91 protein-coding genes and 1 tRNA gene are annotated in these 94,457 nt (G+C 71.2%); 63 read left to right on the forward strand and 29 right to left on the reverse strand.

Annotated elements, in window-relative coordinates; genetic code table 11:
- The first annotated feature begins 94 nt into the window (after positions 1 to 94).
- Positions 95 to 877 (forward strand): ABC transporter ATP-binding protein, encoded by a 783-nt coding sequence (locus BIU98_RS09405; protein ID WP_071275270.1) that lies wholly within the window; start codon positions 95 to 97, stop codon positions 875 to 877.
- Positions 878 to 1,007: 130 nt separating this feature from the next.
- Positions 1,008 to 1,256, forward strand: coding sequence for a type B 50S ribosomal protein L31 (locus tag BIU98_RS09410; RefSeq protein WP_071275272.1), 249 nt, complete (start codon positions 1,008 to 1,010; stop codon positions 1,254 to 1,256).
- 154 nt (positions 1,257 to 1,410) lie between these two features.
- On the opposite strand, the gene BIU98_RS09415 is transcribed toward BIU98_RS09410, so the two are convergent.
- Positions 1,411 to 2,157 (reverse strand): exonuclease domain-containing protein, encoded by a 747-nt coding sequence (locus tag BIU98_RS09415; RefSeq protein WP_083393136.1) that lies wholly within the window; start codon positions 2,155 to 2,157, stop codon positions 1,411 to 1,413.
- An 88-nt stretch (positions 2,158 to 2,245) separates the two neighbouring features.
- Positions 2,246 to 3,991, reverse strand: a complete 1,746-nt coding sequence (treS, locus tag BIU98_RS09420) for a maltose alpha-D-glucosyltransferase (protein ID WP_071275274.1) — start codon at positions 3,989 to 3,991, stop codon at positions 2,246 to 2,248.
- Positions 3,992 to 4,109: 118 nt separating this feature from the next.
- On the opposite strand from treS, the gene BIU98_RS09425 reads away from it, so the two are divergent.
- A complete protein-coding gene (locus BIU98_RS09425; RefSeq protein WP_071275276.1) occupies positions 4,110 to 5,120 on the forward strand; it encodes an alpha/beta fold hydrolase in 1,011 nt (336 codons plus the stop codon).
- A 5-nt stretch (positions 5,121 to 5,125) separates the two neighbouring features.
- Entirely contained in the window at positions 5,126 to 6,196 is a 1,071-nt protein-coding gene (locus tag BIU98_RS09430) for a glycosyltransferase family 1 protein (protein WP_071276398.1), read from the forward strand.
- A 13-nt stretch (positions 6,197 to 6,209) separates the two neighbouring features.
- On the opposite strand, the gene BIU98_RS09435 is transcribed toward BIU98_RS09430, so the two are convergent.
- From BIU98_RS09435 to BIU98_RS09445, 3 genes are all read right to left on the reverse strand, one after another.
- Positions 6,210 to 6,983, reverse strand: a complete 774-nt coding sequence (locus BIU98_RS09435) for a hypothetical protein (protein WP_071275278.1) — start codon at positions 6,981 to 6,983, stop codon at positions 6,210 to 6,212.
- A 140-nt stretch (positions 6,984 to 7,123) separates the two neighbouring features.
- Positions 7,124 to 7,762, reverse strand: coding sequence for a histidine phosphatase family protein (locus tag BIU98_RS09440; protein ID WP_071275280.1), 639 nt, complete (start codon positions 7,760 to 7,762; stop codon positions 7,124 to 7,126).
- Between the two features lie 100 nt (positions 7,763 to 7,862).
- Entirely contained in the window at positions 7,863 to 8,696 is an 834-nt protein-coding gene (locus tag BIU98_RS09445; RefSeq protein ID WP_071275282.1) for a Sir2 family NAD-dependent protein deacetylase, read from the reverse strand.
- Positions 8,697 to 8,803: 107 nt separating this feature from the next.
- On the opposite strand from BIU98_RS09445, the gene BIU98_RS09450 reads away from it, so the two are divergent.
- Together BIU98_RS09450 and BIU98_RS09455 are read left to right on the forward strand one after the other, a co-directional pair.
- A complete protein-coding gene (locus BIU98_RS09450; RefSeq protein WP_071275284.1) occupies positions 8,804 to 9,622 on the forward strand; it encodes an RNA methyltransferase in 819 nt (272 codons plus the stop codon).
- A 121-nt stretch (positions 9,623 to 9,743) separates the two neighbouring features.
- Positions 9,744 to 10,991 carry a D-alanyl-D-alanine carboxypeptidase family protein gene (locus BIU98_RS09455; RefSeq protein ID WP_083393137.1) on the forward strand — a complete coding sequence of 416 codons (1,248 nt, stop codon included), beginning with the start codon at positions 9,744 to 9,746 and terminating at the stop codon, positions 10,989 to 10,991.
- Here BIU98_RS09455 and BIU98_RS09460 read toward each other — a convergent pair.
- A complete protein-coding gene (locus BIU98_RS09460) occupies positions 10,988 to 11,776 on the reverse strand; it encodes an SGNH/GDSL hydrolase family protein (protein ID WP_071275286.1) in 789 nt (262 codons plus the stop codon). The genes BIU98_RS09455 and BIU98_RS09460 overlap by 4 nt on opposite strands.
- 23 nt (positions 11,777 to 11,799) lie before the next feature.
- On the opposite strand from BIU98_RS09460, the gene BIU98_RS09465 reads away from it, so the two are divergent.
- The 5 genes from BIU98_RS09465 to BIU98_RS09485 all read left to right on the forward strand — a co-directional run bounded on the left by BIU98_RS09465 (position 11,800) and on the right by BIU98_RS09485 (position 17,850).
- Positions 11,800 to 13,005, forward strand: coding sequence for an acyl-CoA dehydrogenase family protein (locus BIU98_RS09465; RefSeq protein ID WP_071275288.1), 1,206 nt, complete (start codon positions 11,800 to 11,802; stop codon positions 13,003 to 13,005).
- Positions 13,002 to 14,252, forward strand: a complete 1,251-nt coding sequence (dinB, locus tag BIU98_RS09470; RefSeq protein WP_071275290.1) for a DNA polymerase IV — start codon at positions 13,002 to 13,004, stop codon at positions 14,250 to 14,252. Before BIU98_RS09465 ends, dinB begins: the two co-directional genes overlap by 4 nt.
- 167 nt (positions 14,253 to 14,419) lie before the next feature.
- A complete protein-coding gene (locus BIU98_RS09475; RefSeq protein WP_071276402.1) occupies positions 14,420 to 16,210 on the forward strand; it encodes a DEAD/DEAH box helicase in 1,791 nt (596 codons plus the stop codon).
- A gap of 37 nt (positions 16,211 to 16,247) precedes the next feature.
- Complete coding sequence (locus BIU98_RS09480; RefSeq protein WP_071275292.1) at positions 16,248 to 16,451, forward strand: hypothetical protein; 204 nt, start codon at positions 16,248 to 16,250, stop codon at positions 16,449 to 16,451.
- A gap of 70 nt (positions 16,452 to 16,521) precedes the next feature.
- Positions 16,522 to 17,850, forward strand: a complete 1,329-nt coding sequence (locus BIU98_RS09485) for an NAD(P)/FAD-dependent oxidoreductase (RefSeq protein ID WP_071275294.1) — start codon at positions 16,522 to 16,524, stop codon at positions 17,848 to 17,850.
- 63 nt (positions 17,851 to 17,913) lie between these two features.
- Here BIU98_RS09485 and BIU98_RS09490 read toward each other — a convergent pair whose 3' ends face one another.
- Positions 17,914 to 18,780, reverse strand: coding sequence for a helix-turn-helix transcriptional regulator (locus BIU98_RS09490; RefSeq protein WP_071275296.1), 867 nt, complete (start codon positions 18,778 to 18,780; stop codon positions 17,914 to 17,916).
- Between the two features lie 181 nt (positions 18,781 to 18,961).
- Between BIU98_RS09490 and BIU98_RS09495 the strand changes: the two genes are divergently transcribed.
- The 3 genes from BIU98_RS09495 to BIU98_RS09505 all read left to right on the forward strand — a co-directional run bounded on the left by BIU98_RS09495 (position 18,962) and on the right by BIU98_RS09505 (position 21,531).
- Positions 18,962 to 19,654, forward strand: a complete 693-nt coding sequence (locus BIU98_RS09495) for an SDR family NAD(P)-dependent oxidoreductase (RefSeq protein ID WP_071275299.1) — start codon at positions 18,962 to 18,964, stop codon at positions 19,652 to 19,654.
- A gap of 135 nt (positions 19,655 to 19,789) precedes the next feature.
- The gene (locus tag BIU98_RS09500) at positions 19,790 to 20,929 is read left to right on the forward strand and encodes a zinc-dependent alcohol dehydrogenase (protein ID WP_071275301.1); all 1,140 of its coding nucleotides are present in this window, start codon (positions 19,790 to 19,792) and stop codon (positions 20,927 to 20,929) included.
- Positions 20,926 to 21,531, forward strand: a complete 606-nt coding sequence (locus BIU98_RS09505) for a hypothetical protein (protein ID WP_254787837.1) — start codon at positions 20,926 to 20,928, stop codon at positions 21,529 to 21,531. Before BIU98_RS09500 ends, BIU98_RS09505 begins: the two co-directional genes overlap by 4 nt.
- Positions 21,532 to 21,596: 65 nt before the next feature.
- Here BIU98_RS09505 and BIU98_RS09510 read toward each other — a convergent pair.
- Positions 21,597 to 21,682 (reverse strand) — tRNA-Leu (locus tag BIU98_RS09510).
- Positions 21,683 to 21,851: 169 nt separating this feature from the next.
- On the opposite strand from BIU98_RS09510, the gene BIU98_RS09515 reads away from it, so the two are divergent.
- From BIU98_RS09515 to mshC, 3 genes are all read left to right on the forward strand, one after another.
- Positions 21,852 to 23,177, forward strand: coding sequence for a M20/M25/M40 family metallo-hydrolase (locus BIU98_RS09515; RefSeq protein ID WP_071275303.1), 1,326 nt, complete (start codon positions 21,852 to 21,854; stop codon positions 23,175 to 23,177).
- Positions 23,178 to 23,240: 63 nt separating this feature from the next.
- On the forward strand, positions 23,241 to 24,068 hold the full coding sequence (locus BIU98_RS09520; protein WP_071275305.1) for an undecaprenyl-diphosphate phosphatase: 828 nt from the start codon (positions 23,241 to 23,243) through the stop codon (positions 24,066 to 24,068).
- A complete protein-coding gene (gene mshC, locus BIU98_RS09525; protein ID WP_071275307.1) occupies positions 24,065 to 25,306 on the forward strand; it encodes a cysteine--1-D-myo-inosityl 2-amino-2-deoxy-alpha-D-glucopyranoside ligase in 1,242 nt (413 codons plus the stop codon). The genes BIU98_RS09520 and mshC overlap by 4 nt, the downstream gene beginning before the upstream one ends.
- Before the next feature lie 268 nt (positions 25,307 to 25,574).
- Here mshC and BIU98_RS09530 read toward each other — a convergent pair whose 3' ends face one another.
- The gene (locus BIU98_RS09530) at positions 25,575 to 26,507 is read right to left on the reverse strand and encodes a proteasome assembly chaperone family protein (RefSeq protein WP_071275309.1); all 933 of its coding nucleotides are present in this window, start codon (positions 26,505 to 26,507) and stop codon (positions 25,575 to 25,577) included.
- Between the two features lie 140 nt (positions 26,508 to 26,647).
- Here BIU98_RS09530 and BIU98_RS09535 point away from each other — a divergent pair, with 140 nt between their 5' ends.
- The 9 genes from BIU98_RS09535 (at position 26,648) to BIU98_RS09575 (ending at position 37,563) form a co-directional block, all read left to right on the forward strand.
- The gene (locus BIU98_RS09535; RefSeq protein WP_254787838.1) at positions 26,648 to 27,421 is read left to right on the forward strand and encodes an HAD family phosphatase; all 774 of its coding nucleotides are present in this window, start codon (positions 26,648 to 26,650) and stop codon (positions 27,419 to 27,421) included.
- Positions 27,422 to 27,447: 26 nt separating this feature from the next.
- Positions 27,448 to 28,485, forward strand: coding sequence for a tRNA (adenine-N1)-methyltransferase (locus BIU98_RS09540; RefSeq protein WP_071276406.1), 1,038 nt, complete (start codon positions 27,448 to 27,450; stop codon positions 28,483 to 28,485).
- Positions 28,486 to 28,528: 43 nt separating this feature from the next.
- Positions 28,529 to 29,434 carry an FKBP-type peptidyl-prolyl cis-trans isomerase gene (locus tag BIU98_RS09545; RefSeq protein ID WP_071275311.1) on the forward strand — a complete coding sequence of 302 codons (906 nt, stop codon included), beginning with the start codon at positions 28,529 to 28,531 and terminating at the stop codon, positions 29,432 to 29,434.
- Between the two features lie 95 nt (positions 29,435 to 29,529).
- A complete protein-coding gene (locus tag BIU98_RS09550; RefSeq protein WP_071275313.1) occupies positions 29,530 to 30,552 on the forward strand; it encodes a YafY family protein in 1,023 nt (340 codons plus the stop codon).
- Positions 30,545 to 31,516 carry a YafY family protein gene (locus BIU98_RS09555; RefSeq protein WP_071275315.1) on the forward strand — a complete coding sequence of 324 codons (972 nt, stop codon included), beginning with the start codon at positions 30,545 to 30,547 and terminating at the stop codon, positions 31,514 to 31,516. Before BIU98_RS09550 ends, BIU98_RS09555 begins: the two co-directional genes overlap by 8 nt.
- A 665-nt stretch (positions 31,517 to 32,181) precedes the next feature.
- Positions 32,182 to 33,003, forward strand: a complete 822-nt coding sequence (tatC, locus tag BIU98_RS09560) for a twin-arginine translocase subunit TatC (RefSeq protein WP_368073042.1) — start codon at positions 32,182 to 32,184, stop codon at positions 33,001 to 33,003.
- Positions 33,000 to 35,450, forward strand: a complete 2,451-nt coding sequence (locus BIU98_RS09565; protein ID WP_071275319.1) for an RNA helicase — start codon at positions 33,000 to 33,002, stop codon at positions 35,448 to 35,450. Before tatC ends, BIU98_RS09565 begins: the two co-directional genes overlap by 4 nt.
- Before the next feature lie 155 nt (positions 35,451 to 35,605).
- Positions 35,606 to 37,108, forward strand: coding sequence for an apolipoprotein N-acyltransferase (gene lnt, locus BIU98_RS09570; protein WP_254787839.1), 1,503 nt, complete (start codon positions 35,606 to 35,608; stop codon positions 37,106 to 37,108).
- Positions 37,109 to 37,212: 104 nt separating this feature from the next.
- Positions 37,213 to 37,563, forward strand: coding sequence for an RNA polymerase-binding protein RbpA (locus tag BIU98_RS09575; RefSeq protein WP_071275321.1), 351 nt, complete (start codon positions 37,213 to 37,215; stop codon positions 37,561 to 37,563).
- 70 nt (positions 37,564 to 37,633) lie between these two features.
- Here the strand turns inward: BIU98_RS09575 and BIU98_RS09580 are convergent, their stop codons facing one another.
- Positions 37,634 to 38,854: an SPFH domain-containing protein gene (locus tag BIU98_RS09580; protein WP_071275323.1), complete on the reverse strand. Its 1,221-nt coding sequence runs from the start codon at positions 38,852 to 38,854 to the stop codon at positions 37,634 to 37,636.
- The gene (locus BIU98_RS09585) at positions 38,851 to 39,324 is read right to left on the reverse strand and encodes an NfeD family protein (protein ID WP_071275325.1); all 474 of its coding nucleotides are present in this window, start codon (positions 39,322 to 39,324) and stop codon (positions 38,851 to 38,853) included. Before BIU98_RS09585 ends, BIU98_RS09580 begins: the two co-directional genes overlap by 4 nt.
- A gap of 150 nt (positions 39,325 to 39,474) precedes the next feature.
- Between BIU98_RS09585 and BIU98_RS09590 the strand changes: the two genes are divergently transcribed.
- Both BIU98_RS09590 and BIU98_RS09595 read left to right on the forward strand, forming a co-directional pair.
- Positions 39,475 to 40,236, forward strand: coding sequence for an SDR family oxidoreductase (locus BIU98_RS09590; RefSeq protein ID WP_071275327.1), 762 nt, complete (start codon positions 39,475 to 39,477; stop codon positions 40,234 to 40,236).
- 39 nt (positions 40,237 to 40,275) lie between these two features.
- A complete protein-coding gene (locus BIU98_RS09595) occupies positions 40,276 to 40,734 on the forward strand; it encodes an NUDIX hydrolase (protein ID WP_071275329.1) in 459 nt (152 codons plus the stop codon).
- Here BIU98_RS09595 and BIU98_RS09600 read toward each other — a convergent pair.
- Complete coding sequence (locus BIU98_RS09600) at positions 40,718 to 41,116, reverse strand: VOC family protein (protein WP_071275331.1); 399 nt, start codon at positions 41,114 to 41,116, stop codon at positions 40,718 to 40,720. The genes BIU98_RS09595 and BIU98_RS09600 overlap by 17 nt on opposite strands.
- A gap of 77 nt (positions 41,117 to 41,193) precedes the next feature.
- Between BIU98_RS09600 and BIU98_RS09605 the strand changes: the two genes are divergently transcribed.
- Both BIU98_RS09605 and BIU98_RS19420 read left to right on the forward strand, forming a co-directional pair.
- Positions 41,194 to 43,560: an excinuclease ABC subunit UvrA gene (locus BIU98_RS09605; RefSeq protein ID WP_071275333.1), complete on the forward strand. Its 2,367-nt coding sequence runs from the start codon at positions 41,194 to 41,196 to the stop codon at positions 43,558 to 43,560.
- Positions 43,561 to 44,218: 658 nt separating this feature from the next.
- On the forward strand, positions 44,219 to 44,371 hold the full coding sequence (locus BIU98_RS19420; protein ID WP_175481329.1) for a hypothetical protein: 153 nt from the start codon (positions 44,219 to 44,221) through the stop codon (positions 44,369 to 44,371).
- 110 nt (positions 44,372 to 44,481) lie between these two features.
- Here BIU98_RS19420 and BIU98_RS09610 read toward each other — a convergent pair whose 3' ends face one another.
- Positions 44,482 to 44,973 (reverse strand): GNAT family N-acetyltransferase, encoded by a 492-nt coding sequence (locus BIU98_RS09610; protein ID WP_071275335.1) that lies wholly within the window; start codon positions 44,971 to 44,973, stop codon positions 44,482 to 44,484.
- A gap of 129 nt (positions 44,974 to 45,102) precedes the next feature.
- On the opposite strand from BIU98_RS09610, the gene BIU98_RS09615 reads away from it, so the two are divergent.
- From BIU98_RS09615 to BIU98_RS09680, 14 genes are all read left to right on the forward strand, one after another.
- The gene (locus BIU98_RS09615) at positions 45,103 to 46,671 is read left to right on the forward strand and encodes an ABC transporter substrate-binding protein (RefSeq protein ID WP_083393141.1); all 1,569 of its coding nucleotides are present in this window, start codon (positions 45,103 to 45,105) and stop codon (positions 46,669 to 46,671) included.
- Between the two features lie 122 nt (positions 46,672 to 46,793).
- On the forward strand, positions 46,794 to 47,753 hold the full coding sequence (locus tag BIU98_RS09620) for an ABC transporter permease (protein ID WP_071275339.1): 960 nt from the start codon (positions 46,794 to 46,796) through the stop codon (positions 47,751 to 47,753).
- The gene (locus BIU98_RS09625) at positions 47,750 to 48,634 is read left to right on the forward strand and encodes an ABC transporter permease (RefSeq protein WP_083393142.1); all 885 of its coding nucleotides are present in this window, start codon (positions 47,750 to 47,752) and stop codon (positions 48,632 to 48,634) included. Before BIU98_RS09620 ends, BIU98_RS09625 begins: the two co-directional genes overlap by 4 nt.
- 1 nt (position 48,635) lies before the next feature.
- A complete protein-coding gene (locus BIU98_RS09630; RefSeq protein ID WP_254787840.1) occupies positions 48,636 to 49,787 on the forward strand; it encodes an ABC transporter ATP-binding protein in 1,152 nt (383 codons plus the stop codon).
- Positions 49,784 to 51,079: an oligopeptide/dipeptide ABC transporter ATP-binding protein gene (locus tag BIU98_RS09635; protein ID WP_083393143.1), complete on the forward strand. Its 1,296-nt coding sequence runs from the start codon at positions 49,784 to 49,786 to the stop codon at positions 51,077 to 51,079. Before BIU98_RS09630 ends, BIU98_RS09635 begins: the two co-directional genes overlap by 4 nt.
- Complete coding sequence (locus BIU98_RS09640) at positions 51,076 to 51,909, forward strand: M55 family metallopeptidase (protein WP_071275341.1); 834 nt, start codon at positions 51,076 to 51,078, stop codon at positions 51,907 to 51,909. The genes BIU98_RS09635 and BIU98_RS09640 overlap by 4 nt, the downstream gene beginning before the upstream one ends.
- Positions 51,909 to 52,859, forward strand: a complete 951-nt coding sequence (locus BIU98_RS09645; RefSeq protein ID WP_071275343.1) for an isoaspartyl peptidase/L-asparaginase family protein — start codon at positions 51,909 to 51,911, stop codon at positions 52,857 to 52,859. The genes BIU98_RS09640 and BIU98_RS09645 overlap by 1 nt, the downstream gene beginning before the upstream one ends.
- 98 nt (positions 52,860 to 52,957) lie before the next feature.
- Entirely contained in the window at positions 52,958 to 53,902 is a 945-nt protein-coding gene (locus tag BIU98_RS09650; RefSeq protein ID WP_071275345.1) for a MurR/RpiR family transcriptional regulator, read from the forward strand.
- Positions 53,903 to 53,952: 50 nt separating this feature from the next.
- Positions 53,953 to 54,624: an SDR family NAD(P)-dependent oxidoreductase gene (locus tag BIU98_RS09655; RefSeq protein ID WP_217635689.1), complete on the forward strand. Its 672-nt coding sequence runs from the start codon at positions 53,953 to 53,955 to the stop codon at positions 54,622 to 54,624.
- A 137-nt stretch (positions 54,625 to 54,761) separates the two neighbouring features.
- Positions 54,762 to 56,465: a DUF885 family protein gene (locus BIU98_RS09660; protein WP_175481330.1), complete on the forward strand. Its 1,704-nt coding sequence runs from the start codon at positions 54,762 to 54,764 to the stop codon at positions 56,463 to 56,465.
- A 41-nt stretch (positions 56,466 to 56,506) separates the two neighbouring features.
- Positions 56,507 to 57,499 carry a ketopantoate reductase family protein gene (locus BIU98_RS09665; RefSeq protein WP_071275347.1) on the forward strand — a complete coding sequence of 331 codons (993 nt, stop codon included), beginning with the start codon at positions 56,507 to 56,509 and terminating at the stop codon, positions 57,497 to 57,499.
- 28 nt (positions 57,500 to 57,527) lie between these two features.
- Positions 57,528 to 58,574: an alcohol dehydrogenase catalytic domain-containing protein gene (locus BIU98_RS09670; RefSeq protein ID WP_071275349.1), complete on the forward strand. Its 1,047-nt coding sequence runs from the start codon at positions 57,528 to 57,530 to the stop codon at positions 58,572 to 58,574.
- A gap of 88 nt (positions 58,575 to 58,662) precedes the next feature.
- Complete coding sequence (locus tag BIU98_RS09675; RefSeq protein ID WP_083393146.1) at positions 58,663 to 59,718, forward strand: BLUF domain-containing protein; 1,056 nt, start codon at positions 58,663 to 58,665, stop codon at positions 59,716 to 59,718.
- The gene (locus BIU98_RS09680) at positions 59,715 to 60,332 is read left to right on the forward strand and encodes a TetR family transcriptional regulator C-terminal domain-containing protein (protein WP_071275353.1); all 618 of its coding nucleotides are present in this window, start codon (positions 59,715 to 59,717) and stop codon (positions 60,330 to 60,332) included. Before BIU98_RS09675 ends, BIU98_RS09680 begins: the two co-directional genes overlap by 4 nt.
- A 205-nt stretch (positions 60,333 to 60,537) precedes the next feature.
- Here the strand turns inward: BIU98_RS09680 and BIU98_RS09685 are convergent, their stop codons facing one another.
- Positions 60,538 to 60,876, reverse strand: coding sequence for a cupin (locus BIU98_RS09685; RefSeq protein WP_071275355.1), 339 nt, complete (start codon positions 60,874 to 60,876; stop codon positions 60,538 to 60,540).
- Between the two features lie 736 nt (positions 60,877 to 61,612).
- Between BIU98_RS09685 and BIU98_RS09690 the strand changes: the two genes are divergently transcribed.
- The 5 genes from BIU98_RS09690 (at position 61,613) to BIU98_RS09710 (ending at position 66,662) form a co-directional block, all read left to right on the forward strand.
- Positions 61,613 to 62,242 carry a hypothetical protein gene (locus BIU98_RS09690; protein ID WP_071275357.1) on the forward strand — a complete coding sequence of 210 codons (630 nt, stop codon included), beginning with the start codon at positions 61,613 to 61,615 and terminating at the stop codon, positions 62,240 to 62,242.
- Between the two features lie 81 nt (positions 62,243 to 62,323).
- A complete protein-coding gene (locus BIU98_RS09695; protein WP_254787887.1) occupies positions 62,324 to 64,036 on the forward strand; it encodes an AMP-binding protein in 1,713 nt (570 codons plus the stop codon).
- A gap of 538 nt (positions 64,037 to 64,574) precedes the next feature.
- Positions 64,575 to 65,144, forward strand: a complete 570-nt coding sequence (locus tag BIU98_RS09700; RefSeq protein WP_071275359.1) for a helix-turn-helix domain-containing protein — start codon at positions 64,575 to 64,577, stop codon at positions 65,142 to 65,144.
- Positions 65,141 to 66,427 carry an MFS transporter gene (locus tag BIU98_RS09705; protein ID WP_139200647.1) on the forward strand — a complete coding sequence of 429 codons (1,287 nt, stop codon included), beginning with the start codon at positions 65,141 to 65,143 and terminating at the stop codon, positions 66,425 to 66,427. Before BIU98_RS09700 ends, BIU98_RS09705 begins: the two co-directional genes overlap by 4 nt.
- A 43-nt stretch (positions 66,428 to 66,470) precedes the next feature.
- Complete coding sequence (locus tag BIU98_RS09710) at positions 66,471 to 66,662, forward strand: hypothetical protein (RefSeq protein ID WP_071275363.1); 192 nt, start codon at positions 66,471 to 66,473, stop codon at positions 66,660 to 66,662.
- A 46-nt stretch (positions 66,663 to 66,708) separates the two neighbouring features.
- Here the strand turns inward: BIU98_RS09710 and BIU98_RS09715 are convergent, their stop codons facing one another.
- Positions 66,709 to 66,930: a hypothetical protein gene (locus tag BIU98_RS09715; protein WP_071275365.1), complete on the reverse strand. Its 222-nt coding sequence runs from the start codon at positions 66,928 to 66,930 to the stop codon at positions 66,709 to 66,711.
- A gap of 590 nt (positions 66,931 to 67,520) precedes the next feature.
- Entirely contained in the window at positions 67,521 to 67,730 is a 210-nt protein-coding gene (locus BIU98_RS18935; protein WP_139200648.1) for a hypothetical protein, read from the reverse strand.
- A 319-nt stretch (positions 67,731 to 68,049) separates the two neighbouring features.
- Here BIU98_RS18935 and BIU98_RS09720 point away from each other — a divergent pair, with 319 nt between their 5' ends.
- On the forward strand, positions 68,050 to 68,628 hold the full coding sequence (locus BIU98_RS09720; RefSeq protein ID WP_139200649.1) for a hypothetical protein: 579 nt from the start codon (positions 68,050 to 68,052) through the stop codon (positions 68,626 to 68,628).
- A gap of 76 nt (positions 68,629 to 68,704) precedes the next feature.
- Here BIU98_RS09720 and BIU98_RS09725 read toward each other — a convergent pair whose 3' ends face one another.
- Positions 68,705 to 69,592, reverse strand: a complete 888-nt coding sequence (locus BIU98_RS09725; protein ID WP_071275369.1) for an NAD(P)-dependent oxidoreductase — start codon at positions 69,590 to 69,592, stop codon at positions 68,705 to 68,707.
- A 227-nt stretch (positions 69,593 to 69,819) separates the two neighbouring features.
- Here BIU98_RS09725 and BIU98_RS09730 point away from each other — a divergent pair, with 227 nt between their 5' ends.
- On the forward strand, positions 69,820 to 70,089 hold the full coding sequence (locus BIU98_RS09730; RefSeq protein WP_071275371.1) for a hypothetical protein: 270 nt from the start codon (positions 69,820 to 69,822) through the stop codon (positions 70,087 to 70,089).
- Positions 70,090 to 70,098: 9 nt separating this feature from the next.
- Here the strand turns inward: BIU98_RS09730 and BIU98_RS09735 are convergent, their stop codons facing one another.
- Both BIU98_RS09735 and BIU98_RS09740 read right to left on the reverse strand, forming a co-directional pair.
- The gene (locus BIU98_RS09735; RefSeq protein WP_071275373.1) at positions 70,099 to 70,959 is read right to left on the reverse strand and encodes a pentapeptide repeat-containing protein; all 861 of its coding nucleotides are present in this window, start codon (positions 70,957 to 70,959) and stop codon (positions 70,099 to 70,101) included.
- Positions 70,956 to 71,990 carry an alcohol dehydrogenase catalytic domain-containing protein gene (locus BIU98_RS09740; RefSeq protein WP_071275375.1) on the reverse strand — a complete coding sequence of 345 codons (1,035 nt, stop codon included), beginning with the start codon at positions 71,988 to 71,990 and terminating at the stop codon, positions 70,956 to 70,958. The genes BIU98_RS09735 and BIU98_RS09740 overlap by 4 nt, the downstream gene beginning before the upstream one ends.
- A gap of 121 nt (positions 71,991 to 72,111) precedes the next feature.
- On the opposite strand from BIU98_RS09740, the gene BIU98_RS09745 reads away from it, so the two are divergent.
- Positions 72,112 to 72,741: a copper resistance CopC family protein gene (locus BIU98_RS09745; RefSeq protein ID WP_071275377.1), complete on the forward strand. Its 630-nt coding sequence runs from the start codon at positions 72,112 to 72,114 to the stop codon at positions 72,739 to 72,741.
- Positions 72,742 to 72,848: 107 nt separating this feature from the next.
- On the opposite strand, the gene BIU98_RS09750 is transcribed toward BIU98_RS09745, so the two are convergent.
- Positions 72,849 to 73,529 (reverse strand): SDR family NAD(P)-dependent oxidoreductase, encoded by a 681-nt coding sequence (locus BIU98_RS09750; RefSeq protein ID WP_071275379.1) that lies wholly within the window; start codon positions 73,527 to 73,529, stop codon positions 72,849 to 72,851.
- Positions 73,530 to 73,630: 101 nt separating this feature from the next.
- Here BIU98_RS09750 and BIU98_RS09755 point away from each other — a divergent pair, with 101 nt between their 5' ends.
- Positions 73,631 to 74,464 carry a helix-turn-helix domain-containing protein gene (locus BIU98_RS09755; protein WP_071275381.1) on the forward strand — a complete coding sequence of 278 codons (834 nt, stop codon included), beginning with the start codon at positions 73,631 to 73,633 and terminating at the stop codon, positions 74,462 to 74,464.
- Positions 74,465 to 74,509: 45 nt separating this feature from the next.
- Here the strand turns inward: BIU98_RS09755 and BIU98_RS09760 are convergent, their stop codons facing one another.
- On the reverse strand, positions 74,510 to 75,766 hold the full coding sequence (locus BIU98_RS09760) for a beta-ketoacyl synthase (protein WP_071275383.1): 1,257 nt from the start codon (positions 75,764 to 75,766) through the stop codon (positions 74,510 to 74,512).
- A gap of 30 nt (positions 75,767 to 75,796) precedes the next feature.
- Between BIU98_RS09760 and BIU98_RS09765 the strand changes: the two genes are divergently transcribed.
- Positions 75,797 to 76,360, forward strand: coding sequence for a TetR/AcrR family transcriptional regulator C-terminal domain-containing protein (locus BIU98_RS09765; protein WP_254787842.1), 564 nt, complete (start codon positions 75,797 to 75,799; stop codon positions 76,358 to 76,360).
- Positions 76,361 to 76,398: 38 nt separating this feature from the next.
- Here the strand turns inward: BIU98_RS09765 and dhaM are convergent, their stop codons facing one another.
- Genes dhaM through dhaK form a run of 3 tightly spaced genes read right to left on the reverse strand, consistent with a single transcriptional unit; the run spans position 76,399 to position 78,793 of the window.
- The gene (gene dhaM / locus BIU98_RS09770) at positions 76,399 to 77,124 is read right to left on the reverse strand and encodes a dihydroxyacetone kinase phosphoryl donor subunit DhaM (RefSeq protein ID WP_071275387.1); all 726 of its coding nucleotides are present in this window, start codon (positions 77,122 to 77,124) and stop codon (positions 76,399 to 76,401) included.
- The gene (gene dhaL, locus BIU98_RS09775; protein ID WP_071275389.1) at positions 77,121 to 77,747 is read right to left on the reverse strand and encodes a dihydroxyacetone kinase subunit DhaL; all 627 of its coding nucleotides are present in this window, start codon (positions 77,745 to 77,747) and stop codon (positions 77,121 to 77,123) included. The genes dhaM and dhaL overlap by 4 nt, the downstream gene beginning before the upstream one ends.
- 44 nt (positions 77,748 to 77,791) lie before the next feature.
- The gene (gene dhaK / locus BIU98_RS09780; protein WP_071275391.1) at positions 77,792 to 78,793 is read right to left on the reverse strand and encodes a dihydroxyacetone kinase subunit DhaK; all 1,002 of its coding nucleotides are present in this window, start codon (positions 78,791 to 78,793) and stop codon (positions 77,792 to 77,794) included.
- A gap of 307 nt (positions 78,794 to 79,100) precedes the next feature.
- On the opposite strand from dhaK, the gene BIU98_RS09785 reads away from it, so the two are divergent.
- Both BIU98_RS09785 and glpK read left to right on the forward strand, forming a co-directional pair.
- Positions 79,101 to 79,826, forward strand: coding sequence for an MIP/aquaporin family protein (locus tag BIU98_RS09785; RefSeq protein WP_083393148.1), 726 nt, complete (start codon positions 79,101 to 79,103; stop codon positions 79,824 to 79,826).
- A 77-nt stretch (positions 79,827 to 79,903) separates the two neighbouring features.
- A complete protein-coding gene (gene glpK, locus BIU98_RS09790) occupies positions 79,904 to 81,415 on the forward strand; it encodes a glycerol kinase GlpK (protein WP_071275393.1) in 1,512 nt (503 codons plus the stop codon).
- Between the two features lie 86 nt (positions 81,416 to 81,501).
- Here the strand turns inward: glpK and trpD are convergent, their stop codons facing one another.
- On the reverse strand, positions 81,502 to 82,548 hold the full coding sequence (gene trpD, locus BIU98_RS09795; RefSeq protein ID WP_071275395.1) for an anthranilate phosphoribosyltransferase: 1,047 nt from the start codon (positions 82,546 to 82,548) through the stop codon (positions 81,502 to 81,504).
- A gap of 71 nt (positions 82,549 to 82,619) precedes the next feature.
- Between trpD and BIU98_RS09800 the strand changes: the two genes are divergently transcribed.
- From BIU98_RS09800 to BIU98_RS09820, 5 genes are all read left to right on the forward strand, one after another.
- A complete protein-coding gene (locus BIU98_RS09800; RefSeq protein WP_071275397.1) occupies positions 82,620 to 83,258 on the forward strand; it encodes a heme-copper oxidase subunit III in 639 nt (212 codons plus the stop codon).
- Between the two features lie 21 nt (positions 83,259 to 83,279).
- Positions 83,280 to 84,092 (forward strand): cytochrome c, encoded by an 813-nt coding sequence (locus BIU98_RS09805; RefSeq protein WP_071275399.1) that lies wholly within the window; start codon positions 83,280 to 83,282, stop codon positions 84,090 to 84,092.
- Positions 84,093 to 84,125: 33 nt separating this feature from the next.
- On the forward strand, positions 84,126 to 85,190 hold the full coding sequence (locus BIU98_RS09810; protein ID WP_071275401.1) for a ubiquinol-cytochrome c reductase iron-sulfur subunit: 1,065 nt from the start codon (positions 84,126 to 84,128) through the stop codon (positions 85,188 to 85,190).
- Positions 85,190 to 86,878, forward strand: coding sequence for a cytochrome bc complex cytochrome b subunit (locus BIU98_RS09815; protein ID WP_071275403.1), 1,689 nt, complete (start codon positions 85,190 to 85,192; stop codon positions 86,876 to 86,878). Before BIU98_RS09810 ends, BIU98_RS09815 begins: the two co-directional genes overlap by 1 nt.
- A gap of 201 nt (positions 86,879 to 87,079) precedes the next feature.
- Positions 87,080 to 88,039 (forward strand): phosphodiesterase, encoded by a 960-nt coding sequence (locus tag BIU98_RS09820; protein ID WP_071275405.1) that lies wholly within the window; start codon positions 87,080 to 87,082, stop codon positions 88,037 to 88,039.
- Between the two features lie 280 nt (positions 88,040 to 88,319).
- Here BIU98_RS09820 and BIU98_RS09825 read toward each other — a convergent pair whose 3' ends face one another.
- The 4 genes from BIU98_RS09825 to BIU98_RS09840 are packed head-to-tail and all read right to left on the reverse strand — an operon-like array spanning position 88,320 to position 92,537.
- Positions 88,320 to 89,876: a stealth conserved region 3 domain-containing protein gene (locus BIU98_RS09825; RefSeq protein WP_071275407.1), complete on the reverse strand. Its 1,557-nt coding sequence runs from the start codon at positions 89,874 to 89,876 to the stop codon at positions 88,320 to 88,322.
- Between the two features lie 50 nt (positions 89,877 to 89,926).
- Positions 89,927 to 90,424: a DUF6804 family protein gene (locus tag BIU98_RS19425; RefSeq protein ID WP_175481332.1), complete on the reverse strand. Its 498-nt coding sequence runs from the start codon at positions 90,422 to 90,424 to the stop codon at positions 89,927 to 89,929.
- Positions 90,424 to 91,011: a GDSL-type esterase/lipase family protein gene (locus BIU98_RS09835; protein WP_071275409.1), complete on the reverse strand. Its 588-nt coding sequence runs from the start codon at positions 91,009 to 91,011 to the stop codon at positions 90,424 to 90,426. Before BIU98_RS09835 ends, BIU98_RS19425 begins: the two co-directional genes overlap by 1 nt.
- A complete protein-coding gene (locus tag BIU98_RS09840) occupies positions 91,008 to 92,537 on the reverse strand; it encodes an SDR family oxidoreductase (RefSeq protein ID WP_083393149.1) in 1,530 nt (509 codons plus the stop codon). The genes BIU98_RS09835 and BIU98_RS09840 overlap by 4 nt, the downstream gene beginning before the upstream one ends.
- Before the next feature lie 43 nt (positions 92,538 to 92,580).
- Here BIU98_RS09840 and deoC point away from each other — a divergent pair, with 43 nt between their 5' ends.
- Together deoC and BIU98_RS09850 are read left to right on the forward strand one after the other, a co-directional pair.
- Entirely contained in the window at positions 92,581 to 93,312 is a 732-nt protein-coding gene (gene deoC, locus BIU98_RS09845) for a deoxyribose-phosphate aldolase (protein ID WP_071275413.1), read from the forward strand.
- Positions 93,313 to 93,403: 91 nt separating this feature from the next.
- Positions 93,404 to 94,369 (forward strand): ROK family protein, encoded by a 966-nt coding sequence (locus tag BIU98_RS09850; protein WP_071275415.1) that lies wholly within the window; start codon positions 93,404 to 93,406, stop codon positions 94,367 to 94,369.
- Positions 94,370 to 94,457 lie beyond the last annotated feature (88 nt).

Consider the following 94,457-nt stretch of genomic DNA (forward strand, 5'->3'; position numbering starts at 1 on the left):
GGACGTCACCCGGGCCTCCCGTCCGTCCGCCAACAGGCGCGACGCGCGCGCCCTGCGGACATCGGGTGACGGTCCGCTCGCGTAGGGTTGGGGCATGCCCTCGGTTGTGCGCTTGTCAGACGTGTCCGTGGTCCGGAACGGGGCCACCATCCTCGACGCGGTCTCGTGGGAGGTGCAGGACGACGAGCGGTGGGTCGTGCTCGGTGCGAACGGCGCCGGCAAGACCACCCTGCTGCAGGTCGCGGGCGCGCAGAGCTTCCCGACCTCGGGTGAGGTCGAGGTCCTCGGGACCGAACTCGGCGGCGCCGACCTGTTCGAGCTCCGGCCCCGCATCGGCTTCGCGTCCACCGCACTTGCCCGTCGCATCCCGGTGACCGAGAAGGTCATCGACGTGGTCCTCACCGCCGCGTACTCGGTCACGGGTCGCTGGAACGAGGAGTACGAGGAGCTCGACGTCCGTCGCGCCCAGCGCGTGCTCGACGAGTGGGGCCTCGGGTCCTTCACCGACCGGACCTTCGGCGAGCTCAGCGACGGCGAGCAGAAGCGCGTGCAGATCGCCCGAGCGGTCATGACCGACCCGGAGATCCTGTTCCTCGACGAGCCGGCCGCGTCGCTCGACCTCGGCGCCCGCGAGAGCCTGGTGCGGACCCTCGGCGGGTACGCGCAGAGCTCGGACTCGCCGGCGATCGTCATCGTGACGCACCACGTCGAGGAGATCCCCGCCGGCTTCACGCACGCGCTGATCCTGTCCTCCGGCCACATCCAGGCCGCCGGCCCGATCGACGACGTCCTGACCGACGCCACGCTGAGCGAGGCCTTCGGCATCGCCCTGACCGTGACGAAGGACGCCGGACGCTTCACGGCGCGCGCCGCCTGACCCGGTTCGACGACGTGTCCTGCTCCCGCTCGGGCCTGCTGTCTGGTAACGTGGACGGCTGGCGTGAGCCGCAGACTTCCGGGGCGACCGCCCCGCTCTCAACACCGCTATCCACCCAAGGAATCACCTCATGAAGACCGAGACCCACCCCGAGTACCGCGCCATCGTCTTCCGCGACCTGGCCTCCGGTGAGACGTTCCTGACGCGATCGACCGCGAACAGCGACAAGACCATCGAGCTCGACGGTGCCACCTACCCGGTGATCGACGTCGAGATCTCGTCCGCGTCGCACCCGTTCTACACGGGCAAGCAGCGCATCCTCGACTCGGCCGGTCGCGTCGAGAAGTTCAACCAGCGCTTCAAGGGCTTCTCCAAGTAAGCAGCCCCACGCGTCACACGGGCGGTCCTCCTCCGGGAGGGCCGCCCGTTCGCGTTGGCGGCACACGTCTCCGCGATCGCGCCCCCACACGAACAATGCGCCCCCGCATGCAGGGGCGCATTGTTCGTTGCGGGGCGCGATGTGGTGTCTGTGCTCAGTCGGCGGTGCGGTGGGGCCAGCGGCCGTCGGCGATGAAGGACGGGTCGCGCTTCTTGCGCATGTAGTCCTGGAACGAGACGGCCTGGTCGGCGCACCAGGCGACCTGCTTGCGGTGGAGTTCCTCGGCCGAGACGGTGAGGTCGTCGGGGTACTTCAGCGCGATGGCCTGCGCGACACGGCCGGCAGCGATGGCGTCCGCGCCGGCGTCGTGGGCGTCGGAGAGGGTGACGCCGTAGGTCTCCGCGGCGGCCTCGAGCGTGCGCTTGCCCTTGCGGTAGGTGTCGAGCGCCTTGTCGATCACGAGCGGGTCGACGACGTTGCCGATGACGGGGGAGGCGATGCCGTGCCGCTTGGCCTCTCTGTCGAGCAGCGTGAGGTCGTACGGGGCGTTGTAGATCACCAGGGGGATGCCCCGGGCGAAGACGGCCTCGATCGCGAGGACGATCTCGGCGACGACCTCTCCTGCAGGACGGCCCTCGGCCTGGGCGCGCTCGGTGCTGATGCCGTGGACCGCGGAGGCCTGCTCGGGGATGGGCACGCCGGGGTCGGCGAGCCAGGCACCCTCGACGATGCTGCGCCCGGTCATGTCGATCAGGCCCACGTGGGCGGTGACGATCCGGGCGGTCTCGACGTCGATGCCGGTGGTCTCGAGGTCGAAGACGCCGAGTGCGTGCCACCAGGGACGAGCTGAGAGGTCCTGAGCGGTGGCCGGGGCGTCCAGCTCGGTTGCGGAGTACGTCACACCACGAGGCTAACCGGAGCGACCGACACCTCGACGCGACGCGCCCGCCGGGAGCGTGTGGGGCCTCCCGGCGGGCGTGGGGTGGGGACTACGCGGCGGGGGCCGCCGGCGCTGCCGGGACCTGCTGCGTCGGTGCGGCACCGACGTGCAGCCAGTAGAACGACTGCGTGCCGAGGGTCAGCGTGACCTTGCCCTCGTCGTCGAACGAGGGGAACGACGCGCCACCGAACAGGTCGTACAGCGGGCGTCCGGCGTACTCGGGAGCCGAGATCGTCGCCGTCGTGGCGTTGACCGCGAAGGAGAACACGCACAGGACGTCCTCGGCGGACGGGCCGAACTGCGTGCCGGCGCCCTCCCACGAGCGGACGAACGCCAGGACGCTCTCGTTGTCGGTCTGCTGCACGGCCAGGGAGCCCATGCCGAAGACCGGGTGGGCCTTCCGCACGTGGATGACGTTCCGCACCCAGTGCAGCAGCGAGCGGGACTGCGCGAGCTGGGCCTCGACGTTCACCTGCGCGTAGTTGTAGACGAGCGACTGGACGACGGGCAGGAAGAGCTTGCCCGGGTCGGCGCTGGAGAACCCGGCGTTGCGGTCCGGCGTCCACTGCATCGGCGTGCGCGAGGCGTCGCGGTCCGGCAGCCAGATGTTGTCGCCCATCCCGATCTCGTCGCCGTAGTACAGGAACGGCGAGCCGGGCAGCGAGAACAGCAGCGCATGGATGAGCTCGAGCTCGGCGCGGGAGTTGTCGAGCAGCGGCGCGAGACGACGGCGGATGCCGATGTTCGAGCGCATCCGCGGGTCGTAGCCGTACCAGCCGTACATCGCCTGGCGGTACTCCTCGCTGACCATCTCGAGGGTGAGCTCGTCGTGGTTGCGGAGGAACACGCCCCACGCGGCGCTCTCCGGCACGTCGAGCGTCTCGGAGAGGATCGCGGAGAGCTCCTTGGCGTGCTGGGCGCGGAGCGAGTAGAAGATGCGCGGCATCACCGGGAAGTCGAACGCCATGTGGCACTCGGGCTCCTCGTCGGTGCCGAAGAACGCGGCGGTCTCGCGGGGCCACTGGTTCGCCTCGGCGATGAGCACGCGGCCGGGGTACTCCTCGTCGACCATCTTGCGCATCTTCTTGATGAACTCGTGGGTCTCCGGCTCGCCCTCGCCGTTGCCCTCCTCGGACTCGAAGAGGTAGGGGATGGCGTCGAGTCGCAGGCCGTCGACACCGAGGTCCAGCCAGTGCCGGATGACGTCGTAGATGGCCTCGACGACCGCCGGGTTCTCGAAGTTCAGGTCGGGCTGGTGCGAGAAGAACCGGTGGAAGAAGAACTGGCGACGGACCGGGTCGAACGTCCAGTTCGACTCCTCGGTGTCGACGAAGATCACGCGGATGTTCTCGTAGTGCTCGTCGGTGTCGCGCCAGACGTAGAAGTCGCCGTACGGGCCGTCCGGGTCCTCGCGGGACTGCTGGAACCACTCGTGCTGGTCCGAGGTGTGGTTGATCACCATGTCGATGACGATGCGCATGTTGCGCTCGTGCGACTTCGTGACGAGCTCCCGGAACTCCTCGAGCGTGCCGAACTCCGGCAGGATCGCCTTGTAGTCGGAGATGTCGTAGCCGCCGTCGCGCAGGGGCGAGCGGAAGAACGGCGGGAGCCAGAGCGCGTCGACGCCGAGCCACTGCAGGTAGTCGAGGCGGCTGATCAGCCCCTGGAGGTCGCCCGTGCCGTCACCGTTCGAGTCCACGAAGGACCGGATCATGCACTCGTAGAACACGGAGCGCTTGTACCAGAGCGGATCGAGCGTCAGTCCGGGCAGCTGGATCGGGGCTGTGAAGGTCACCGTGCTCCTCGTCGTCAGAGACGGACCGGTTGGCACCAGGCCCGCCCCGGACACGATAGGCGGCTCCGGCCGAACGTGTTCCAGGGTCAGGGCGAACGGCAGTCCTAGACTGACGCGGATGCGATCGCCCGTCCTCTCCCCGTACCAGTCGCTGATGGCCTCGACCCCGGTCGTGCACCGTGCCGTCGAGGTCGACGGCCGGACCACGCACTACTGGGAGTACGGCCCGACCGACGCCACGCAGACCGTCCTCGCGGTGCACGGGTTCCGCGGGGACCACCACGGGCTCGAGTCGATCGCCGCACACCTGGTCGGCGTGCGGGTCATCGTGCCGGACCTGCCGGGCTTCGGCGTGTCGGACCCGCTGACCGTGTCCGACGTCGACGCGTACGTCGGGTGGCTCCGCGGCTTCCACGCCGCCCTCGGGCTCGACCGGAGCGCCGTCGTGCTCGGGCACTCGTTCGGCTCGATCGTGGTGTCGGCTGCGGTGGCCGCCGGACTCGACACCCGGCTCCTGGTCCTCGTGAACCCGATCGCGGCCCCGGCCCTGCAGGGTCCGCGCGCCGTGGGCACCGGCATCGCGATCGCGTACTACCGCGCCGGTGCTGCCCTGCCCCGGCCGCTCGGACTCGGGGTGCTCCGCAACCGGGCGGTCGTCCGCGCGATGAGCGTCGCGATGCTGAAGTCGCACGACCCCGACCTGCGCCGGTGGGTGCACGACCAGCACGACCGGTACTTCTCGGCGTTCGCGGACCGGACGAGCGTGCTCGAGGCCTTCCGGACGTCGGTCACCCACGACGTGTCCGAGTACGCGGACCGGATCACCGTCCCCGTGCTGCTCATCGCGGCCGAGCGCGACGACATCACCGCCGTGCCCGAGCAGCGCGCCCTGGCCGCCAGTCTCCCGGACGCCGAACTGGTCGTCATCCCGGGCGTCGGCCACCTGGTGCACTACGAGACGCCGGCCGCGGCGGCCGAGGCGACGCTGCGACGCATGGCGGACCCCGTGCGGAAGCCGGGCCGCGCTGCCAAGCCGGGTCGAGCCTCCAGGCCGGACCGGCGGAGCGCGTCGGACCGGGGGACCACGGCGGACCGGGGGACCACGTCGGACCCGGAGAGCGCGTCGTGACCCGCCTGCGGATCGGGATCGACTGCCGGTACGTCCGCATCGGACGCCACGACGGCATCAGCCGGTTCACCGCCGGGATCGCCGCGCACCTGCCGGACCGCCACGACGCCGTGCTGCTGGTCAACGACGAGCGGCAGCTGGCCCCGTTGCCACAGCACCTGCCGTGGGAGCTCGTGCCGGCGCCGACCGAGCCGGGCGAACCGCTCGTCGCCCGACGGGTGAACCGACTCGGGCTCGACGCCGTCTTCTCGCCCATGCAGACGATGGGCTCGCGCGGACGGTCCTACGCCCTCGTGTTGACCCTGCACGACCTCATCTACTACCGGAACCGCACGCCCCCGCGTGAGTTCTCGTGGCCGCTCCGACTGGGCTGGCGGGCCTTCCACCTGGCGTGGTGGCCACAGCGGATGCTGCTGAACGGCGCCGACGGTGTCGTGACGGTCTCCGAGACGACGGCGGGGCTGATCGCGGACCACCGCCTGACGAAGCGGCCCGTCACCGTGGCGTACAACGCAGCCGACCCGGCGGCGCCGCGGCCGGCCGGGGGAGCGCGGACGAAGTCGCTCGTCTACATGGGGTCGTTCATGCCGTACAAGAACGTCGAGACGCTCGCGGCGGCGCTGCCGCTCCTCGGCGCGGACTGGACGCTGCACTGCATGTCGCGCGTGTCGGAGGCCGACCGGACGCGGCTCGAGGCACTCGCGCCGGCCGGGGCGGTCGTGTTCCACGACGGGGCCTCGGACGAGGAGTACCTCGATGCGCTGCGGTCTGCGACGGCGCTCGTCACGGCGTCCCACGACGAGGGCTTCGGGATCCCGCTCGTCGAGGCGATGGGCGTCGGCACCCCCGTCGCGGTGAGCGACATCCCGATCTTCCGAGAGATCGGCGGCGACGTGGCGGAGTACTTCGACCCGGACTCGCCTTCCGCCGTGGCGGCTGCCGTGCGTCGGCTCGACGGGCGGTGGGACGAGGCGTCGGCCGCGTCGCTCGACCGTGCGGCGCGGTTCCGCTGGGCGGACTCGGCCGAGCAGGTCGTGCGGGCCGTCGAGCGTGCCGTGGCGGACCGGCGGGGCTGAGACGGGCTACCGGTCAGACGCTGCCCGGTACCGCCGTCAGGACGGTGGCCCCCGGGAACTCCTTGAGCACGATCTTCTGCGCCGCGTCGGCCACCGCAGCGAGTCCGACGCCGGTGCCGGCGGTCTCGACGATCACCCGCTGCTCCTTGGCGTCGTCGGAGCGCGCGCCGCCCTCGTGGTCCGTGTCCCAGACGCAGTGCACGCGGAGCACGCCGCCGATCGCCTTGACGTCCTCGGCCACGGCGAGCCGCTCCGCGCTGACATCGGCGGACTCGGACACGCCGACGACGACGTCGCCGAAGTCGGTGACCGCGTACACGTGGACGCCGGTGCCGCTGGACGAGGCCGCAGCGCCGCTGACCTGCCGGACCAGCTCGGCGCGGCGGGCGTGGCTGAGGTCCTCGTCGGCGCGCAGGGCGGTGACGACATCGTAGCTGATGAGCGAGGTCTTCGTGGGCTCCGCGGTCTTCGCCGACGCGATACCCGAGACGTCGCGGACGTCCGCCGTGAACTGCGCGGCGCTCCGTTCCGGTCGGGGGACGATCCCGCCGACGCCGTTCTGCACGCTGGACACGATGAGGCCCAGGACCACGACGATGACCACGGCTGCGACGACGACCCCGACGACGAGCAGGGACCACGACCGGACCCGCTGCGGGCCGCTCCGCGTGGCGACGGCGCCGGTCTCCGTCCCGAAGGCGCGGTCGAGGTCGTCGTCGTCCTGTGTCGTGGCGCCCGTCGGCTGCTCGCGCTGCCAACCGGTGCCACCCGGACCCTCGATCGTCATGTCACCCCCGGTGTCGCACGCGGCACGGACGTCGTGTCGTCGAGTGCTTCAGGATCGTAGTCTGGCTGCCCGAGCGGACACGCCAGCGCCGGACAACGATCGCGCAACGACCGCTCCGGGCGACCCGGGCGCCGTGCGGTTCAGTTCCGCTGCTCGAGCGGGTTCTGCTCGTCGAACGCCTCGGACTCCGGCGCTTCCGGCAGCTCCTCGACCGGGTCGTCGAAGCGGACGAGCTCCGCGTGGAAGCGCTCCGGGTCCCAGCGGAACGAGTGGATCGAGCCGTTCCGGATCGGCGTGTGTCGGCGGTCGGCGGTGCCGGGTGCGGCGGCGTTCACCACGCTGCGGATGACGGCACCGTGGGTCGCGACGACGATGACCCCGCCGTCGAACCGCACCGCGATCTCCCCGAGGGTCTCCGTGACGCGGGCGAGCAGCGCCGACTTCGACTCCCGGCCGGGGATGGCGTCGTGCGGGTACTGCGCCAGGACCTCGTCGTCCGTCAGCCCCTCGGCATCGCCGTAGGCCCGCTCGGCCAGCCCCGGGTAGGCCGTGGGAACCGGGAGCCCGAGCCGTTCGGCGATGACCGACCCGGTCTCGAAGGCCCGCGAGAGCGGCGAGGCGACGACCGCGTCGAACGAGCGCCGTGCGAGCAGCTCCGCGGCGGCGCGTGCCTGCTGGCGTCCGGTGTCGTTGAGCGGGATGTCGGTCGAGCCCTGGATGCGGCGCTCGGCGTTCCAGTCGGTCTCGCCGTGCCGGACGAGGTACAGGTGGGTCGTCACCCCACGATCATGACAGAGCAGCCCGACGGGCCCGTCAGCCCGCCAGCGGCCCCGCCAGGGCGCGAGCCGCTCGGTCAGCCCGCCAGCCCCTGCCAGGGGCTCAGCCCGCCAGCCGCTCCGCCAGGGCGACCAGCGTCTCCGTGGTGCCGCCCTCGATCTTCACGGCGGCTCGGCGGTCGCTGCGGGTGGCACCGCGGTTCACGATCACGACGGGGTGCTTCCGCCGGGCCGCGTGGTCGACGAGCCGCACGCCGGAGTTCACCGTGAGCGAGGACCCGACGACGAGCAGAGCGTCCGCGTCGGCCACGATCGACACCGACTCGGTGAACTTCTCCGTGGGGACGAACTCGCCGAAGAACACGACGTCCGGCTTCAGCACGCCACCGCAGACCGAGCAGCCCGGCACGACGAAGCGCTCGACGTCGGTGATCTCCACGTCGCCGTCCGGCTGGAGCTGCACGGACCCGGGTTCGTCGATCCAGGGGTTCAGGCCGTCGATGGTCGCGGCGAGGTCGGCGCGGGCGAAGACCTGCCCGCACGTCAGGCAGAGGGCGCGGTCCATCGACCCGTGGATCTCCACGACCCGACGTGAGCCGGCGCGGAGGTGCAGGCCGTCGACGTTCTGGGTGATGACCCCGGTGACGACCCCGCGGTCCTCGAGCGTGGCGAGGGCACGGTGGCCGTCGTTCGGCCGGGCGGCGGCGAAGGTGCGCCAGCCGAGGTGCGACCCGGCCCAGTAGCGCTGGCGCTTGCTCGGGTCGGCCAGGAACTCCTGGAACGTCATCGGCTTGCGCACGACGCGGCCAGCGCCGCGGTAGTCGGGGATGCCGGAGTCGGTGCTGAGCCCGGCCCCGGACAGCACGGCGATCCGCTTGCCCGCCAGCAGCGCAGCGGCCTGGTCGAGGTCGGTGCTCGTCGCGTCGCTCGTCGCCATCAGGTTCACGGTACCCTCAACAGCCGACCGGCCCCGTCACTTCCCGTCCGCGGCGGCACGGTCGTCAGCCCCCGCAGACCGACCGCCGCCCGACCGGAACGAGACCCGTGCACCCCGTCCGCATCGACACCCTCGACGATCCCCGCCTCGACGACTTCGCCCGGCTGACGGACGTCGCGCTCCGCCGGGTGAGCGAACCCGAGGGCGGCCTGTACATCGCCGAGTCGAGCACGGTCATCGAGCGGGCGATCCGCGCCGGACACGTCCCGCGGAGCGTCCTGGTGCAGGAGAAGTGGCTCGACGACGTGCTGCCCCTCGTCACCGAGCACGACGGGCCCGTCTTCGTCGGGCCGGACGCGCTGCTCGAGGAGCTCACCGGCTTCCGGATGCACCGCGGCGCGATCGCCTCGATGCAGCGCCCCGAGCTGCCCACCGTCGCCGACGTCGTCCGGGACGCCCGCCTGGTCGTCGTGCTCGAGGACATCGTCGACCACACCAACGTCGGGGCGGTCTTCCGCAGCGTCGCCGGCCTCGGCGCGGACGCCGTGCTCGTCAGCCCGCGGTGCGCCGACCCGCTGTACCGGCGGAGCGTCCGGGTCAGCATGGGCACCGTCCTGCAGGTGCCGTGGACCCGCATCGGCGACTGGCCGGCCGCCGGCGAGGAACTGCGGGACCAGGGCTTCCACCTCGCCGCGATGGCGCTGACCGACCGCTCCGTCGACCTGGACGTCTTCGCCGCGGACGTCCCGGAGCGCGTCGCGCTCGTGATGGGCACCGAGGGCCAGGGCCTGACGCCGGCGGCCATCGCAGCCGCCGACACGACCGTGCGGATCCCGATGCACCACGGCGTGGACTCGTTGAACGTCGCCGCAGCGAGCGCCGTCGGCCTCTGGGCGGTCGCCGCCGCCCAGCGCGCCCGGTCCTGAGCAGGTCGACTCCCGTCCGGCTGTCCCCACCGACCACCCCGCCGGGAGGCTCGCCCCGCGTTCTCCACAGCCCGGCGGTTCCCCAGATGGCCGGTCGGGACCGCCGGTACGCTCGGCTGTCGTGTCCCGTGTCGTCCGCCGCCCCCGCTCCGCCGTCCGCCGGCCGGTGACGATCGCCGTCGTCGCCGTGCTGCTGCTGGCCGTCGCCTACCTCGTGGCCGCTGCCCTGGTGCCGTTCTCCCCGGCGAGCGCGACGACCACCCGGTACGCCGCCCCGACCTCGACGGTGCCGGCCCTGGACTTCCCGGGCTACGGCGCCACGGCGGTCGAGGCCACCGACTTCCCGGAGAGCCTGCGGACGAGCGGGGACGAGCAGCGTCGGTCCATCGCCAGCATCTCGAAGGTCGTGACCGCGCTGGTGGTCCTCGACGTCAAGCCCCTGCGCCCAGGACAGGACGGCCCGACGATCGCCTTCACGCCGGAGATGCAGGGCCTGTACGCCAAGTACCTCGCGGTCAACGGCGAGGTCGCCCCGATGCCGGCGGGCCTCCGGCTGTCGGAGCACCAGACGCTGCAGGTCATGCTGATGAAGTCGGCGAACAACTACGCGGGTGCGCTCGCGATCTGGGCGTTCGGCTCGCTCGACGCCTACCAGGACGCTGCCGCCGAGTGGCTCAAGGAGCACGACCTCGACCACACCACGATCGAGGAACCCACCGGGCTCGACGCCGACAACCGGTCGACGGCGACCGACCTGGTGGACCTCGGGCAGCTCGCGCTCGCGAACCCGGTGGTGAAGCAGGTCGTGGGCACGAAGACGGTCTCGATCCCGGACGTCGGCGACATCGAGAACTCGAACAAGCTCCTGGGGATCGACGGGGTGGAGGGCATCAAGACCGGCACCCTCGACGAGGCCGGTGCATGCCTGCTGTTCGCGGCGCAGTACGAGCGTGGCGGCCGCACGGTGACGGTCGTGGGGGCGATGCTCGGCGGCGTCGACCACGACACGCTCGACGGCGACGTGCAACGCCTGCTGCACTCGGCCGCGGACGGCTTCCACGTCGTGACGCTGGCGCATGGTGGGCAGTCCTTCGGGACCTTCTCGACCCCGTGGAAGGACGAGACCGACGCCGTGACCAGGTCGGGTGCGCAGGTGTTGGTGTGGGGCAGGGCGACCGTGCGGGCGACGACGAAGCTCGACACCGTCACCCTCGGGACGAAGGGGGAGCGGGTCGGTCGGGTCCGCTTCGACGTCTCGGACCACGAGCCGGTGACGGTGCCGCTCGTCCTCGAGGACGACATCCAGGACCCCGGCGTGTGGTGGCGCTGGACGAACCCGTTCCAGGGCACGTCCACCGACGCCGCCTAGGGCCGGTCGCGACCGCCGAACGGCTGGAGCTCCGGCCGCTTCGGGGTGATGCCGTCGCCGGACGAGGTGTGCCGGATCCGCCGGACGACCCACGGCACCAGGTACTCCCGCGCCCAGCCGAGGTCCTCCGCGCGGGCCTCGCGCCAGGGCCGGGCGGCGAGCGGTTCGGGGGTGAAGGGCTCGAGCTCGTGGTCGACGTCGAGCGTGTCGAGCACGGCGGCCGCGATCGTGGCGTGGCCGACGGGGGAGTGGTGCAGGCGGTCCGGGGCCCACATGCGCGGGTCCCGCAGCACGCGGAGCGCCCACATGTCGGCCACGAGCGCGCCGTGCTTCAGGGCGATCGCGTGGATGTGCTCGTTGTAGATCGCCGCCTTGCCGCGGACCAGTCCGAGGACCGGGGTCATGCCGACGTCGGGTCCGGTGAACACCACGACCGTCGCGCCGTCGCGGCGGAGGTCGGCGACGAGCCGGTCGAAGCGAGCGGCGACCTCGTCCGGGTCCGAGCCCGGGCGGATGATGTCGTTGCCGCCGGCGGACACGGTGACCAGGTCGGGGCCGAGGGCGAGCGCGGACTCGACCTGCTCGTCGATGACCTGCTGGAGCAGCCGCCCGCGGACCGCGAGGTTGGCGTACGCGAAGTCGTCCGTCCGGCCCGCGAGGACCTCGGCGACACGGTCGGCCCAGCCGCGGTTCCCGCCCGGCGCCCCGGGGTCGGGGTCACCGAGCCCCTCGGTGAACGAGTCACCGATCGCGACGTACCTGGACCAGGGATGACGATCTGACACGCATCGGACCATAGTCTCGTGCCATGACCGAGGCCAACCCGACCGGCAAGCGCCGGCCATGGACCGTCCCCGAGGACCTGCTCGTCCGCATCGCGGAGCGGGCGCCGCGGTACGACGCCGAGAACGTCTTCGCCGCCGAGGACCTGGACGAGCTCCGGGCGGCCGGCTACCTGCGCATCGGGGTGCCGATCGCGGACGGCGGCAGCGGCCTCGGGCTGCGCGCGACCGCGGCCGTGCAGCGCCGCCTCGCCCGGGCCGCACCGGCGACGGCGCTCGGGCTCGGGATGCACCAGGTGTGGGTGCAGGCGGCCCGCGGCGTGTCCGCGCGAGGCGAGTCGTTCCTCCAGTCCGTCACGACCCACGCCGCGGCGGACCGCCTGCTGGCCTTCGGGGTGAGCGAACCCGGCAACGACCGGGTGCTCTTCGACTCGCTGACGGACGCGGTGCCGGACGGCGACGGCGGCTACCGCTTCACCGGGACGAAGGTATCCACGTCGCTCGCACCGGCGTGGGACGTGCTCAGCGTCTTCGGCAAGGACGTCAGCGGGGCCGAGCCGCGGCTGGTGCACGGCTTCGCGCTGCGGTCCGACGGCCAGATCCGACACCTCGACGACTGGGACACCTTCGGCATGCGGGCGACACAGAGCCGGACGACCCTGCTCGAGGGCGTGCACGTGCCAGCGGACCGGATCGTGCGGTCGCTGCCCGTCGGCCCGACGGCCGACCCGCTGGTCTTCGGGGTGTTCGCGGCCTTCGAGCTCCTCGTCGCGTCCGTGTACGTCGGCATCGCCGAGCGGGCGGTCGAGCTCACGGTGGCACACGTCCGCGACCGGCACGGGCTGGACGGCCGGGCACGCGCCGACGACCCAGACGTGCGGCGCGCGGTGGCGGACATGCAGGGAGCGGTCGACGCCGTCGCGCTGCAGGTCGACGCGCTCGCGCGGGACGTCGACGAGCTCGAGGACCACGGATCACGGTGGTTCCCCCTGCTCGTCGGGACGAAGGCGCGGACGGTCGACACCGCGCAGCACGTGGTGGACGAGGCGATGCGGGTCGTCGGCGGCGGGGCGTTCCGGGCGACGAGCGAGCTCGCCCGCCTGGCCAGGGACGTCCGCGCGGGGCAGTACCACCCGTCGACCAGGGACTCGGCGGCCAGGACGATCGCGGCCGCGGTGCTCGGGCCGGTCGCGGCGCCGATGTCGGCGGCCGGTGGCACCATCTCCTCGTGAGCAAGCAGGACGGACGCAACCGGCTCGTCTCCGACCAGCCGGTCGCAGACGTCACCGCGACGGTGCTGCACGTCGACATGGACGCCTTCTTCGCGTCCGTCGAGCTGCTGGACCGCCCGGACCTCGTCGGCCTGCCCGTGATCGTCGGGCACGACTCCGACCGCTCGGTCGTCACCGCCGCCACCTACGAAGCCCGCAAGTACGGCATCAACTCCGCGATGCCCATGGCGGTCGCCCGGCGCCGATGCCCAGCCGCGGTGATCGTCGAGCCGCACTTCGAGAAGTACCAGGCCAAGTCCCGCGCCGTGATGCGGGTGTTCGAGCAGTTCACCCCGCAGGTCGAGCGCCTCGGCATCGACGAGGCCTTCCTCGACGTCGCCGGCGCGCTGCGGCTGTACGGCACGCCGTGGGAGATCGGCCAGGCCATCCGCCGTGCCGTGTTCGCCGAGACCGGGCTGCACTGCTCCGTCGGCGCCGCGTCGACCAAGTTCGTGGCGAAGCTCGCCTCCAGCCGGTCCAAGCCCGACGGGCTCCTCGTCGTGCCCGCCGCCGACACGGTGGCGTTCCTGCACCCGCAGCCGGTGTCCGCGCTCTGGGGCGTCGGCGGCAAGACGCAGGAGACCCTCGAGAACCGCGGCCTGCGCACGGTCGGCGATCTCGCGACGACACCACTCGGGTCGCTCGTGTCGCTGCTCGGCCCCGCCGGTGGACAGCGCCTGCACGACCTCGCCTGGGGGCGCGACCCCCGCCGGGTCGACACCGCCGTCGGCGAGAAGTCCATCGGGCACGAGGTCACCTTCGGCACGGACCTGACCGACCGTGACGCCGTCGCGCGGGAACTCCTGCGCCTGTCGGAGAAGGTCGCCGTCCGGATGCGCCGCGCCGACGTGCAGGCCAGGACCCTCGCGCTCAAGGTCCGGTACACCGACTTCACCACACTGACCCGGTCCCGCACGCTGGCCGAGCCGACCGACGTCGCACGCCGCATCCACCGCGAGGCCGTCGAGCTCTACGACGTGCTGCACAAGCCGGGCAACCGCATCCGGCTCATCGGCGTCCGCGGGGAGAACCTCGTGCCGACCGCGGCGAGCAACGCCCTGTGGGATGACGACGCGCCGTGGCGGGACACCGAGACGACCGTCGACGCCGTCACCGCCCGCTTCGGTGCCGGCGTGCTGCGACCGGCATCGCTCGTGCGCGGGGCTCCCCAGCAGCGCCCGCCCCATGCTCGGCAGGACATCGGGTGACGGTAGAATCGCCTGAAGTGAGCGCAGCGGAGTACGACGACCAGCAGCCCGCCGCACCCGGCGGTGTCCGAGCCGACGACGCCGGTGCCGGCCGGGCGGGCCAACCCCGTACCGGGGCGGACGGGCACGGCGGCCAGACCGTCGAGCTCGACCTCGCGCCGGCCGAACTGGCGGAGATCGCGGGCAACGCAGCGGCCGAGCACCTGTCCCCGGCCTTCCCCGACCGTGCGGCGTGGGGCACGGCGTCGAAGCTCCGCGCCTGGCAGGTCGAAGCCCTCACGAAGTACTTCGAGTCCGAGCCGCGCGACTTCCTCGCCGCCGCCACCCCCGGCGCCGGCAAGACCACGTTCGCGCTCCGACTCGCCACCGAGCTCCTGGCCCGCGGCACCGTCGACCGCATCGTGGTCGTCGCCCCGACCGAGCACCTGAAGCGACAGTGGGCCGACGCCGCCGACCGCGTGAACATCCGCATCGACCCGATGTTCAAGAACGGCGACGGCATGTTCGGCCGGCACTACCAGGGCGTCGCGATCACGTACGCCCAGGTCGGCATGAACCCCGAGGTCCACAAGCGCATCACCGAGGGTGGTCGCACCCTCGTCGTGCTCGACGAGGTCCACCACGGCGGCGACGCCCTGACCTGGGGCGACGGCATCAGGGAAGCGTTCAGCGGTGCCACCCGCCGCCTGTCGCTGTCCGGCACGCCCTTCCGCTCCGACACCGCGCCGATCCCGTTCGTGCAGTACGCGCCCGACGAGCAGGGCATCCGCACGTCGATCTCCGACTACAACTACGGGTACGGCCGCGCCCTCGCCGACGGCGTCGTCCGGCCGGTGCTGTTCATGGCCTACGCCGGACAGATGCGCTGGAAGACCCGCATGGGCGACGAGATGTCGGCGTCCCTCGGCGAGCAGGTCACGAAGGACATCACCGCCCAGGCCTGGCGCACGGCGCTCTCGCCCGAGGGCGAGTGGATGCCGGCCGTGCTCCAGGCCGCCGACACGCGCCTGACCGAGGTCCGGCGCGGGGTCCCCGACGCCGGCGGGCTCGTCATCGCCACCGACACCACGACCGCGCGGGCCTACGCCAGGATCCTGCAGCAGATCACGGGGGAGCGGCCGACGGTCGTGCTCTCCGACGAGGCCGCCGGGTCGAGCCGCATCGGCGCGTTCGCCGCAGACACCTCCCGGTGGATGGTCGCGGTCCGCATGGTGTCGGAAGGCGTCGACGTGCCCCGGCTCTGCGTCGGCGTGTACGCCACGAGCGCCAGCACGCCGCTGTTCTTCGCCCAGGTGATCGGCCGCTTCGTGCGTGCCCGTCGTCGGGGTGAGACCGCCTCGGTGTTCCTGCCCAGCGTGCCGGGGCTGATGGCCCTCGCCGCGACCCTCGAGCTCGAGCGCGACCACGCCCTCGACCGCCCGAAGGACGCCGAGGACGGGATGTACAACCCCGAGGACGCCATGGTCGCCGAGGCCAACAAGGAGGACCGCGCCTCCGAGAGCCTGCTCGACATGCAGCCGTTCGAGGCCCTCGACTCCCAGGCGTCCTTCGACCGGGTCCTCTACGACGGCGGCGAGTTCGGTACCGGCGGTGAGATCGGCTCGCTCGAGGAGCTCGACTTCATCGGCATCCCCGGGCTGCTCGAACCCGACCAGGTGCGCGACCTGCTCCGCGCCCGCCAGGCCACCCAGGCGAAGCGGTCGAAGGGCCGCGCGGTGAAGGACGGCACGCCGAAGGCACCCGAGCCCGACCGCCCGATGTACATGACGATCAAGGAGCAGCGCTCCGAGCTGCAGCGCCTCGTGTCGATCTGGTCCAGGCACTCGAACGAGCCGCACGGGTCGATCCACGCCGAGCTGCGTCGCATCAGCGGTGGTCCGGCCGTGGCACAGGCGAGCATCGAGCAGATCCAGAAGCGGATCGACATCCTCCGGTCTCGCATCGGCGGCCGACGGTGACCGCGTCAGTCACCGCGCCCGCACCCGCGCCAGCGCCGTGATCGTCGAGGTCGACGACCGCACCTGGCTCGTCAAGCGCGACGAGTCGTCGTCTCCAGAGGCGGTGATCGACCGCTTCGGCGGCGGCTACCGACTCCGGCGCTTCAGCCTGGTCGAGTCCCGCCGCACGGCACACGGCGTCTACACGGGCCTCGAGCTCGCCGAGACCGCCTGGTGGCGGTTGCGCGACACCCGTCGCTGATCGTCATCCGATCTGCCCGATCCGCGCGGCGATGATGACGCTGCGAGCCGGGATCGAGTAGACCGGACACATGGCAGATTCGATCCCTCACGTCCTCGTCCTCGGTGGCGGCTCCGCCGGCTACTCCACCGTCAAGCAGCTGCAGAAGCACGCCGCGACCGTGCCGATGCGCATCACCCTCGTGGACCAGAACACGTACTACACGTACCTGCCGTTCCTGCCCGAGGTCGCCGGCGGTCACATCGCGCCGAAGGACGTCACCGTCGAGCTCCGTCGTGCGCTCCGCAAGACCCGCGTGATCCAGGGCAAGGTCACCGGCATCTCCTCGGCCGACAAGACCGTGTCGATCGCCACGGCCGGCGGCGACGACCGCACGCTCGGCTACGACCAGCTCGTCGTCGCACTCGGCTCCGTCACGCGCACCTTCCCGACCCCGGGCCTCGACGAGGTCGGCGTCGGCTTCAAGACCGTGGAAGAGGCGGCCTACGTCCGCGCCAAGCTCCTCGACAACATCGCGAAGGCCGCTGCCACCCGTGACGACGACGAGCGTCGCCGTCTGCTCACCAGCATCTTCGTCGGCGGTGGCTACACCGGTGTCGAGGCCATCGGCGAGCTGTTCGACGTCTCGCAGGCCGCCATCAAGACGTACCCGTCGCTCGCCGGCGAGCAGCCCCGCTGGGTGCTCATCGACGCGCTCGACCGCGTCGCGCCCGAGGTCGGCCCCGAGCTGTCGAAGTGGACCCTCGAGTCCCTCCGTGCCCGCGGCATCGACGTCCGCCTGAAGACCACCATGCCGAGCTGCGAGGGCGGCGTCGTCAAGCTCTCCGACGGCGACGAGTTCGCCACCGGCCTGCTCGTCTGGACCGCCGGCGTGAAGCCGAACCCGCTCCTCGACGCCTCCGACCTGCCGCGCGGGCCGAAGGGCCACCTCGCCGCCAACGCGAAGCTCCAGGTCGAGGCCGAGGACACCCACGAGGTCGTCCCCGGCGTCTGGGGCCTCGGCGACGTCGCGCAGGTCCCCGACCTGACCGCCGACAAGCAGCCGGCGTACTACCCGCCGAACGCGCAGAACGCCGTCCGCCAGGCCGTCGTCGCCGCGGACAACGTGGTCGCCACGATCACGGGCAAGCCGCTCGAGGAGTACCGCCACGTCTCCGTGGGCACGGTCGCCTCGTACGGTGTCGCCAAGGGTGCCGCCAACATCAAGGGCATCAAGATGACGAACCTGTTCGCCTGGCTCGCGCACCGCTCGTACCACGTGTACGCGATGCCGACGCTGAACCGCAAGGCGCGCATCGTCATCGGCTGGGTCACCGGCGCCGTCTCCGGTCGCGACGCGACCTCGCTCATCAAGGAGACCGACCCGCGTCGCTCCTTCGTGGACGCCAGCAAGAGCTAGGCAACCACGCTCAGACGGGAGGCTCGGTGCCAGCTGGCACCGGGCCTCCCGTCCGTCGTACGGTCACCGTGCGGAGTCGGTGGGGGATGCGGCTCGGACGGCTCCGACGCGGAGGAAGTCGAGCTTCTCGGCGTCGGGTCCTCCTGTCGCGGTCGAGTAGACGACGAGCTTGACGTCGGAGTCGGGAACGGTGACGACGTCGCAGTCGAGGGTGACGTCGCCGACGACGCGGTTGTGGACCGTCTTCACGAGGGACTGGTGCGCCGCCGCTCGCCCTTCGTCCCAGTACGCGGCGAAGCGTTCGCTCTCGCGCCGCAGGCGAGTGATGAAGGCCGCGAAGCGGGCGTCCTCGCCGAGCCTCGCGGCGGTGCGTCGGAGGTCAGCGACGAGGGCACGCTCGAAGGACGCTGGGCCGCCGTGCGCCGTCGCGACCTCAGCGACGCTGTCGTCGATGAAGGTCTGCACGATCAGGTTCTGGTCGGGGTCCGCGAGCACCGACGGCGCGTCGAACAGGGCCTGCCAGAGCGGCGTGGAGTGCAGCATCGTCCAGTCGGCGGCGAACACGGCCAGCGGGAGATCGGCCATGCGGACGAGCATGCGCTGCAGACCAGGTGGGATGTGTCGCGACACCACACCCGCGCGGGGCGGTGCGAGTCCGGCTGCGCGGTGGAACAGGTCGGTCTCGCTGCGGTCGAGTTGCAGAGCGCGTGCGAGGGACTGGACGACCTGGGCTGAGGGTGTGCGGGAGCGACCCTGTTCCAGGCGCATGACGTAGTCCACGCTGACGCCGGCGAGCTGCGCGAGTTCCTCGCGGCGCAGCCCCGCCGTTCGTCGACGCCCGAACGACTCCAGGCCGACGTCCTCGGGGCGCAGCCGCCCCCGCCAGGCGCGGAGGAGCTCGCTCAGGTCCTCGACGTGGTCTGCATGCATCCGTCCATTGTCGGCGCGCAGGGCGACCGCCGCATGGGAACGCCTGTCCCATGCTCGGGAAGCACCCTGCGGTGCCCACCGCCGATGGGTAGCACCGTTCTTCCCTGGCTGCGGCAGGTCGTGTGACCGCACGCTTGGCCTCGCACCACCACGAGACCGATCACACGACAGCAGGAGAACCATGACCATCACGCTCATCACCGGGGGCAACAAGGGCATCGGCCACGAGACCGCCCGGCGGCTGATCGCTGCCGGACACACCGTGTGGATCGGCGCTCGGGACACCGATCGCGGCCGGGTTGCCGCAGCGGGGCTCGGCGCCTCGTTCGTGCAGCTCGACGTCACGGACGACGCGTCCGTCACCGCGGCGGCTGCGACGATCCAGGACCAGGCGGGCCACCTCGACGTCCTGGTCAACAACGCCGGCATCCTCGGGGACGTCACCGCGCCCGAGGACATGACCGTCGACCAGCTGCGTGCGGTCTACGAGACCAACGTCTTCGGCGTCGTCCGTGTGACGAACACGTTCCTGCCGGTCCTCCGGCGTTCCACGGCCCCTTCGGTCATCAACGTGACGAGCGGCCTCGGGTCGTTCACGCTGGTCCACGACGCGGAACGTGTCGAGTCGCAGTACCCGCTCGCGGCCTACGGCTCCTCCAAGACAGCAGTCACCATGCTGACCATGCAGTACGCCAAGACCACCCCGGACGTCCGCTTCAACGCGGTGGATCCCGGACAGACAGCGACCGAGTTCACCGGTCAGCTCGGGCACAGCGTCGAGGACGGCGCCGACGCAGCAGTCCGGATCGCGACCCTCGGCACGGACACCCCGACCGGGACCGTCACCGACCGCGACGGTCGCCTGCCCTGGTAAGTGACCGGTGACGGACGGGAGGCTCGGTGCCAGCTGGCACCGGACCTCCCGTCCGTCATTGGTCACCATGCGCAGACCTGGAACGGCTCCCACGCGTCGCTCGCCACCCTGGGCGGACGAGCGAGAGGAGCGTCCATGCGCGCCATGACGTACCGAGGTCCGTACCGCGTCCGGGTCGAGGAGAAGCCCGACCCGCGCATCGAACACCCGAACGACGCGATCGTCCGGGTCGAGCGGGCCGCGATCTGCGGATCCGACCTGCACCTGTACCACGGCATGATGCCCGACACCCGGGTCGGCCACACGTTCGGCCACGAGTTCATCGGCGTCGTCGAGCAGATCGGGTCGTCGGTCGAACACCTGAGCGTGGGCGACCGCGTGATGGTCCCGTTCCACATCTCCTGCGGGACCTGCTGGTTCTGCGCCAGGGGCCTGTTCACGAACTGTCACAACGTCAACGCGAACGCCACCGCGGTGGGCGGGATCTTCGGGTACTCGCACACGACCGGTGGCTTCGACGGCGGGCAGGCCGAACGGGTCCGCGTGCCGTACGCCGACGTCGGGCCGCAGGTCATCCCCGACTGGCTGGACCCCGACGACGCACTGTTGATGACCGACGCGCTCGGCACCGGCTACTTCGGGGCGCAGCTCGCCTCGATCCGCGAGGGCGACACCGTCGTGGTCCTCGGCGCCGGCCCCGTCGGGTTGTTCGCGGCGAAGTCGGCTTGGTTCATGGGTGCCGGCCGCGTGATCGTCATCGACGCGTTCGAGTACCGCCTCGAGAAGGCGCGGACGTTCGCACACGCCGAGACGATCAACTACGCCGAGGTCGACGACGTGGTCGTGGAGATGAAGAAGCAGACCGACTACCTCGGGGCTGACAGCGTCATCGACGCAGTGGGTGCCGAGGCCGACGGCAACTTCCTGCAGCACGTCAGCGCTGCCAAGTTCAAGATGCAGGGCGGCTCACCGGTCGCGTTGAACTGGGCGATCGACGGCGTCCGCAAGGGCGGCACCGTCTCGGCCATCGGCGCGTACGGGCCGATCCCGAACCTGGTGAAGTTCGGTGACGCCATGAACAAGGGCGTCACGATCCACATGAACCAGGCACCCGTGAAGCGGCAGTGGCCGCGGCTGCTCGAGCACATCCAGGCCGGACACCTGAAGCCGAGCGACATCATCACGCACCGCATCCCGCTCGAGCACATCGCCGAGGGCTACCACCTGTTCTCCGCGAAGCTCGACGGGTGCATCAAGACGGTGATCGTGCCGTGAGCAGGGAGGACGAGGAGATGACGGACCACATCGCGTACATCGCCGACGGGAAGCGCAACGCGCCGAGTGCGGACGAGCTCCGGGCGCGGATCCCCGGGTGGGGGAGCGACCTCGACCCCGCCGACCGGCCGAGCGTGCCGAAGCTGTCCAGGGAGGCCGGTTCCGCCACCGGGGCGCACTGGGTCCGCCCGGAGCAGCAGCCGGGCGGGACGGGGCGCGAGCGCTCGATCGAGCACGCGCACGTGACGCCCGTGTTCGGGACGGCCCAGCCGCTCCGAGGCCTCGCCGGGGTCGTGCGGCGGTACGCCTACCGCCGCTTCAGCGAGGGACGCCTGGCGCACTGGATGCTGCTCGTCGTGGGCGACCGGATCGACGTCGCGACCCACCGGGTGACCGACGCGCTGCGCGGGCGGCCGGACGACCTGATCGGGGAGACCGGCATCGGTGCCGAGCGGGGGAAGCGGCCGATCGCGTCGCGGCTCGGGAGCACGCGGCCCGACACGCACCACACGTGGATGGACCCGTTCGTCGTGAACTGGCCCGCGGTCGTGGCCGGTGGCGTGCTGCTGCTGGTCGTGCGGCGGGTGCTGCGGCGGCGGTAGGCGGGCGCACGAAAACGAACGGCCCACCCGAAGGTGGGCCGTTCGCCGCGTGTCTCAACACTGCGTGTCCGAAGGGGGACTTGAACCCCCACGCCCTAATACGGGCACTAGCACCTCAAGCTAGCGCGTCTACCAATTCCGCCATCCGGACAGGATGTTCTGCAGTTGTGCGACAGTCCCAGCGGGTTTCCCCGGCGTTGCTGCCGGAGAAGACATTAGCACGGGTCTGAACGGTCGTTGAACACGGCTGGACATCCCGGGCGCGTTGACGAACGGGAGCTCCGGCCGGAGCCGTCGGAGGGGGCCGGTAGCGTGGTGGCATGACGACGGACCCGCAGGGCACCACGACCGAGCCGGAGCTCGAAGCCACCGCTCGGATCGCCCGAGACCTCATCAGGATCGACACGACCAACTGGGGTGAAGGCCGCTCGAACGGGGAGTCCGAGGCCGCCCACTACGTCGAGGCAGCGCTCCGCGACCTCGGCGCGTCGCCGCAGCTGTTCGAGTCCGAGCCCGACCGGGTCAGCGTCGTCGCGCGCTTCCCGGGGCGCAACCGGGACAAGCCCGCACTCGTCGTCCACGGGCACCTCGACGTCGTCCCCGCGGACCCCGCCAACTGGAGCGTCGACCCGTTCGGCGGCGTGGTCAAGGACGGCATGCTCTGGGGTCGCGGTGCCGTCGACATGAAGAACATGGACGCGATGATGCTGACCGCTCTCGGCGACGTCATCGCCGAGCACGGAGCACCCGAGCGCGACCTCGTGATCGCGTACTTCGCGGACGAGGAAGCCGGCGGGGTGCTCGGCGCCCACCACGTCGTGTCGAACCACCCCGAGGTCTTCGACGGGGCGACGGCCGCGATCAGCGAGGTGGGCGGCTACTCCGTCACGCTCGACGACCGGCGCGCGTACCTGCTGCAGACCGGCGAGAAGGCCCTGATGTGGATCACGCTCGTCGCCCGCGGCACTGCCGCGCACGGGTCCCACGTCATCCGGGACAACGCCGTCACGAAGGTCGCGGCCGCCGTCGCCCGGATCGGGAGCGAGGACTGGCCGGTCCGCCTCTCGGCGACGACCGAGTCGATGATCACCGAGATCGCGCGGTTCCTCGGGGTCGACCCCACGGTGACCGGTCCGGACGAGATCGCCCTCGCGACCGGGTCCGCCTCCCGCTTCATCCACGCGGCGCTCCACACCACGACGAACCCGACCGTGCTGCGCGCCGGGTACAAGCACAACGTGATCCCCGACGCTGCTGAGGCGCTCATCGACATCCGCTGCCTCCCCGGGGACGAGGAGACGGTGCTCGCCCGCGTGCGGGAACTCGCCGGCGACGACGTCGAGGTCGTCATGAACCACCGCGACATCGGCATGGAGCAGGACTTCGGCGGTCCGCTCGTCGACGCCGTGCGGGACGTCCTCGGTCGGCACGACCCGGGCGCCCCCGTGCTGCCGTACCTGCTCTCCGGCGGCACGGACAACAAGGCCCTCTCCACGATCGGCATCGCCGGCTACGGCTTCGTGCCGCTGCAGCTGCCGGTCGGCATCGACTTCCCCGCGATGTTCCACGGCGTGGACGAACGCGTGCCGCTCGACTCGCTGGCGTTCGGTCGGCGCGTGCTCGGCGACCTGCTCGGCACGTACTGACACACTGGACGGTCGCCTGACCCGGCGACACCCGACGACGACCCACCCTGAAAGGCCGCGCCAGTGCACATCCTCGAGGCCATCTTCCTCGGCTTCGTGCAGGGACTGACCGAGTTCCTGCCCGTCTCCTCCAGCGCGCACCTGCGCATCGTGGGGCTGTTCCTGCCCGATGCCGAGGACCCGGGTGCCGCGTTCACCGCCGTGACCCAGCTCGGAACCGAGACCGCGGTGCTCATCTACTTCTGGCGGGACATCAAGCGGATCGTCGCCCGCTGGTTCGGCTCGCTCTCCGGCAGGGTGCCGCGCACCGATCCCGACGTCCGCCTCGGGTGGCTGGTGATCCTCGGCACGATCCCGATCGGGGTCGTCGGGCTGCTGCTGCAGGACACGATCGAGACCACGTTCCGGTCGCTCTGGATCGTGGCGGTCGTGCTCATCGTCTTCGGCGTCGTGCTCGGCGTGCTCGACCGCGTCGGCCGCAAGGAGCGCCCCATCGAGCAGATGACCTTCGGCGGCGGCATCCTGGTCGGCCTGGCCCAGGTGCTCGCCCTCGTCCCCGGCGTCTCCCGCTCGGGCGCGACGGTGTCGATGGGCCTGGCGCTCGGCTACACCCGCGAAGCCGCGGCGCGCTTCGCGTTCCTGCTCGCCGTGCCCGCCGTGTTCCTGTCCGGGCTGTACGAGGCCGCGACCAGCCTCGGCGACACCGGCGCGCCGTTCGGCCTGGCCGACACGCTGATCGCGACCGTCGTCGCCTTCGGGGTGGGGTACGTCGTGATCGCCGCGTTCATGCGCTACATCAGCAAGCGGAGCTTCCTGCCCTTCGTGTACTACCGGATCGCACTGGGTATCGTGCTGATCGTGCTGCTGTCGCTCGGAGTGATCAACCCGTGAGGGCCTGGCAGGCCCCGTCCGTCCCCGAGGTCCCCGGCAACGGCCCTCGCCCCGTCGTGCACGACACGGCCGTGGGCAAGCCGGTCGACCCGACGCGCGGGGACGACCGTGCCGCGCTCTACGTGTGCGGCATCACCCCGTACGACGCCACCCACCTCGGCCACGCGGCCACCTACCTGGCGTTCGACACACTCGGTCGGGCCTGGCGTGACGCCGGCTTCGACGTGGAGTACGCCCAGAACACCACCGACGTCGACGACCCGCTGCTCGAGCGTGCCGCACGGGACGGCGTCGACTGGCAGGACCTCGCCGCGTCGCAGATCGACCTGTTCCGCCGCGACATGGAGGCCCTGCGCATCCTGCCGCCCGACGACTACGTCGCCGTCACGGACGAGGTCGAGCGCATCGCCGAGGCGATCGCGTTCCTGCAGGAGACCGGCTACGCGTACAGCGTGCCCACCCCCGACTCCGAGGGCGACGACCTCTACTTCGACGTCAACCGCCCGACCGAGTCCTGGGCCCTCGGCGACGAGAGCCGCCTGGACCGCGAGACCATGCTGACGCTGTCGGCCGAACGCGGTGGCGACCCCGACCGCGCGGGCAAGCGCGACCCCCTCGATCCGCTCCTCTGGCGCGCCGCCCGTGCGGGCGAGCCGAGCTGGGAGACCGAGGTCGGCCCGGGTCGTCCCGGCTGGCACATCGAGTGCAGCGTCATCGCCGGCGACCGCCTCGGCCTGCCCATCACCGTGCAGGGCGGCGGCAGCGACCTCGTCTTCCCGCACCACGAGATGAGCGCTGGACACGCTGCAGCCCTGGCACACCAGCCCCTCGCGAACGCCTACGTGCACACGGGGATGATCGCGTACCAGGGCGAGAAGATCTCGAAGTCGCTCGGCAACCTCGTCACCGTGCGGGGGCTGCTCGACGACGGCGCCGACCCTCGGGCCATCCGCCTGGCCCTGCTCTCGCACCGCTACTCGGACGACTGGGAGTGGTTCGACGGCGAGCTCGCGAGTGCGACCCGTCGACTCGCGACCTGGGACGCCTGGGCTTCCGGTGGCGCGGGACACGCCGACGACGCGGACGACGTCGTCGCACGCCTCCGTGCCCGCGTGGCGGACGACCTCGACACGCCGGGTGCCGTCGCGGCCGTCGACACCGCGGTCGCGGGTGGGACGCGCTCGACGCCGGCGCTCGTCGACGTCGTCGACGCGCTGCTCGGCATCCGCATCGGCTGACGCGCCGCTGAGGACGCAGTTGGTGTCGGTTCCCGCGGACGGGACGCGACACGAACTGCGACCTCACCAGGCGAGACGGGCCGGCCACACGACGGACGGGAGGCTCGGTGCCAGCTGGCACCGAGCCTCCCGTCCGTCGTCGGTGTGCGTTCCGACCCCTGTCACCTGCGATGGCGGGTCGGAACGCGCGTTGCGGGTCGGAAGAACCGACCCGCAACGCGCGGAACGACCTGCAACGCGCGACGCGACCCGCGGCCCGCCCGTCGCGCTACTGCGGCGGCGTCGGCGGGCGCCAGGGGCCCTCGCCCGCGGAGCCGCCCCCGTCCTTGCCGTCCTTGCGCTCCCGACGGCGGAGGTACTGCTCGAACTCCTGCGCGATGGCGTCCCCGGAGGCCTCGGGGGAGTCGACCGTGTCACGGGCCTGCTCGAGCTGCCCGATGTAGGACGCCATGTCCTCGTCGTCGGCGGCCAGGGCGTCGATGCCCTCCTCCCACTCGGAGGCGTCGTCGAGGAGGGTGCCGCGCGGGACCGTGACGTCCGTGAGCTCCTCCATCTTGTCCAGCAGCGACAGCGTGGCCTTCGGCGACGGCGCGTTGTGCACGTAGTGCGGCACCGAGGCCCAGAGCGAGAGCGTGGTGAGCCCGGCCTTGTCCATCGTGTCGGACAGCACGCCGAGGATGCCGGTCGGGCCCTCGTACGAGGACTTGTCGACGTCGAAGGCCTGGCGCACGTCGGCGTTCTCGCTTGACACGAAGACCGAGATCGGCCGGGTGTGCGGGACGTCGGCGAGCATCGCGCCGACGAAGACGACGGCGTCGATCGAGTACACGTCGGCGAGGTCGATGACCTCGGCGCAGAACGCGCGCCACGTCCGCGAGGGCTCTGGGCCGACGAGCACGAAGACGTCGCGGTCGGCGGGGGAGCCGGTGGCGCCGATGACCGGACGGCCGAGCTCACCCGGGCCGTGCAGGACGATGCGTGGCCACTCGATCCCGCGCACCCCGTTGTCGTCGCTGCCGACGTTCGGACGGTTGAACTGGTAGTCGACGTACCGCTCGCCGTCGATCTCCCGGAGTTCGTCGAGCCCGAGCGCGTCGACGATGCGGCGAGCGAGACCGCTGGCGGCCTCACCCGCGTCGTTCCAGCCCTCGAACGCGACGACCAGCAGCCGGCCGTCGTTGAAGGGGGAGTGCTGTGGCACGGAGCGGACCTCCTGGAGGTGGAGTGGAGCGGGTCACCAGCGCGCGAACGGCGCGCCGGACGACCGGACACGATCAGGCATCCACTGTAGGCCCCTCGGGCGGGTCGGCCCCGCGCCGGCCGCCGGTAGACTCGACGCCCGTGACTGCGCATCCCCCCGCCCTCGTCCAGCCCGCAGCCGTGCTGTGGGACATGGACGGCACGATCATCGACACCGAGCCGATCTGGCAGCAGTCCCAAGTGGAGCTGACCGGTCGCCACGGCGCCACCTGGACGCACGAGGACGGTCTGTCCCTCGTGGGCAGCGGGCTCGAGCGCTCGGGGGAGATCCTCCGCGACCGTGGCGTCGACATGGAGGTCGAGGAGATCGTCCAGTGGATGACCTCCTACGTGATGGAGCGCCTGCAGGGCGACGACCTGCCGTGGCGCCCGGGCGCACGTGAGCTCATCGAGGAGCTGCACACCCGCGGCATCCCGACCGCCCTGGTCACGATGTCCCGCCGGAACATGGCGCTCGTCGCCGCTGACGCCCTCGCCGACCACGCCTTCCGGGTCGTCGTCGCCGGTGACGACGTCGAGCACCCCAAGCCGCACCCCGAGGCCTACCTCCGTGCCGCAGCCGAACTCGGCGTCGACGCCACCGCCTGCGTCGCGATCGAGGACTCGGCCACCGGCGTCGCGGCCGCCGTCGCGTCCGGTGCCGTCACGATCGCGGTCGAGCACATCGTCCCGCTCCCCGAGACCGCCGGCGACGTCTACCTGACGTCGCTGGCCGGCATCGACGTGGACCGGTTGGTCGAGCTGACGTCGCCGGCGCTGGCTGCGCGCGCCGGTGGGGCGTCCGCGTCGTCTCGGCCTGGAGGCCCTGGTGCGGTCGACGGCGCCGCCACCGGCACCGAGGGGGTCACCTCGTGAACGCCGAGCTCCCCGACACGACCGGTCTGCCGCACACCGCCGGCGGTGCGCCGCACACCCCGCCGCGCGGTCCGTTCCGCGCCGGGGACCGCGTGCAGCTGACCGGACCGAAGGGCAAGCTCACGACGCTGTCCCTCGAGCCCGGCGTGATCTACCACACGCACCGCGGCATGCTCGCGCACGACGACGTCATCGGGCAGCCGGACGGGTCCGTCATCATCGCGAGCTCCGGCGACGAGTACCTGGCGCTCCGCCCCCTGCTCAACGACTACGTGATGTCGATGCCGCGCGGCGCGGCGATCGTCTACCCGAAGGACGCGGCCCAGATCGTCGCCTTCGCGGACGTCTTCCCCGGTGCCCGCGTGGTCGAGGCCGGCGTCGGTTCCGGGGCGCTCTCGCTGTGGCTGCTCCGCGCGATCGGTCCGACCGGTCGCCTGCAGTCGTTCGAGCGTCGCGACGAGTTCGCCGAGATCGCCCGGGGCAACGTCGGCACCTTCCTCGGCGCCGTGCCGGACAACTGGAGCGTGACGGTGGGCGACCTCGTCGAGGAGCTCCCCGGTGCCGTCGAGGAGCAGAGCGTCGACCGCGTCGTGCTCGACATGCTCGCGCCGTGGGAGTGCGTGGACGCGGCCGCGGACGCCCTCGTGCCCGGTGGCCTCATCGTCTGCTACGTCGCGACGGTCACGCAGCTGTCCCGCACGGCCGAGGCGCTCCGCGACACCGGGCGCTTCACCGACCCGCAGTCGAGCGAGACCCTGGTCCGCACGTGGCACGTCGAGGGCCTCGCCGTCCGACCGGACCACCGCATGGTCGGGCACACCGGGTTCCTCGTGACGGCACGTCGCCTGGCCGACGGCGTCGTGCTCCCGAACCTCAAGCGTCGTGCGAGCAAGGCCGAGTTCTCCGACGAGGACGTCGAGGCCTGGACGCCCGGGGCCGTCGGCGACCGGACCGCGAGCGACAAGAAGCTCCGCAAGGTCGCGCGGCAGGCGGCCGCACAGGCCCGCAAGGTCGCGGCGGCCGAGGCCGGCAGCCCGGCCGAGACCGATGGTGACGACCGGTAGGCTTCCGCTGTCGCTCGTCCTGCATCGAACGGAAAGAGGGTCCGTGCGCACCATCCCCGCACTCCTGGTCACCATCGGACTGGCCGCGTCGCTGACGGCGTGCACGTCGAGCGGCGCGGGTTCGTCCCCGTCGAGCTGCGACGCCCCCGGTGCCGCGTCCGAGGCCGTCAGCGCCTCCGGCCGCTTCGGTGCCGAGCCGAAGGTGAGCATCCCGACAGGACTCACGACGAAGGGCACGCAGGTCTCGATCCTGAAGCAGGGCGAGGGTCGCCGCATCGACGAGGGCACACCCGTGCTCATCGAGTACACGCTCGTCGACGGCACCACCGGCAAGGTCGCGCAGACCAGCGGGTACAACGGCAAGACCGCCCCGATCACCGCGGGCTCGTCGAACGCCGGGGCCCTCGGCGACGCGCTGCAGTGCGCAAACGTGGGGGACCGCCTCGCCGTGGCGCTGCCGCAGAGCGCGCTGAGCTCCGGCGCGAAGGCCACCAACAAGACCGAGGACGCCGTCGTCGCCGTCATCGACGTCAAGCGGGCCTTCGACGCCCGTGCCACCGGGACCCCGCAGGTCGCTGCCGACCACATGCCCGCGGTCGTGCTCGCGCCGGACGGTGCCCCCGGCATCACGGTGCCGTCGACCACGGCGCCGAAGGGCGATGAGACCCACCTGCTCCGCAAGGGCTCCGGCACCGTGCTCACGGCGAAGGACACCGCGGTCATCAAGTACACGGCCGTCACGTGGGGCGAGGACTCCACCGTCGCCGGCTCGAGCTGGACCGACGGCACCGGCGCGCAGACCGTGCCGCTGACCAAGGGCCAGGTGCAGGAAGGCGTCAGGAACGCCATCGTCGGCAGCCGTGTCGGCGACCAGGTCCTCGCCGTCGTGCACCAGCAGGGCATCGCCTACGCGTACGTCATCGACGTGCTCGGGGTCATGCCGTCCTGATCGTCGGAACGGCCCTCCGGACGGCCCTGACCGACTGTCCACCGCCTCGCGCGAGGGTGCACTCCTGCACCCTCGCGCTGCCGTAGGATCGGCTCGTGCCAGCCACCCGTGTGCCCCGCGTACCGGCGGAAGAACGCCTGTTCAGCCTCGTGCTCGCGCTGCTCTCGACCGAGGCCGGGCTGACCAAGTCGGAGATCCTGGCGAACGTGCAGGGCTACCGGCAGCGGTTCACGACCGGCGGGGACAACGCCTCGCTGGAGCGGCAGTTCGAGCGCGACAAGGACGACGTCCGCGAGCTCGGCATCCCGCTCGAGACCATCGAGACCCCGGGCGCCGCCGGCAACAACCAGACGCTCCGCTACCGGATCCCCAAGGGCGAGTACGACCTGCCGCTCGACGTCCGCTTCACCCCGGACGAGTCCGCACTGCTCTCCCTCGCCGCGATGGCCTGGCGCGAGGGCGCGCTGTCGTCGGACTCCCGCCGGGGGCTGCTCAAGGTCCGGTCGGCCGGGGACGACGAGGGCACGACCGAGGCCTTCGGCATCGACGCCTACGCGCCGCGCCTCCGCACCCGTGACGCCGCCTTCGAGCCGCTCCGTGCCGCGCTCGACCGGGCCGCCGGCGTCCGCTTCGACTACATCACCCCAGGCGAGCACGAGCCCCGCCGGCGCGAGCTCCACCCGATGGCGCTCGTGCAGCACGGTGGTCGCTGGATGCTCACGGCGTACGAACCCTCGACCGACGGCGTGAAGAACTACCTGCTGTCCCGGATCGTCGGCCCGGTCACGTCGTTCCAGGCCGGCCAGCACCCCGCGCCCGCGGGGGCCGGGGAGCGCGCCCTGACCGAGCTCGACCGGCTCTGGTCCGAACGCACCGCCACCGTCGCCGTGCAGCCCGGCTCGGACGCCGAACGCCGGCTCACCCGACGCCGCGACACCACCACCACGACCGACGGCGCCCTGGTCATCCACTACGTCGACCCGCAGATCCTGGCCGAGGAACTCGCGGCCTTCGGGCCGGAGCTCCGGGTGCTCGAACCGGACGAGGTCCGCGAGCGCGTCGTCGGACGGCTCCGCGCACTCGTCGCCGACCACGCCGAGGGAGCGCTCCGTGGCTGACACCCAACCGCTGCAGGCCCAGGACAAGCTCGCGTTCCTGCTCGCCCTGGTGCCGTACCTCATCGACCGCGAACGCGTCTCCGTGGCAGAGGCCGCCCGGCACTTCGGCGTGCCCGAGGCCCGGATCCGCCGTGCCGTCGAGCTCATCGCGGTGTCCGGCATCCCCGGCGAGACGATGCAGTACCAGCACGGCGACCTGTTCGACATCGCGTGGGACGACTTCGAGCAGAACGCCATGATCGTGCTGACGAACCTCGTCGCGATCGACGACTCCCCGCGGCTCTCCGCGCGCGAGGCCTCGGCGCTCATCGCGGGGCTGCAGTACCTCTCCGCGCTGCCCGAGGCCGCCGACCGCGACGCCATCCGCGCGCTCATGGCCAAGCTGTCCCGCGGTGCCGGGGGAGCGGCCGCGAACGTCGCCGTCGGGCAGGAGCTCCATGACGCCACCCTGACGACGATCCGTCGGGCGATGTCCGAGTGCCGCGGCCTGGTCTTCGAGTACGCCGGCCCGCGCAGCAAGGGCAGGACCCGCCGCGTCGACGCCCTGCGGGTCGAGTCGATCGACACCGACTGGTACCTCCGTGCCTGGGACCTCGACCGCCAGGCGCTGCGGACCTTCCGCCTCGACCGGATGACGAACGCCCGGGTGGACGACCGTCCCGCCGAGCGCTCCATCGAGGACGTCGTCATCCCGGACACCCTCTTCCAGCAGAGCTCGAACGACGTCATCGTCACGCTCGAGCTGGACGCCTCGTCCTTGCCGCTCGTCGCCGACTTCCTCGCCGACACCGCGGACGCGCCCGACGACGGCGGCCGGGTGCGCATCCGGCTGGCCGCGTCGGCCGGGTTCGACGGCGTCGTCCGGCTCGTCGCCGGCCTCCCGGGCCGCGCCGTCGTGATCGACCCGCCCGCGGCGCGGGACGCGGTCCGCGCGTTCGCCGCGTCGGCGCTCAGCGCCGACTGACCCGGGCCGGCTTGCCCCGGAGGCTGACCCGCGCCCGGCGCCCATTGGCACCGCACCACCGACGACGGCTCGCGCCGTGCGATTCCGCGGCGCGAGCCGACGTCGGTGGTGCGACGGCGGTCCGCGCCACGCACGCCGCGGCGGACGGGAGGCTCGTGGCGGCGCCGCACGGAGCCTCCCGTCCGGTGTGCCACGGGTCCCGACACCCCGTCGGCTCAGCGGCGAGTGGTCACGATCGGTCGGCTGAGGCCGCCGGAGGCGACGGCCTGCGACCGCTCGGCGGACGTGAGCGGGGTGTCGTGACCACTCGTGCCGGCCGGTGGCCGCGCCGCGGCGGACGGGAGGCCCGTGGCGGCGCCGCACCGAGCCTCCAGTCCGGCTGGCCCACCGGTCGCGACACCCCGTCGGCTGGGCGGCGAGTGGTCACGATCGGTCGGCTGAGACCGCCGGAGGCGACGGCCTGCGGCCGCTCGGCGGACGTGAGCGGGGTGTCGTGACCACTCGCGCCGCCCGGTGGCCGCGCCGCGGCGGACGGGAGGCCTGGGGCGGCGCTGCGCCGAGCCTCCCGTCCGGCGAGCCACCGGTCGCGACCACTCGCGGTGCGCGACCTGTGCGTTCGCGGCCTGCGCCGCGGACTGTCGGTCCCGCTGCCGTAGGATCAGGACATGGCTTCGACGACCGCGCGCGGGCGAGAGAAGCGGCAGGGTCGCCAGTCCAGGGAGCCCGAAGGCCGCATGTCCCTCGGGCAGCACCTGATCGAGCTGCGCAACCGGCTGTTCAAGGCCGTGGTCGCAGTGCTCCTCGGTGCTGTGGGTGGCTGGTTCCTGACGCCGTTCGTGCTCGATTCGCTGCGATCGCCGGTGGCGAAACTCGCAGAGGTGGGTGGGCACACAGCCGAGCTGAACTTCCCGATGATCACGGGGGCGTTCGACCTCCGGCTGCAGATCGCGATCACGGTCGGCGTCGTCATCGCCAGCCCGGTGTGGCTCTACCAGATCTGGGCGTTCATCGTCCCGGCGCTCGTCCGTCGTGAGAAGCAGTACGTCTGGGGCTTCCTCGGCACGGCGATCCCCCTGTTCTTCGCCGGCTGCTGGTTCGGGTGGACGGTCCTGCCGCACATCGTCGGCATCCTCGGCAGCTTCGTGTCCAGCCAGGACACCTCGATCGTCGACGCCAAGGCCTACTACGACTTCGTCATCAAGCTCATCGTGGCGGTCGGCATCGCGTTCGTCCTGCCGGTGTTCCTGGTGCTGCTCAACTTCGTCGGGGTGCTCTCGGCGAAGGCGATCATCAAGTCCTGGCGCGTGGCCATCCTCTGCATCCTCGTCTTCTGCGCCATCGTCACGCCGAGCGCCGACGTCATCTCGATGTTCCTGCTCGCGGTCCCGATGGTCGTCCTCTACGTCGCGGCGTGTGTCGTCACGTGGTTCCATGACCGCCGCCTGGCGAAGCGTCAGGCGAAGCTCGACGCCGAGTACGGGCTGTGACGGACACCGGCCTGAGCGCTGCCGAGCGCTTCCAGGCAGCGAAGGTCCGCAACCGGTCGCGCAACCTCGAGCTGTTCCGCGCCGACCTGCGGTTCGACCTCGACCCGTTCCAGTTCGCCGCCTGTGACTCGCTCGACCAGGGCCGCAGCGTGCTCGTCGCGGCACCGACCGGCGCCGGCAAGACGATCGTCGCGGAGTTCGCGATCTGGCTCGCGATGCGGCAGCCCACGGCGAAGGTGTTCTACACGACGCCGATGAAGGCGTTGAGCAACCAGAAGTACCAGGAGCTCGTCGAGGTCTACGGCGAGACCGAGGTCGGCCTGCTGACGGGCGACACGAACGTCAACCCGCGGGCACGGGTGGTCGTGATGACGACCGAGGTGCTCCGCAACATGATCTACGCGGACTCGGACCTGCTCGACGACCTGGCGTGGGTCGTCCTCGACGAGGTGCACTACCTGGCCGACCGGTTCCGCGGTGCCGTGTGGGAAGAGGTCATCCTGCACCTGCCGACCGAGGTCCGGCTCGTCTCGCTCTCCGCGACGGTGTCCAACGCCGAGGAGTTCGGCGACTGGCTGCAGACCGTCCGCGGGGACACCGACGTCATCGTGTCCGAGGACCGTCCCGTCCCGCTCGAGCAGCACGTGCTCGTCGGCAACAAGATGGTCGACCTGTTCGATTCCTCGGGTGCCGCTGCGACGAACCGGGTCAACCCGGAGCTCCTCCGCCTGGTCGGTGGGGCTGCCCGCAACGAGGGCCGCGGTGGCGGACACCATGGTCGTCGTGGCCGCGGCGGGTACCCGGAGCGCCGGGGGCCGCGGACCGAGAAGCTGCACCGCGAACACATCGCGCGGATGCTCGACGAGCGCATGCTCCTGCCCGCGATCTTCTTCGTGTTCAGCCGCGCGGGCTGCGACCAGGGCGTCCGGCAGGTCCTGCGCTCCGGCGTCTCGCTGACCACCTCGCAGGAGCGCAACGAGATCCGCGAGACGGCGGAGTACCACTGCCGCACGTTGCTCGACGAGGACCTCGCGGTGCTCGGGTACTGGGAGTGGCTCGAGGGCCTCGAGCGCGGGGTCGCCGCCCACCACGCCGGCATGCTGCCCGCGTTCAAGGAGGTCGTCGAGGACCTCTTCCAGCGCAAGCTGCTCAAGGTCGTCTTCGCGACGGAGACCCTGGCGCTCGGCGTCAACATGCCCGCGCGCACGGTCGTCCTCGAGAAGCTCGAGAAGTTCAACGGCGAAGCCCGGGTCCCGATCACGCCGGGGGAGTACACCCAGCTGACGGGCCGCGCGGGACGCCGGGGCATCGACGTCGAGGGCCACTCGGTCATCCAGTGGTCGGACGGCCTCGAACCGCAGGCGGTCGCGTCCCTGGCCAGCCGGCGGACGTACCCGCTCAACTCCTCGTTCAAGCCGACGTACAACATGGCCGTCAACCTCATCGACCAGTTCGGTCGCCAGCGCACCAGAGAGGTCCTCGAGACCTCGTTCGCGCAGTTCCAGGCAGACCGGTCGGTCGTCGACCTCGCGCGCAAGGTGCGGTCGCAGCAGGAGTCCCTCGACGGCTACCAGAAGTCCATGGAGTGCCACCTCGGCGACTTCACCGAGTACGCGGCCCTGCGGCGGGAGCTCTCCGACCTCGAGCGCTCGAACGTCCCCGGTGGTCGCGAAGCCTCGCACGGTGCCCGCGCCGAACGCCAGGCCTCCATCACCGAGGTCCGCCGCGCCCTGCAGCGACACCCCTGTCACGCCTGCCCGGACCGCGAGGCCCACGCCCGCTGGGCCGAGCGCTGGTACAAGCTCAAGCGCGTCAACGACAAGCTCGTCCAGCAGATCCGGTCGCGCACCGGCGCCGTCGCGACGACGTTCGACCGCGTCACCGACGTGCTGCTGCAGCTCGGCTACCTCGTCCCGACGAACGACGGTACCGGTGAGGCGACCGTCGCAGCCGGTGGTCGACGGCTCCAGCGCATCTACGGCGACCGCGACCTGCTCGTCGCCGAGTGCCTCGAGGCCGGCGTGTGGAAGGAGCTCACGCCCGGGCAGCTCGCCGCCATGGCCGCGACGATCGTCTACCAGCCCCGCCGCGAGGACGCGCCCGGCACCGAGCACGCCCTGCCCCGCGGTGCCTTCCGCCCGGCGCTCGACCAGACCCTGACCATCTGGGCCCGGCTCGACGACGTGGAGCGGGACGCCCGCCTGGCCGGGTCGCAGCCGCCCACGCCGGCGATCGCGCTCGGCATGTTCCGCTGGGCCTCGGGCTCCGCCCTGGACGACGTCCTGCGCGCGCTCGACCTGGCCGCCGGCGACTTCGTCCGCTGGTCCAAGCAGGTCATCGACCTCCTCGACCAGATCAAGAACGCCGGCGACCCCGACCTCGCCGAGACCGCTCGCCGTGCGACCGACGCGGTCCGCCGCGGCATCGTCGCGTACGCGACGGTCTGACGGGAGGCCCGGTGTCCGTCCGCGAGTCCGTCGCGCCTCCGCGAGACGGTGGCGTCCCACCGAGACGCCGCGGTCCGTCTGAGACGCCGCCACTTCCGGCGGCGTCTGGTGCACTCGGCGGCGTCTCGTGGCCGTCCCCGTTCACGGCGCTGCCGGTGCGGGTCGCCCTGCCCCTCGCGGTGATCGGCGGTGTGCTCTTCGCGCTCGCGTTCCCGACACCCGGGTGGTGGTTCCTCGCCTACCCGGCGGTGGCCTGCACGCTCCTGGCCGCGATTGGCCAGACCTGGCGCCGCGCGGCCTGGATCGGGTACCTCGGCGGCGTCGCGTTCTGGGTGCCGGCGATCTCCTGGGCCGGCCGCTACCTCGGCCCGGTCCCGTGGCTGGCGCTCGCGCTGTTCGAGGCGGCCATGTTCGCCCTCGGCAGCGTCGCGCTCGCACTCACGTACCGCTGGGTCGCCCGGGTGGTGACGACGACCGCCGGACGCGTGTGGGGCCTCCCGGCCGTGGTGGCGGCGATCTGGACCGGACGCGAGTGGTTCTCCGGGAGCTGGCCCTACGGCGGGTTCGCCTGGGGCCGGGTCGGGCTGTCGCAGTCCGAGAGCCCGTTCGCGCACCTGGCCGCCTACGTCGGCGTGCTCGGGCTGTCGTTCGTGGTCGTCTACTGTGTGGCCGTCGTGGTCTCGCTCGGACTCGTGTCGGGCGTCCGGCTCCGCATGCGGGTCGCGACGGCCGGGCTGCTCGCCGCCGCGGTGCTCGCCGTGCCCGCGTGGCCGACGGCCACTGACGGCACGATCCGCATCGAGTCCGTGCAGGGCAACGGGCCGGCGGGGTACTTCGACCGGGCGCAGCCGGGCGACGTGCTCCGGTCGCAGGTCGCCGCCACCGACGTCAACGCCCGCGGGGTCGACCTGGTGGTCTGGCCCGAGGCCTCGGCCGAGTACGACCCCCGCGCGCAGCCGGTCATCGCGAACGACCTCGACCAGGTGGTGCGTGGTGTGGGGGCGCCGATCGTCGCGGGTGCGATCACGCAGACGCCGTCCGGGGTGCTGCACAACACCTCGTTCGTGTGGACCGCGGACGGCTGGCAGTCGTCGTACGACAAGGTGCGCCCCGTGCCGTTCGGCGAGTACGTGCCGGACCGCTGGTTCTTCTCGAAGCTGGCGCCGTCGCTCATCGGGCTGCTGCAGCGCGACTACACGCCGGGGACGAAGCCGAACGTGCTCTCCGTCGCCGGGGTCAGGGCGGGCATCGCGATCTGCTTCGACATCGTCGACGACGGCCTGACCGCCGACATGGCACGCGGGGGAGCGCAGGTGATCCTCGCGCAGACGAACAACGCCGACTTCTCCGGCACCGACGAGAACCTGCAGCAGCTCGAGATCGCCCGGATGCGGGCCATCGAGAGCGGGCGCTCGCTCGTGAACATCTCGACCGTCGGGGCGTCGCAGGTCATCGACCCGACCGGCCGGACGATCGACCGCGTGCCGGAGTACACCGCCACGTCGATGGTCACCGACGCGCCCCTCGGGACGTCGACCACGCCGGCGACGGTGGCGTCCGGGGACATCACCCTCGTGCTGTCGCTCGGCGGGCTGCTCGTGCTGCTCGCCTGCGCGCCCTGGGGTCGCCGTCGGCGCCGAGGTCCCGCCGGCCGCTGACCTCCCCGAAGCGCGGCACTGGGAACCCACTGTGAATGCGCCGGTCCCGGAACGGGAGCGCGTGGGACAGTGTTGGAACGGGGGAACGACGAGAGGAGTCCACCATGGCTGATCGGAGTCTCCGCGGCATGCGGCTCGGGAGTCAGAGTCTCCAGAGCGAAGAGGGCGTCGAGCTCTCAGATCGCAAGCGTGCGGTGTACCAGGCCGCGACGGGCGAGACCTTCGACGTGGTGTTCTCGGCCGACGCCGAGGTCCCGCAGAGCTGGTCCGACCCGCGCAGCGGTTTCGAGGGACGCCTGCTCGGCGACGACGGCGTGCCCGTCGAGGTCGCGGCAGAGGACGTCAAGGCACCGCGAACGCACTGGGACATGCTGCTCGAGCGGCGGTCCCGCGAGGAGCTCGAGGAACTGTTGCAGGAACGCCTGCAGTTCCTCCGCGCCCGACGCGGCGCCTGACCTGAACGAGTGACGGCCCGCTCCCTGCATCGGGGAGCGGGCCGTCGTCGTTCGTGGACTGCTGGTGCTGCTACTGCTGCTGGCCGTTGTTGTCGTTGTCGCCGTCGCGCAGTTGCGCGCGGGTGGCGTCAGCCGCGGCGGCGAGCTTCTCCTCGACACTGCGGTTCGACTCGGCGAGCCGCTCGTCGAGGACGGAGTCCGGGATGATGTCCGACGCCGGGGCGTTCGCCCGCGTCGCCGCCGAGGTGTTCGTGCCGTCGGCCGCGGCGCTGTTGGCCAGGCTCTCGTTGGCGAGCTGCGAGATCTTCGCGAGGAAGTCGCTGCCCCCGCCTGCACCTGCCGTGCCGGTTGCACCTGCCGTGCCGCCCGCACCGCCCGCGCCGCCGGCCGGGGAACCGCCCATGCGCGGGGCGCTGAAGCCCTTGGCGATGCCCGAGAGGGCCTCGGTGAACTCGCTGGGGATCATCCAGACCTTGTTCGCGGTGCCCTCGGCGATCTTCGGGAGCATCTGCAGGTACTGGTACGACAGCAGCTTCTCGTCCGGGTCGCCGACGTGGATGGCGTCGAAGACGGTCGCGATGGCCTGGGCTTCACCCTCGGCGCGGAGGACCTGCGCCTTGGCGGCACCCTCGGCCTGGAGGATGGCTGCCTGACGGGCACCTTCGGCCTCGAGGATCTGGGACTGCTTGGTGCCCTCGGCCTGCAGGATCGCAGCACGACGGTTCCGCTCGGCACGGAGCTGCTGCTCCATGGCGTCGACGATGGACACGGGCGGCTCGATCGCCTTGAGCTCGACTCGGCCCACCCGGATGCCCCACTTGCCGGTCGCCTCGTCGAGGACCACACGGAGCTGCCCGTTGATGTTGTCGCGGCTGGTCAGGGCTTCTTCGAGGTTGAGGCCACCGACCACGTTGCGGAGCGTGGTGGTCGTGAGCTGCTCGACGGCGCCGAGGTAGTTCGCGATCTCGTAGGTGGCCGCACGGGCGTCCGTCACCTGGAAGTAGACGACCGTGTCGATGGAGACGACGAGGTTGTCCTCGGTGATGACGGGCTGCGGCGGGAAGGACACGACCTGCTCACGCATGTCGAGCAGCGGCCGGAGCCGGTCGATGAACGGCACCAGCAGGTTCAGACCCGGGGTGAGGGTCTTGTGGTACTTGCCCAGTCGTTCGACCACGCCGGCCGTCGCCTGGGGGACGATCCGGATCGCCTTGGCGAGGACGACGATCACGAAGATGACGATGACGGCGATCAGTACGAAGAGCACGATCGTCCCGGGTGCGAGGGTCATTGGGCTGCCTTCTGTTGGATGCGGACGACGGCGGTCGAGCCCTCGATGGACTCGACGACGACGCCGGTGCCGAGCGGCGGGGTGCGGTCGGGAGCGGCTGCGTCGATGCGCGCGCTCCAGGTCTCGCCGTTGGCCAGGCGGACCTGACCGGGTGCGGTGGGGGTGAACGCGACGGCGACCGTGCCGGGCATGCCGACGAGGCCTTCCATCCCGGTGCGGCGCGGGTCAGCGCCACGGCCGAGGGCGGCGAGCACGCGGGGCCGCACGAGCGAGAGCAGCACGAGCGCGAGGACCGCGGCGATGATCGTGGAGAGCCACCACGGGGCACCGAGCAGGGCGGCGATCAACCCACCGGCGGCTCCGGCGGCCAACATGATGAAGATGAAGTCGAGCGTGAAGACCTCGACCACCCCCAGCACGAGGACCAGTGCGATCCAGACGATCGTCTGGACCCATTCGGTGATGTGCACGCGAGCTCCCTCCCTCGGTCGCGGCGGCACCCGCGGCATCGCGGAGCCGGTTCAACTCCGTTCAACATATCGGACGACCACCGACATCTCGCAGGGGATTGGTAGGCTCGCTGCGGTCGACTAGGACCCTTCGAACAGGAGAACAGCACTGTGAGCAACCCCCTCGCCCCCGGAGCACTCACCGGCACGCGTGCCCTCGTCACCGGGTCCTCCCGCGGCATCGGCGCCGACACCGTCGGGTACCTGGCAGAGGCCGGCGCGAAGGTCGTCGTGAACTACCGCAACAAGGCCCGTCGCGCGGAGCAGATCGCGGAGCGCGTCGTCGCCGCCGGTGGGGACGCCCTCGCCGTGGGCGCCGACCTGACCGACCACGACTCCGTGCAGGCCATGGTCGACACTGTGGTGCAGGCGTGGGGCGGCATCGACCTGCTCGTGCTCAACGCCTCCGGTGGCATGGAGTCCGGCATGGGCGACGACTACGCGCTCCGGCTGAACCGGGACGCCCAGGTCGACATGCTCCAGACCGCCGTGCCGCACATGCCCGCAGGCTCCCGGGTCGTCTTCGTCACGAGCCACCAGGCCCACTTCGTCGAGACCGCCGAGACGCTGCCCGAGTACGTGCCGGTCGCCAAGAGCAAGCGCGCCGGCGAACTCGCCCTGCGCGAGCTCGTCCCGCAGCTCGAAGCCGCCGGCATCGAGTTCGTGGTCGTCTCCGGCGACATGATCGAGGGCACCATCACCGCCACGCTCCTCAACCGGATCAACCCCGGCGCGATCGAGGGCCGTCGACAGGAGGTCGGCAAGCTCTACAGCGTCTCGGAGTTCGCCGCGGAGATCGCCCAGGCCGCTGTCGACCCGATCCCGGCCGACCACACCCGCCTGGTCGGCGACGTGAGCGGCTTCGTCGACTGAGAGCCCACCCGGTCCCGCGCGTCCGCTAGCGTCGGGGACGTGACTGCCACGCCCGGCCTGCGCCGAACCTCCCGGATCCTGCTCCTCGACCCGGAGGGTCGCGTGTTCCTGATGGACACGAACGCGCCGTCCTCCGACGGCTTCCACCGCTGGATCACGCCGGGCGGCGGTGTCGACCCGGGGGAGTCGCACCGCGACGCCGCGATCCGCGAACTCCGCGAGGAGACGGGCATCGTCATCACCGACCCCGGCGAGCCGGTCTGGTCGTGGGACTTCGACGTCGCGTGGGACCAGGCCGACCACGACCGCGGCCACTCGGAGTTCTACGTCGTGCGCACCGCGGGCTTCTCGCTCTCGAGCGAGGAGTGGACCGAGGACGAGCGCGTCGACATCCTCGACGCCCGGTGGTGGACGGCGGACGAGCTCGACGCCACCAACGAGCCGTTCGAGCCGCGTGAGCTGCCCGACCTGGTCCGGCGGTTCACTCCCGCGGCGTGAGGACGCAGAACTCGTTGCCCTCGGGGTCGGTGAGGACGACCCACGGGACCTCCTGCTGCCCGATGTCAGCGAGCGCCGCACCTCGTGCCACCAGACCGTCGACGGCGTCCTGCAGTGACTCGTCGGGCGCCGGCGCCAGGTCGATGTGCAGCCGGTTCTTGACCGTCTTGTCCTCGGGGACGGGGACGAAGACGAGTCCCTGCGGCTGCTGCTCCCGCGGGACGGTACCGGCGAGGTCGTCGGCGAACGGCGGCGCGATGACCGCCTCGTCGCCCTCATCGGACAGGTAGACCAGCGGCCAGCCGAGGGTCTCGCCCCACCAGCGGGCGAGTGCCTCGGTGTCGCGGCTGTCGATGACGATCGAGTACCAGCGGAGTGCCATGGCGACAGCATGGCCCTTCTCCACAGGCTCGTCCAGAGCCCTTCGTGCGGCGGACCGGTGGCGCTAGCCTGACCGCCATGGACACCAGCACGGGCCGCATCGCCGACAGCCACGACCGCATCCGGGTGCGCGGCGCGCGCGAGAACAACCTGCGTGACGTCGACGTCGACCTGCCGAAGCGCCGGCTGACCGTCTTCACCGGGGTGTCCGGGTCGGGCAAGAGCTCGCTCGTCTTCGGCACCGTCGCCGCGGAGTCGCAGCGGATGATCAACGAGACGTACAGCGTGTTCGTGCAGGGCTTCATGCCGTCGCTGGGACGGCCGGACGTCGACCTGCTCGACGGTCTGACCACGGCGATCGTCGTCGACCAGGAACGCATCGGTGCCGACCCGCGCTCCACGGTGGGCACCGCGACGGACGCCAGCGCGATGCTGCGGCTCCTCTTCAGCCGGCTCGGCCAGCCCCACATCGGTGGGCCCAACGCGTTCTCGTTCAACCTCGCGACGGTCACCGCGGGTGGTGCCATCACCGTGCAGCGTGGGACAGAGGCAAAGGCCGAGAAGGTCTCGTTCAGTCGGCTCGGCGGGATGTGCGCCCGGTGCGAAGGACGGGGGAGCGTCAGCGAGATCGACCTGTCGCAGCTCTTCGACGACTCGCGGGCGCTCACCGACGGCGCGCTCACGGTCCCGGGCTACGGCACCGACGGCTGGAACGTGCGGATGTACGCCGAGTCTGGCTACTACCCCGGCGACAAGCCCATCCGCGACTTCACGGAGCAGGAGCGGCAGGACTTCCTGTACCGCGAGCCCACCAAGCAGAAGATCGCCGGCATCAACATGACGTACGAGGGCCTCGTGCCGCGGGTCCGCCGGTCGCTGCTGCAGAAGGACCGCACGGCGATGCAGCCGCACATCCGCGCCTTCGTCGACCGCGCGGTCACGTTCACCACGTGCCCGGACTGCGACGGCACCCGGCTCAACGACATCGCCCGGTCGTCGAAGATCGACGGGAAGGACATCGCCCAGGTCGCTGCGATGCAGATCACCGACCTGGCCGCTTGGCTGCACGGCCTCGACGAGCCATCGGTCGGTCCGCTGCTCGACGGGCTCCGCGACGCCGTGGACGCCTTCGTCGAGATCGGACTCGGCTACCTGTCGCTCGACCGTCCCACCGGCACGCTCTCCGGCGGCGAAGGGCAGCGCGTGAAGATGGTGAAGCACCTCGGGTCCTCGCTCAGCGACATCACCTACGTCTTCGACGAGCCGAGCACCGGGTTGCACCCACACGACATCGAGCGGATGAACCGGCTGCTGCTGCGCCTCCGGGACAAGGGCAACACCGTGCTGGTCGTCGAGCACAAGCCGGAGGTCATCGCGATCGCGGACCACGTGGTCGACCTCGGCCCAGGGGCGGGCGCCGGCGGCGGCACGCTCTGCTACCAGGGACCGGTCGACGGCTTGCGCGCGAGCGACACGGTGACGGGGCGGCACCTGGACGACCGCGTCACGGTGAAGGCGACCGTGCGCGAACCCACCGGCGTGATCGAGATCCGCGGCGCCGACCGGCACAACCTCCGCGAGGTCGACGTCGACGTGCCGCTCGGGGTCCTGACCGTGGTGACCGGCGTCGCCGGCTCCGGCAAGAGCACGCTCGTCCACGGGTCGCTGTCCCACCGTGACGACGTCGTGACCGTCGACCAGAGCGGGATCCGCGGGTCCCGGCGCAGCAACCCCGCCACGTACACCGGGCTGCTCGAACCGATCCGCAAGGCCTTCGCGAAGGCGAACGGTGTCAAGCCCGCGCTGTTCAGCGCCAACTCCGAGGGTGCGTGCCCCGCATGCAACGGTGCCGGCGTCGTCTACACCGACCTCGGGATGATGGCCGGCGTCTCCACGACCTGTGCGGAGTGCGAGGGCCGACGGTTCGACCAGTCGGTGCTCGCGTACCGCCTGGGCGGCAAGGACATCAGCGAGGTGCTGGCGATGTCCGTCGCCGAGGCCCTCGACTTCTTCGCCACGGGGGAGTCCCGTCTCCCGGCCGCCCACACCCTGCTCACCCGGCTCGCCGACGTCGGGCTCGGCTACCTGACGATCGGCCAGCCGCTCACCACGCTGTCGGGCGGGGAACGCCAACGCCTGAAGCTCGCGACGCACCTGGGGGAGCCCGGCGGGGTGATCGTCCTCGACGAACCGACGACCGGCCTGCACCTGGCGGACGTCGCGCAGCTGCTCGGCCTGCTCGACCGGATGGTCGACGCCGGCAGGACCGTCGTCGTGATCGAGCACCACCAGGCCGTGATGGCGCACGCCGACCACCTCATCGACCTCGGGCCCGGCGCGGGTCACGACGGCGGTCAGGTCGTGTTCGAGGGCACGCCGGCCGCGCTGGTCGCCGCACGCTCGACCCTGACGGGGCAGCACCTGGCCGCGTACGTCGGGGCCTGACCGGCCGTTCCGTCGCGGGGGTGGTGCGGCACCGTGTGCGTCGGAGACGGTCGCGCCCCGGTGCGGGCATCGCGCCCGCGCACGACGGGGCGCGATGCGCGCCGCGGGGCGCGGAGCGGGGCGCGGAGCGGCGGCGGCCGGCACGACGCGGTCGCGGCGCGACGTGGCGTGGCACCGTCGATGTCGGCTCGAACCACGGATGGCCGTGGTTCGAGCCGACGTGCGTTGTGCGGCGCCGATGCGCGCCACGCGGCGACCGCCCACCCCTGGACGGGAGGCTCGGTGACGGAGGCGGGGTGAGCCTCCCGTCCGGACGTGGTGCGGACAGGCGCGGCACCGACGTGCGTTGTGCGGCGCCGATGCGCGCCCCCCACTGCCGGACGGGAGGTTCGGTGGCGGACGCGCGGCGCGCCTCCCGTCCGGAGGGGGTAACCGGTGGCCGTGCGCTGGATCAGGTTCCGATGCGCCCCGGTACGGACATCGCGCCCGTGCGCGGCGGGGCGCGAAGCACGCAGCGGGGCGCGAAGCGGCCGCGCCGTGAGGGCGAGCGCGGCCGCAGCGCGTGAGCGGACGCATCGCGAGCCTCCCGTCCGGCGGCGGGTGACCGCTGGACGCACCGCGCACCCGTCCCCAGGCCCGCGCGCGTAGCGTGCCGCGCATGAGCTACAGCCAGCCGGATCCGGCAGAAGAGACCACGCAGGCAGACGCACCGGAGCAGCCGGACACGGCCTCCAGCACCGTCGAGGAGCAGGGCGAGGAGCGCACGGCGCTCGAGATCGACGCGGAGGACGTGCCGACCTCCGAGGCCTGAGCCCCGCTCGTCACCCACCGGACCGCGGTCCGGACACAGCACCCCGCAGCGACGCGGTGCGGTGTCCGGGCCGCGGTTCCGTCATGTCCGGGGACTGGTGCCGGTGGCGTTCACGGCGACGACCACGACCGGACCAGCCGCACGTACTCCGGGTGCTCCTGGTCCGGTTCGGCGTGCACGAACCCGGCGGCCGCGTAGGCCCGCAGCGCCGGGGTGTTGCCCGGCACGACGAACAGGGCGAGCTCGGTCAGGCCGAGCGACCGGGCCTCGGCCACGGCGAGCGCCACGAGTGCACCGGAGAGGCCTCGTCCACGGAGTCGTGGTGCGAGGACGATCCGTGCCAGCCGTCCGGTCGTCGCGGTGACGCGCACGACCGCCACGTGCCCCAGGACGGCGTCGGGGTCGTCGACGGGCGCGACGGTCAGCGGGTGTCGGTCGTCGCCCGTCGATGCGGCGACCAGGTCCGCTGCCGTGTAGGGCCACGGCGCTCCGGTGCCGGCCACGGCGAGGGCGTCCTCGGGTCCGTCGAACCAGGCGACGACGGTGTCGGCGTCGTCGGGACGGAAGGGGCGGAGCGCGATCTTCGGGGTGCCGTGGTGCATCGTCTTCCAAACGTAACAAAACGGAAAAGATCCTGTCGTACTGTAATCATCACTACAGCACCAATCGCTCCACCTCCCCGACACGGACACCGCACCGATCACCGGTGCACAGAAGCGAAGAGGCATTCGATGAGACAACGGAATCGAGCGGCCGTGGCCGCGATGACGGCGGCAGCAGCCCTGGTCCTCGCGGGCTGCAGCGCCGGCGGCTCGGCGGACACCACCGGCACCGCCGCCGGCGGCCACCCGAAGGGCGGTGTCCTGACGATGGCTCGGTCCGCCGACATCATCTCGATGGACAACACCACGACCTTCGACAACAACTCCATCCACGTGATGCAGCAGATCATGGAGCCGCTGTTCAACGTGAGCGCGGACGGCAAGAAGCTCGAGCCGTGGCTGGCGACGAGCTACGACGCGTCGGAGGACGGCAAGAAGTACACGATCCACCTCCGCAAGGGCGTCGAGTTCTCCAACGGGGACCCGATGACCGCGAAGGACGTCGTCTTCTCGATCAACGCCGACACCGCCACCGGCTCGTCCGGCTGGGGCTACATCAACGCGGCGATCGACAAGGTCAGCGCCGTCGACGACGAGACCGTCCAGATCGACCTGAAGTACGCGTGGGCGCCGCTCATCGCCGACCTGTCGCTGTTCAGCAACGCGGTCGTGCCCGACAACTACGGGGGCGAGTCGAAGAAGGAGTTCTACACGCACCCGATCGGCACCGGCCCGTTCGTGTGGGAGTCCTGGAAGAAGGGGCAGTCGCTCAGCCTGACGGCGAACGACGACTACTGGCAGAAGGGCAAGCCGTACCTCGACGGTGTCAAGTGGACCGTCGTGCCGGACGCCAACACCCGCAAGCTCCAGGTGCAAGGCGGTCAGGTCGACATCGACGACACGCCGGACTGGTCGAGCCTGTCGTCGCTGAAGTCGGCGGCCGGGGTCAAGGCGGACACGTTCAAGTCGACGCAGATCGACTACGTGGCGTTCAACCAGCAGCGCAAGCCGTTCGACGACGTCCACGTGCGCCGCGCGATCGCCTTCGCCCTCGACCGCAAGGCGATGGTCAAGGCGGTGCTGTTCGGCAACGGCACGACGGCGAACTCGCTGCTGTCGCCCGGGACGCCGTACTACGACGCCAAGGCCGAGGGCCCGACGTACGACGTCAAGCAGGCGAAGGCCGAGCTCGCGAAGTCGTCGAAGCCCGACGGGTTCACGACGACGCTGCTCATCCGGTCGGGTGACCCGAACCAGACCTCCATCGCGCAGATCATGCAGTCCGAGCTCAAGGAGATCGGGATCACGATGAAGATCAAGCAGCTCGACCCGACGGCGAACAAGGAAGCCCGACTGGCCGGCGACTTCGACATGGCCTGGTCCGCCTGGACGATGGACATCCCGGACCCCGACGAGTGGACCTCCTTCGCGGTCGACCCCGAGGGCGGGTCGAACTCGGCCTTCACGAACTACGACAACGCGGACGTCATCGCGATCAACAAGAAGGCCCAGAAGGAGACGGACCCGGCCAAGCGCCAGGAGCTGTACTCCGAGCTGCAGCAGAAGACCGGTGACGACGCCTTCCTGGCGTCCCTGTACTACTCGCCCTACGTGTTCGCGACCACCGACAAGGTGAACGACTTCCACGTGACGCCCCTCGGCAACTACCAGCTCGAGGACGTCTCCAAGGCGAAGTGACTCCGTCGGGGTCTGGCCGACCGCCGGATCCCGACACCGGTGGGGTCCGGCGCCGGTCGGACCCCGACATCGGTGGGGTCCGGCGCCGGTCGGACCCCACCGCCCCTCTCGGAAAGGCAGTCATGCTCCACCGGCTCCGGTTCATCCCCGGACGGCTCCTGCAGGCCGTCCCGGTCGCGTTCGGCGTGACCATCATCGTGTTCTTCCTCTCCCACCTGCTGCCGGGCAACGCGGCCCTCGCGCTCCTCGGCGAACGGGCGACGAAGGCCAGCGTCGCGGCGCTGACCGAACAGCTCGGCCTGGACCGGCCGCTGTGGGAGCAGTACTTCCGGTTCCTCGGGCAGATCGTGCACGGCAACCTCGGCACGAGCCTGACCTACCAGCTCCCCGTCGGGCAGCTCGTGCTGCAGGCGGTGCCGGTCACGCTGTCGCTCCTCGGCCTCGCGCTGGTGATGTCGCTCCTGATCAGCATCCCGCTCGCCTCCCTGGCGGCGAGCCGTCCGAACCGCGCCGGCGACCTGTTCGCCCGCGGGTTCACCCTGCTCGGCCAGGGCATGCCGCAGTTCTGGGTCGGCATCATGCTGATCCTGCTGCTCGCCGTGAACGTGCGGGCCTTCCCCGTCGGTGGGTACGGCGACGGTGCCGGCGCCCACCTGTACTTCCTGTTCCTGCCGGCGCTGACGCTGGCCATCGCGATGTCCCCGACGATCATCAGGAGCCTCCGGGCGTCGATGATCGGGGTGCTCGAGTCCGAGTACGCGGGCACCGCGAAGTCGAAGGGCGCCGCCGGCCTGCCGCTGTTCCGCGACCACGTGCTCCGGAACGCGGCGATCCCGACGGTGTCGATCATCGGCGTCAACCTCGGGTACCTGGTCGGCGGCTCGCTCGTCATCGAGAAGGTCTTCGCGCTGCCGGGCCTCGGCTCGCTCATGGTGAACGCGATCTTCTCCCGCGACTTCCCGACGATCCAGGGCGTCACCCTGTTCGTCGCGATCTTCGTCGTCGTGGTCGGGATCCTGACCGACGTCGTCTACACGATGCTCGACCCGCGGGTCGACCTGGCCGGAGGCACCACCCCATGACCACCCCCACCGCCGCGCTCGTGGGCTTCAAGCAGCGCCGTCGTGCGTCGCGGTCCCGGTCGCTCCGCGCCTGGTACCGCAACGGCTCCCTGATGGCCGGCATCGTCATCGTCGGCCTGCTGGTGCTCGTCGCCGTGCTGGCCCCGGTGATCGCGCCGTACGACCCGATCGCCCAGCACCTCGAGCAGGCCCTCGAGTCCCCGAGCGCCGCACACTGGCTCGGCACGGACAAGTACGGCCGCGACGTGCTCTCCCGGCTGATCTGGGGCGCCCGCGTCGACCTCCGCGTCGGCTTCCTCGCCGTGCTCATCCCGTTCGTCGTCGGCAGCGTCGTCGGGGCGATCGCCGGGTACGTCGGCGGCATCGTCGACACCATCCTGATGCGCATCGTCGACGTGTTCTTCGCGTTCCCGTTCTACGTCATGGTCATCGTGCTGGTCTTCGTCCTCGGCGCGGGGGAGACGAGCATCTACCTCGCGATCGCGGCAGTGTCGTGGGTCTCCTACGCCAAGATCGTCCGCGGCGAGGTCATCGTCGCCCGCCAGCAGGACTACGTCGTCGCGGCACGACTCGGCGGCATGTCCCACACCCGGCTGCTCGTCCGCCACATCGCCCCCAACGTGATGAGCCAGGCGGTGATCTACGCGATGAGCGACATCGTGATGGACATCATGGCGATCGTCACGCTCGGCTACCTCGGTCTGGGCATCGAGCCGCCGACGGCCGAGTGGGGCTCGATGATCGTGGACGGCCAGGAGTTCATCACCACGCAGTGGCAGCAGACCACGATCCCCGGGCTGGTCGTCGTCGTCACGAGCCTCGGCCTGTCCTGGCTCGGCGACGGCATCAGCGACCTGCTGAGCCCCGACCGGAGGCGCTGACATGCCGAACACGCGCACGAACACCAGCACCAGCACCAGCACGCGCACGAACACGAACACGAACACGAACACGCGCACGAACACCAGCACCAGCACGAACACGAGCACCGACACCAGCGTCCAGTCGGAAGGACCGCGCATGACCGCCCCACTGCTCGAGGTCGAGGCCCTGACGATCGGCATCCGCCGTCGTGGCCGCGACGACGTGCGCATCGTCGAGGACCTGTCCTTCGCGATCCAACCCGGCGAGCGCTTCGGCATCGTCGGGGAGTCCGGCTCCGGGAAGTCCCTGACGCTCCGCGCGATCGCCGGGCTGCTGCCGAAGGGCGTCGAGGTGCTCTCCGGGGCGATCCGGTACCGCGGCGAGGACCTCGGCGGCATGTCCGCAACCGCCCGTCGGAAGCTCATGGGCCCGCAGATCGCGATGGTGTTCCAGGAGCCGATGACGGCGCTGAACCCCGTCGTCCGCGTCGGCGAGCAGATCGCCGAGGGGCCGCGCCGACACCTCGGCCTCTCCCGCACGGCCGCCGCGGAGCTGGCCGTCGAGATGATGCGCCGCACGGGCATCCCGGACCCGGCACGCCGGGCACGGGCGTACCCGCACGAGCTCTCCGGCGGGCTCAGGCAGCGCATCATGATCGCGATGGCGCTGTCGTGCTCCCCGCGCCTGCTGCTCTGCGACGAGCCGACGACCGCGCTCGACGTCACGGTGCAGCACCAGGTCCTCCAGCTCGTCGAGGAACTCTGCGACGAGACCGGCACCGCGCTGGCGTTCGTCACCCACGACCTCGCCGTGGTGAACCAGACCTGCACCGAGCTCGCGGTGATGTACTCCGGGCACCGCGTCGAGGCCGGCCCGGTGAAGGACGTCTTCCGGGATCCCCGACACCCGTACACGCGGGGCCTGCTCGAGTCCGCGCCGGACTTCGACGACCCCGACCGCGCCCTGATACCGATCCCGGGGTTCCCGCCGAACGTCGCTGCACGACCCGATGGATGCCCCTTCGCGCCGCGGTGCCGCTTCGCGATCGAGGCCTGCACGACGGCGATGCCCGCGCAGGAGGACGTCGGCCCCGGCCGCACCGCCGCCTGCATCCGCACACACGAGATAGGCTCCGCCGCCCCCGGCGAGCCCGTGGAGGTCCTGGCATGAACGCGAGCACCAGCACCAGCACGATCACGAGCACCAGCACCAGCACCAGCACCAGCACCGCCCCGGTCCTCCGCGCCGAGTCGGTCACCAAGCGCTACCAACTCCCCGTCACGGTCATCGACCGGATGCGGCGCTCCACCCGCACCGCGCTGACCGCCCTCGACGGCGTCGACCTGGAGCTCCGCCGCGGCGAGGTCCTCGCCCTGGTGGGGGAGTCCGGCTCCGGCAAGTCGACCCTGGCGAAGATCCTGGTCGGCAGCGTCACCGCCACCACCGGGACCCTCGACGCGGACGGCGAGCGCGTGCCGGTGCACCGTGACAAGGACGCCTCGCGGCGGATCCAGATGGTGTTCCAGGACCCGTACTCGTCCCTGAACCCGCGGATCCCCGTCGGCTCGATGCTGCGGGAGCTCCTGCTGCTGCACCGCATCGTCCCCCGGGCCGAGGTCCGTGCGGAGAGCATCCGCATCCTCAACCTCGTGGGGCTCGAGGAGGACGCGCTCGACGCCTACCCCAGCCAGTTCTCCGGTGGGCAGCGGCAGCGCATCGCGATCGCCCGGGCCATCGCGGTCCGCCCCGACGTGCTCATCGCGGACGAGCCGGTGTCGGCGCTCGACGTGTCCGTGCAGGCGACGATCCTCGAGCTCTTCGCCCGCCTGCAGCGCGAGCTCGGCCTGAGCATCCTGTTCGTGGCGCACAACCTGGCCGTCGTGCAGCACCTCAGCCAGCGGGTCGCCGTGATGTACCTCGGCCGGATCGTCGAGGTCGCCGACACCGACGAGCTGTTCCGGAACCCGCGGCACCCGTACACCCGGGCGCTCATCGACTCGATCCCGCGGATGGGCGCCGAGAGCGTCACGGCCCGGCTCGCCCTGCAGGGCGACCCGCCGAGCCCGTTCGACATCCCGACGGGCTGCCGGTTCCACCCCCGCTGCCCGTACGCCGTGGACGCGTGCCGCACGACGGACCCCGCGCTCGCGCCGGTCCCGCTGGTGCTCGGCACCCGGCCTGGAGGCTCGGCACCGGTCCCGACGTCGGCTCGCGGTGTCGACACGACCGCCGCGCAGGCGACGGCACCGCAGGCACCGCACGTCGCCGCGTGCATCCGCTCAGCGGAGCTCGGGGACGTGGACCCGCTCCGCGAACCCGCGATCGAACCCGACGACCCAGCACTCACCCGTCCCGACGTGCTCCTCGACCCTGAACGGGTCGTCGAGTCCGACCTCGACGAGGTCGCACCAGCCGCACCGGCCGCCTCGGCCGCGTACCACCAGGAGGAACCGTCCGCATGAAGATCTGGATCTCGTACGACATGGAAGGCGTCGCCGGCATCGTCGACTGGGACCAGTGCCGCCCCGGCAGCGACGGCTACGCCCAGGGATGCGCACTGCTCCTCGACGAGGTGAACGCCGCGATCGAGGGCGCCGTCGCCGGCGGTGCCACCGAGGTGCTGCTCAACGACTCGCACAGCCGGATGTCGAACCTCGACCCGCGTGCGGTCGTGCACCCGGACAAGGTGCGGTTCATCACCGGCCGCCACAAGCCGATGTACATGATGCAGGGGCTCGACTCGTCGGTCGACGGGGCGTTCCTGGTCGGCTACCACGGCTCGATCTCGGGCGCACCCTCGGTCCTGTCGCACACGTACAACCCCGAGGTGTTCACCGGCGCCCGCGTGAACGGCACCTGGGTGGGGGAGAGCGGCATCAACGCCCTCGTCACGTCCCACCACGGTGTGCCGATCGCCCTGGTCACCGGCGACGAGGTCACCTGGGACGAGACCGAGCCCTTCGCACCGGACGCCGAGCACGTCGTGACGAAGACCTCGATCACCCGGGCCAGCGCCGACGCCCTGCACCCGACCGAGTCCTGCCGCCGGATCCGCGAGGCCGCGAAGACCGCCGTCGAGCGGATCCCCCAGATGCGCGACCGGTCGATCGACGCACCGGCCACGCTCGAGCTCGACGTCGCCACCGCGGACATGGCCGACGTCGCGACCTGGGTCGGCGGTGTCGACCGGATCGCCACCAGGACGATCGCGATCAGCGGCGACGACCTGCTGTCGGTGTTCACACGCTTCGTCGCCGTGAACTACATCACCCGCCAGGCCGGAGGACGCTGATGCCCGCCGAGGAGTCCATCGCCCCACCCCGGGACACGGTCCTGTTCGACGTGCCGGCGGTCCGCGGCTGGTCGCTCGCCCTGCACGGTGGTGCCGGCGGACGCATCCAGGAGCTCGCCGCCGAGGAGCGCGAGCGCTTCGAGGCGGGCCTGACCCGTGCCTACCGGGCCGGCGAAGCGGTCCTCGACCAGGACGGCACCGCGCTCGACGCGGTCTGCGCGACCGTCGAACAGCTCGAGGACGACCCGCTCTTCAACGCGGGGCGGGGCGCCGCCCTGACCACCGACGGCGAGGTGGAACTGGACGCGGCCGTGATGGACGGCCGGACCGGTCTGGCGGGGGCGATCGCAGCCTCCCGGCATGCCCGCAACCCCGTGCACCTGGCGCGCGCCGTCATGGAACGGTCCGCCCACCTGCTCCTGGTCCACCCGACCCGCGCCCTCGTCGAGTCCTGGGGACTCACGACCGCGGAGCAGGACTACTTCGTGACCGAGGCGCGGCAGGCGCAGCTCGCCCGCATCCTGGCGGACCGGCTCGTGGCACCCCGCCACGGGACCGTCGGGGCGGTCGCCCGCGACCGGACCGGCTCCATCGCGGCGGCGACGTCGACCGGTGGCATGGCGAACCAGGAGGACGGCCGTGTCGGCGACTCGCCGATCATCGGTGCCGGCACCTACGCGCTCGACGGGTTCGCCGCGATCTCGTGCACCGGCGAGGGTGAGGCGTTCATCCGCGGGGTGGTGTCCTACGACATCGTCGCGCGGATGCGGTACGGCGGCAGCGTGCTGCCCGACGCCGTGGCCGCGACCATCCAGCAGGAGCTGACCGAGGAGCACGCCAGCGGCGGGCTCGTCGCGGTCGGTGCTGACGGCCGGGTCGTCGTGGCGCACAACTCGCCGACGATGTTCGCGGCGTTCGACGACGGCAGCGGGCTGGTGCTGCGGACCTGAGCCGCGGGCGGGCGCCCGTCCGGGCGTCCGTCCGGTCGGACCTGCCAGGCTCGCGAGCACGAGCACACGACCACCACCGACGACGAGGAGGAGCTGGGATGCCCATCAACGACGAGGTCTTCGCCCGCATGGACGAGCTGAGCCCGGCGGAGCGCAAGGTGGCCCGCGCCCTGCTGGCCGCCTGGCCCACCGCGGGCACGGAGAGCGCCGCGAGCCTGGCCCGCACCGCCGGGACGAGCACGCCGACGGTCCTGCGGCTCGCGAGCCGCCTCGGCTTCGGCAGCTGGCCGGAGTTCCAGGCCCGGGTCCGCGACGAGATCGCCGACCACCTCAACAGCCCACTCCGCCGCTCGCAGGAGGGCATCGCGCTCGGCGACGGCGGCACCCTCGGCCGCGCCATCGCGGACCGCGTCGCCCTCGTGGAGTCGCTCGGCACCAGCGTCCCGCCGAGCGAGTTCGACCGGGCGGTCGCCGTGCTCGCCGACCGCCCGAAGCAGGTCGCGCTGCTGGGCGGGTACTTCAGCCGGTACTTCGCGATGGTGCTCGCGGCGCAGCTCGACCAGATCCTGCCGAACGTCGACTTCGTCGCCGAGCCGCTCGGGCACGACGTCGGCCGGTTCCTGCAGCTCGGCAAGGGCGGGGTCGTCGTCGTGATGGACTTCCGCCGGCACGAGCTCGTCGCGCAGCAGGCGGCGGCCGCGGCGAAGCGCCAGGGCGCGACCGTGCTGCTCATCACCGACACGTCGCTGTCGCCCGTGGTCGAGAGCGCCGACATCGTGCTCCCGGTCACCGTCGACGGCATCCCGTTCGACTCCATGACACCCCTGCTGGTCCTCATCGAGGCCCTGGTCGAGGGCGTGCTGCGCGCTGCCGGGCCCCGCGGGCTGGAGCGGATGCGACAGTGGGAGGAGTCGGTGCGGATCACCCGCGCCTCGCGCGCTGCGCACGCCGAGGAGGACGTCCGCGACGACACCGGCCCCCGCGAGGTCGGGGCCGGCAACGTCGAGGCGCTCGCCCTGCCGGGGACCGGGGGCGCGCTGTGAGCGCGGTCACGGCCGGGAGGCTCGGAGAGACACTCGCAGGTCGGGTCGCGGTGGTCACCGGTGCAGCCCAGGGCATCGGGTCCGGCATCGCGGACCGGCTCGCCGCCGACGGCGCCGTCGTGCACCGCGTGGACCGGGACGACGTCGACCTCAGCGACACCGCGGCGACCGACGCCTGGTTCGCCACGCTCGGACCCGTCGACGTCCTGGTGAACGTGGCCGGTGGCGTGGTCGGGCAGACGCACACCCCGATCGACGAGCTCTCGGACGAGGCCTGGGACGCCGTCCTGCACGCCAACCTCACGACCACGCGGAACTGCACGCGCGCCGCCGTGCGCAGCATGAAGCCGCGCGGGTGGGGTCGGATCGTGATGATCGCCTCCGGTGCCGGGCGCAGCGTCAGCCTGACCGGGATCCAGGCGTACACCGCGGCCAAGGCGGCCCAGATCGGCTTCACCCGGCAGATGGCGCACGAGCTCGGCCAGTACGGCATCACCGCGAACTGCATCGCCCCCGGCTTCGTGCTCTCGAACCCGACGACGCAGGCGCAGTGGGACTCCTACGGGCCCGAGGGCCAGCGCGCCCTGGTCGAGCGGATCGCGGTGCGCCGGACCGGCACCCCCGAGGACATCGCCCGCGCGGTGTCGTTCTTCGTCGCGCCGGACGCCGGCTGGGTGAGCGGGCAGACGCTCTCCGTCGACGGCGGCCACTCGCTCTTCTGAGTCGGCTCCGTGAGCCTCCAGTCCGTCTTGTCCCTGTTCCTGTCCGTCCCTGCTCCTGTCCGTCCCTGTTCCTGTCCGTCCCTGTTCCTGTCCGTCCCTGTTCCTGTCCGTCCCTGCTCCTGTCCTCTGGAGGACCCTTGACCACCGACTCGGCCACCCGACTGCACGCCCTCGGCGAGCGGTACTTCGTCGCGCAGCACACGTACGACCCGTACAACGCGACCCTGCTCGGGATCACGGAGTTCGACCACCTGCCGGGGGACCCGTCGCGCGCCGCCAGCGAGCGCGCGGCTGCCGAGCTCGACACCGTGGCGCAGGAGGCAGCAGCGCTGCCGGAGGAGGACCTCGACGACGCCGGGCGCACGGACCGCGACGTGCTCGTCGCGCTGGCCCGCGGCGCGGCGGACGACGCCCGGCACGCGCTCTGGGCGGCGAACGCCTCGGCCAAGGGCTACGTCAGCCGGCAGGGCCTCGTGTTCCAGGCCGTGCCCGCGATGACGGTCCCGGACCGTGCCGCAGCGGCCCGGTACACGTCCCGGCTCGCCGGTCTCGGTGCGATGTTCGTCGCGCTGGGGGAGCGGTACGCCGACGAAGCCGCCGCCGGCCGGGTCCCGACGCGGATGGGCGTCCTGCACGCCGTGGAGCAGCTCGAGGGCTACCTGGCGCTGCCACTCGCGGAGGACCCGCTGCTGGAGCCCGCCCACACCGCGACGGTGGCCGAGGCGTCGTCGCTGGTCGCACAGTCGGAGGACCTCGTCGCGCAGTCCGTCCGCCCCGGGATGGCCGCACTCGCCGAGGCACTGCGCGCACTGCTGCCGGTGGCCCGTGACGACGAGCACGTCGGCATCAGCGAGGTGCCCGGGGGGACCGAGGGCTACGTCGCCGCGGTCGCCCGGCACACCACGACCGACCTGACCCCGGACGAGGTGCACCGGATCGGGCTCGAGGAGCTCGAGGGCATCCGCGCCGAGGCCGCCGAGATCGGGGACCGGTTGTTCGGGCTGCGGGACTTCACCGCCATCGCCACACGACTCCGCGACGACCCGGCGCTCCGGTTCCGCTCGAGCGACGAGATCCTGGCCGTGGCGCACGACGCCCTCGCCCGCGCGGAGGCCGTGCGCGACCAGTACTTCCCCGCCGACGACATCACGGACTGCGCGATCGAACCGATCAACGAGGTCGACGCCGCGTCGAGTGCGCTCGGGTTCTACCGTCCGCCCGCCGTCGACGGCAGCCGCCCTGGCACCTTCTGCATCAACGCCAGCGCGCCCGAGACGCACTACCGCTACGAGTACGAGGCCCTGACGTTCCACGAGTCGGTCCCCGGCCACCACATGCAGCTCGCGATGGCGCAGCGGCTGGACATCCCGCGCTACCGGCGGCACCTCGACGTCGAGGCCTGCAGCTTCAACGAGGGCTGGGGGCTGTACTCCGAGCAGTTCGCGGACGACGCCGGCCTGTACTCCGACGACCTGTCGCGGCTCGGGATGCTCTCGATGCGGGCCGTCCGGGCCTGCCGCCTGGTCGTCGACACCGGCATGCACGCGTTCGGCTGGTCCCGGGAACGCGCCGTGCAGTTCATGCTCGACAACACCGCGACGACGGACGAACACGTCAGGAGCGAAGTCGACCGCTACATCGCCTGGCCCGGACAGGCGCTGGCGTACATGATCGGCCGACGCGAGATCCTCCGGCTCCGCACCGGCGCGCAAGCGGCCCTCGGCGACGCGTTCTCGATCCGGGACTTCCACGCGACCGTGCTCGGCAACGGCGCGGTCCCGCTGACCGTCCTCGCCGACGCCGTCACCCGCTGGCAGCAGCGGGCGCTCACCGCCGCCTGACCTGCCTGCCCTGCACCCGCACCACCTCGAGAGGACCCCCCGTGGACATCACGATCATCGGCGCCGGCGCGATCGGCGGCACCATCGGCGCACACATGGCCCGCGCCGGGCACGGCGTGCTGCTGTGCGACGCGGACGCCGACCACGTCGCCGCGATCAACGCCGACGGACTGCACATCGAGGGCCCCGTCGAGGACTTCACGGTCCGCGTGGACGCCGTCACGCCCGAGGAGCTGCCCTCGCGGGTCGGCCCGGGCGGCGTCGGGGCAGCGGTCGTCGCGGTGAAGAGCCTGCACACCGCGTCCGCCGCCCGGGTGCTCGCCGAGGTGCTCGCCCCGGACGGGTACGTGCTCACCACGCAGAACGGGCTGACCGCCGACACGCTGTCCGAGGTGGTCGGTGCCGAGCGCGTGGTGTCGAGCTTCATCAACGTCGGGGCGGACTACCTCGAGCCGGGCCGGATCCTGCAGGGCAACATCGCCGCGTTCCGGATCGGCGAACTCGCCGGGGGAGCGATCACCCCGCGCGTGGGCCTCCTCGCGGACGCGATGCCGTACGCGCTGCCGACGGAGAACGTCCTCGGGTACCTGTGGGGCAAGGAGGCCTACGGCGCGATGCTCTGGGCCGGGGCGGTCTCGGACCTGACCATCGCCGACTCGCTCTCGCTGCCGGAGTACCGCGACCTGATGATCGCCGTCGCGCAAGAGGCGATCGACCAGGCACCCGTCCAGGTCGAGTCCTTCGACGGCTTCGTGCCGGACGACCTGCCCGGGTCGCTCGACCGCCTCGCCGCGTTCAACCGCCGCAGCGCCAAGGCCCGGTCCGGGATCTGGCGCGACCTCATGGTGCGCAAGCGGAAGACCGAGGTCGACGAGGTGCACAAGGACATCCAGGGACCGGTGTTCGACCGCATCGTCGCCATGGTCCACGATGTCGAGGAGGGCCGCCGCACGTGCGAGCGCGCGAACCTCGACGAGCTCGCCGCCTTCGTCCGCGACCTCCCCACGCCCGTCAGCGCCGACGCCGGCCGCTGACCGACCCCGTCTGAACTGGAGCCCTCCCATGCGCGCAGCCCTCTACCAGGCCGCCGGCCACGTCACCGTCGAGGACGTCCCCGACGCCGCCCTGCACGAGCCCACGGACGCGGTCGTCCGCGTCGTGCGGTCCTGCGTGTGCGGGTCCGACCTCTGGTCGTGGCGCGGGGTGACCCAGCGCGAGCCTGGGTCGCGCCTCGGCCACGAGTTCATCGGCGTCGTCGAGGAGGTCGGGCCCGACGTCCACACCGTCGCGGTGGGGGACCTCGTCGTCGCCCCGTTCCAGTGGTCCGACGGCACCTGCCCGGCCTGCCTCGACGGCATCAACACGCGGTGCGAGCACGGCGGGACGTTCGGCGCGCCCGGCGCCGACGGGGGACAGGGGGAGGCCGTCCGGGTGCCCCTGGCCGACGGCACGCTCGTTGTCGTACCCGGTGGCCTCGCGGGTGTCGACGAGCACCTGCTCCCGTCCCTGCTCGCGCTGAGCGACGTCGCGGGCACCGGCCTGCACGGTGCCGTCCTCGCCGACGTCACCGAGGGCTCGACCGTCGCGGTGATCGGTGACGGCGCCGTCGGGCTCGCCGCAGTCCTCGGCGCCCGGTCCGTCCTCGGCGCCGAGCGGGTCATCCTCATGAGCAGCCACGAGGACCGCGCGGCGATCGGTCGTACGTACGGCGCCACCGACGTCGTGAGCGTCCGCGGGGACGACGCCGTCGCGGCCGTCCGCGAGATGACCGGGGGACTCGGGGTCCGCCACGTCGTCGAGGCCGTCGGGACACCGGAGTCCTGGGCGACGGCGATCGGCATGGCCCGGGTCGGCGGCACGATCGGCGCAGTCGGTGTCCCGCACACCAGTCCACAGCTCGGGATCTTCCAGCCGTTCGTGCAGCACCTGACCCTGCGCTTCGGGCTCGCACCGGTGCGCCGGTACCTGCCCGACCTCGTCGCGCGCACGATGGCCGGGAAGTACGACGCCGGATCGGTGTTCGACCTGACGCTGCCGCTCGCAGACGTCGCCGAGGGCTACCGCGCGATGGACGAACGACGCAGCATCAAGGCGATGCTCGCGGGCTGACGGTCAACCCCCAGTTCGCGATTTCCGCCCGGGCGGGGGAGGTGCAACGGTGTGAAGGACTCGTTCACCGACTGATCAGGGGATCCAGATGCGGGCAGTCGTATTCGCGATGGTGCCGTCGACGCCGTGGACGGACGGAGCGTTCGCAGTGCTCCTCGCCGCACTGCGGGAAGGCAACGCCGCGGTCGACGTCACCGGGGTCCTGACCCGGCACCAGGACCGAGCCGTCGGCGTGGTCGAGGGCGATGACGACGACGTGTCCGACCGTCTGGCGCAGCTGCAGGCGGATCCACGGTACGGCGCCGTCCGTGTGCTGTCCTCGGAGACCTCCCGACGCCGGGTCTTCCCCGAGTGGGCGGCGGCGTACCAGCAGGCCGACCCGCTCCTGCACGGCGACGAGGACGTGGCCGTTCTGCTCACCGCACCGCTCGACGCCGACCCGGTGCTCCTGGCTCGTCGCGGGGAAGCGCTGCTGAGCTGGTTCCGAGCGCACCCGAGAGCACCCCTGTCCGCCCAGCACCATACCGACAGCACCTCCGAGCCGGTGCGCGTCGTGAACGTCGCCATCGAGGTGCTGCACGAGACCGGCATCGAGGACTGCTCCCTGGAGCTCGTCGCCGACGTCGCCAGCATCAGCCTCGACGAACTCGTCGTGCTGTTCCCGACCCGCCCCGACCTCGTGCGCGCCATGATCGAACGGTGGGCGGGAGCCCTGTCCGGCCCGCTGCTGCCGATCGCCGCGGAACTCGGTGCCGTCGCCTACCTCCGGGCCCTCGTCCGGGCGCACGCGGAACAGCCGGCCCTGATGCGGCTCGTCGCGAGCACGCTCAGCACGAGCACCAGCTCGACCCAGCCCGGCGGGGAGTACTTCCGGGCGATGTACTCGGGCTTCAAGGCCGTCATCCGCGACGCGCTCGAGGACGACGTGCGAGCCGGTCGGGAGCCGGCGACGATGGACGCCGAGCGCGGGGCGCAGCAGCTCCTGGCCCTGTTCGACGGCCTCCGTGTCCAGGCGCTCCTCGAACCGGGACTCGACATGGTCGACGCGTTCGACCGCGCCACCGCACGAACCCGACGCGGCTGGTCCGAGCCGTACGAGCAGCACGACCCCTTCCGACAGCTGACCGCGGGCGTACGCCCATGAGCGACAGCGGATCGACCACCCTGGCGGGGGAGCAGGCGGAACGTGGGCGTGTCATCGCCGGCGCCGTCCAGGCCGCGCGGCGGGACGGCTTCGACACCATCGACTACTTCGTCGTCGCGCGTGCGGCGAACGTCGAGGTGTGGATGGTCAAGAAGCTCTTCCCCACCTGGGACTCGCTCGTCGTCGCCGCCGCTTCGCACTGGATCGAAGCCGGTCGCCGCCAGTCGCTCGTCATCGCCGAGACGAAGGGCGCCGTGCAGTACCTCCGGCACCTGCTCCGGCTCGGACAACTCGACCCGGCGATGATGCGCGCGCGCATCCACCTGATGAGCACGGCCTGCAGCGCACCCGACTCCGACGCCGGGTGGTACCGGGAGCAGTACGCGCAGTTGTTGCAGGACACGACGCTGTTCCTCACGCGCGACATGGTCACCGGCCGCGAGCCGCGGTCGATGGCTCCGCGGCACGCGGCGAAGCAGCTCGTCGCGCTGTACGACGGGCTGCAGCTGCAGTACCTGCTCACGGTCGAGCCGGACCTGCTCGGGACCTGGGACCGTGCGGTCGCTCGCATGCGGAGTGGCTGGAGCGACGAGTATGCGTCCCCCGCGGAGTGAGCCCTGCCGCAGCAGTCCCCGTGCCCCGATGTCGCACGCATGTTGTCGTCGAGCGATCGGGACATCCTGCGCGGCCGGGGTCATCATGACTGCCACCATCGCCGAGGCCGTCACGATTCCTGCATCCTCGTGACCCCTCCGTCGTCAGCCTGGGACTCACGCACCTGTCCCGCGGACCCATCCGCTCCCGAGCGCGGTTTCTCGGTCAGGCGCAGACTGCGATGAACGCGCAGCTGTCGCCCGCGGCTCGGATCGACCGGGTGGCTTCCGGCGTGACCGCGGCCGCGGAGCCGGGGATGAGTTCGACCGCCGTCCCGTCGATGACGAGCCACCCGGAGCCGCGGACGAGGACGTACGCATCCTCGACGCCGTCGATGCGGTGATCATGCGGCACAGTCTCGGCACCGGCCGGGAGATCGACGTGGTACAGCCCGAACGCCTTGACGCCGAGCGCCGCGTTCAGGCGCCGGTCCCATGGGCTGGAAGCGGGATGGGACGCAGCGGACGGCGGTACGTCGGAGACCTTGATGACGGAGTAGCCCATGTGTCGCTTGTACCAGTGGCGCGCTCCGCGGCGGCGGTTCCCGGTCAGCCGATGGAGGATCGGCTACCGGACGGACTTCCGCTGGCCAAGGCTTCCGGTCCAGGCCGCAACCAGTTCCGGAGGCTGGTCAGGGCGAGGGCCCGGTCGTCTGCCCCGAAGGCTCGGTCCTCACGGAACAGCAGGAAGACCTCGCGCTGTGTACTTCCCCAAGAGTCTCGCCGTTCAATCACCGCGGCTGCAGGGAAACCGACGATGTTGCTCTTCGCGATCCTGCGTGTGGTCAACACGTCTCGAAGGATGAGCGCGTCGGGAGTCAGTACGTACGCCGCGCGCACTGCCCGAGCCGAAGCCACAACCGCAACAACTGCCACGACGCTGGCAAGGACGCTTTGCAGTGGTCGATGTGGTTGGTAGCTCGCGGCGAACACGGCGGCCGCCCCCACGACTCCGAGGAGGCCGGAGACCAGAGCTCGCACGGCGAGTGGGGCCGGGATCGTCGTTCTGGAAGTCACCGCACTAGCTTGCACCGTCAGCCGATCGTCCATCGAGACCGTCCAGTGGGGGTTGCCCCGGCCGACGTTTGCTGTCAGTGGGAAGGAGTGAGGAGCCGGGAGATCACGTCTTGTGCGTTGTCCGCGGTCTTATCGACGAGGTCGAGTTCTGCAAACGCTGAAACCGCAACGACCAGCTGAACCCGAGATCGGCCGTCGGGACGGTGTTCTCGTAGTGTGCGGGGATGCAGTGGCAGCAGGCGCTCCTCGATCAGCTCGGTGATGCGAGCCCGGCAGTGTGTGCGGTGCGGCCGTATGGTTCCGTCCTCACACCCTTGGAACTTGATCGGTGGAGCGACCTCGACGCGGAGGTCGACCTCTCCGCCGACGTCGAGGCCCGAACGCTCCTCGGGGCGGAGCTCTGGGCGTGGCAGAGCACCCTCGATGACGGTGTGCAGCGTGTCCGCGCAGTCCTCCGCGACGGCCGCCGCTGCGACCTTGCCGTGCGCGGCGCGACGCTCGTGCTTCCACGCCAGCCCGTCGACAACGCTGTGCGGTTCGACCTCGCCCTCGCGGCGACACGCTTCGGCCGTGGCGCGAACGTCATCGGACTGCATCTGACCCTCGGGGTGGTGCGCGAGGCCCTCGTGCACAGCATGGTTCTGGCTGATCGGCAGAGCGGCAGTGTGCATCACCGGTCGGGAGGGCCTACCGACGCCGTTGCCACGCGAGCACTGACGCTGCTGGCCGCCGACCCGGCGCCGGCCATGACGATCCGAGCCGCGGAGTTCTATGCCGAGAGCCGCGCGCTGATCGACGCCGATTACGAACCGGACTGGAGTGGGCTGACCGCGATCGTCGCCCCACCCAGCTAGGTGTCGGCCGCCCGGTCACCCATCGGCTTTCGGGACGGCACCGGGCTCGGACGGATGCGGCATGATCGGACGGTGCCATCACTGACCCCGACCGATGCCTACCGCGCTGCCCGTGACCAGCTGCTCGCCGCGGAGTCGTCCGACGCCGCGACCGCCGAGTTCCGGTGGCCCGACCTCGGAGACACCTTCAACTGGGCGAACGACTGGTTCGACGTCATCGCCGCCGACAACGACCGCACCGCGCTCTGGATCGTCGATGCGCTTGGCGCGGAGCAGCGGCTCAGCTACGCGGAGATGGCAGCCAGGTCGGACCGTTTGGCCGCGCGCCTGCACGAGCACGGCGTGCGGAAGGGGGACCACGTCCTGGTCATGCTCGGCAACCAGCTCGAGCTCTGGGAGACGATGCTGGCGGTGATCAAGCTCGGTGCCGTGATCCTGCCGACGTCGACGATGCTCGACACCTCCGACCTGCAGGACCGCGTTGACCGTGGATCCGTGGCGCACGTCGTCACGAACCACGGCGAGACCGCGAAGTACGACGGTGTCCGTGGGGCCTTCTCGCGCATCGTGATCGGTGGTGCGGCGGACGGTTGGATCGAGTACCCGTCGGACCTCGGTGAGCGTGCGCCCGCGGGGGAGTCGCGGCCCGTCGTGGTGACCCGCACGTCCGACCCCTGTCTCGTCTACTTCACGTCCGGGACGACGTCGAAGCCGAAGATGGTGGTCCACACGCAGACGTCCTACCCCGTCGGGCACCTCAGCACGATGCACTGGCTCGGTCTGCGGCCCGGCGACGTGCACCTGGCGATCAGTTCTCCCGGTTGGGGGAAGCACGCCTGGAGCTGTTTCTTCGCGCCGTGGATCGCCGAGGCCACGGTGTTCATCCACAACACCCCGCGCTTCGACCCCGCTGCGCTCCTGACCCAGATGAACGCGGCCGAGGTGAGCACGTTCTGCGCGCCGCCGACCGCCTGGCGGATGATGCTGCAGTCCGACCTGGGGGAGCGTCCCCGGGCGCTGCGCGAGATCGTGTCAGCTGGGGAACCGCTGAACCCCGAGGTCATCGACCGGGTCGCCGAGGCCTGGGGCCTGGTCATCCGTGACGGCTACGGCCAGACCGAGACGACGGCGATCATCGGCAATGCTCCGGGCGCCGACGTCACACCGGGCGCGATGGGGCGCCCGCTGCCCGGTGTCACCGTGACGTTGCTGGACCCGCTGACCGGGCAACCGGGCGACGAGGGCGAAGTCTGCCTGGACCTCCGCGAACGACCCGTCAACCTGATGGCGGAGTACCTCGGCGACCCCGAGCGGACGGCAGCGTCCATGCGCGACGGGTTCTTCCACACGGGCGACATCGCCTCCCGGGACGCGAACAACGAACTGACCTTCATCGGCCGGACCGACGACGTGTTCAAGTCCTCCGACTACAAGGTCTCGCCGTTCGAGGTCGAGAGCGCCCTGCTGCAGCACCCCGCCGTGGCGGAGAGCGCCGTCGTGCCGGCTCCTGACGACGCTCCTCTCAACATCGTGAAGGCGTACGTGACCTTGGCCGCCGGGTGGGAGGCGACGGCGGAGACCGCGAAGCAGGTGCTCGAGCACGCTCGGACCGCACTGCCGGCCTACGCGCGGGTGCGCCGGGTCGAGTTCGCGGAGCTGCCGAAGACGATCTCGGGCAAAATCCGTCGGGTGGAGCTGCGCGAGCGTGAGGAGCGTGCAGCTACGAGTGGTGCGGGTATCGACGGCGAGTGGCGAGACGAGCAGTTCCCGGAGCTCCGCAGGCCCCGTCCGTAGCTCCACCTGCGCGCCGATAATGCATATTATGTCAGGTCGAGGACCTGGAGCTTCTCCGGTCCGCTCGATCTCCAGCAACACACGCATCCCGAAGATCGCCGGCGTGTACAAGGGCGCACCCGCAAGCGCACTGACCGTCAGGCCCGAGAAGTATGCCGGTGCGTCCGCCTCGCGCGCTTCGGCCACCATCGCCCGCGAGTTCGGCATCGAACTGCACCAACCTCTACCCCATGCTCGCGACGCCTCTCTCCCCCCACCTCGACAAAGACAGCTGACCACGACGACACGGCGCCTGCTGCGTTGTAGCGTTCGGCGCCCCCTCACGGGGCATCTCCGCGGGACACCTGTACGGGAATCCCCCGATCAAGCAGAACATGGTCGAGTTGTCGTGGTTGTCACCGCCGGGTGCGGACCGGTGGACGACCGGCCAACGGGACTCCGCTGAGCTAGTCAAGTGTCCGTCGATCTGAAAGGCATTTGCAGATCGTTCCACAACGCTCTACGATCTGAAAGACCGTTTCAGATCGAGGGAGTCACAGTGCAGGAGAACCGACCGAACCTCGCCGACCCCGGGGTCCTCGACGCACTGTCCCACCCCGTGCGGCTCGACGTCCTCGGGTACCTCGCCTCCGCCGGGCCGGCAACGGCCTCGCAGTGCGCCCGCGCGGTCGGGGACACCCCGTCGAACTGCAGCTACCACCTCCGGGTCCTCGCTTCCCACGGGCTGGTCGAACCGGACCCCTCGGGTGATGGTCGGTCCCGGCCGTGGCGCACGAGCATCACCGGGTTCACCACGGACGACGTCGACCCGGCCGACCTGGCCGGCCTGGACCGGATGCTGGCCGCCTCGGTCGAGCTCGACCACCACCTGCTGCGTGAGTACCTCCGCGGCCGCGACACGGTACCGCCGGAGTGGCGCGCGGTGGACCTGCACGCTTCCTACGGCCTCGCCCTCTCGCCTGCCGAGCTCACCGAGGTCGTCGAACGGCTCGACGCGGTCGTCCGGCCGTACATCCAGGCGACCCGGACGGACGCGCCCGCCGACGCCGCACACGTGAACCTGTCGCTCAGCGCCTTCCCCCGCTTCGGGTTCGGACCGGACCGGTGACGACGACGTCCACCCGTCCCGGCGCCGGGGGCTCAGCAATGGCCGTGCCCGCCTTCCGGCGGCTCTGGCTCGCCGGGCTCGTGTCGGACACCGGCGACTGGTTGATGTTCATCGCCCTGCCGCTGGTCGTCCTCCAACTCAGCGGCTCCGCCGTCGGGACGTCGTTCGCCTTCCTGCTCGAGCTCGCCCCGCCGGTGCTGCTCGCCCCGGTCGTCGCGCGGGTCACGGACCGACTGTCGCACAGGCTCGTGATGGTCGTGGCGATGGCCGGGCAGGCGCTGACGCTGCTGCCGTTGCTCCTCGTGCACACGGCGTCGGACCTACCGGTCGTCTACGCGGTCATCGTGGCGCAGGCATCGTTCGGCGCCTTCTTCCTGCCGGCGAAGAACGCGCTCCTGCCGACGCTCGTCGGACTCGAGCGCGCGAACTCGGCGAACGCGCTCGTCGGCCTGAACAACGACCTCGGCCGGATCGTCGGCGGCCCGCTCGGCGGTGTCCTCCTGGCGGTCGGCTCGTTGAGCGCCGTCGCGCTCATCGACATGGCCTCCTACGTCGTCGCGGCGGCCCTCGTCCTCAGCCTTCCCCGCGAACGCCGGACCGAGCAGAGCGGGCATCCGAGCACGCACCCCGGCACGCCGAAGCCCAGCGGCGTCCTCCACGCCCTCGCTGACGGGCCGACGCGGCACCTCGTGATCGTGAACACCGTCGCGTCGGTCGCACAGGGGCTCTTCCTCGTCCTGTTCGTCTTCTTCGTGACCGACGTGATCCGTGGGGACGCAGCCGACGTCGGCCTCCTCCGCGGTGTGCAGGCGATCGGCGCGATCGGCGCCGGGCTCGCCCTCGGCGTCCTCGGGGCGAAGATCGACGCCCTGCGGCTCGCGCTCATCGGCGCGAGCACGTTCACGGTCATCACCGTCCTCTGCTGGAACGCATCCTTCGTCACCCACGCCGTGCCGCTCTACGCGCTGCTCTTCGCCACGATCGGGGTGCCCGCGGTCTTCATGGGGGCGGGACTGACCAGTCTCCTTCAACAGGCCACGTACGGCGCGCACCGAGGAAGCGCCTTCGCCGCACTCGGCCTCGGCCAGGCGATCGGGCAGGCGATCGGGATCACGGCCGCGGGACTCCTGCAAGAACCGCTCGGCACGCTGCCCCTGCTCGAGGTCCAGGCCGGCACCTACGCGCTCACCGCACTGCTGGCGTTCGTCCTGCTCCCACGACGTTCACGCGGCACGTCCGGCCGGCCCGCACCGTCAGGACCCGCTCCAAGCTCGTCCGGTTGACCATCCTGATGCGAGACAGTGTGTTCGCCGTTGAATTGAGCTGGTGAAGCTGCGGAAGTATCCGCGACCGTTTGCGTGGTTCATCGTGATCGCAGCCAGTCTTCTGCTCGCGCTCGGACTGCTGAACCTCGTCATCAACACCACCGGACCCGGATCGTGGCTTCTGTTGATCGTGCTCATGCCGTGGCCGCTGTACGCGGGCTTGAGAAGCTTGCGGGAGGGCGACGACCGATAGCGGATCGGCTACCGGACTTCGTTTGGTCGCGCCTTCGACTCTGCAGTCACTCGGGGTGACCGAAGATGGACAGGAGTGTCCAGCCGATGCCGATCGTTGCCAGCCTTACAGCAAGCACACGGACGAGTCCCGAGGTCATCGCACTTTGCTGACCGCGGCTGCCCTGCTGGGCATCGACGAAGTACTGCGCGATCGGCGCCGGACGCACGAACGCGGTGACCGCTACAGCAACGATTGCCGGCCCAGCGATGAGTCCGGGGATCCGCATGGACTCCAGCCAACCAGGCCGACGTGATGGCAGTGAGGCGTAGCAGCTCGCTGTCCGGTCCGAGGGCTAGGGAATGACCAGAACCCCATGTCTAGTAGCCGATCGTCGACCGGACGCGTTGGAAGCTCCGAAACCACGGCGGTGGAAAGCGGGTCATAGCAAGCTCGCTCGCTAGATTGAGCGGATGGTCCGTGATCGCAGCCCCGACGCGCGCCAGAACCGTAGCTGGCGACGACGTGAGGTGACCGACCGAGTCGGTGGAGCCCTCCTACTTCCGGCGCAGGGCGGCTGGCTTGCCTTCGCACTAGGACGTGGGGGTGCCTGGTGGGCGGTATGGGCCGTCGTACTTGGGATTCTCGTAGCCAGCGTCGTTCTCGTCGTCGTGCAGGAACGGCGACGACCACTTCAGGGACGACCAGTGTCGGTGTCTCCGCTCTTGCTGGTGATGGCATCAGCGATCGTCGGATGGGTCGTCCTGGCCGTGATCCTCTAGCGCCCGACCTGCACGTCAGCGGTCGACGAGGGCGCTCAGTCAGAGCCCTAGTGAAGCGGCCCCGAGCCCTCCTGGACCCCGCCCGGTAGCCGATCCGCTACCGAGACCGCCGGAGCAGCCGCAAGTAGATCGTCACGCGCCATCCAGCCGAAGCTGCCAGAACGAACATCAGAACGGCAAGCCAAGTCGAACCGGTCGGCGACAGGACTTCGTCGAACCCGACGACCAAGCAGGCGATGCCCGCGACGAGTGCAGCAACCAGCGCGATGCGAGTACGTCGTCCGGCTCGTCGCTGCGTGTCGCTCATGACCATGAGCTAACTCGCTCACACCCGTTGAAGGATCGTCGACTGAGACTGCTTCGCGGGACGACGGCGCCGGCCGTGCCAGGCTGGCCGGGTGAGCCTGCTGACCGAAGCCGCACGCGGTGCGTGGCTCGTCGATCGAGCCGGCCGATGGGCGACCGTCGGCGGTGTCGCTGGCACCGGTTTCGAGGCGTACGCGCGGCTGCTGCACCCGCTCCAGGCGCACCGTACAGACCCGGACACGACCGATGAGTGGGGCGTTGCCCGCACCGCTGAATCCAGGCGTTGGCGGTGGGCTGAGGTCGCGCGTCGCAACGGCCGCGTGATGCATCCCCTGGTGCAGTGGTTCCGCCTCAGCGACACCGAGCAGACGACGGACTGGCCGGACGGATGGAGGGTTGACCAGCCTGACGACGGGTGGTTCGACCCCGAGGACCTCGCGGTCCTGACGAAGCACCTGAGCGTCGCGACACGGACGCCCGACGACCTGGTCGTCGGAGCGTGGGAAGGCACCGGAAACCCGCCCTGGGCCGAGGGCGGCCGGAACGAGCTCGCTCGCTCGCGCATGCAGATGCCGTGGCCCGGTCGGGACATGTGGCTGTTCAGCTCGAGCTCGCGCGAGCTCGCTGACCCGACGTGGGCGCAGCGCGCCGTTCCGGGGTGGGAGTGCAGCCGCTGGCAGGAAGGGCCCTACACGTCCCTGATCTGGCCCGAGGACCACGCCTGGGTCGTCGCGTCGGAGGAGGACTGGGACTCGACGATCGTCGCTGGCTCGCGCGCGCTGGTCGAGAGCATCCTCGCGGACGACCACTTCGAGGCCTTCGAGGTCCATGAGGGGGACGACCTGAGCTGGGACGGCGATCTCCTCAACCCCCGCCGACCGCCGCGATCGGAGCACTGAGTCGACCAGACTCCCCCGCGCGTTGCGTTCCGTCCGGGGCCACCGGCGCTCCTCGCTGCGGTGGCACTGCCGTGAGTCAGCGCTGCGGCAGGCGTCGGCCGTCAGCGTCGAGGTGGTCGCGCCACGACCGCTTGGCCGTCCAGCCGAGCAGGCGTCGAGCCTTGGCGGTGGAGATGCCCGAGGCGTCGACGCGGTCGAGCTCGCGGAGCGCGACCTGGTCGCCGTGGTGCTCGCGCAGCGTGGCGGCGAAGTCGTGGCCACCGGCGTTGTCGGCGGCCGCGATGTAGAAGACCTCGTGCCCCGGCAGGTCTGACTCGGCCGCGAGCAGGAGCGCGTCGGCCAGGTCATCGGCGTCGATGTAGCTGCCGAAGTTCGCGCTGGTGGCCGACGCTTCGCGCACCTGCGGCCCGAGGTTCTCCTCGTAGTTGCTCTCGTCGTGCACGGTGCTCGGACGGATCGAGATCGCGCGGATGTCGGAGCGTCGCACAGCCGCGTCCATCAGCTGCTCGCCGAACGCCTTCGAGAGCGCGTACGGGTCCTGAGGATGCAGGGGGTGTTCCTCATCGACCGGTACGTAGTCGGGCAGGAACGGCCGCTCGGGGAAGAAGTTGCCGACGATGCTCTCGCTGGACACGTTGACGAAGCGGGGCACGCGGAACCGGACTGCCGCCTCCAGCACGTTGAAGGTCGACATCAGGTTGGTCTGGAACACGACGTGCGCCGGGTGACCGGTCGGCTGTGGGATGGCCGCGACGTGGACGACGGCGTCGGCACCGGCGACGACCGCGAAGGCGCTGCCAGCATCGGTGAGGTCGGCCAACTGGTAGCGGCCGGGCACGACCTGTCCCGCGTCGAACACGGGCGGCACGAGATCGACCCCGAGCACGTCATGACCCGCATCGACGAACCGCTTCACCGCGGCTCGGCCGACCTTGCCGCGGGATCCGGTGATGACGACCTTCACGGTGCTCCTTCTCGGCCATGCGGTGTCGACGCCAGCCGGAGCGCCGGAGTCGTCCGCGATGGTGATGCGCCCGACGCTACGCCACCGTGAAGACGACGGCGCAGCCTGCTGCTCTTCGACAGGGCGTAGTGTCAGGGCCACATCGACCCCGGACCTCGGTCGTTCCGACCTCACCACCGCCGACCTCACCACCCGGCCTGCTGAGCTGACCGAACGGGGCTCACGCCATGCAGTACCTCATCCACAACACACGGACGTTCCTGACGGGCAGCGCGGCGGCCGGCGCGGTGATGCGCTACCGGACCTCGCTGCAGCTCGTGCTGGGCACCGACAGCGTCGACCTGCCGGCGATCGACCTCGACGGCACCGCGACCCGGGTGCGGTTGCGCATCAGTCCTCGGACGCGGCTGCGATCGGTCTGGGCCGAGGACGACGAACTCGAGTCGGACGACCGGGTCTTCGTAAACGCCCTCCGCGACCGTGCGGCATTGCTCTGACGGCCCTGCTCACGCCCAGTGTGACGGTCGCTCGAACCCCTCTGGCACCACCGTCGCGGCATCGCCCCGCGCGCTGTTGACCTGCATCTGCGTCAGGTAGATCGCACCCGACAGGTCCGCCCCGGACAGGTCGGCATCGCGCAGGTCCACGCCGAGCAGGTCGCAGCGGTGCAGTCGAGCGCCCCGGAGGTCGGCGGCGATGGCGATGCTCCCCCGGAGCGTCAGCCCGCTGAGGTCCCGTCCGCCGAGCCGGGCGCCGAGCAGGTCGGCACCGGGCTCGAGCGCCGGCTGGGACCGTGACTGCCGAGCGGTGGGGACGTCACGCCGGGCGATGTCGCTCGCGCGGACGAGCAGCGCCCGCGCAGCGTCGTACTCGGCGTCGACGTCGAGCTCGGTCAACGCCGACGGTGTCCCGTCGCTCAGTACCCGGACGTGTTCGAACGCCGCCACCCAGGGCGCAGGGTCGACTCCCCCGCCCGTCATGACCAGGTCGATCGCCTCGTCGAGGTACCACAGCAGCTCGTGCAGCCGGCGGACGACGGGGAACGTCGCGAACATCGCCGTCCGCGTGGTGTCGTCGTCACGCCACGATCGGCCGGCGAACGTCTGCCGTGACACCTTCTGGCCGGCGCCGAAGCAGTCGAACACGGTGCAGCCCTTGAAGCCCCGGTCCCGCAGGTGCGGGTGGATGCGGCAGCCGTCCACATTGTCGAGGTTCGTGCAGGGCTCCCCCGCGTCCTTGTCGAACGGGAAGTCCGCGGACTTCGTGAAGGCCAGGGCGACGCAGCACAGGCCGAAGCAGTTCGCGCAGTCGGCGCCGAGGTCCTCGCGGCGACCGAGTTCGACCCGCGTCCGCCCGGCTCCGGTCACCCGAACACCGCGACCGTCATGCCCGTGCCGGCAGCGGGCTGGTCCATCGCCACCAGGGCCTCCGGCAGGTCGTCGAACCCGATCGTCCGGCCGATGGTGGCGTCCGGACGCAGCCGACCAGCCACGACGTCGTCGAGCATGGCGGCGTACTCCCCCACGGCGATGCCGTGACTGCCGAGCAGTTCGAGTTCCTCGCTGATCACCCGCCCCATCGGGATGACCGGGGCCGTCTCGTCGCCGAGGAGCAGCCCGACCTGCACGTGCCGCCCACGCGGGCGGAGCGACCCGACCGCGGCGAGCGAGGTCGCACGGCTGCCGAAGGCGTCGACCGACACGTGCGCTCCCCCGTCGGTGCGGCGGCGGACCTCGGCGACGGCGTCCGGTCCGGACGGGACGGTCTCCGCGCCGAGCGCCGCTGCCCGCTCGAGCGCGGCGGGCGAGACGTCGACGGCGACGACGTGCGCGCCGGCGGCGACCGCGACGACGATCGTCGACAGCCCGACACCGCCGCACCCGAACACGGCGACGTGCTCCCCCGCCTGCAGCCGGCCGCGGGCGTGCAGTGCGTGGTAGGCGGTGCCGAACCGGCAGCCGAGCCCGGCTGCCTCAGCGAACCCGATGCCGTCGGGCAGCGCCACGAGGTTGACGTCGGCCTGCGGCACGACGAGTTCCTCGGCGAACGACCCGGGCAGCGTGAAGCCCGGCTGCTGCTGGCGCGTGCACACCTGGGTCGCCCCGGCGAGACACTCGGGGCACGCCCCGCAGGCGAAGACGAAGGGCGCGGTGACCCGGTCCCCGACCCGGTGGTGCGCCACGTCGGAGCCGGCCTCGACGACCACGCCGGCGAACTCGTGTCCGGGGACGTGCGGGAGCGTCACGGAGTCGTCGTGACCACGCCAGGCGTGCCAGTCGCTCCGGCAGACACCGGTGGCGGCGACGCGCACCACCACGCCGTGCGGCGGGCACACGGGCCGTTCGACGTCGACGATCTGCGGGGTGTCCCCGAACTCCCGGTACATGACTGCGCGCATCCGGACATCCTGCCAGCAGGCGGACCTCCACGAGACGACGGACCGGTCAGACGACCGCCCGGTCAGACGACCGACCCGTCAGACGACCGCCCGGTCAGACGACCTCTCGTAGGATCGGCGGATGTCCTCCACCGCGACCCGTCGCAGCGCCCGGATGTCCCTCGTCGCGATCGTCGTCGCCCTGACGGGTCTCGTCGGCCTGGCCTCGGCCGCACCGGCGCAGGCGCACTCGGCCCTCGAGTCGAGCGACCCGGCCGACGGGCAGACGATCACGACACCGCTCGACCGTGTCGGCCTGACGTTCTCCGAGGCGCCGCTCACCGGGCTCGACGCCGGCCTCCGCATCGAGGTCCGCGACGCCGCCGGCACCGACCGGGCAACGGGTGACGTCACCGTCGACGGCACGACGATGTCCCGCACCGTCGACCTGGAGGACGGCGCCTACACGGTCCTGTGGCGCTACGTCTCCCCCGACGGTCACCCGATCACCGGCGAGCTCGGCTTCACGGTGGCACTCCCCGCCCCGACGCAGGACCCGTCCGCCTCGGCGACGCCGACCACGCCCACCGACCAACCCACCGAGACCACCGCGACCGTCGAGGCGACCCGGTCCGCCACGCCGGCAGCTGGTGACGCCGGTTCCGGAGCCGGCGGTGCCGCCCTCTGGCTCGGCGGAGGCGCAGTCCTCGTCGCCGGCCTGGTCGCGGTCCTCGCCGTGGCCCGCCGCCGCCGCGTCCCGTACGGGGACTGACGCACCCACATGACGGACGGGAGGCTCCCTGCCAGCTGGCAGGGAGCCTCCCGTCCGTCACGGGGTCGCGTGGGAGCGGGACCCGCTCGCCGTGGCGACCATCGGCGTCAGTACTCGATGCGCCCGCTCCGGTCGTGGAACTCCCCCGTCGGCCCGTCGGTGCCGAGCGTGGCGAGCATCACTGTGGCGTCCGTGCCCTCGGTGATCGTCTGGTGCCCACCGAAGCCGTTGAACTCGGTCGCCGTGTAGCCCGGGTCGCTCGCGTTCACCCGGAACGTCGGCAGGTTCTTGGCGTACTGCACGGTGAGCGCGATCACCGCGGCCTTCGACGCCGCGTACGGGATCGACGGCACGGGGTACTCGTCGTGCCCGGGCGTCGTGAGCCAGCGGGTGAAGCCGACACCGGAGGCGACGTTCACGACGACGGGGTTCGACGAGGCCTGCAGCAACGGGAGCGCGGCCTGGGTGACCCGGACGATGCCGACGACGTTCGTGTCGAGCACGCCGGTCATGACGTCGGCGTCGAGGTCGTCGACGCCGAACGAGGCGCCGAGCACCCCGGCGTTGTTCACGAGCACGTCGAGCTCGGGGATCGACGCGATCGCGCTGTCGACACTGGTCTGGTCGGTGACGTCGAGCTGGACGACGTGGGCGCCCAGGGCCCGGGCGTCGTCGCCGGTGGACGGGTCGCGCATGCCGGCGTACACGGTGTGGCCGGCCTCGATCAGGCGGCGCACGGTTTCGAGTCCGAGGCTGCGGTTGGCCCCGGTGATGAGTGTGGTGGTCATGTGCCCAGCCTGCGCTCCGCGCCACAGGACTCCCAGGTGCCGCTCGACGGTGGGACTCCGAGTACCACCTCCATCGGCCCGGGACAGGCGAGGATGGGTCCATGAGCGAGTTCGCGAACGTGCTGCGGTCCTGGCGGGACCGCGTCCGACCGGAGGAGGTCGGCCTGCCGGCCGGCGCCGGTCGGAGGACCCCCGGGCTCCGCCGCGAGGAACTCGCCGCGCTCGCCGGGGTGAGCGTCGACTACGTCGTCCGGCTCGAGCAGGGCCGGTCGGTCAACCCGTCGCCGCAGCTGCTGGGGGCCCTCGCGACCGCGCTGCGCCTGACCACCGAGGAGCGCGACCACCTGTTCCGGGTCGCGGACGCCGCACCGCCATCGCAGAACGTCGTCCCGCGCCACGTCACGCCCGGCGTGCAGCGCATCGTCGACCGGCTCGGGGACGTCCCGCTCGCGGTGTTCACGGCGACCCACGACATCCTGCTGTGGAACGACCTGTGGGCGGCGATGACCGGCGACCCCGAGCGCCTGGTCGGGCTCGAGCGGAACCTCGTCTGGCGGCACTTCATGGTCGGGCAGCACGGCGTGGAGTACGACGCCGAGCACGCCGAGGAGTTCTCCAGCGACCTCGTGGCCGACCTCCGCACGGCGGTCGGTCGGTACCCGGGTGACCGCGCCCTCGCCGACCTGGTCGCACGGCTCCGCGCAGAGTCCCCGGAGTTCGCGCGCCGCTGGGACACCGCCAGGGTCGCCGAGCACCGGGCGAGCCGGAAGACGGTGCACACCGCGGTGGGGCCGATCGAGGTCGACTGTGACGTGATGACCGTGCCGGGCGGCGACCTGCGGATCGTCGTCTACACGGTGGTGCCCGGGTCCGAGGCAGCGTCGACGCTCGACCTGCTGCGGGTCACCGGGCTGCAGGACCTCGCGCCGCGCTGACCGCCACCACGAGCAACGGCCGGGCAGGCCGAACGTCCGGCCCGCTCACACCGCGAGCAGCGCCAGTGACGCGTTCTGCCCACCGAAGCCGAACGAGTTGTTCAGCGCCGCACGGACCGGAGCCCGCCGTGCGCCGCCGGACACCACGTCGAGGTCGATCGCCGGGTCCAGGTGCCCCAGGTTCAGCGTCGCCGGCACCAGCCCGGTCTCGAGCGCCTTGACGGTCAGGATCGTCTCGACCGCGCCGGCCGCGCCGAACATGTGCCCGACGGCGCTCTTCGGGGCGGTGACGACGGCCCCGCGGCCGACGACGCGGGCGATCGCGGCGGCCTCGCTCGCGTCGCCGAGCGGCGTGCTCGTCGCGTGCGCGTTGACGTGGTCGACGTCCGCGCCGGTGAGCCCGGCCATCCGGAGCGCCTGCGTCATCGCCCGTTCCTGCCCGGAGCCGTCGGCGCGCGGCGCGGTGATGTGGAACGCGTCCGAGGTGATCCCCCACCCGGCGAGCCGTGCGTGCACGCGGGCCCGTCGGGCAGCGGCGTGGTCGGCCCGTTCGAGCACGACGATCCCGGCGCCCTCGCCGAGCACGAACCCGCGGCGGCTGACGTCGAACGGCCGTGAGAGCGTGGTCGGGTCCTCGCCCTCCGGCTTCGCGAGCGCCTGGGACTGGGCGAACGCGGCCATCGTCACCGGGGTCACCGCCGCCTCCGCTCCCCCGGCCACGACGACGTCGGCCTCCCCCGACCGGATCAGTCGGGCAGCCATGGCGATCGCCTCCGCGCCGGACGCGCACGCCGACACCGTCGTGTACGCACCGGCACGGGCGTCGACCTCGATGCTGATCTGTGCCGCGGCCCCGTTGGCCATGAGCATCGGCACCGTGCGGGGCGACACCCGCCGCGCCCCGTTCCGGCCGAGCTCGTCGTGCGCGTCGAGCAGGGTCTCGATGCCCCCGATCCCCGTCCCGACCACGACGGCGAGCCGCTCCGGGTCGAGTCCGGTCGTGGCTCCGGCGAACCCGGCGTCCGCCCAAGCCTCCCCCGCGGCGACGAGTGCCAGCTGCTGGCTGCGGTCGAGCCGGGCGGCGCGCACCCGTCCGAGTGCCCCCTCGGCGTCGAGGGTGGCGTCCGCCCCGATCCGGATCGGCACCTTCGCCCACAGCTCTCCGTCGCGGTCGAGCTCGTGCACGCCGGACCGGCCGGCCACCAGGGCGTCCCAGAGTGGGTCGACCCCGTGCCCGAACGGCGAGACGGCGCCGTACCCGGTGATGACGATGTCGCTGCTGTCGCTGTTTGTATGCTGCACAAGTCGAGTTGTACCACGTACAATTCGACCATGGCAACCCCTCGTGGCACCGCGACGCGCGCTCGGATCCTCCAGGCGGCGGCAGAGCTCCTCGCCGACCGGAACCCCCGCTCCCTGACGGTGAGCGAGGTCGCACGGGCAGCCGGGGTCTACCCCAACCAGATCACGCACCACTTCGGCTCGAAGGACCGCCTCGTGGTGGACGCCGCCTTCGTCCGGTTCCTCCGCGACACCACCCGACTGCAGTCGGCGGGCCGACGGGCGACCACGTCGGCGGGCTTCCGTGACGTCCTCGCGCGCACCGCCCTCGCGATGCCGTCGACGAGTCTCCTCGTCACGGCGCTCGGGCTGGCGCAGGACGACGACGTCCTGCGGGACCGCACGAGCACCCTGCTCGCCGTGCTGTTCCGGCAGTCGGAGCGGTGGCTCGAGCGGGTCGTCGCGGACCACGGCTGGACGAGCGAGCGCGGGGTCGCGCGCGACGCCAGGACCTTCTGGAGCGCGGTGTTCGGTGCCGTCCTGTTCGCCACGGCCGGCGCGGTCGGCGGACCTTCCGACGTGGACGTCGCCGCGACCGTCAGCATCACGGGCTGACGACCGCGGCGACGCGGGCGCTCAGTGACGGGTCGGGCTCACTCGCCGAAGCCGGACCGGACCAGGGCCTCGAGCGCGTCGACGGCGTCCTGAGCGTCCTCGCCCGTGGCCTCGATCGACACGGTCGCGCCCTTCGGCAGGGCGAGCGCCATGATCCCGAGCAAGCTCTTCGCGTCGACGCCGTTCACGCGGACGGTGGCCTCGTACTTCGCGGCCGTCTTCACGAACTCCGCCGCGGGACGGGCGTGCAGCCCGGTCTCGTTGACCAGCTGCGCGGTGGTGGACGCGGCCACGTCGGCGGCGGGGCCGGCCCCGGTGTCCGGCACCGGGCCTCCAGGCTGGTCGCCGTCATCCGGCCGGGAGGCTCCCCCCTGGTCCGCCTCGGACGCTGCGGCCGAGCGGGCGGCTGCGAGCACCGCGTCGACGTCGCCGCCGGTCTGGGCGGCGACCGCCGCGGCGACCGTGCCCTCGACGAGCGGGGCGTCGGACACGTGGACCCGGGCGCGGACGTCGTCGTCGAGGAAGTCGAGCGCGGTGTCGGTCGTCAGGTAGGCGGAGCCGAGGTCGCACAGGACGACGACCGCGTCGGCGGAGGCGAGTTCCTCGATGCCGGCGGTGATCGCCTCGAAGGACGTGCCGATGCCACCGTCCTCGGTGCCGCCCGCGGCGACGAACTGGACGTCGGCCGCCATCTGCCGAGCGAGTTCGACCGTGCCGGAGGCGATCGCCGCGCTGTGCGAGACGACCAGGATCCCGACGCTCACGCCGCGTCCACCGCGGCGCGCAGGATGTAGGCCGTCGACTGTGCGCCCGGGTCCCGGTGTCCGACGGCACGTTCGCCGAGGTAGCTCGCCCGGCCCTTGCGGGCGACGAGCGGCTCGGTGGCCTCGGCGCCCGTGCGGGCGGCGTCAGCGGCGGCCTCGAGGACACGCTCCGGGGACTCCCCCGCCTGCGCTGCCGTGGTGGCGGCGTCGACCGCCGGGGTCCACGCGTCGATCATCGTCTTGTCGCCGACCGCCGCCTTGCCGCGGGAGACGACGCCGTCGCGGGCCGCGGCGAGCACCTGCACGAGCGTGTCGGCGTCGAGCTCGGTCGCGTCGCCGGCGGCCTGGGCCGCCTTCAGGTACGCGGTGCCGAACAGCGGACCGGCGGCGCCGCCCACGGTGGAGATGAGCTTCGTCGCCACGGTCTTGAAGACGGCGCCGGGGGTGTCGAACGTGCCGGACTCGACGGCCTCGAGCACGGCACGGAACCCGCGGTCGAGGTTCTCGCCGTGGTCACCGTCCCCGATCTCCCGGTCGAGCGTGACGAGCTCGGCCCGGTGCTCGTCGATCGTCGCGGCGGTGCGTCGGACCCAGTCGGTGGCCCATGCGGTGTCGAGCGCCAATGTCGTTCCTTCCTGCGGGGCCGGGGATGCCGGCCGGTTCAGTGTCAGCGGCCCCAGCGCAGCGCCGGGGTCTCCACCGGTGCGTCCCAGAGGGTGATCAGGTCGTCGTCGAGCACCGTGACGGTGATCGAGAAGCCCTGCATCTCGAGGGACGTGACGTAGTTGCCGACCAGGCTACGCGCGACCTCGTGGCCGCGATCGGCGAGCACCTCGGCGGCGCGTCGGTAGGCGATGTAGAGCTCGGACAGCGGCGTCCCGCCCATGCCGTTCACGAACAGCAGCAGCCGCGACCCGGCCGGCAGGTCCAGGTCGGTGAGGACGGGCTCCAGGACCCGGTCGACGAGCTCGTCGGCCGGCGCCATCGCGATGCGCTCCCGACCGGGTTCCCCGTGGATCCCGATGCCGAGCTCGACCTCGTCGTCGGCGAGCGTGAAGGACGGCTCCCCCGCGTGCGGGACGGTCCCCGGTGCGAGCGCCAGGCCCATCGACCGCGTGACGTCGTTCACGTGCCGGGCGACGGCCGCGACCGCGTCGAGGTCGTCCCCGCGCTGGGCGGCGGCCCCGGCGCACTTCTCCACGACGACCGTCCCGGCGACCCCGCGCCGACCGGCCGTGAAGAGGGAGTCCTGGACGGCCACGTCGTCGTCGACCACGACGGTCTCGACGCGGACGCCGTCCATCTCGGCGAGCTCGGCGGCGGTCTCGAAGTTCAGGACGTCGCCGGTGTAGTTCTTCACGATGTGCAGCACGCCGGCACCGCCGTCGACGGCCTTCGTCGCGGCCACCACGGGGTCGGGCGTCGGGCTCGTGAACATCGGCCCGGGCACCGCGGCGTCGAGCATGCCGAACCCGATGAAGCCGGCGTGCAGGGGTTCGTGCCCGCTGCCGCCACCGCTCACCAGGGCGACCTTGCCCGCGACCGGAGCGTCCGCGCGGTGCAGGTGGACCGGGTCCTCGACCAGCACGACGTGCCCGGCGTGGGCTGCGGCGAACCCGCGGACGGACTCGGTGACGACGTCGTGCGGGTCGTTGATGAGCTTCTTCATGGCGGTGGGCCTCCTCGGGTCGGGACCGGGACGAGGCCTGCACACCGCCGACGTCGTCCGGAGTGGGGCCAGGCTACAGCGGGCGGGTGTTCCCTGAGCATGCACGTCCGTGCACGGCCTGGCAGGCGGGAAGCGGGGTGTCGATGGTCGGACGCCCGCTCCTCGTGCACGTTCGTGCACATTTCTGGAGAACGCTCACGAGGACCCCACGCGGGCCGGATACCCAGCAGTAGGCTCGCCCCAATCACTCGATGGGGAGTGCCGAGCAGTAGCGGGCCTCCCCAACCAACACAGTTGGAGGTCACCGATGGACGACATCGGCGTCAAGTTCCTTTCCGAGCTCGTCGGCACAGCGATGCTCATCATCCTGGGTGGCGGTGTCGTCGCCGCCGTCTCGCTCAAGAAGTCGAAGGGCTTCGGCGCGGGCTTCCTCATGGTCACGATCGGCTGGGGCTTCGCGGTCTTCGCCGGCGTCACGGTGTCGTACAAGTCCGGCGGCCAGCTCAACCCCGCGGTCAGCCTCGCGCAGGCCATCCTCGGCAACATCTCCGTCGGCACGATGCTGCTCTTCTGGCTCGCGCAGATGATCGGTGCGGTCATCGGTGCCGTCATCGTCTGGCTCGCCTACAAGCAGCACTTCGACGAGGAGCCCGACCCGGCCGCCAAGCTCGGCGTGTTCTCCACCGGCCCCGCGATCCGCTCGTACGGCTGGAACCTCGTCACCGAGATCATCGGCACGTTCGTCCTCGTCTTCACGGTCATCGCCTTCACGAACGGCCAGACCCCCGCGCAGCTCGGCGCCATCCCCGTCGCCTTCATCGTGATCGCGATCGGTGTCAGCCTCGGTGGCCCCACCGGCTACGCCATCAACCCGGCACGTGACCTCGGCCCGCGCATCGCGCACGCCTTCCTGCCGATCAAGGGCAAGGGCTCGAGCGACTGGGCCTACGCCTGGGTGCCGGTCGTCGGACCGCTGCTCGGTGGCGCGATCGCCGCCGGCCTGTCCTTCGCACTCCTCCCCGTCGTCTCCTGACGCCGACCCCTCCCAGCACGACGGTCGACCCCGACCCCGGGGCCGACCGCAGCACCGACCACCCAGAAGGAGCACCCATGGCCGACTACATCGTCGCCATCGACCAGGGCACGACCAGCACCCGCGCCATCGTCTTCGACCACTCCGGCTCGATCGTGTCGAGCGGTCAGAAGGAGCACGAGCAGATCTTCCCGCGCGCCGGGTGGGTCGAGCACGACCCCAGCGAGATCTGGGACAACACCCGTGAGGTCATCGGCCAGGCACTGTCCCGCGCCGACATCACCCGCCACGACGTCGCGGCGGTCGGCATCACGAACCAGCGCGAGACCGCGGTCGTCTGGGACAGGACCACCGGCAAGCCGGTCTACAACGCGATCGTCTGGCAGGACACCCGCACGCAGGCCATCGTCGACAAGCTCGCCGCCGGCGACACCGACCGCTACAAGTCGGTCGTCGGTCTGCCCCTGGCCACGTACTTCGCCGGCACCAAGATCATGTGGATCCTCGAGAACGTCGAGGGTGCGCGCGAGAAGGCCGAGGCGGGCGACCTGCTCTTCGGCACCACCGACACCTGGGTCCTCTGGAACCTGACCGGTGGCACCGACGGCGGCGTCCACAAGACCGACGTCACCAACGCGTCCCGCACGCTGTTCATGGACCTCGAGACGCTGCAGTGGCGCGACGACATCCTCGCCGACTTCGGTGTCCCGAAGTCGATGCTCCCCGAGATCGTCAGCTCCTCCGAGGTCTACGGCCACGTCGAGTCCTCCAGCCTCCTCCGCGAGGTCCCGATCGCCGGCATCCTGGGCGACCAGCAGGCAGCGACGTTCGGCCAGGCCGCGTTCGACAAGGGCGAGTCGAAGAACACCTACGGCACCGGCAACTTCCTCATCTTCAACACGGGCACGGAGATCGTCCGCTCGGAGAACGGGCTGCTCACCACCGTCGGCTACAAGCTCGGCGACGGCGAGACCCACTACGCGCTCGAGGGCTCGATCGCCGTCACGGGGTCGCTCATCCAGTGGCTCCGCGACAACCTCGGGCTCATCCAGAGCGCGCCGGAGGTCGAGGCCCTCGCCAAGACCGTCGAGGACAACGGCGGCGTGTACTTCGTGCCGGCGTTCTCCGGACTCTTCGCGCCGTACTGGCGCCCCGACGCCCGCGGTGCCATCGTCGGCCTGACCCGCTACGTCAACAAGGGCCACATCGCGCGTGCCGCCCTCGAGGCGACAGCACTGCAGACCCGCGAGGTGCTCGACGCGGTCAACGCCGACTCCGGTGTCGACCTGACCGAGCTCAAGGTGGACGGCGGCATGACGGCGAACAGCGCCCTCATGCAGTTCCAGGCGGACATCCTCAACGTGCCCGTCGTGCGTCCGGTCGTCGCCGAGACCACCGCGCTCGGTGCCGCCTACGCCGCCGGCCTCGCCGTCGGCTTCTGGGCCAACCTCGACGAACTCCGTGCCAACTGGCAGGAGGACGCCCGCTGGGAGCCGCAGCTCGACGCCGAGGAGCGCGAGCGCACGCTCCGTCTGTGGAAGAAGGCCGTCACGAAGACCTTCGACTGGGTCGACGAGGACGTCCAGTAAGCAGGTTCCACAGCACTGAACAGCTCGGAGGCCCGGTGCCGGTCCCATGGACCGGCACCGGGCCTCCCGGCGTTGTCCGCTCAGCGCTACGCGGCGCCGACCCAGTCGGCGAGTTTCTGCTCGGCCGCGCCGGAGTCGATCGCCTCGGCCGCGACCACGAGCTGCTCCCGGAAGCGGTGCAGGATCGGACGGTCCCACTCGGTCGGGTCCTGCGCCAGACGGAACGAGACCAGGCCGGCGGCGGCGTTCAGCAGCACGATGTCGCGGACGGGGCCGGTCTCCCCGGCGAGCACCCGACGGACGATCGCGGCGTTCACCTCGGGCTCGCCGCCGAGCAGGTCCTCGGTCCGGGCACGGGGGATGCCGAGGTCGCGCGGGTCGAGGTCGTGCTCAGTGACACGACCGCCGGTGACCTCCCAGATGTGGCTGTGGCCCGTCGTCGTGAGTTCGTCGAGGCCGTCGTCGCCGCGGAACACGAGCGCCGTCGCACCACGGGTCTGGAACACGCCCGTGATGATCGGCACGAGCTCGAGCTGCGCCACGCCCACCGCGTTGGCCTCGCACCTGGCGGGGTTGACGAGCGGGCCGAGGAAGTTGAACACCGTCGGGACGCCGATCTCGCGCCGCACGGAGGCCGCGTGGGCGAACCCGGGGTGGAAGGCGCTGGCGAAGGCGAAGGTCAGACCGACCCGGCGGAACGTCTCCGCGACGCGCTCGGCGTCCATCGTCAGGTCGAGCCCGAGGGCCGCGAGGACGTCCGACGAGCCGCTCTTCGACGACGACGCCCGGTTGCCGTGCTTGACCACGGGGACCCCGGCGGCGGCGATGACGACGGCCGCCATCGTGGAGACGTTGACCGTCCCGACGACGTCTCCGCCGGTGCCGACGATGTCGAGCGCCATCGGGTCGACGTCCAGCGGGACCGCTGCCTCGAGGATGGCGTCGCGGAAGCCGACGACCTCGTCGACCGTCTCGCCCTTGGCGCGGAGGGCCACCGCGAAGCCGCTGATCTGCGCGTCGGTGGCGCGCCCGGCGACGATCTCCTCCATGGCCCATGTGGACTGTCTGATGCTCAGGTCCTCGCGCGCCATGAGCGCACTGATCACCACGGGCCAGGTCAGGAGGTCAGACATGCCGACGATCGTACTGTTTTCGAACGACCCGCCAGTTGACTGGCAAAACACTGTCGGTGGTTTCGGCCATAATGGAGCTTGTGACAAGCACCCCTCTCTCCAGACCAGCCAGCGGTACGGTCCTCAACAGGCCGAACCCCGTTGCCGTGGGGACGATCGTGTGGCTGGGCAGCGAGGTCATGTTCTTCGCCGGCCTGTTCGCGATCTACTTCACGCTGCGCAGCACCTCCCCCGAGCTCTGGGCGCGTGAGACCGCCAGCCTCGAGGTCCCCTTCGCCTCGGTGAACACGATCATCCTGGTGCTGTCCAGCTTCGCGTGCCAGTTCGCCGTCTTCGCAGCCGAGCGCTTCCAGGTGCACCGCACCAGCTGGAAGCCGACCGACTGGGGCATGACGGAGTGGTTCTTCGTCACGTACTGCATGGGTGCGATCTTCGTCTGCGGCCAGATCTTCGAGTACGCCAACCTCTGGCACGAGGGCATCACGCTCTCCTCGAGCGCCTACGGCTCCGCGTTCTACTTCACCACCGGCTTCCACGGCCTCCACGTCACTGGTGGCCTGATCGCCTTCCTCCTCACGATCGGTCGTGGCTTCGCCGCCAAGAACTTCGGTCACAAGGAGGCCACCACGGCCATCGTCGTGTCGTACTACTGGCACTTCGTCGACGTGGTCTGGATCGGCCTCTTCGCCGTCATTTACCTTCTCAAGTAGGAAACGGACAGCACCAAGCGCATGTTCAACAGCAGCAAGTCCAAGAAGCAGGGCCGTCGCTCCCCCGTGGCGACCGTCTCGCTCATCGTCGTGGGTCTCATGACGACCGGCGGGGCCTACGCCCTGTTCAGCTCCACGGCCAGCGCCGACGACAACGTCAGCACGGTCGCCGCGTCGAGCCAGTCGCAGGTGAACGAGGGCGAGAAGCTCTTCGCGTCCAACTGCGCCACGTGCCACGGCCTGTCTGCACAGGGCACCAGCGAGGGTCCCTCGCTCATCGGCGTCGGCGCCGCGTCGGTCGACTTCCAGGTCGGCACCGGTCGCATGCCGCTCGCGCAGCAGGGCCCCCAGGGTGAAGAGAAGCCCACGCAGTTCACGAACGACCAGGTCGACGCGATGGCGGCGTACGTCGCCTCCCTCGGCCCCGGCCCGTCCGTGCCGTCCGAGTCGCTCACCAGCGGTGCCGACGGTGACGCAGCCGAGGGTGCCGAGCTCTTCCGCATCAACTGCGCGATGTGCCACAACGTCGCCGGTGCCGGTGGTGCCCTGACCGAGGGCAAGTACGCGCCGAATCTCGAGTCGGTCACCGGCAAGCACATCTACGAGGCCATGCAGACCGGCCCGCAGAACATGCCGGTCTTCAACGACCTGAACATCACGCCGGAGCAGAAGGCGGACATCATCACGTACCTCAAGTACGTGCAGGACAACAAGTCGCCGGGCGGGTTCGCCCTCGGGTCCATCGGTCCGGTGGCAGAGGGTCTGTTCATCTGGATCTTCGGACTCGGCGCAGTGGTCGCGATGACCGTGTGGCTGACCGCGAAGTCCAACTGATCGTCCGTGTCGCACGACACTGAAGGGAACACCATGGCAGAGCACGACGACGAGGCGCTGAACTCGTCCTCGGCTGTCGAGAGGCATGCGGCATCGGTCGGCGGCGGCACCGCGGTCGTCCCCGCGGAACCGTTCGAGAACCCGGGCGAGCCGCCGCACCGTCCGCGTCGCACCGACGTCGACCCGAAGAAGGCCCGTCTGGCCGAGCGTCAGGTCGCGACGTTCTTCTACCTGTCGATCGTCGGCAGCGTCCTGTCGATCGCCGCGTACATCGCGTTCCCGATCAAGGCCGACGACTTCGGCACGGTCCGCCTCGCCAACCTCTTCCTCGGCCTCTCGATCTCGCTCGCCCTGCTCTCGCTGGGCATCGGCGCCGTGTACTGGGGCAAGTCCCTCGTCACCGACCGTGAGATTACCGAGCTGCGCCACCCCACCCGTGGGACCGACGCCACGCGCGCCAAGGCCGTCGAGGCCTTCCAGCTCGCCGACAAGGAGTCCGGCTTCAGCCGTCGCAAGCTGATCCGCAACTCGATGATCGGCGCGCTCGTCGCGTTCCCGCTCCCCGGCATCGTGCTCGTGCGTGACCTCGCACCCGCTGCCGACCCGAACGAGCTCCTCCGCCACACCATGTGGGCCAAGGGGACTCGTCTCACGAAGGACCCGACCGGACTCCCGATCAAGGCATCGGACGTCACGATCGGCTCTGTCTTCCACGTCATCCCCGACGGGCTCCTGGACAAGGAGCACATGCTCGAGGAGAAGGCGAAGGCCGCGGTGCTGCTCATGCGCCTCGACCCGAAGGACCTCAACCCGGCGAAGGGGCACGAGAACTGGGGCTACGACGGCATCGTCGCGTACTCCAAGATCTGCACCCACGTCGGATGCCCGGTCGCGCTCTACGAGCAGCAGACGCACCACCTGCTGTGCCCTTGCCACCAGTCGACCTTCGATGTCTCGAACAACTGCGAGGTCATCTTCGGACCGGCTGCCCGTCCCCTCCCCCAACTTCCTATCGCGATCGACGACGACGGCTACCTGGTGGCGCAGAGCGACTTCCACGAACCCGTCGGGCCGTCCTTCTGGGAGCGTGCACGCTGATGACAACCACAACCACGACACGAGCACCGGAGACCAGCACCAAGCCGGCTCCGGAGCGCGGGTCCCGCATCATCGGCGGGATCTCCAACTACATCGATGAGCGGACCAGCATCTCCGGCCTGGTGAAGGAGGTCGGGCGCAAGATCTTCCCTGACCACTGGAGCTTCATGCTCGGTGAGGTGGCGCTGTACAGCTTCGTCGTCATCCTGCTGTCGGGGACGTTCCTGACGTTCTTCTACCAGGCGTCGATGGCCGAGGTCGTCTACAACGGCTCCTACATCCCGCTCAAGGGCGTCGCGATGTCGACGGCCCTGCAGTCCACGCTCGACATCTCGTTCGACATCCGCGGCGGCCTCTTCGTCCGGCAGATCCACCACTGGTCGGCGCTGCTCTTCGTGGCCTCCGTGATGCTGCACATGGCCCGCGTGTTCTTCACCGGCGCCTTCCGCAAGCCCCGCGAGCTCAACTGGGTCTTCGGCTTCGTGCTGTGGATCCTGGCCATGGCCGAGGGCTTCACGGGCTACTCGCTCCCCGACGACCTGCTCTCCGGCAACGGTCTGCGCATCATCGTCGGCATGATCGAGGCCATCCCGGTGATCGGCGTCTGGATCGGCTACATCCTGTTCGGCGGTGAGTTCCCCGGGACCGCGATCGTCGGGCGTCTGTACACGCTGCACATCCTGCTGTTGCCGGCGATCCTCGTGGCGGTCCTCGGTGTCCACCTCGTGCTCGTCGTGATCAACAAGCACACGCAGTACGCGGGCCCCGGCAAGACCAACGAGAACGTCGTGGGCGTCCCGATCCTCCCGGCGTTCGCCGCGAAGGCCGGTGGCTTCTTCTTCATCGTCGCGGGCATCCTCGCCCTCATCGCCACGCTGTTCACGATCAACCCGATCTGGAACTACGGCCCGTACGACCCCTCGCCCGTGTCCGCCGGTACCCAGCCTGACTGGTACATCGGCTTCGCGGACGGTGCGCTCCGTCTGATCCCGCCGCACTGGGAAGTCCTGTGGTTCGGCTACACGGTCTCCTTCAACCTGCTGGTCCCCATCGCGCTGCTGTCCGCGTTGATCCTGGCGATGTTCGTCTACCCGTTCGTCGAGGCCTGGGTCACCGGTGACAAGCGCGAGCACCACCTCGCCGACCGTCCCCGCAACGCCCCGACCCGCACCGCGATCGGTGCCGCCGGCATCACGCTCTACGCCAGCCTCTGGGCAGCGGCGAGCTCGGACATCATCGCGACGCACTTCATGGTGTCGGTCGACCACGTGATCCACGTGATCCAGGCCACGACGGTCCTCGGCCCGTTCTTCGCCTTCTGGATCACCAAGCGCGTGTGTCTCGCTCTGCAGAAGAAGGACCGCGAGATCGTGCTGCACGGCTACGAGTCGGGCCGCATCGTCCGCCTCCCGCACGGCGAGTACATCGAGGTCCACGAGCAGCTCGACGAGTACGAGCGCTGGCGCCTGCTGCAGTTCAACGAGTACAAGCCGCTGATGATCCGCCCGAACGCCAAGGGACAGATCACGCCCGCGCAGAAGGTCCGCGCCGGCATGACGCGCTTCTTCTTCGAGGACCGCATCGCCCCGGTCTCCAAGGCCGAGCTGGACGCCGCTCACGCTGCGCACCACGGTCCTGACCTCGAGGGCAGCCACCAGGCCCCGCAGGTCGGAGCCGGCGGGCACTGACTCCTCGGCAAGAACGAACCGCCCTCGTCCACTTCGTGGACGGGGGCGTTTCGTTTGCAGCGACAACACGCCGTCTGTGGTTCACCTGCGATTCAACGTCGCGTGTTGGACTGCTCCAGGACGATGTGGCAATGTGTTGCACCGTGCACTCCCCCAGCGGGAGATCCTCTGCCGAGGAACCACCAACGGAATGAGAACCCGATGGACGCCCGGACGGCTGAACACCCCAGGCCGAACCACTTCCTGCTCCACCTCAGCGACACCCACCTCATCGCGGGCGACGGCGACCTCTACGGGGCCGTTGACTCCGCCGCCCGGCTGACGCAGATCATCGACGAGATCGAGGCCTCCGGCGCTCGGCCCGAAGCGATCGTCGTCACCGGTGACGTGGCCGACAAGGGCGAACCGGGCGCCTACGCCCGCGTCCGACAGATCATCGAACCGGCGGCGAACCGCATCGGCGCCCAGGTCATCTGGGCCATGGGCAACCACGACGAGCGCGGGGCGTTCCGCCAGGAGCTCTTCGGCCTGCAGCCCACCGACCGTCCCGTCGACTTCGTGTACGACGTCAACGGTCTCCGGGTCATCACGCTCGACACCAGCGTCCCCGGAGCACACCACGGCGTGGTCACCCCGGAGCAGCTCGACTGGCTCGCAGAGGTGCTCTCCGAGGCCGCACCACACGGCACCGTCCTCGCCATGCACCACCCGCCGGTGCCGAGCGTGCAGGACCTCACCGTCCTCGTGGAGCTCCGCGAGCAGCAGGCCCTCGCCGAGGTCCTCGAGGGCTCGGACGTCCTGACGATCATCGCCGGACACCTGCACTACTCGACCAGCGCCGTGTTCGCCGGGATCCCGGTGTCCGTCGCGAGTGCCACGTGCTACACGCAGGACCTCAACGAGTTCCGGCGCGGCACCCGCGGTCGGGACGGCGCCCAGTCGTTCAACCTCGTCCACGTGTACGGCCACACCGCCGTGCACTCCGTCGTGCCCATCGGGACGTACAACACGGTCGGCCAGCCGGTGTCCTCCGACGAGACCGAGGCCCGACTCGCTGCCGCCGGGGTCACGATCCCCGCGGCCGTCGAGCCGGCCCCCGTCACGTCGAGCATCCCGGTCTTCACCCTCGACTCGGTGCCCGTCTCCCCCATCCGCCGCTGACCCCGCCCGCCCCGCCGGGCGGCGCCGCCGAGCGGTCGGAAGTCGTCGCTGCCAAGCCGCGGGAGCGGCGCACGGTGACCGCTCGCCGGACGTGAGCGGGGCGTCGTGACCGGTCGCGACGCCGGACGCACGCTGCCCTGCGGACCTGGGGCGAGCCTCCAGGCCGAAGCAGGGCGGACCCGACCCCTGGACGGTGAAGTCGCACTCCGTGTCGGCTCCGGAGGACCGGAGGCGACACGGAGTGCGATCTCACCGCGGGCGGCCGAGCCCCCGACCAGCCTCAGTCCGCGTCGGGGCGCTCCCACGGCGCCGGGAACGGGAAGTAGCGCTCGAGGAAGTCCGTGACGCGGGTTGTGCGCTCGTCGTCGCTGACCTCGGGGAAGCTGCCGTCGTTGAGGCAGAAGAAGTCGGCGTTCCGCTTCTTGAGCAGGTCCTCGAGCTCGCGGAGCCCGGAGAGCATGGTGGTGTCGATGTAGCCCACCGGGACGTTCTCCTGCACGATCGCCCGGCCCGTGAGCAGCGCGTAGTAGTGGTACAGGGAGTTCGTCACCGAGATGTTCTCGGCAGCACGGAAGCGCGAGGCTGCGGTGGCGCGGAACTCGTCGGCGAACTCGTGCTCCATCTCCGTCATGATGCTGGCACGGAGGGGCGTCGGCGCGTGCTCGAGGTGGCGCGTGGTGACGGCCCCGAAGCGCTGCTGCAGGAGTCGGCGGTTGACGCGAGCCGAGTTCTCGAAGCCGCTGCGGCGCGGGTTGTTCGACCCGAGGCCGATCCGGGTGTCGGCGAGGAGGAACTTGCTCACCGAGCCCGGGCTGAAGAACACCGACGGGTCGACCGGTCGGCCGAAGAACATGTCGTCGTTCGAGTAGACGAAGTGCTCGCTGATGCCCGGGATGTGGTGCAGCTGCGACTCGACGGCCTGCGAGTTGTGCGTCGGGAGCACCGAGGGGTCGGCGAAGAACTCCTCGCTCCGGACGATGCGCACGCGGGGGTGGTCAGCGAGCCAGGCCGGCGCCGGGGAGTCGGTCGCGATGTAGATCGTCCGCACCCACGGCGCGTACATGTAGACCGAGCGCAGGGCGTACTTCAGCTCGTTGATCTGCCGGAAGCGCGCGGGGGCGTCGTCGCCCTCACCGAGCACGGCCGAGGACTGCGCTGCCTGGCGGGCCCGCTGGTACTCGATCGCGTTGCCGTCGACCCACGAGAACACGATGTCGATCGGGAAGCGGATGTCGGAGACGTGGTCGTCGAACATGTGCTCGACGGTCTGCCACGTGCGGCCGTAGCGTTCGATGTCGACGAGGACGAACTCCTCGATCGGCAGGCTGCGGCGCATCAGGGCGTTCTCGACGGGGGCGAGGACCTCGGTGTCCGTCACCCGCCAGAACTCCATCTGGACGCTCGTCTCGGCGCCGTAGCGGAGCCGTCCGATGGGCTCGAGCCGGGGCCGGAACACCCGCAGGACGGTCTCGTCGACGGGGCCGAGGCCGTCGTCGACGACCAGGACCGCCGGCTTGCCCGGGGGCTTGGCGTAGAAGGGCTCCCCCACGGCGGCGTCCATCACGGCGGACTCGGCGCGCTGCCGGTCACGCTCGTCGAGGGCGATCACCGGGCGCTGGTCGTTGCCGCGGATGAGCAGGTGGTCCACGTCGCCGGCGGTGAGCGCGTCGTCGAGGAAGAGCAGGTCCTCGATCATCGACTGCTGCGGCGTGAGGTGCCCGTTCAACAGCGTGAAGCGTCCTTTGCGGAGGACGACGTCGGACCGGTCGAGACCGCCGGAGGACGGTCGAGGGTGCAGCAGAGGACTCTCGGTCACCGGCTCGGTCTCGTTGCTCATCCATGCCCTTCTGGTCGTGCGGTCGGGACCTGCACCCGACCCCAGCGATCCTATCGGGCGGCCGGTGTGTCCGTGGTCCGGGGCACCTTGACCGCCAGGCCCATCACCACGAAGAGCGCCGCGGCGACGAACTGGAGCGCGGCCCACACCTGTCCGGGGATCGGCACGGTGACGAGCGGGTTCCAGCAGACGGCGATCGCGGCGGTCACCACGAGGGCCCACCAGGCACGGCCCCGGAGCGCGAACACCAGGACGATGAGCGCGAGGACCGTCACGACCCAGCGGACGGCGACGAACGCCGGAGCGTCCAGGAACGCCACGCAGGCAAGCAGCACGATCGCCGCGATCAGGCCGGGTGCCAGTGCCGGCCGGGTGAAGTCCGGAACGGGACGGGAGGCTCGACCAGCGCCACGAGCGCGCCCTGCGGTCCCAGCCCGGTCGGCTCCAGGGCCGGCCGCACGGTCCCCGGTCGCCCCGGCCCCGAAGGAGGACCCACGAGCAGCCCCGAGCGACGACCCGACCGCGGGCCGTCCCTTCCGCGCCGCCATCAGGCCGAGGCCTCGTCCACTTCGATCGCCGTCATCGAGCGGGACATGGGCGGCAGGCCGCGGAGACGCTCGAGGGCCGGCACGAGCTCGTCGACGTAGGCCCGGTAGCCCTCGTCGTTGAGGTGCAGACCGTCCTCGGTGTACTTCTCGGACAGGTGGTCGCCGTCGGCCAGCGCGGGCCACGCGTCGAGGTACTGCGCGTGGCACGTCGCGACGAACTGCCGCAGGTGCCGGTTGGCCTCTTCGATGCGGGGTGTGTGGTCGGCCTGCCGCGGCAGGATCGACACGAGCAGCAGCCGGACACCCGGGAGCTCGCGACGGAGCGTGACCAGGATCGTCTCGACGTTGCGGACGACGTGCTCGGCGCTCTTGCGGTGGTTGCCGAAGTCGTTCGTGCCGATGAGCAGCACGATCACGTCGGGAGCGGCCGCGACCACGGAGTCGATCCGGGCCAGGACGCCGTCGGTGGTGTCGCCGCCGATGCCCTGGTTCAGGGTCCGTTCGTTCGGCAGGCGCTGGTCCCAGGAGCCGCCCTCGGTGATGCTGTCCCCCAGGAACAGGACCAGTTCTCGGTCGTTCTCGGTCATGATGCCTCCTCGTGCGACGGCGCGCGGGACCCATTCTGCTCGGTCCGGTTGGTCTGCGTCGAGTCCGTGCGGTGCGCTTCGCGCTCGGCCCTGGCCGTGATGCGCTCCACCATGCCGGGGAAGATCACCCCGTGGAAGGGCAGGATCCCGTACCAGTACAGGCGTCCGGCCAGCCCCTGCGGGAAGTAGATCGCCCGCTGGTGGTAGTCGCAGCCACCGTCATCGGTCGGGGTGACGGTCATCTCGAGCCAGGCGCGTCCGGGCGACTTGAACTCGGCGCGCAGTCGCAGGTAGTGCCCACGGTCGAGCCGTTCGACGCGCCACCAGTCGAGCGCGTCGCCCTGCTCGAGGCGCTTCGGGTCGCGACGGCCACGGCTCAGGCCCACGCCGCCGAGCACCTTGTCCATCCAGCCGCGGGCGACCCACGCCAGCGGGAAGGAGTACCAGCCGTTCTCGCCGCCGATCGACTCGACGACGCTCCAGACGGCCTCGGGCGGTGCCGACGAGTGCCGGTTGCGGTCGTCCACGTAGACGGTGTGGCCCGCCCAGTCCGGGTCGCTGGGCAGCGGGTCCGCGGTGCCGGTCAGGGTGGCGTTGCGCCAGCTCGTGGTGACCTCACCGGCGCGCATCTTCGTCAGCGCGAGCCGCACGGAGCGCCGGTACGAGGTGAGCCCGCCCTCGGGACGGGGCACCACGTCGTCGATGTCGTGCTCGCGCTGCACGCACTCGAACTGGAGGGACTCGATGATCGGCGTCGCGAGCTTGCGCGGGATCGGGGTCACGGCGTTGAACCAGTGGGCAGCGAGGCCAGGGGTCATCACGGGGAGCGGGCTGATGGGGCGCTGCGGGAGCTTGGCCTCGACCGCGTAGCCGTTGAGCATCTGGCCGTACCGGAGGACGTCGGGACCGCCGATGTCGAACGTCCGGTTGACCTCCTCCGGGATGTCGAGCGCCTTGACGAGGTAGTAGAGGACGTCGCGCACGGCGATCGGCTGGATGCGGTTGCGCACCCAACGCGGCGCGGGCATCCAGGGCAGGACGTCCGTGACGTGCCGGATCATCTCGAACGACGTGCTGCCCGAGCCGATGACCACGCCTGCCTGGTAGGCGATCGTCGGGACGCCGGAGCCGAGGAGGATGTCGCCGACCTCCTTCCGGCTGCGGAGGTGCTTCGAGAGCTCGCCCTCCGGGTGCAGGCCGCCGAGGTACACGAAGCGACGGACGCCGGCGGTCTCCGCGGCGTCAGCCATCGTCTGGGCAGCGTCCCGCTCGGCCTCCTCGAAGTCCCCGTCGGCACCCATCGCGTGGGCCAGGTAGTAGACCGCCTCGATGCCGTCGACGGCGGTGCGGACGGCGTCGGCGTCCTGCAGGTCGCCCTGCACGACGTCGACCCGGTCGTGCCAGGGGACGTCGTCGAGCTTCTGCGGGGTGCGGGCGAGGACGCGGACGGAGTGTCCGGCGTCGAGGAGGTGTGGGACGAGACGACCGCCGATGTAGCCGGTGGCCCCGGTGACGAGGACGCGCATGCCTGGCACGGTACGCGCTGCCCCTTGAGGCTAGGCTTGCCCGGTGGACAACGCACCCTTCTCCGTCACCGCCGACGCCGTCCGTCGGCTCATCGACCACGCGATCCTGAAGCCGGAGCTCACCCGCGCCGACGTCGACGCGCAGCTCGACGAGGCCGCGACCCACCGTGTGTTCAGCGTGTGCGTCCGTCCGAGCGACGTCCGGCACGCGGTCGAGCGGCTGCAGGGCACCGGCGTGGGCGTCGGCACCGTGATCGGCTTCCCGCACGGCACCACGACCACCTCGACCAAGGTCGCCGAGTCGCTGCAGGCCCTGGCCGACGGCGCCTTCGAGCTCGACATGGTGCAGAACGTCGGCGCGGCGAAGTCCGGTGACTGGCAGCGCGTGCAGGACGACGTCCGCGCCGTGGTCGACGCCGCCGGGGACACCGTCGTGAAGGTCATCCTCGAGACCGCGTTCCTCACCGACGACGAGATCGTCGCCGCCAGCCGTGCCGCCGTCGCTGGTGGTGCCGCGTTCGTGAAGACCTCGACCGGGTTCGCCGGCGGCGGGGCCACGACCGAACACATCGCGCTGATGCGCCAGACGGTCGGTGCCGACACGGGCGTGAAGGCCTCTGGCGGTGTCCGCGGGCTCGACACCCTCGTCGACATGGTGCACGCCGGCGCCGACCGGATCGGCACGAGTGCCTCGGCCCGCATCCTCGACGAGGTCGCGCACCGCATCGCGACCGGCGCCGCCTCCGGTGTCGGCGACGACACCACCTCCTACTGACCCGCACCCACCAGCACCGGCCCGGTGCGCCCGACGTGACGCTGCGTCGAGAAGCTGCTCCGAGCCTCCAGTCCGACGCATCGGAGCGCCCATGTCGAACCCCGCACCTGCCCCCGACGACCTGAGCGGGTCGCTGGCCCTCGCCGTCGACCTCGGCGGCACCAAGGTCGAGGCCGCGCTGGTCACCGAGCAGGGCGTGGTCCTGCCCGGCAGCCGGTTCCGCAGCCCCACCGGGCCGCAGCGGACGTCGGACGAGCTCCAGGCCGCCGTCGACGAGGCCGTCACGAACGCCCTCGGCGCGCTGCCGGACGGCGCCGCGCTGGCCGGGGTCGGCATCGGCTCCGCGGGACCCGTCGACGAGGTGAACGGCCGGGTCTCGCCGCTCAACATGCCGGTCTGGCGCGGTTACCCACTCCGCGACCGCGTCGCCGCCCACGTCCCCGCCGGCACGCCCGTCGTGCTGCGGATGGACGGCCTGGCCATCACGCTCGCCGAGCACTGGCTCGGCGCCGCGCAGGGCCACGACCACGTGATGGGCATGATCGTGTCCACCGGCGTCGGCGGCGGCCTGATCCTGCACGGCCGCACCGTGAGCGGACCGACCGGCAACGCCGGCCACATCGGCCACGTCGAGTGCGGCGGGTTCGACGACCCGTGCGCCTGCGGCGGCACCGGCTGCCTGGAGGCTGTGGCCAGCGGCCCGAAGACCGTCGCCTGGGCGCGGCGCCAGGGCTTCACCGGGGAGACCGGCGAGGACCTGTCGGCGGCCTACGCTGCCGGGGACGCGATCGCAGTTGCTGCCGTCAAGCGCAGCGGGCGGGCGCTCGGGCAGGCCATCGCTGCCGCCACGTCGCTCGTCGACCTCGAGGTCGTGGCGATCGGCGGCGGGTTCTCCCACGTCACGCCGGACCTGTTCGAGTACGCGCGGCAGGCCGTCGCGGAGCGCGTCGAGTTCGGCTTCGTGACCAAGGTCAAGATCGTCCCGACGGGGTTGTCGCAGGACGGCCCCCTCATCGGGGCTGCCGCGCTCGTGCACCGGGCGCACGTCCTGCGCTGACCTGCCGGGAGGCCCGGGGCGCGTCGTGCCTGCGGGGTCGGCCAGGCCGGGTGGTCGGGGTCGTCCGGTCGGGTGGTCGGGGTCGTCC

Source organism: Curtobacterium sp. MMLR14_010 (assembly GCF_001865015.1).
Classification (GTDB): Bacteria; Actinomycetota; Actinomycetes; order Actinomycetales; family Microbacteriaceae; genus Curtobacterium.

Bases quoted from the DNA above. Each gene is read 5' to 3' on its own strand.
- BIU98_RS09405 (WP_071275270.1), top strand. From the start codon at position 95: ATGCCCTCGGTTGTGCGCTTGTCAGACGTGTCCGTGGTCCGGAACGGG.
- BIU98_RS09410 (WP_071275272.1), top strand. From the start codon at position 1,008: ATGAAGACCGAGACCCACCCCGAGTACCGCGCCATCGTCTTCCGCGAC.
- BIU98_RS09425 (WP_071275276.1), top strand. From the start codon at position 4,110: ATGCGATCGCCCGTCCTCTCCCCGTACCAGTCGCTGATGGCCTCGACC.
- BIU98_RS09435 (WP_071275278.1), bottom strand. From the start codon at position 6,983: ATGACGATCGAGGGTCCGGGTGGCACCGGTTGGCAGCGCGAGCAGCCG.
- BIU98_RS09445 (WP_071275282.1), bottom strand. From the start codon at position 8,696: ATGGCGACGAGCGACGCGACGAGCACCGACCTCGACCAGGCCGCTGCG.
- BIU98_RS09465 (WP_071275288.1), top strand. From the start codon at position 11,800: ATGACCGAGGCCAACCCGACCGGCAAGCGCCGGCCATGGACCGTCCCC.
- BIU98_RS09485 (WP_071275294.1), top strand. From the start codon at position 16,522: ATGGCAGATTCGATCCCTCACGTCCTCGTCCTCGGTGGCGGCTCCGCC.
- BIU98_RS09490 (WP_071275296.1), bottom strand. From the start codon at position 18,780: ATGCATGCAGACCACGTCGAGGACCTGAGCGAGCTCCTCCGCGCCTGG.
- BIU98_RS09495 (WP_071275299.1), top strand. From the start codon at position 18,962: ATGACCATCACGCTCATCACCGGGGGCAACAAGGGCATCGGCCACGAG.
- BIU98_RS09500 (WP_071275301.1), top strand. From the start codon at position 19,790: ATGCGCGCCATGACGTACCGAGGTCCGTACCGCGTCCGGGTCGAGGAG.
- BIU98_RS09515 (WP_071275303.1), top strand. From the start codon at position 21,852: ATGACGACGGACCCGCAGGGCACCACGACCGAGCCGGAGCTCGAAGCC.
- tatC (WP_368073042.1), top strand. From the start codon at position 32,182: ATGGCTTCGACGACCGCGCGCGGGCGAGAGAAGCGGCAGGGTCGCCAG.
- BIU98_RS09575 (WP_071275321.1), top strand. From the start codon at position 37,213: ATGGCTGATCGGAGTCTCCGCGGCATGCGGCTCGGGAGTCAGAGTCTC.
- BIU98_RS09580 (WP_071275323.1), bottom strand. From the start codon at position 38,854: ATGACCCTCGCACCCGGGACGATCGTGCTCTTCGTACTGATCGCCGTC.
- BIU98_RS09600 (WP_071275331.1), bottom strand. From the start codon at position 41,116: ATGGCACTCCGCTGGTACTCGATCGTCATCGACAGCCGCGACACCGAG.
- BIU98_RS09605 (WP_071275333.1), top strand. From the start codon at position 41,194: ATGGACACCAGCACGGGCCGCATCGCCGACAGCCACGACCGCATCCGG.
- BIU98_RS19420 (WP_175481329.1), top strand. From the start codon at position 44,219: ATGAGCTACAGCCAGCCGGATCCGGCAGAAGAGACCACGCAGGCAGAC.
- BIU98_RS09610 (WP_071275335.1), bottom strand. From the start codon at position 44,973: ATGCACCACGGCACCCCGAAGATCGCGCTCCGCCCCTTCCGTCCCGAC.
- BIU98_RS09615 (WP_083393141.1), top strand. From the start codon at position 45,103: ATGAGACAACGGAATCGAGCGGCCGTGGCCGCGATGACGGCGGCAGCA.
- BIU98_RS09620 (WP_071275339.1), top strand. From the start codon at position 46,794: ATGCTCCACCGGCTCCGGTTCATCCCCGGACGGCTCCTGCAGGCCGTC.
- BIU98_RS09625 (WP_083393142.1), top strand. From the start codon at position 47,750: ATGACCACCCCCACCGCCGCGCTCGTGGGCTTCAAGCAGCGCCGTCGT.
- BIU98_RS09630 (WP_254787840.1), top strand. From the start codon at position 48,636: ATGCCGAACACGCGCACGAACACCAGCACCAGCACCAGCACGCGCACG.
- BIU98_RS09635 (WP_083393143.1), top strand. From the start codon at position 49,784: ATGAACGCGAGCACCAGCACCAGCACGATCACGAGCACCAGCACCAGC.
- BIU98_RS09640 (WP_071275341.1), top strand. From the start codon at position 51,076: ATGAAGATCTGGATCTCGTACGACATGGAAGGCGTCGCCGGCATCGTC.
- BIU98_RS09645 (WP_071275343.1), top strand. From the start codon at position 51,909: ATGCCCGCCGAGGAGTCCATCGCCCCACCCCGGGACACGGTCCTGTTC.
- BIU98_RS09650 (WP_071275345.1), top strand. From the start codon at position 52,958: ATGCCCATCAACGACGAGGTCTTCGCCCGCATGGACGAGCTGAGCCCG.
- BIU98_RS09670 (WP_071275349.1), top strand. From the start codon at position 57,528: ATGCGCGCAGCCCTCTACCAGGCCGCCGGCCACGTCACCGTCGAGGAC.
- BIU98_RS09675 (WP_083393146.1), top strand. From the start codon at position 58,663: ATGCGGGCAGTCGTATTCGCGATGGTGCCGTCGACGCCGTGGACGGAC.
- BIU98_RS09680 (WP_071275353.1), top strand. From the start codon at position 59,715: ATGAGCGACAGCGGATCGACCACCCTGGCGGGGGAGCAGGCGGAACGT.
- BIU98_RS09685 (WP_071275355.1), bottom strand. From the start codon at position 60,876: ATGGGCTACTCCGTCATCAAGGTCTCCGACGTACCGCCGTCCGCTGCG.
- BIU98_RS09690 (WP_071275357.1), top strand. From the start codon at position 61,613: ATGCAGTGGCAGCAGGCGCTCCTCGATCAGCTCGGTGATGCGAGCCCG.
- BIU98_RS09715 (WP_071275365.1), bottom strand. From the start codon at position 66,930: ATGCGGATCCCCGGACTCATCGCTGGGCCGGCAATCGTTGCTGTAGCG.
- BIU98_RS18935 (WP_139200648.1), bottom strand. From the start codon at position 67,730: ATGAGCGACACGCAGCGACGAGCCGGACGACGTACTCGCATCGCGCTG.
- BIU98_RS09730 (WP_071275371.1), top strand. From the start codon at position 69,820: ATGCAGTACCTCATCCACAACACACGGACGTTCCTGACGGGCAGCGCG.
- BIU98_RS09740 (WP_071275375.1), bottom strand. From the start codon at position 71,990: ATGCGCGCAGTCATGTACCGGGAGTTCGGGGACACCCCGCAGATCGTC.
- BIU98_RS09745 (WP_071275377.1), top strand. From the start codon at position 72,112: ATGTCCTCCACCGCGACCCGTCGCAGCGCCCGGATGTCCCTCGTCGCG.
- BIU98_RS09750 (WP_071275379.1), bottom strand. From the start codon at position 73,529: ATGACCACCACACTCATCACCGGGGCCAACCGCAGCCTCGGACTCGAA.
- BIU98_RS09755 (WP_071275381.1), top strand. From the start codon at position 73,631: ATGAGCGAGTTCGCGAACGTGCTGCGGTCCTGGCGGGACCGCGTCCGA.
- BIU98_RS09765 (WP_254787842.1), top strand. From the start codon at position 75,797: ATGGCAACCCCTCGTGGCACCGCGACGCGCGCTCGGATCCTCCAGGCG.
- dhaK (WP_071275391.1), bottom strand. From the start codon at position 78,793: ATGAAGAAGCTCATCAACGACCCGCACGACGTCGTCACCGAGTCCGTC.
- BIU98_RS09785 (WP_083393148.1), top strand. From the start codon at position 79,101: ATGGACGACATCGGCGTCAAGTTCCTTTCCGAGCTCGTCGGCACAGCG.
- glpK (WP_071275393.1), top strand. From the start codon at position 79,904: ATGGCCGACTACATCGTCGCCATCGACCAGGGCACGACCAGCACCCGC.
- trpD (WP_071275395.1), bottom strand. From the start codon at position 82,548: ATGTCTGACCTCCTGACCTGGCCCGTGGTGATCAGTGCGCTCATGGCG.
- BIU98_RS09800 (WP_071275397.1), top strand. From the start codon at position 82,620: ATGGAGCTTGTGACAAGCACCCCTCTCTCCAGACCAGCCAGCGGTACG.
- BIU98_RS09805 (WP_071275399.1), top strand. From the start codon at position 83,280: ATGTTCAACAGCAGCAAGTCCAAGAAGCAGGGCCGTCGCTCCCCCGTG.
- BIU98_RS09810 (WP_071275401.1), top strand. From the start codon at position 84,126: ATGGCAGAGCACGACGACGAGGCGCTGAACTCGTCCTCGGCTGTCGAG.
- BIU98_RS09815 (WP_071275403.1), top strand. From the start codon at position 85,190: ATGACAACCACAACCACGACACGAGCACCGGAGACCAGCACCAAGCCG.
- BIU98_RS09820 (WP_071275405.1), top strand. From the start codon at position 87,080: ATGGACGCCCGGACGGCTGAACACCCCAGGCCGAACCACTTCCTGCTC.
- BIU98_RS09825 (WP_071275407.1), bottom strand. From the start codon at position 89,876: ATGAGCAACGAGACCGAGCCGGTGACCGAGAGTCCTCTGCTGCACCCT.
- BIU98_RS19425 (WP_175481332.1), bottom strand. From the start codon at position 90,424: ATGGCGGCGCGGAAGGGACGGCCCGCGGTCGGGTCGTCGCTCGGGGCT.
- BIU98_RS09835 (WP_071275409.1), bottom strand. From the start codon at position 91,011: ATGACCGAGAACGACCGAGAACTGGTCCTGTTCCTGGGGGACAGCATC.
- BIU98_RS09840 (WP_083393149.1), bottom strand. From the start codon at position 92,537: ATGCGCGTCCTCGTCACCGGGGCCACCGGCTACATCGGCGGTCGTCTC.
- BIU98_RS09850 (WP_071275415.1), top strand. From the start codon at position 93,404: ATGTCGAACCCCGCACCTGCCCCCGACGACCTGAGCGGGTCGCTGGCC.